Raw genomic sequence first — 115,343 nt, 5'->3', positions numbered from 1 at the left:
TGCATATTGGATTTACAGTTTTTGTGATTGGTGAGACAATTACGCCGTCTATTCAAGGAGATGATATTCTCGTATCAGTTTCTGGATCTGGTCAGACACAGCGTGTTTTAGAATTGACAAAAAAGGCCAAACGAGATGGTATAAAAGTTGTTGCAGTTACGAGTAAAGCTGATTCGCCCTTAGCTCAACTTGGAAATGCAATAATTATTGTACCGGGAGCAACTAAGAATGGCTATGGTGTTCAGTCCATCCAATTACTTAGTACATTATTTGATCAGAGTGTGCATATTACACTTGACGTTTTATGTTTAGAAATAAGTCGTCGTAATCATGTCACAAACGATGAAGCTAAAGGCGTGCATAGTAATTTAGAATAAAAGATATTCTATGGTATTATGAACGATTGAATTAGTGGCAACGTATCTTAAGGGCCTTTTTGTTAGGGTTTATACCAAAATTAGTCTAGGGATACATAGCCAACGTAAAAGTGTAGCTAGAGGTATTTTGGATATAGATATGGGGCGCCGAATTGAACCGACAATAAAATCGATATCATAAAATCTATTTTTATTGGGGGACTAGTACGGCAAGGGGATGGCTGCATTATTAATTGAGTATCAAGTTAAAAAAGCAGTTTATCCCGAAATTGAAGGATAAACTGCTTTTTGAATTTTTTAAACTAGCGATGAGCGACGATGGAAACTTTGTGTTTTTAGTTTTCAGTCTAATTTTAGATAAAAAAGTTATTAGTCCATTAATCGGATTGATAACTTTTTCTTTTGTTATCATGTATACTTATATTAGAAAAATTATTTAAATGATGAGGACTTTATACATGACTAAAAAATTAGTAATTACCGAAAAACCGAGTGTGGCCAAAGACCTAGCCAAAGTGTTGGGGACTACACAAAAAACTAAAACATATTATGAAGGCGATCAATACGTGATCACGTGGGCGTATGGTCACTTATTATCCCTTAAATTACCGGAAGACATCAAAAAAGAATGGCAACAATGGCAGTTAGAAACTTTGCCGATTATTCCCAAACAAATTGGGCTAAAACCACTTCCTAAAACGACGGGCCAATTAAAGGCAATCAGTCATTTGGCTAATCGCAAAGATATTAGTGGCGCAATCATCGCGACGGATGCGGGACGCGAGGGGGAAGCTGTTGCCCGCTATATTTTGGAATGGATCAAGTTTGATAAACCGGTCGAACGGCTTTGGATTTCATCGCAAACTAATAAGGCGATTCAGGATGGTTTTGCCCATTTGAAACCAGCTAAACAATTCGATAACCTCTACGCTTCAGCGTTGGCACGGGGGAAAGCCGATTGGTTAATCGGTCTGAACGTGACGCGAGCGTTGACCACTAAATATGAAGATAGCTTATCGGCGGGCCGGGTTCAAACACCGACGCTGGCTTTTGTGCGCGAAACCGAGGACCAAATTAACCGGTTTAAACCGCAAACCTACTATACAATTCAGTTGAACTATCAAGGTCAGAACGCGACATTACAATTGGCTAATCCCCAACAATTTACGAGTCGGGAACAGGCTGATCAATTAGTCGCGCAATTAATGCAACAACCAGGCCAAGTGATGGCCGTTCAAACTAAAAAACAATCACAAAGTGCACCGTTACCCTATGATTTAACTGAATTACAACAAGTGGCTAATGCCAAATATGGTTTGTCCGCTAAAAAGACGTTGTCATTGGTTCAATCGCTGTATGAAATGCACAAAGCAGTCAGTTATCCGCGGACTGATTCGAAATATTTATCAACGGACATCAAGGCGACTTTGAAGGACCGTTTATCGGCACTCGTTAAGTTTGATCCGCGTGCGAAACACTATTTAGGCCAAGGGGCTAAAGTGTTACAACCAGCGGTTTTTAATGATCAAAAAGTGACCGATCATTACGCGTTGATTCCAACTGAAGAACCAGCCCGGGTCGCTAAACTATCCAACGATGAATTAAAAGTTTATCGGTTAATCGTCGAACGATTCTTAGGCTTATTCGCAGCCCCCCACGTTACCGCAGTTACTAAAGCGACGGTTCAATTTGGCAAGCACACATTTAACTTTAAACAAACGCAAATCATTGAAGTCGGTTGGAAGACCACTGAAGAAACGCCAACTAAGCCTTTTGATTGGTCAAAAGGCGCGACGATTCCTGGTCAGTTTAAGATTAAAGAGCAGCTGACGAGTTCGCCTAAGCCACTGACCGAAGGGACCTTACTCGGTAAAATGGAGAAATATAGTTTAGGAACGCCGGCAACACGAGCGGAAATTATCGAAAAATTGGTAAAGACCGAATTGGTGACCCGTAATGGCAATCATTTAGCGACGACCCCTAAAGGTCAGCAACTATTAAAATTAGTCAATAAAAGCCTGGTATCGCCTGAATTAACCGGTCAGTGGGAACAATCACTCGAAGCGATTGCCCATGGTCAGAAGCAACCTGAGGCCTTTATTCAAGAGATTGAAACGGCTACGAAACAACTAGTCACCGAAATTAAGACGAGCCAAACTGAATACCACGATTTTGCGTTGACTAATAAAAAATGTCCAGAATGTGATCATCCATTAAAGGAACGCAATACCCGTGATGGCAAGATTTACGTTTGTACCAATTGTCATTATCGTCGTCGCAAAGATCCGAAGATTTCCAATCATCGTTGTCCACAATGTCATAAGAAAATGGCGATTGTTGAAGGCAAAAATGGCGCCTTCTTCCGCTGTTTAACGTGTGGCACGACCGAAAAAATGATGGACAAGAAAGATCGTAAAAAGAAAATCTCAAAACACGAAGAACAACGTTTATTGAAACAGGTCAATCAAGAAGATGAACCTGCTGAAAGTCCATTAGCAGCCGCATTGCGCAAAGCGATGGAGAAGTAAAAAATAGCACGCCACCAGATATATTTCTGGCGGCGTGCTGTTTTTATTTCGAACTATTGCGCAAGGTTAACGTTGTGCCAATCGTAATCACTTGGGGAATCACTTGGTCGGCGTTGAGTTGTTTAATCAACAATTCAGCGGCGGCTTGACCCATTTGATCGGTGTAGACTTTTACCGAGCTTAAAGTCGGGAAGGTGTATTGGCAAATTGACGTATCGTTAAAGCTAATCAAACTGAGTTGTTCTGGGACTTGGATCCCGGATTCATGTAAAGCGCGGAGGGTCCCGACAGCCATTGCATCGTTAGCGATAAATAACGCTTCCGGTAAATCAGTTGAATGTTCTTTTAAAAGTTGCATCGTTAATTGATAACCAGATTCTGGGGTGAAATCGCCCGTTAAAATCCATTCTGGATGATATAGGTTTTTGGCGGTTAAATAAGTTTCAAAATGGGTTAGTCGTGGATCGATGCCAAGTTGAACTTGATCGGCGGTACTTTCTTGACCGGTCAGCATCCCAATTTTAGTGATTTTTTGAGCGATGAAGTGGTCAAGCACGCTTTTAATCGGTGATTTAAAATCGGTCATCACACAGCTGATTTCATAATCCAAGGTATTCATATCAACAAAAACTAAATTAGGGTTTAATTTCTTTAAACGTTGGATTTGAGCTGGGCTGTATTTACCAATCACAATCACGCCGAGCGCGTCAGAAAGGGTGTTGAAGGGGTCGTTTTGGAAGAAACGGGTGACTTCATAACCCAATTCCTGTAATTTCGTTTCAACGCCTAAGCGAATCGACAAATAATAGAGATCTTCCAACTCTTCTTTGGCGGTATACCATTCAACGATGGCAATCCGACCGTGTTGCGGATTATTTTTTTTAGGACTCTTCGTGTAATTTAATTGTTCCGCTGCTTCAAAAATCCGTTGGCGCGTTTCGTCGCCAACTGATAAAGTTTGATCATAATTTAAGACGCGAGAAACAGTTGCGTTCGAAACGTTGGCTAATTGGGCGATATCTTTAATGGTTGCCACAGGCGCACCTCTCAATTCGTTGTTTACCTATCTAGTTTAGCATATTAAAACCGATTAAAACGTTCTTTTTAAAAAAATAGTTTGATTTTTTAGTAAATATTTAGTAAAATGAAAGCGATTAATAAAGGAGGAATTTATGATGAACATGACAGACTTGAAAAACGCATTTAAAGACACTTATAAAACCGAAGCTGAGGCCAGCTATTTTGCACCCGGCCGGATTAATTTGATTGGTGAACATACCGATTACAATGGTGGTCACGTTTTCCCAACGGCGATTACCTTAGGGACTTATGCAACGGTGGCGAAACGCGACGATCAAACCTTTAAATTAATTTCCGGTAACTTTGAAGACGCCGGTGTGATTTCATTTGACCTAAGTGATCTTTCTTATCAAAAAGCACATAACTGGGCGAATTATCCAAAAGGGATGATTGTTTATCTTCAAGAACAAGGTTATACAATCAATCACGGTTTGGATATTTATCTAAAGGGTAATATTCCCAATGGTGCTGGGTTGTCATCATCAGCCTCAATCGAGTTATTAATGGGTGTCATTCTTGAAGATCAATTTAACTTAGATATTGATCGCGTTGATTTAGTTAAGACTGGTGTGATGGTTGAAAATAAATTTATCGGGGTTAACTCTGGTATTATGGATCAATTTGCAGTCGGCATGGGTAAAGCGAACCACGCAATTTTATTAGATACGAATACCTTGGATTACGATTTAGTCCCAATTGATTTACAAGACAACGTGATTGTCATCATGAATACCAACAAACGCCGTGAATTAGCAGATTCTAAATATAACGAACGTCGTAGTGAATGTGAAGCTGCACTTGCGATTTTACAAACTAAAAATGATATTCAATCATTAGGCGAACTCGATAATGAATCATTCGATTTACAAGCCTATCTGTTACAAAACGAAACGTTATTGAAACGGGCGCGGCATGCTGTTTCTGAAAATCAACGGACGATGAAGGCCCGTGAAGCCTTGAAAGATAACGACCTTGAACGTTTTGGTAAATTAGTCAACGCTTCACACGTGTCATTGCAATTTGATTATGAAGTAACCGGTATTGAATTGGATACCTTAGTTCAAACCGCATGGGAACAACCTGGTGTCTTGGGTGCCCGGATGACTGGTGCTGGTTTTGGTGGTTGTGCAATTGCGATTGTAGCTAAAGATCAAGTTGAAAATTTTGAAGCCAACGTTGCGAAAGTTTACACCGCTAAAATTGGTTACGCACCAAGCTTCTACATCGCAGAAATTGCGGATGGCGCAAAGAAATTAGATTAATTTAAGGGGGAATCTTTAATGTCAATTTTAGTTTTAGGTGGGGCCGGTTATATCGGCTCACACACCGTCGATCAATTAATCAACCAAGGTTTCGATGTCGCCGTTGTCGATAGCTTAATCACTGGCCACCGCGCCGCGGTCAACACGCAAGCGCGGTTCTACGAAGGCGATATTCGCGATAAAGATTTTATGCGGACCGTCTTCGACCAAGAAGACGTTGAAGGCGTGATTCATTTCGCGGCTTTCTCAATCGTCCCAGAATCCATGAAAGCACCACTTAAATATTTCGACAACAATACTTACGGCATGACTGCCTTGCTCGAAGTCATGACGGAATTTGATGTTAAGAAGATTGTCTTCTCATCAACGGCGGCCACTTATGGCGAACCGAAAACCATTCCAATCAAAGAAACCGATCCACAAATCCCCACCAATCCTTACGGCGAAAGTAAGTTGATGATGGAAACCATGATGCGATGGGCAGACAAAGCTTACGGCATCAAGTTCGTCGCATTGCGTTACTTCAACGTCGCTGGCGCTAAAGCGGACGGTTCAATTGGTGAAGATCACCATCCCGAAACCCATTTATTACCTATTGTCTTACAAGTCGCTGCTGGCGATCGCGCCGAACTCTCAATCTTCGGTGACGATTACGAGACACCAGATGGCACCAACGTCCGTGATTACGTCCACGTGTTGGACCTCGCCGATGCGCACATCTTAGCCTTCAAATATTTGGCAGCGGGCAACGGCAGTAACGCCTTCAACTTAGGCTCATCAACTGGTTTCTCAAACATGGAAATCGTCAAAGCCGCTCGTAAAGTGACTGGCAAAGCGATTCCAACTCAGATTGCACCCCGCCGAGCTGGCGATCCCAGCACCCTGATTGCCGCTAGCGACAAAGCACGGGGCACATTAGGTTGGCAACCACAATATGACGATATCGAAGCGATTATCGAAACTGCTTGGAACTGGCATTTAAGCCATCCAAACGGGTATCAAGACAAATAGAGGGCAAATTATGCAAGCAAGAGAATTGATTCAAACATTTATTGAAAAAGTACTCACTTTTCCAGCGACTGATTATACAAAAGACGATCAACAATATTTATTTAATGTGGTCTTAGACCTAGTGGGTGAAGCGGATGCCGCAGCGATTGCGCCAGCGAGTCAGCAGTTAATTGATTTAAAAGAAGCACTACTTCAATTAGCAATCGCCAATCATCAAATTAACGATTTAGCGGCCGAACAAGACATTTTAGGGGCCAAGTTGATGGATTTGGTGACACCACTTCCTAGTGCGGTTAATCGCAATTTCTGGACGTTGTATGCGACTGATCCGCAAAAGGCATTGGCTTATTTCTATGAATTAAGTCAAGCTAATGACTACATTAAAGTTGCGGCGATTGCTAAGAATATCGCGTACGATGTTGATACACCATACGGTCCCTTGGAAATTACGATTAATCTGTCTAAACCGGAAAAAGATCCGAAACAAATTGCGTTGGCTAAAACGATGAAACAAACCGGTTATCCCAAATGCCAACTCTGTTTGGAAAACGAAGGGTATGCGGGCCGCTTAGATTTCCCAGCCCGGCGTAATCATCGGATTGTTCGTTTTGAAATGGACCACCAAACATGGGGTTTCCAGTATTCACCTTATGCTTATTTCAACGAACACGCGATTTTCTTGGACGGCAAACATGAACCGATGGTAATTGACGCAACAACTTTCAGTGATTTATTAGGGATTGTCAAACAATTCCCCGGTTATTTTGCGGGGAGTAACGCCGATCTACCCATTGTTGGGGGGTCGATTTTGACCCATGAACATTATCAAGGTGGTCGCCATGATTTTCCAATGGCTAAAGCAGCGATTGACACACCAATTCAATTCAAAGGTTATGCGGATATCAAAGCCGGTATTGTTAATTGGCCAATGTCAGTCATTCGGTTAACTGGCGATGATGCAGGTCAAATTGCCGACTTAGCGACGACGATTTTGGACCGGTGGCAACACTATAGTGATCCCGAAGTCCAGATTTTAGCGCAGGACACTGACGGCACACCACACCATACGATTACGCCGATTGCGCGGATGCGCGGCACACAATTCGAATTAGATTTGGTCTTACGCGATAATCAAACGTCAGTTGAATTTCCAGATGGCATCTACCATCCACACGCTGATGTGCAACACATTAAAAAAGAAAATATTGGCCTAATTGAAGTCATGGGCTTGGCCATTTTACCACCCCGGCTTAAAACCGAAATGGCCGAAGTTGAAAAGTATTTGTGTGACCAACCCAACGAGATGGCAGCCTATCATCAAACGTGGGCTGACGATATTAAACGGGCACAAAACGTGACGCGTGCAAATGTCACTGGAATTGTCCAAACAGCAGTCGGTAAAGTCTTTAAACGCGTATTAGAGGATGCCGGTGTTTATAAACGAAATTCACAGGGACAAGCGGCTTTCCAACGATTTATTCAAAATATCAATCAATAGGGGGCAACAATCATGAAATATTGGCGTCAGGAATTTGGCACGATTGATGGGCAAACGATTTGGCAACACTGGTTAGAAAATAGTCAGGGCTACCAACTGGCTGTGATTGATTATGGAGCTGCAATTACTAATTTGGTGTTACCTGATCAAGCTGGTCAGTTTAAAAACGTGGTGATTGGTTACGATAATTTAGCGGACTATATCAAACAGGATGCTTATTTTGGTGCGACGGTAGGCCGTGTGGCTGGTCGAATTGCGCAAGGAACCTTTAAATTAGATGAGCAGACCTATCACACCCCAATTAACAATGGCGCCAATACTAATCATGGTGGGCCGAATAGTTTTGAATCGAAAGTCTGGCAAGCGACCGTCACTGAAAAAGTGGATGCGATTAGCGTTAGCTTTACATTGACTAGTCCGGATGGGGCCAATGGGTTTCCAGGTAATTTGCAAGTGACGACGACCTATACGTTGACCGAAACCAACGATTGGTTGGTTGATTATGCAGCGACAACGGACAAAAAGACGTTATTTAACCCTACATGTCACGTTTATTTGAATCTGACCGGTGATTTTGACCAAGATGTTGCTGATCATCAGTTATTGATTAACAGCGATTATTTCAGTGAAATTCAAGCTGATGGCATTCCAACTGGCCGATTGGTACCCGTAGATAATACGGTCTTTGATTTAAAGCATGCACGACCAATAGCCGATGCTTTTAAGAGTCAAGCCAAACAAAATCAATTGGTGACAGGCTATGATCATGCCTTTTTATTGAATAGAAAAATCACGAACGTGGATGCAAAATTAACGGAACCAACAAGTGGTCGCACGATTACGATTACCACTGAGGGTAATGCGATTGTGATTTATACGGCCAACGGATTTGGTAGTGAGCCTAATTTGACCAAGCAACCGATTAAACCACACGTAGCGGTCGCAATTGAGGCCCAGATGATGCCGGATGCGATTCATCATCCGGACTTTGGTAATATCGTTTTAGACGCTGATCAAGCCTATCATCGTCAAACGAAATATCACTTAAATTAAAATTAGTTTTCAGTTTGCATGCGGTTTCAAAATCGCGTATAATAGTGTTTGTCTAGAAGATGACTAGATAATATAGTGAATTTTAAAGGAGCAACATCATGGAAAAAGGTACAGTAAAATGGTTTAACAATGAAAAAGGTTTCGGCTTTATCTCGGTCGAAGGCCAAGAAGATATCTTTGTACATTTCAGTGCAATCCAAGACGAAGGCTTTAAATCATTAGAAGAAGGCCAAGCCGTTGAATTCGATATCGTTGAAGGCAACCGTGGACCACAAGCTGCTAACGTTTCAAAACTATAATCGAAGATAAAACAAGCTGTGACATAATCCAATTATCAATTGGAAATGAAGCTAAAAAAGCGGTCCATCCCAACTGAGGATAGAGCGCTTTTTGAGATTGGCGGGAATTGATGATCCATAGCACATAGCTAAGAAAAATAATTGTTTAATATAAGTGCCCCAAGACTGATGTCAGGCCACTTTATGTATAAGGTATTTTTAAATAAGTATGATAGATTTAAAATTAAAATAAAAAAATAAAAGAAAATCGTTGACAACTACAACGCTTTCTATTATGATTGGCCTTATAGAAATATAGAGCGATTGAGAAGCATAGTAGATTTGATAATCCATTTTACAGAGAGTTAGGGTATGCTGAGACCTAATAAATATTATCGAATCGAATTACACTTTCTGCAAGAGTGATCGCACGTGTGATTTACGTTAAAATCGAGAGTGATATAGATTAAAGTGCACTTTAATCTATATAACACGGGTGGTACCGCGAAGATGCTAATTATTCGTCCCTGTAATCTTAATTTAATTAAGATTGCAGGGACTTTTTTGTATAGGAGGAAATTTTGATGAAAAAAAATATTATTGATGAATTAACATGGCGGGATGCAATTAATCAACAAACAGATGCTGATGGGTTACGTGAGCTGGTTGAAAATAACAAGATTTCTTTATACTGTGGTGCGGATCCAACTGGAGATAGTTTACACATCGGGCATTTAATTCCCTTCATGATGATGAAACGATTCCAATTGGCTGGTCATCATCCTTACATCTTAATTGGTGGTGGAACTGGTAGTATCGGTGATCCAAGTGGTCGTAATTCTGAACGACAATTACAGACTATGGAAAAAGTACAAAAAAATGTTGAAGCTTTAACGGTTCAAATGCGGAAATTATTTGGTAAAGACGCGAACGTTACTTTTGTTAATAACTACGATTGGTTATCAAAAATTTCATTATTAGATTTTTTAAGAGATTACGGAAAAAACTTTAACATCAATACAATGTTGGCCAAAGATATTGTTGCGAGTCGTTTAGACGTCGGCATTTCATTTACTGAATTCACATACCAAATTCTTCAGTCAATTGATTTTAAACATTTACATGATGAACATAATATTCAATTGCAAATCGGTGGTGCTGATCAATGGGGTAATATTACTTCTGGGATTGATATGATCCATAAGCTAGAAGGTAGTGATGAACCTGTATTTGGTTTAACAATTCCATTGATGCTCAAGGCTGATGGTACCAAATTTGGTAAAACGGCAGGTGGTGCCGTCTGGTTAGATGCTAAAAAGACTTCACCATACGAATTCTACCAATTCTGGCTAAACCAGGATGACCGCGATGTGATTAAGTACTTGAAATTCTTTACATTCTTAGAAGAAGATGAAATCAAGGACCTAGCTCAAAAAGTTGCGACTGAACCTGAAAAACGTGAAGCACAACGTCGTCTAGCGGAAGAAGTAACATGCTTTGTTCATGGTCAAGAAGCACTTGATGAAGCTGAACGGATTACTGAGATATTATTCTCTGGTGATATTAAAGCGTTAGATGTTGCTGAAGCTGAACAAGCCTTTGAAAAAGCACCAACGGTTGAGATTACTAGTGAAATTAAGAATATTGTTGATTTCTTAGTAGATGCCAAAATTGAATCGTCGAAACGTCAAGCACGTGAAGATGTGACAAATGGTGCGATTACGATTAATGGTGATCGCGTGCAAGATACCGATATGGATATCAATCCAGTAGATAGTTTTGACGGTAAGTTCGTCATCGTTCGACGTGGTAAGAAGAATTATTTCCTAGCACGTGTAACAGACTAGAGACGTTTTAAATATTAAAGATGGCTTTTGTATTTTATACTATTGTAATTCTCCGCTTATAATTAATTAAGTGTAATATATTTAGTATAACCCCAAAATAAATACAATTGTAAGAAATAGCTGCTTCTATAGTAGCTATTTTTTTGTGGTTTAAAGTTGACGTAGTCAACTACATTTCTGGGTTTACATTTACAGAACAAGGGCGTATTCTAATGTATGGGGTTACACAATATATATATTTTAAGGAGGATTTTTTGCTATGACTAAGAATAGTTTTAATGCAAAAGAGACAGATCTATCTGCACTATTTATCGGTGATAAGGCTGAAAATGGTCAACTTTATAAGGACTTGTTAAACAAGTTAGTTGACGAACATTTAGGGTGGCGTCAAAATTATATGCCACAAGACAAACCTATGATTTCAGCTGAACAACAATCATCACCTGAATTCCAAGGAACGGTTAATAATATGAAGGACGTTTTAGACGAACTTTCTGCTCGTTTACGTTCACAATCAGTTCCTTGGCACAATGCTGGTCGTTATTGGGGACATATGAATTCTGAAACCTTAATGCCAGCTATTTTAGCATATAACTATGCGATGTTATGGAATGGTAATAACGTTGCGTACGAATCATCACCTGCAACCTCACAAATGGAAGAGGAAGTTGGTTTAGAATTTGCAACCCTAATGGGCTACACTAATGGTTGGGGACACATCGTTGCTGATGGTTCATTAGCTAACTTAGAAGGATTATGGTATGCACGTAATATCAAGTCTCTTCCATTTGCAATGAAGGAAGTTGATCCCGCAATTGTTGCTGGCAAATCTGATTGGGAATTGTCAAATATGTCAACTAAAGAGATCATGGATTTAGTTGAAGCCAACGGCGATAAGATTGATGAAATTAAAGCTAAATCAGCTCGCAGTGGGAAGAATCTTGAGAAGCTTGGTAAGTGGTTAGTACCACAAACAAAACATTATTCATGGTTGAAAGCTGCTGATATTATCGGAATTGGTTTGGATCAAGTTATCCCAGTACCCGTTGATTCTAACTATCGTATGGATATTAATGAATTAGAAAAACTTGTACGTGACTTAGCAAGTAAAGAAATCCCAGTTCTTGGTGTTGTCGGAGTTGTTGGCTCGACTGAAGAAGGGGCTGTTGATAGCATCAACGAAATTGCAGAATTACGTAACAAGCTTGCTAAAGATGGCATTTACTATTACTTACATGTTGATGCTGCTTATGGTGGTTATGGTCGTGCTATCTTACTTGATGAAGATAACAAGTTAATTCCTTACAACGAATTACAAAGTAAGTATGCTGAATACAACGTCTTTACTGAAGATGAAAATCTTATTTCAGAACATACTTATAACGCTTATGCTGCTTTCCCAGAAGCTGAATCTGTTACGATTGATCCCCATAAGATGGGATACATTCCTTATTCAGCTGGTGGTATTGCAATCCAAGATGTCCGTATGCGTGACGTTATTTCATATTTTGCAACTTATGTATTTGAAAAAGGTGCAGATATTCCAGCATTATTAGGCGCATATATTCTTGAAGGTTCTAAAGCCGGTGCAACAGCTGCTGCGGTTTGGGCTGCTCATCGTACGTTACCATTAAATGTTACTGGTTATGGTAAATTAATGGGTGCTTCTATTGAAGGGGCACATCGTTTTTATAATTTCTTAGGCAATTTAGAATTTAAAGTTGGCGATAAGACAATCGAAGTCCATACTTTAACAAATCCTGATTTCAATATGGTTGATTATGTCTTCCAAGAAAAAGGCAATACTAACCTTGAAGAAATGAATGAATTGAACCACGAATTCTATAATCAAGCATCATATGTGACAGGGAGTATTTATGGCAATGAATATTTAACATCACATACTGATTTTGCAATTCCTGATTATGGGAACAGTCCATTTAAGTTCGTTAATGATTTAGGGGTTTCTAAAGAAGGCTGGGAAAAAGCTGGTAAAGTGACAGTTTTACGTGCAGCTGTTATGACACCATATATGAACAAAGAAGATAACTTTGATTATTTTGCTCCTAAAATCAAACAAGCTATGCAAGAAAAATTAGAAGCCATTTACGAAAACCGTAAATAATTTTAACAATTCTTTAGCTTAAGAAAGCCGCGTATGCGGCTTTCTTGTTATGGAACAAAAATCGGAGGAATGTTTAATATGGAAAATAAACAAGCAAATAAAATTGTTTTGGGGACATTTATAGGATTAACAATGGCACTATGTGCAACTGTTCGTAGTATCCCTACGTTAGCAGCTACAGGCTGGGCTCAAATTAGTTATTCAATCTTTGCGGTACTATTCTTTGCACTACCAATTGCTTTAATTGCAGGCGAATTAGGAACGTCAATGCCTGAAGAAGGTGGCCCCCAACTTTGGGTTAAGACTGCCTTAAATAGTAAATTAGGTTTCGTGACAGCTTGGTTACTTTGGGTTCAAATGTTCCCAGGCATGGTAATGGTTGCTTCTACAATTGGACCATTGCTTGGTAATTCGTTTGGCAATCCAGACTTAGGAAATAATCACTGGTTTGTTTTAGGTTGTATCTTAGTTTTTTATTGGATCATTACACTTTTGAATTTAAAATTTGATATGGCTAAAGTCGGCGGTAATTTTGGCGTTTGGTTAGGTGTTTATATTCCAATCGTTGTTATGGCGGCATTAGGTATTGCTGTATTAATTAAAAACGGTATTATGCCTGGTGGGACTTTAGGACACTTTTCGATGGATAAATTAATTCCAGCCAAGGATGGCTTATCTTCATTGAAATATATGGCTGGTATCTCATTCATTTTTGTTGGGATTGAAATGTCATCAGTATTTATTCCACGCTTACACAATCCTTCTAAAACATTTACAAAAGGAATTTTTATTTCATTAATCGGATTAGTTTTATTAAACTTAGTCAATGCAATGTTGGTTTCAAATGTTGTGCCTAGTGGGAAAATGGAATTATCAAATATTACACAACCAATTTTGATTTATTGTAATATTTTAGGATTACCATCAATTATCGCTAACATTTTTAGTTTTATGGTATTTATTGGGGTTCTCTTGCAATTATCTGCATGGGTAACTGGCCCATCAAAGACGATTATTCAAGTTGCTCGCGATGGCTACTTACCATCAAAATTTGGTTTTCACAAGCAAAATCAATACGGTGTTTCTAGAAATGTTGTTTTAACACAATCAGTTGCAATTTCATTATTTGCCTTGTTATATGGTTTCATGAAAGATGTTAATGGCGTCTTTTTAACATTAACAAATGCAACAACTATTTTATACGCAATTGTTTACCTATTAATTGCGGTTGCAGTCTTGAAATTACGTAAAGATCAACCTAATCTTAATCGTCCATATCGGATTGGTAAAAAAGGTAACGGTCTAGTTTGGACTGTATCCCTTGCATTAATTTTAGGGATTGCAATTATCATCTTTGCAACATTATTTACAACAACGCTTTCGCAATCAGTATTAGTTGTAATCATTTCTGTTATCTTTGTTGGTATTCCATTTGTTATTAGTGCTTTCAAAAAAGAACAATGGTTAGTGGATACTCAAGCGGATTTAAAAAATAATAAGTAGTTTTTAAAATTAGGTCGGTTCAGATTAATGAACCGGTCTTTTTTGATTAGTTACTAAATATTAAATTAATTAGTTAAAGGAGTGTTAAAAATGACACAAGAAAATAAGCATTCGATGAATATAGTTGAGGCAATCGTAATTCTGATTGTAATGCTCAGTATTTTAGGCATATTAATTATCAAATTTCAAATTACACCACATATTCCAATATTGATGGTTTTTACATTGCTTATGTTTTACGGTAAGATTCGTGGTTATTCTTGGGATGAAATTCATGATGGCATTGTTGAAGGCATTAAACCAGGCATCATTCCAATTATTATTTTTTTATTAATTGGGGTATTAGTCGCTACTTGGATTGCTGCTGGGACTATCCCAACAATCATGGTCTATGGATTTAAGATCATTTCAATCAAATATTTTTTGCCAACCACTTTTATATTATGCGCACTTGTCGGCATTACTGTCGGAAGTTCTTTTACCACCATTTCAACAATTGGGATTGCACTATTGGGGATTAGTCATATATTAGGCTTTTCTTCAGCGTTGACGGCGGGCGCAATTGTATCAGGTGCATTTTTAGGGAATAACTTATCACCACTTTCAGATACCACTAATTTGGCTTCTGGTTTAGCTAAAGTTGATTTATATGAGCATATTAAAAGCATGCTACAAACTGCACTACCGTCAGCAGCCATTACTTTTATTTTTTATTTAGTGGTTGGGGGTGGCGCTAAAGATGGGGCTATGGCAAGCATTCAAAGCATGTCTCATATTTTACAAAGTAATTTTGACATTTCATTTTGGAGTATATTGCCAGTATTAGTACTATTCATATTCGCGTGGTTTAAAATCCCAGCAATCCCTTCACTATTAACTAGTTCGTTAGTATCGGTTTGTGTGACACTTTTGAGAGGGGTACAACAACTAACGCTAAAGGAAATTTGCGATATGTTAATGAGTGGCTACGTCTCACAAACTGGTAATAAGCAAATTGATGGTTTGTTATCACGTGGTGGGATAGAAAGCATGCTTGGTTCAGCTGCACTAATTATTTTGGCTTTAGCGCTCGGGGGACTGTTGATTAAATTTCAGGTTATTACAACTTTAATTAATCAAATTCAAACATTTGTTAATACGCCAGGTAAGTTAATTATGATGACGATTTTTAGTTCCGTTGGGATTAATTTTTTGGTGGGCGAACAATATCTATCTATTATTTTACCAGGTGAAACATTTAAATCTGCGTACGATAAAATCGGATTAGATCGTAAATATTTAAGTCGGACGTTATCGGCAGGTGGTTCAGCAGTCAATTCATTGGTACCATGGGGCGTTAGCGGTATTTTTATTTCTGGAACACTAGGCATAAATCCACTCGAATATGTTAAATTTGCAACTTATTCATATATTGAACCGTTGATGACTATTTTAATTGGTTTTACAGTAGTCAGTTGGCACTATTATAAAAAAGCTAAATAGTTCGTTATGTTTAATAATAAGCAATCAGTCGATTGACTATATTTTATTTTCTGAAAATAGCGTATAATAATCAAGATTGAATTTTATTAAAATGAAAGAAAGTGACTAAATGGCATTAAGCTACGCAGATAATCCGAAGGTTCAAAAGAATCGTTGGTGGATTCTGACCGCCGTGGGCTTGTTTACATTCATGGCAACTTTAGATGGTAGTATCGTTAATATCGCGCTACCAGTGATGAGTAAAGATTTAAAAATTCCGATGAACCAATCTGAATGGATCGTCTCGATCTACCTGATTGTCATCTGTTCCTTATTACTATTATTTGGTAAGGTTGGCGATGCTTTTGGCAAAGTCAAAGTCTTTAAGATTGGGACCGTCTTGTTTGTTTTTGGATCATTATTATGTGGTTTCAATAGTGGTTTAACCGTTCTGTTGATTGCGCGGGCGATTCAAGCGCTAGGCGCGTCAATGACGATGAGCAATAATAACGGGATTATCACCGAAGTTTTCCCGATTAAAGAACGGGGACGGGCACTAGGCTTAACCGGATCGTTCGTCGCGTTAGGCAGTATTGCTGGCCCCGGAATTGGTGGTTTAATCTTGTCCCACTTTAGTTGGGGTTATATTTTCTGGATTAACGTGCCGATAGGGATTTTAACGATTATCTTTGGTCAATTTGTTTTACCTAAAGATATTATTAAAACCCATGAGAAGATTGATTATTTTGGATTCGCTGGTTTTGCATTATTAATTGTCAGCTTATTCTTAGGCGTTTTCATTGGTCAACAAGTTGGGTTTACTCAACCGGGTGTCTTAGCGTTATTCGCACTTGCGATTATCAGTGCGGCAGCCTTTGTCTGGATTGAAAACCATGTTGAAAAGCCGTTGTTATCATTCCGTTTATTTAAGAATATTGATTTCAGTTTAAGTTTATTATGTGCTTTTCTAATTTTCATCGTGACGTTCTTCTTCAACGTGATTGCACCATTCTATCTTGAAAATGCACGTGGGTTCGAACCGAGTACCGCGGGCTATATCCTGATGATTTTCCCAATTGTCCAAGTGATTGCCGCACCGATTGCCGGCACGATTTCGGATAAAATTGGTCCAGAATTATTAACTTTTGTTGGGCTAGTTTTGATTTGTATCAGTCAAATCGGTTATATGACGATGAGCTTACAAACGCCAGTCTGGTTGTTCATGTTCTTCGTCGGGCTCGTTGGTTTAGGCAATGGGATCTTCCAAGCACCCAATAATACGATTGTTATGAGTTCCGTCGATGTCAAAGACTTAGGGATTGCCGGCGGAATCAACGCCTTAGCGCGAAACCTCGGTATGATTTTCGGGATTTCATGTGCCACGACCGTTTTATTCTCAGCAATGAGTCGTGAATACGGTCATAAAGTGACGACTTATTTACCAGGACATGCGGACGTCTTCATCGCTGGGATGCACGATGCCTTTATGGTTGCCTTAGTGATTTGCTTAGTGGCGACTGCATTAACGGGTTGGCGTCTCTTGAAACACCGTCAACAAGCTAAAGCGACGCGTTAGAATAGCGTTATCAGCTAAATCAAAAATGGCCTCATCCAAAGTCGGATGAGGCCATTTTTAGTTGACGCGCACCATAACTCATCAATATCCGTCCAAATCAAAAGAATCAGACTATCCTTGGTTCGGGATAATCTGATTTTTCAACTTGGTACTCAATTGATAACCGAGTTCTGGTGTAGCTTAGTTTCTCATTCATTTAATTAACGTTCTTAGGACCGTTATTGTGAGTCATTTGATCCGTTTGACCTTGTGTATAGGCCAGTAGGTGATCGCGTAAATCATTTTCCATGTGGTTTAATTCTTTTTCAGCGACCTGGCGTTTTTCATGACCTTCTTGTTGGATTTTCAAGGTTTCTTGGAGGGTTTCAACTAAATCATTTTGCGTCTTCTGAAGGGTTTCAATGTCGACGACGCCGCGTTCATTTTCCTTGGCGGTTTCAATTGAAGAAATCTTCAACATGGCACTGTTTTTCTTCAAAAGATCATTAGTGGTTTCAGAAACTTGGCGTTGCGCAGTGACCGCGTCTTTTTGACGCAAAAGGGTTAAGGCAATCGCCACCTGGTTTTTCCAAAGTGGAATGGCTGTATTGATTGACGCTTGAATTTTTTCAGCCAAGGCTTGATTGGTATTTTGAATTAAACGAATTTGGGGTGCTTGTTGTAACGTGATTTGGCGGGCTAATTCTAAATCATAAGTCCGTTTTTCTAACCGATTCTTGAATTGATTTAAATCATTGACTTCTTGGACGATCATTTGATTGTTATCATTTTCGGCTTTAGCCATCGCAACCGGGATCTCGGTTGTTTCGAGGGCTTCAATCTTTAATTGCGCAGCAGCGATATAGATGTTTAAGGCGTCAAAATAGGCTTTATTTTTATCGTATAGGGTTTCTAAAGTCGTATTATCGCGCATCAAGGCATTTTTTTCTTTATCAAGTTTAACCGCAATCCCATCAATTTGGGCGCCAATTTTTTGGTACTTCGCGGTAATTTCATAAACTGATTTCTTAATCTTACCAAACATGCGCTTGAAGACGTTGTGGTCTTCAGCGCGTAATTCATCAGGATCGGCTTCGTTTAAGCGATACATCAATGACGTCAGTGCGTCACCAATTTCACCGGTTTCTTGGCTTTGAACTTGATTGAGCATTGTTTGTGAAAATTCGCCTAATTTTTTCTGGGCGTGAGCGCCATAGTTTAAAACGGCTTGTTGATCGGTGCTATCGAGTTGTTCCGCCATTTGTTGGGCTTGTTGTTGTTGTTCAGGTGATAGCTTGGCTAGGAGTTCTTCACCATTGGCTTTTGGTTGATTGGCTTGCGTTGTGGTGGGAGTGTTTTGATCAAATGGATCGTTTAGTAAATCGGCCATTAAATCCGTTTGTTGGTTAGTCGTTTCGGTCATCGTTTTGCTCCTTAGTTAATTGTTGATTAGCGACGGATACTTCTGTGTCGAGATCTTCTAGATCATCGGCCACAAATTCAGTATAGTCGGTTTGAATTTGTTGACTTAAAGCAGCAATTGCTTCAGCGGATTTATCGAGAACGGCATAGGTATCGGCCGTCTTAACGTCGTGTTGGCTAATTTCGATAAATTTACGACTCAGTTCGGTTAATGAGGGTAGATGCCGGTATAAAAAGTCGCTGGCGTTGTGCAATTTTTGCGGTTCTTTGACGATGGCTTTAAAAAGCGCTTGGGTCGTTTTAACCGTGTCGTGGTTTAAGTCGATGGCGCGTAATTTAGGGAGTGCTTGTAGATTAGTAGCGACTTCTTTGACTTGACCTTCAGCCAGTTGCATCGTTTCACGGAAAAAATTAATCTCTTCGTTGCTCATACCAGCCGCTTGGTAGTGGGCTAACATGTTATCCGAAATTTTTTGTTGAATCTTAGGTTGGCGATTTCGAAGTAATTGGCGATAACTTAAGAAAATATAGCCAAACGCCATCAAAGTACCAAGTACTAGCCACATTGGGTTATTCGGGATATCGAAATAGTTGAATATTCCAAAAAAGAGCCATGTGGTGGCCACGAAGACTAAAAAACTAATAAGCCATATTTTTAATTGTTTAAGCATTTTCTTCAGCTCCTACGTTCATATTGTTGATTTCATTCTAACAGTAATCGGCACAAAAGAGTATCCGCCTAAGGATGGATATTTAAATCCGTCTTAGTTGTTAACTTTAGTTTAGAAGGGTGCGACGTTTTCCAAAAGCGCGTATAATAAACGAGACATCATTCCAAGCAAGGTGGTTATCCAAATGACGTATACTGAAAAAGTCTTATCTGAAGAATCGATTTTTAAAGGACAAATCATTGATTTGGCGGTCCAACAAGTAGAACTGCCCAATGGTCAAACGGCGCGGCGTGAAATTGTCTATCACAATGGCGCGGTCGGAATCATTCCGATTACCGCTGACGGGCGTTTAATCGTTGTGCGACAATGGCGGGCGCCCATGCAACGGGAGACGTTAGAAATTCCTGCGGGTAAGATTGATTTGGGTGAAACCCAACTTGAATCTGTCGCGTTGCGGGAATTAAATGAAGAAACAGGTATGACGACCACCGCCTTAAAAGGCGTCGCTAAGTTTTTTTCATCACCTGGTTTTTCGAACGAATTGATGACGTTGTTTTACGCCGATCAACTAACGCCGGTAGTTCATAAACGGCCGCTTGATGCGGATGAATTTTTAAATGTTGAAAAATTAACGTTGGCAGAAGCACAAGCGGCCGTTGCCAGCGGGTTAATCTGCGATGCTAAAACGATTATGGCGCTCTATTATTGGCAACTACAAACGAATTAGGAGTAGATAGCGATGACACAAGAACCTAAGACGCGCGAAGCTTATCGGCAACAAAAAGAAGCTGAGGACCAAGCGTTTAAACAACGTGATCAAGAACGACTCAAAACGGAACGTGATTATTCACGCGAAAAACAAAAAGCCGCTTTTAAAGCCGTCACCGAAGAAGAAGAAGAACCGACCACTCGTCGGGGGAAAAAAGTTGATTTGCCAGCGGTTAAACGTTTAAAAAAACGTTTAAATTGGGCAATCATCATCACGATTTTATTGATTATTATCGTTTACTTGATTCTTTTTTTCCTATAAAATAGTAATGGTTAAGAAATGGAGTGAACTAAAATGAAAATTAGTGTTATTTGTGCAATGGAAGAAGAAATGCGGACATTGCTCGCTAAATTAGAAGACGTCACCAATCATGAAGTTGCTGGCAATACCTTTTATAAAGGGCATCTGTATGGTCATGAAGTGACATTGGTCGAATCAGGGATTGGTAAAGTTCAAGCCGGGATGACGACCGCCATTTTATTGGCTGAAGAACAACCTGACGTAGTGATTAATACCGGTTCAGCTGGTGGGATTGGTGCGGGCCTTAAAGTCGGCGATGTCGTAATTTCGAATCAAGTTGCGTATCATGACGCGGATGCAACGGCGTTTGGTTACCTGTTAGGTCAATTACCCCAACAACCACAAAAATTTGACGCGGACGTTAATTACGTTGAAAAGATTGCAGCGGCAGCAACTGCCGTTGACCTTCCCTCAAAAGTGGGCTTAATCGTGACGGGTGATCAATTTGTGGCGAGTCAAGATAAGATTGCCCAAATTAAAAAAATCTATCCTGAAGCCCTTTCTTGCGAAATGGAAGGCGCAGCAATCGGTCAAGTGGCCACACAATTTAAGACGCCGTTTGTCGTGATTCGTGCGATGAGTGATGTTGGTGATGAAGATGCCGGTGTTACGTTTGACGAATTTATCATTCAAGCGGGCCAAAAGTCGGCCGCTATGCTATTAAATTTCTTAAAAAACATCTAATCTAAGGAGATCAACGATGGAAAAATTTTGCCAAAGTTGTGGGATGCCACTAACAACTGCCAATCAAGGCACTCAAAAAGACGGAACCGCTGCGCAACAATATTGTCAGCTGTGTTATCAAGCCGGTGAATGGACTGAACCGACTGCGACTTTTGAACAGATGTTAGCCAAAGGGATTGCCGGTATCCAAGCGGATTCAACCACCGGTCGCTTTAAAAAATGGTTTTTAGTTAAGAGCTATCCAATGATGTTGAAAAAAGTTAGTCGTTGGCAAGCCAAATAAATAATTAAAACGTTAAAATTAGCCGTTACAAGCTGATTTTAACGTTTTTTGATTGCATAAATAGGAGTGGGTCGCTACACTAGTTAATAAAGTCACTAACTGATGTGGAGGGTTCTCATGCAAAAAGCAATTCAAGATTATTGGCAACAATTTGTCACGCAACAACAATTATCAACACAACAACCCGTTCAAATCTACGCTTTTGGCGATAATCCAGCCATGGCTGACGAATTAGCCCAATTAGTGGTTAGCGGCCAAAAGACGGCGACGACTTCCGCAATCGCACTCTATACCAAGGATGAACCGGTGCCGCAGGTCGGCGATTACAACATTATTCTAGATGGACAGGATCAACCCGTGGCAATCACCCAAACCAGTCGGTGTGACATCGTTGATTATCAAGATGTGACTGAAGAACACGCCTATTTAGAAGGCGAAGGCAACCGGACGTTAGCGTATTGGCGTTCAGTTCACGAACCATTTTTCAAAGCGGAATACGAAGCGAGTCATCAGCTGTTTTCACCAACGATGCCTTGTTTATGTGAACAATTTATTCTGTTGAAAGCTTAAAAAGCGATGTTGGTCCTCGATTACGAAGTGCGCTATCTTAATTGATTAGGAATAAGCGTTCTAGCATCAAATTTTAAATAATCTATGCTAAGATATATAAGATACTTTTTAAAATGAGGCGAAAAAATTGGAACATATCTATTTAGACAACGCAGCAACCACTCCGATGGCCCCTGAGGTCATTCAAACGATGACCGACCAAATGGTCAACGATTTTGGGAATGCGTCGAGTACGCATTATTTTGGACGTCAGGCGCATACTGTTTTAGATAACAGTCGACATATTTTAGCGCAAAGCATTCAGGCTAAGGATAACGAAATTATTCTGACCAGTGGTGCGACAGAAAGTAATAACACCGCGATTTTAAAAACCGTGATGCAACGCGCTGGTGAAGGCAAACGCCTGATAACGACGGCGATTGAACACCATTCAGTTTTAAAACCAATGGCTTATTTAGAAACGCAAGGTTTTGACATCGTTTATCTACCAGTGAACGAACAAGGTGTGATTGATTTAGCGGATCTAAAAGCGGCTTTAACGCCAGACACGATCTTAGTGTCAATCATGATGGGTAACAATGAAGTCGGCAGTCATATGCCAATTCATGAAATTGGCCAATTGGTACATGAATCGAATGCTTGGTTCCATACAGATGCCACGCAGACCTATGGTTTATTGGACATCGACGTACAAGCAGATCAGATTGATTTCTTATCGGTCTCGGCGCATAAAATTAACGGGCCCAAGCAGATTGGATTCTTGTACGTCAATGACGCAATTCATTTGCCATCCTTATTATTGGGGGGCGAACAAGAAAAGAAACGCCGCGCTGGGACGGAAAATATTCCGGCAGTCGCTGGTTTCGCCAAGGCGGTTGAACTATTAACACCCGCGGTCAAGGCTGAACACCAGGCTCAATATACGGCCTTCAAGCAACAAGTTTTAGAGACGTTAAAGGCTAACCAGGTCGCTTTTGAAGTCAATGGTGGCTTAGGTGCGGATCGCGTTCAACACGTTTTGAATTTGTGGATTAAAGGCGTTTCGACTTATGTCTTACAAATGAACCTTGATTTAGCTGGTTTTGCCGTTTCCGGTGGCTCAGCTTGTACCGCTGGTGATTTGGAACCGTCACACGTGCTAATCGCGATGTATGGGAAAGAAAGTCCCCGTGTCGCCGAAAGTGTTCGAATCAGTTTTGGTAAGGATACGACGGCTGCGCAACTCGACGCCTTTTGTGCAACGTTAACTAAAATCGTTGAGAAGAATTTAGCAAAGCAACACGCTAAAGACTAGGCAGCGCTTACTAGCTTATGCTAAAATAGAACTTGAGAACGATTTAATGGAGGTTATTCAAATGGTTTTATTAAAAGAAGTAGCAACGGTTTTGGGCGATTCGACAACCTATCGATTAAATCCGGCCGTTAAGAAGTATACCTTACGGGATGTTGGGTTTGTGCCCACTAATAATGGCAATTTCCAATTGGAACGCCCATTAGATCCTAAATCACCGTTCAATGCAGCGATTAAACTAAAAATCACGATTGAAAAAGAACTAAAGACTTTTAAAATGTCAATTACGTCACCAGACGGGTTGCACGCGGTTGATATTTTTAAAAACGAACAAAATGCGGCAAATGTTGAACAATTTAATTTTATTATTCAACATCTAATTGACCGTGACATTTTAGTTAAATAATGAGTGTGTTGAGTTGCGGTTAGCAATTGAGCATTAACAAAAAATACCAGTTATCTTGAACTTAAGATAATTGGTATTTTAGGTTAAGCGGAAGTTGTCCGTTTCCTGAAACTGTTTACTTATGAAAAGTCAGTGTAATAATTTGAAAATTTTGCTGTGATTGTTATAATAGAGTTTACTGGAATTCACGACCTTCAACTCGTAGAAAACTAGAATCTATTTGAAATGATGGTGATATTGTGGAAGACCACAGTCATACACGTGTAGTCGTCGGCATGAGCGGCGGCGTGGATTCATCCGTTACAGCCCTCGTATTAAAGCAACAGGGGTACGATGTAATTGGTGTGTTCATGAAAAATTGGGACGATACGGATGAAAATGGTGTCTGTACCGCGACTGAAGATTATGAGGATGTCGCGAAAGTCGCGGCCAAAATTGGCATTCCTTATTATTCAGTCAACTTCGAAAAAGAATATTGGGACCGGGTGTTTGAATATTTCTTAGACGAATATAAACATGGTCGGACGCCTAATCCGGATGTCATGTGTAACAAAGAGGTTAAATTCAAAGCCTTCTTAGATTACGCGATGGAACTGGACGCCGATTTTATTGCGATGGGTCATTATGCCCAAATCGAGCGCGATGCTCAAGGGATTGCGCACATGTTGCGCGGTGGCGATAGCAATAAGGATCAAACTTATTTCTTGAGTGCGTTATCGCAAGATCAATTACAAAAAGCAATGTTCCCGATTGGCCATATGCAAAAATCAGAAGTTCGGTGTTTAGCTGAAGAAGCTGGTTTGGCAACGGCTAAAAAGAAGGATTCAATGGGGATTTGTTTTATCGGCGAACGGAATTTCAAGCAATTCTTAGGTGAATATTTACCCGCACAACCCGGTAAAATGTTGACCGTAGATGGTGTTGAAAAAGGCACCCATGATGGGTTGATGTATTATACAATCGGCCAACGTTCCGGTCTTGGTATCGGTGGCGGTGGTGAATCAAATGATCCTTGGTTTGTCGTGGGCAAGGATTTAGCCCAAAATGTTTTGTATGTCGGCCAAGGTTACCACAACCCGCTGTTGTATGCTGATAAGTTAGATGCTGCTAATATTTCTTGGATTACGCCAATTGATCACGGCACGGATTTCCACGTGAGCGCGAAGTTCCGTTATCGCCAACAAGACGTTGGTGTGACCGTCCACATGACTTCTGAAACGACCGCAACGGTGGTCTTTGACGAACCAGTGCGTGCGATTACACCGGGTCAAGCCGTTGTCTTCTACGATGGTGCGGAATGTCTAGGTGGCGGTACGATTGATATTGCTTACAAAAATGTTCAAATCGACAATCAAGTAGAAAGTACAGTTTTACAATATATCTAAATAAGTAGTGTGTTGAGTTTGCGGGTAGCAACTCAACAGCACGTTATTAATTGGACTAAAGCCTTTCAAGTTAATATAAGAATACGTACTAGAAAGAGTCTCACACCAGATTTCATCGGTGTGGGACTCTTTTTTGATTGAAAATGTCTGGCAGGTTACTTTTGTTTTGGAAACACCTCAATAGTAACGGAATGTGAAAGCGCTATTCTCTTGTGCTATAATGAAAAAAATAATATGACCAGTTGGGGGAAAAGATGAAATTAACTTTAACGAATGTGACTAAAAAGTTCGATCAACAAACCATTATTGATGACGCTTCTTTTACGTTTGAAAAAGGTAAAATATATGGTTTATTAGGGCGTAATGGTTCAGGGAAGACCACGCTCTTTAATTGTATTTCACGAAATATTCCGTTAGACGGCGGCCAAATTGCGTTTGATGAAGATGGCGTATTACGCCAGAATTATGAAAATACCGACGTTGGGTTTGTTTATGCAACCTCGCATTTGCCAGGTTTTTTAACGGGTTATGAGTTTGTTAAATTTTTCATCGAGGTCAATCAAGCCCGCATTCAAGGCATTCAAGATCCCAGTGTTTATTTGTTAGAGGCCGGGATTGAAGAAAAAGATCATCATCGTCTTTTAAGAGACTATTCGTATGGTATGCATAATAAAGTACAAATGCTAGTCACAATGATGGTTCATGCCGATGTTTTATTATTAGATGAACCGTTGACGTCGTTTGATGTCGTCGCCGCCCATGAAATGAAAAAATTGATTATCGCACAGAAAGAAAATTCAGTGGTTATTTTCTCGACGCATATTTTACAATTGGCCCAGGATTTATGTGATGATATTGTTCTTTTACACGACGGTAAATTAACTAGTATTTCAGCTGAACGAATTCATGATGCTAATTTTGAAGAGGAAATTATCGCTTTACTTTCAACAAATTCTGAAAAACAGCAAATGGTTTCAAAAACGGTTGTTCCAAATGAAGCAGGTGAGTAAATGGCAGAATTTATGCATCTCATTCAACTTTATAGCTTCATGCAGCGAATTCAGTTAACCCGTAAAATTAACGGTTTATTATATTACATACGCAAAATACCGCTCATTGGGAAACGGATTCCGGCAACCATTTTTCAATACTATGACATTAAGCACGGTTTATTCATTCTTGGCGCAATCGTATCGATTCTATTTAAATTACTATTGAAATTTATTTGGATTGGCGTCGGAGTTGGTATTATGATTCTGATTAAAAGTATCACTAATTTTAGCGGACTCAATGGCCCAATGGTTGCCGGACTCATTTTATGGTTTGGGGCTGTGCCTTTGTTATCGAGAGCAATCGAAGGCTTCATGCAATCATTTTATCAGTCTGAACTGGATTTTATTAACTATTTTCAGATTGCCCCTAGAGATGTGCTTTGCATGAAGACTTTTGTCGAACCACTAAGGGAAAGTTTATTTTATCTGCCTGTATTTGTCGTATCGGCGTTTATTCTTGGCAATTTTTGGATCGTACCTGTCGGATTATTAGGTTATTTAGGTTTTGCAGCCTTTTTCTTTTATCAGGCGCGACTTATTCGGATGCTTGCTAAGTGGCCGCGTTTCGTACTCTCAGGGTCTGTTTATGGGGCAATCATCGCAGCGCTTGGATTGATTTTATGGCAGAATTATTTTTCAATAATGTATCAAGTGCTCTTTAGTTTTTGGGGCTGTTTAGGGTTGCTACTATTCGTGGTTGGGGCCAGTTTATTATTGATTCATGATGATCAAGAAAGTTACAGTCGAGTGCTAATGCGTACGACTGGTTTATTTCCGGAATCCAAAAAAGCAAAACGTGAAACAAATGCCTATTTTGGAGAAGGCTTACGGATTCAAAAAGAACTGCAATTTATAGAAGGTGAAAAAAGTCAGCTGAAGGGGAATCACTATTTAAATGCACTTTTATTCACACGATATCGTGCGGCTTTAAATAAAAGTTTAAAGTGGCGCTTGTTATGGATTTTCGTGGGTGGTGTGGGTTTAACGATTCTAATGTATTTCTTACCGAAAAGTGCGGATAATGAAAAAATATTTATTAATCAGTTACCCGTATTATTTTTTTTGATGTATCTTTTAGGCTTTGGGAAAAAGATCGTTCAAATATTATTTATTAACTGTGATGCGGCATTATTGTTTTATCCGTTTTATCGTGAACCAAAAACAATTTTGCAAGGTTTCTATTATCGTTTTTGGAAGACTTTTTATTATAATGGGATTCTCTCAGTTAGTATTTTGGCGATGTTTTTACTGGTGAATATTGTTAATGGTTTCTTTTTAGGTGGGCTTTTCTTTGGGTTACTAATTTTCTTACTGGTCAGCCTGTCATTTTTATTGTCTTTTCATGAATTGTTTGTGTATTATATCTTACAGCCGTTTTCGAGTGATTTGGCGGTGGTTAATCCAGCCTACAAAATTATTAGTGGCGTTTTCTATTGGGTGGCTTACATGAGTCTTCAAATCAAATCATCGGGTCTGATTTATTGTCTGATTGTTTCCGTTGTTAGTTTAATTTATGTCGCCATTGGGGTCATCGTTATCTGGAAAAAAGCGCCCCAAACTTTTAAGTTCAAAGGATAGGATTGATTGTTGAAGGCCTCTTTGTTGACATTCGGAAACTATATAGCGTACAATACAATTATGCACAGATGTGTAATGATTCACAAACTAATAACATTAAGTGGTTTAACTAAATAGGAGGCTCTATCATGAAAGTAGCAGTAATTGGTTGTACACACGCAGGAACATTTGCAGCACAGGAAACATTGACTAACCATCCAGATTGGGATGTCACGGTTTACGAAAGTCATGATAACTTATCATTCTTGTCATGTGGGATTGCTTTATGGGTCGGCGGCCATGTTGCCCATCCAGAAAAAATGTTTTATGCGACACCAGATACTTTGGCGCAATTAGGCGCACACATGAAGATGCAACATACTGTTTTAGAAACGAATTTAGCTGACAAAACCTTAAAAGTTAAAAATTTAGTGACTGGTGATGAATCAGTTGAACAATTTGATAAGATTATCGTTACAACGGGTTCATCTCCAGTGATTCCACCAATCGAAGGGATTGATAATCCGCGGGTTAAACTTTGTAAGAATTGGAACCATGCTAATGAATTAAAGAAGAGTGCGGCTGACGTTAAGAGCGTCGTTGTGATTGGTTCTGGTTATATCGGTGCTGAATTGGCGGAAGCCTATGCGACAATCGGTAAAGAAGTGACATTGGTCGATGCACTACCTCACGCTTTGGGTAAAAACTTTGATCCAAATATCTCTGGAATTGTGGAACAAGATTACCGTGATCATGGTGTCACACTAGCTTTGAATGAAAAAGTGGTTAGCTTTAATGGAACTGATCAAGTAACGGTTAAAACGGACAAAGGTGCTTATACGGCTGATATTGCCGTCTTATGTGTCGGGTTTAAACCGAATACTGGTTTGTTCAAAGGCCAAGTTGAGATGTTAGGCAATGGGGCCATTATCACCGATGAATACATGCAAACGTCCGTTAAAGATGTTTATGCAGCAGGGGATTCTTCAACTGTCTTCTACAACCCAACTCAAAAACCAGATTATATTCCATTGGCAACCAATGCGGTTCGCCAAGGACTCTTGATCGGTCGGAATATTGAAACACCAACTGAGAAATATATGGGGACTCAAGCAACAAGTGCCGTTGAATTGTTCGGTCGGACTTATTCAGGAACTGGTTTAACGGTTGAAGGGGCTAAGGTCCGCGGCATTGAAGTGGCGACAACAACGCTCGAACAAGATTACCGTCCTGACTTTATGCCTTCAACAACTTCAGTTCTAATGAACCTGATGTGGAGTCCAGAAACACGCCAAGTTTTAGGGGCGTCATTTACAAGTCAATATGATATTGCGCAAGCAGCGAACGTCGTATCAATGGCGATTCAAACTAAGATGACGATTGATCAATTAGCGATGGTTGATATGTTCTTCCAACCTAACTATGACCAACCCGTTAATTACGTTAACGCGATTGCCATGCAAGCTGTTGCTGAAAGTAAATAAATTAAAAGCGTAAGAATTTAATTTCTTACGCTTTTTTAGTGCCGCGCGACTTGAATTTATGGCAGGACTCTTTCATAATGAAAGGTAAGTTATTTTTGAGGAGCAGTGGCGATGACAACTTTATATTTTGTGCGACATGGTAAGACGGAATGGAATCTAGAGGGGCGTTATCAAGGCGCTCACGGGGATTCACCATTATTACCGACAAGTTATACTGAAATAGCTGAATTAGCCGCTTATTTAAAGGCGATTCAATTCACACATTTATATACGAGTCCGTTGAAACGCGCGCAAGTAACGTCTGAAACGTTGAAAAAAGCGTTAAAACAACCTTTTCCGGTGACGATTGTTGACGATTTACATGAATTTGATTTAGGACAGATGGAAGGGATGGCATTCACGGATGTTTTTAAACAATTTCCGCAAGAAATCGCGGCCTTTCGTGAAGCCCCAGCTGACTATGATCCAACGACGATTAACGGTGAAACCTTTGCATCTGTGATTCAACGGACGAATGCGGCGGTCCAAACCATCGTCACAGCGGCCCAACCAGCTGATAATATTCTAATTGTCAGCCACGGTGCGGCAATGGTTGCGATGATTCAAGCCCTATTAAAAACCCCGATTGCTGACATTCGTAAAGATGGCGGATTGACTAATTCATCGGTCACGACTTTAGAGACGTTGGATGGTGGGATTTCGTATCAATTATTAGACTGGAATGAAACGTGCTTTTTGAAACGCACGTTATCAGCTTCAGATACAATCTAGGAGATGATTAAATGGAAGCGGCAATTTTAAAACAATGGTCAGATGGCCAACATGAAGAAGCGGTCCAAGCGTTAGTGGATTATTTAAAAAAAGCACCGGCTGATATTGAAGCTTATGTGACGTTAGCGACTTTTTTGACCACTCTCCAAGATTTTGAACAAGCGGAAGTATTGTTGCAAAAAGCATTGACCAAGTTTCCTGATCAACCAGCGCTCTCATACGCGTTAGGCACGTTGTATTACCAAGCCGAATCGTATCAACAGGCTGAGGCCATTTTTATGGAGTTGGTTAAAAATTCGCAGTCGGTTGATGCCCAATATATGTTGGCGCAAACGTATCATCAGATGGAACAAAATCCACGAGCATTAGTTTTCGCGTTAACGGCGCAAGAACAACAACCACAGGAATTAGATACGAATATTTTGGTGGGTAATATTTTAATTAGTTTGGGTGATTTTGACCAAGCCCAAAGTTATCTTAAAAAGGCACTTAAAATTGATGTGCAAAATGGTGAGGCCCTCTTTAAATACGGGTTAACCCAACTCGTGTTAGACCAGCCGAGTGCGACTTATTTTGAACGAGCTAAAAAAGTCGCACCGGATTATTTTGAAAAAAATAAGCAACAATTAATGGATATTGAAGGTTTTATGCAAGCTAAAGATCATCAATAGTAGGGATGGCGATTTTGGAAACAACGACAGAAGTAATTAGCAAACCAACCGTAACCGGAACAGTGCAGAGTATTTTTTATGAAAGTCCCGAGAACTTCTTTAAAATCCTATTAATCAAAGTGGCGCATAAAACGATTGACTGGCCCGAACCTGAAATCGTAGTCACTGGGAGTTTTGGCGATATTAAAGAAGATGAACAATACACCTTCTATGGAAAATTGATTACGCATCCTAAGTACGGTAAACAATTTCAAGCTGATAATTATCAGGTCAACCAACCAACGACGAAGGCCGGGTTGGTGGCTTATTTGTCGGGTGAGAAATTTTCGGGGATTGGTCAAAAAACGGCCGAAAAAATTGTTGATACCCTAGGGTTGGAGGCCATCGATACAATTTTAGCCGATCCGAAAGTATTGGCCCCTTTAGGCTTAAACGAGCAAAAACAAACGACTTTAGTCGACACTTTGACGATTAATAATGGGATGGAACAAATCATTATCGGCTTAAATAGTTACGGGTTTGGGAGCTCGATGGCCTATACGATTTATCAGAATTATCAAGAAGATACGTTAAAAGTCATCCAAGAAAATCCCTATCGATTAGTGGCTGATATTACCGGTGTTGGGTTCAAGCGTGCCGATAATTTAGCCGAAAAATTGGGTTTCGCAGCTGATTCACCGGCCCGATTGCAAGGGGCTTTGATGCAGGCGCTCAATGAACTAACGAATCAAGCGGGCGACACCTACACGCAAGCGAAGCCATTACTGGCGACAAGTATTCGTTTGATGGAACAAGCCCGCAATGTGGCCATTGACCCGAATGCGGTCGCTGAACAGCTAATGGTGTTAGCGCATGACGGCAAAGTCGTTGGCGAAGATGATCGCATTTATCCGAACGGGTTATATAATGCGGAATGGCAAATTGCCGATCATCTGATGCGAATTGAAAATGAACGGGACAAAATCAGTTATCCTAAATACGATTTAGACCAAGAGATTCGCCAGTTAGAAAAGCAATTCAAAATTGATTATGATGACGTTCAACAAGAAGCGATTAAATTAGCGTTGACGCACCGGGCATTTCTACTAACTGGGGGACCGGGGACTGGGAAAACGACCATTATCAACGGGATTGTCACGCTGTTTGCGGCGTTGAATGATTTCTCGTTAGACATCAATGATTACAAAGACAAACCATTCCCGATTTTGTTAGCGGCGCCGACTGGTCGTGCAGCTAAACGAATCAGTGAAACAACGGGGTTACCGGCGAGCACGATTCACCGCTTACTAGGAATTACCGGTCGGGAAAATAATCCCGATATTTCGAGTAAAGAATTAGACGGCGGCTTATTGATTATCGATGAAATGTCGATGGTTGATACCTATCTATTCCGGTCACTAATTCGGGCAGTCCCGAGTCATATGCAAGTTGTTTTGGTCGGCGATAAGGATCAATTACCCTCAGTTGGCGCGGGGCAGGTCTTCTTTGATTTATTGCAGAGTCAGGCGATTCCAGCCATCGAACTGCAACAGATCCACCGTCAAGATGACGATTCAACGATTATTCAGTTGGCGCATGATATTAATCAGGGTAAATTACCCGATAATCTGGTGCAACCACAAAAAGATCGTAGCTTTATTCAGTGTAGTCCGTATCAAATTGAATCGGTGATTCAACAAGTCGTGACTAAAGCCAAGGCGCGGGGCTTTGAAACTCGCGATATTCAAGTGTTGGCGCCGATGTACCGGGGTGCCGCTGGGATTGATCAACTCAATCCGATGATTCAAGAAATTATGAATCCAAAACGAGATGATCGAAAGAAACAGGTCACGATTGGCAATGTCCATTACCGAATCGGTGATAAAGTTTTACATCTGGTCAATAGTCCGGAACAAAATGTGTTTAATGGTGAAATTGGACAAATTACCGGGATCACGTATGCTAAGAATAGTGCCGACAAGATGGATGAATTAATCATCGCGTTTGACAGCACCGAAGTGACGTATAAACGGACTGAATGGTCGAAGATTACGTTGGCCTATTGTACGTCGATTCATAAAGCGCAGGGTTCAGAATTCGAAATGGTGATTTTACCGCTAGTGGGCCAGTACCAACGAATGTTGAAACGGAATTTGTTGTATACGGCAGTCACGCGGGCCAAATCGTTATTGATTCTAATTGGCGAACCGCGCGCGTTTGAAACGGCGACTAAGGAATTATCAGCTAATCGCCAAACAACGCTAAAGGAACGGATTATCAGTACCTTTGGCGGAAAAAAACCGGCTAGAGCCATTAAAATGGCGAGTGTTGGTCAAACCGAAGCCAAAACGGTTGCGCAAAGCCCAATTGAATCTAAGCAGCCAGCGGAAACGACCACCCAATTGGACCTATCGGTTGAGACGGTTGAAGAGGCACCAGCTGACTATCGCTTAACACCAGACGCATTGAGTCAACATCAAATTGATCCGATGATTGGGATGACTGGGATTACGCCGTATACGTATATGCCAGTCGCCAAATAGTGTATAATGGACTAACGATTGAATAATGAAAATAAATGAGGCGAAATGATGGTTGACCAGCGAGCCAATTTAGAGATTAGACCCGTGACAATTGAATATTTAGAACAGTTTAATGATTTATTACGATATGTTTTTCAAGTGACTGATCAGGAAGTTTCTGATAGTGGTTATGAAGAAGGCGAATTAGAACGGGCTAAACGGCCGGTACTAGAAAAATCGGACGTCATTGGCTGGTTTAACGGGGATGAATTAATTTCGCAATTAGCGATTTATCCGTGCGAAGTCAATATTCACGGACAGCTATTTAAGATGGCGGGCTTAACCGGGGTCGGGACGTATCCAGAATTTGCCGGGCACGGTTTAATGCACGATTTAATCAAGGTTGGTTTAGATCGGATGCGGGCTAATCAACAATGGATTTCATATCTTTATCCCTATAACATTCCTTTTTACCGTAAAAAGGGTTGGGAAATCATGTCTGATCAACTAACTTACGATATTCGTGATAGCCAATTGCCGAAACAACGACCGGTTGCCGGCCATGTTGAACGGTTAGATATCGATGATCCAGATGTGATTGAAACCTATAATCGATTTGCCCATCAAAATCACGGTGCGATGATTCGTAACGAATTGAATTGGGATGAATATTGGCGTTGGGAAAATGAAGAAGAACGGATTGCCGGTGTTTATTATGATCAGAATGAACAACCGATGGGCTATGTCTTGTACTGGATTGCCAACGAAGTTTTCCATGTGAAAGAGATGATTTATCTCAATCAAGAAGCGCGGATTGGTCTGTGGAATTTTATCAGCGCCCATTATTCAATGGTCGATCACGTTAAAGGCCATTTGTATCAAGATGAACCAATTTCTTTCTTGTTAGATGATGGCGATATTGAACAAACGATTCAACCTTATTTTATGGCGCGGATTGTGGATGTTCAGGAATTTCTAAAGGCCTATCCGTTTGAAACGGACGGGCACGCGTTCCACTTTGTGTTGACCGATCCACTAGCGGATTGGAATAATGGGACTTTTGGTGTTTATTGGAACGACCATGGCAAAGTCCACATTACCAAACGGCCGGTCGGCGATCCGGTTGAATGTGATATTCAAACGTTAACGACGATGTTAATGAGTTACCGACGGCCGTCATATCTAGCAAAGATTGAACGCTTGAAGGCTGATCGAAAAACCTTAAAAAATCTTGAAAATATTATTCCAATGGAACAACCGTATTTCTCAGATTATTTCTAAGTAGCACAAAAAACACCAAGCATGCCCTAAAAATCGGGGAGGCTTGGTGTTTTTGATTAGGCTTTATTTTTAGGGCTTAAATCGCTGAGCCAAAAAAGTTGCTGACTGACGTTGAATTGGGCGTTGAAAGTCCGACTCCCGAGTTCTTCACCGTCCATTTGACCAAATTCAAGCGTTTTAGTTTGGATGTTGATCTGACTTGCCTGATAATGATGAACGGCCTTAAAACGCGTGTGTTTGCCAAATAACATCATTAGAAACAAGAAACAAAAGGAAAGCGAATTAATTTTTTCAATCAGGACTAAATCGAGTAATTGATCATTGACGACTGCGGCCGGCATAATCGGTACACCACCACCAAAATAGGGATGGTTAGTCGTGGTAGCCAAGAAAGTGTGTTTGAATGTTTCAGTTTGGCCGTCAATATTGATGGTGGTTTCAAAATCATCCTGGTGGATGAAGGCTTTGACCAAGGAACTGACGTAAGCTAGGGAACCGAGATGGTATTTATTCAGCATTATTTTACTATTCGAATGGTTGGTCATACTAACAACCGCAGCGTCAAATCCGATACCGACGTTATTGGCAAAGTAACGCTGTTCTTCCTTAATCGCATCGTGATACTCTCCTAAATCAATTAATTGCGCCTCGGTAGTGTTTAACACCTGGTTTAAAGCAGTTAATGGATCACGGCTGAGACCAATTCCGCGCGCAAAGTCATTGCCAGAACCGCAGGGGAGATAGGCGATGGGAATAGTTGTATTATTGGCTTTTTTCAATCCATTAATGGCTTGGTTGAGTGAACCGTCGCCACCGATAATCATTAGAATCTGGTCAGTATGTTTAAACTTAGCAAACTGAAATGCGAGTTGAGTGGTGTGGCCTGCGTAATTGGATATGTGCAATGTAAAGGGGATTTGTTTTTGGTTAAGGACGGATTCGATCTTGGGCCAAACTTGTTCGGCTTGACCGGCACCAGCCATTTTATTTAAAATAATGTAAAAATCAGGTCGAGTGGCCAAAATGCACCTCTCCTTTCAGAAAATTCAATCTGATATTTATTATAGCGGTTTAAGTTAGTTATTGACAACTTAAATTTTTTAAAATTCAAAAAAAGGGGTTGTGACGTAGGTCTTAGTATCCTGATATTAAACGAACGGTCTTCTTTGACGCGCGCCAGAACTCATCAATTTCCGTTCAAATCAAAAATGCTGGTTATCCTTTGTTCGGGATAACCAGCATTTTCAACTTGATACTCAATTAATAATCGAGTTCAGGCACAGCTTGTTTAATATTTATTCATTACTTTGGATAATCATCGGTAAAATCATTGGGCGCCGTTCAGTTTTCTCAAATAAGAAATCTTGTAGGCCATCGATAATAGCCTCACGAACTTGATTTTCAGTCACTTTATCATTCGCGTTGAACGTGTTAACGATCATTCTGAAAACGCGTCGTTGCGCTTCACTGATTAATTCACCTGATTCACGCATATAAACGAAACCACGTGATAGGATGTCGGGACCAGCCAATATATTTTTCTGACCGAAATTAATCGTGGCAACCACTACGACTAAACCTTCTTCAGAAAGCATTTTACGATCACGTAAAACAACGTTGCCAATATCACCAATCCCATTACCGTCGACATACACGTCTTCGGCACTGAAATGACCAGCAACGCGGGCTGAATCAGCGGTTAGGGCTAAAACATCACCATTTTCAAGAATGAAACAGTTGTCTGGTTCAACACCACATTGTTGCGCTAACTCAGTATGGATTTTTTGCATCCGGTATTCACCATGACAAGGCATGAAATACTTAGGTTTCATTAAACGGAGCATTAATTTTTGTTCTTCTTGACCACCATGACCTGAAGTATGGATGTTATTCACTTTACCATGAATGACTTCAGCGCCGGCCTCTGATAATTTATTGATGACGTGGTTGACGCTCATCGTGTTACCAGGAATTGGGTTACTTGAGAAAATAACGGTATCGCCAGGTTGAATTGAAATCTGACGGTGAGTACCGTTGGCAATCCGGCTTAAAGCGGCCATTGGTTCGCCTTGAGAACCGGTACAGAGAATCATGACTTTATCAGCAGGCATCGAATTTAATTGGTTCGCATCGATTAAGGCTTCATCAGGGATGTTCAAATAGCCCAGTTCACGACCGTTGACAACGGCCGCTTCCATACTGCGACCAAAAACGGCAATTTTACGACCGTTAGCAATCGCGGCATCGGCTGCTTGGGAAACTCGAGAAATATTCGAAGCAAAGGTGGCGAATATAATCCGACCTTCAATTCGTTCCACGATATGGCGAATTGAATTACCAACAAAGCGTTCTGACTTACTGAAATTATCCACTTCAGCATTGGTACTATCAGACATCAGACATAAAACGCCTTCTTCACCTAAACGCGCCATTCTTTGTAAATTTGGAGCAGGTTGATTACCAACTGGGGTTAAATCAAATTTGAAATCACCCGTCTGGACAATCACACCCTGTGGCGTATGCACAGCGACGCCTAATGTATCGGGAATTGAATGGGTAGTCCGGAAAAAGTCGACACTGGTTTTGCGGAACTTAAGGACGGTATCTTCGCGAATTTCATGTAAATCAGTTGACTTTAAAAGACCATGTTCTTCTAGTTTGCCCCGAATTAAAGCGAGGGCTAAAGGACCAGCGTAAACCGGAATATTTGGGACTTGTTTTAAGAAATAAGGGAGGCCACCAATATGATCTTCATGACCATGGGTGATGACCAAAGCCTTAATCTTTTGTTGATTTTTTTCGAGATATTGATAATCAGAGATGACATAGTCAATCCCTAATAATTCATCTTCAGGAAACTTGATGCCGGCATCAATCACGATAATTTCATCTTGAAATTGAACACCGTACATGTTCTTACCAATTTCGCCAAGACCCCCTACGGCAAAAATAGCAGTTTCGTTGTTCTTAATATTGAGTTTCATTCATTAAAACTCCGTTAGTTTGAAATCTTCTGATTCTTGTTCGAAAGTCAAATGTTCGCCGCTTAATTCTTGCACAAATTCAATATTGTAGGGTGTATTGTCTTCGACAAGTTGACGAGCTGCAACAGCGTTCTTAGCTTCAAGATAGAGTGATTTTGTCGCCTCACGACGAGGGCTTTGTGTTTTGTCTGCTTGGTATAATACTTTATAAATCAATTGTAAAACTCCTTTATGATGTTTGAATTTTTAAACGAAAGTTTAACCGTCCAGTGGTTGATTACTCAACATTTAAGAATATTTTAGCATATCTTTAAGTTAAAGTATACATTTCTGATAGGCGCTGCAATGGCGAGTTACCGACAATTCAGTTATACTATTGATTAGGAATACTTGAATGAGGATGGGTGATTAGCATGATACCTTGGGTCATTGCATTATTAACGGTGATATTATTAATCGGCATAGTGAGCTGGATTCGTCGGCTGAACCGACGGCGAGCCATGCGAATTCTACAAAAAAGTAGTCAAACAACGGTTGATGAACTCGTCAATATTGGTTATCAACGAGTGAGTACTAAACGACCACAATTCTATGCCCCGCCAATTCCGTTACGGGCGAATTTACCGACGGAAGTTTGGGGTGGCAATGTGATGGTCTTTGAGTACCAAGTACCAATCGTAACGCCAGTTGACCAATTAAAAATGATCTCAACGGAACTTGAGGAAACGTTGAACGCAGTCGCCTATGAACGACGAATTGCGTCGGTTAGTCCACGATATCCGGCATTGATGATTACGGATGCTTGGTTATTGGATCAACAGTATCATTTTGACGTGGCCTTTATTGTTAATCGTGAGACAATTGAATATGTAAAGGATATGGCCCGCGTGTAAGTTAAACATTCTAAAGATAAAAGAGGTTTTGAATCGATGAAATTAATGTGGCGGTATACCATTCGCTATAAGAAGTTACTATTTTGGAATTTTATTTGTGTGTTTGGTTTTGTACTGATTGAATTGGGCTTACCAACGCTTTTGGGACAAATTATTGATAAAGGCATCAACCGACATACTTTTGGACCAGTTTGGCAATTTGGTTTATTAATGGTGGTTATTTGTTTAATCGGACTAGTCGGTTTAATCGGCTTAGCGTATACCGGTAGTCGGATTACGACACTCCTTATTCGGGATATGCGTAATGATATTTTTAAACAAACGATGCAGTTCTCGCATCAAGAATATGGTGAGTTTGGGGTGTCGTCATTGATTACCAGAACCACCAATGATGCGTTCCAAGTGATGCAGTTCATGTCGATGGTCTTGCGAACCGGCTTCATGACGCCGATGATGATTGTCGCGAGTGCGTTTATGATTGTTCGGACGAGTCGGTCGTTATCTTGGATTGTCTTTGCGGCGATTCCAATTCTATTGATTGGTGTTTTCATTATTGGCCGGCTATCCGAACCGATGTCTGAAAAACAACAACAAAATTTAGACGGGATTAATTTAAATCTGCGTGAGAATTTAACGGGGATTCGAGTGATTCGGGCCTTTGTCCGTGAAAAGTTTCAACAGAGTCGGTTTAAGAAAGTCAACGAAGCTTATAGTCAAAGTTCAATCAAATTATTTACATTGATGGCGGTCGCTCAACCGGGCTTTTCGTTCATCTTTAACATTGTTTTTGTGCTGATCATTTGGCAAGGTGCGGTTCAAATTAACGCCGGTCATCTAGCAGTCGGCACTTTAATTGCTTTCATTGAATATATTTTTCACGTGCTTTTCTCATTTATGTTATTTGCCAGCGTCTTTATGATGTATCCACGAGCAGCGGTTTCGGCGGAACGGATTGAAGAATTACTCGCTAAAAAATCGGATATGACTGAAGCAGATGATGGGGTTACGACCACTGAAACGCATGGTGAATTAGTCTTTGACAATGTGTCTTTTGCGTATCCTGGTCCTACTGAAAGTCCCGTTATCCGAGATGTGTCGTTCCAAGCGCGTCCGGGTGAAACGGTGGCCTTTATTGGGAGTACTGGTAGCGGTAAGTCGACCTTAATTCAGTTGATTTCGCGTTTCTTTGATGTGACGCGTGGTCAAGTGATGTTGGATGGGTATGATGTGCGTGATTATCAGATGAAAGCTTTGCGTCAAAAAATAGGTTTCATTCCCCAAAAAGCGGTGCTCTTCACCGGAACAATTGCGGATAATTTACGTTATGGTAATCCGGAGGCGACCGATGAACAGTTGTGGGAAGCTTTAACAATTGCGCAATCGAAAACCTTTGTCTCTGAGAAGCCGGAAGGATTGCAAACATACTTAGCTGAAGGTGGCAGTAATTTATCGGGGGGGCAAAAGCAACGACTAGCGATTGCCCGGGCGATTGTGCGCCGGCCTGATATTTATATCTTTGATGATAGTTTCTCAGCGTTGGATTATCAAACTGATGCAGCGTTAAGAGCCGCTTTAAAACCAATTACAAAACAAGCCACCGTCTTAATCGTCGCGCAACGGGTCGGGACGATTATGAATGCGGATAAAATTGTCGTTTTAAATGAAGGCCGAGTGGTCGGAATTGGGACACACCGAGAATTATTGGCGACTAACGAGATTTACCGTGCAATTGCGTCATCACAATTATCAGAGGAGGAGCTCAATGAAAAATCTTAAAATCTTAAAACGACTCATGCGCTACATTGGGCCTTACCGACTGACTTTTTGGGCAGCAATTGTCGCAACCGTGATTTCAGTTTTTGCGAATGCACTATGGCCAGTCATTATGGGGTTAGCAGTGACCGAAATTGGCAGTAATCTAGCACAACACGTTGCGATTAATTTCCAATATATTTCTAAAGTGATCGCAATGATTCTCAGTTTTGCGATTTTGTATCAAGTTTCAATGTTTCTGGGCTCATTCTTGATGACCCGTGCTGTGCAACGTGCCATGCGCGATTTGCGCCGCGATATTGATTTGCAAATCAATGAATTACCGGTTCGGTACTTTGATTCCCAACAACAAGGCAATATTTTATCGCGGGTCACCAATGATGTGGACGCCATCACTAATGCACTTCAACAAAGTCTGATTCAAGTCATCACCTCGATTCTGGGGATTGTGATGGCGGTGGTCATGATGGTCACAATCAATATTTGGATGGCGCTATTATCATTAATTATGATTCCGGCGTCGTTATTGATCTCACAAAAAATTATTCAAAAATCACAACCGTATTTCCAAGGACAACAAAATACCTTGGGGGAATTGAACGGGTTTGTTCAAGAAAATTACGGTGGTTTCGGTATTTTGAAACTATACGGGCAAGAAGACCGGGCCTACACTGAATTTGCGACGATTACTGATCGGTTAACGGATTTTGGGTTTAAGGCCGCTTTTATTTCCGGGTTAATGATGCCGTTGGTGGGGTTAACCACTAACTTAACTTACGCAGGGATGGCGACTTTAGGCGGTTATTATGTCTTACATGGCGTGATTACAGTTGGTAATTTACAAGCATTCATTCAGTATATTTGGCAAATTAATCAACCCATTTCACAAATCACACAGTTATCAGGTGTGATGCAATCGGCTGCCGCGGCGACGAAACGGGTTTTTGAAATATTGGATGAACCAGTTGAAACAACGGACCATGAAATCGCGGAATTGCCTGCCAATCCACAAGGTCGGGTGGTCTTTAAAGACGTCTCCTTTAGTTATGATGCTAAAAAGCCGTTAATTAAACATTTAAGTTTTACGGCCAATCCGGGCGATAAAATTGCAATTGTCGGACCAACGGGTGCTGGTAAAACAACGATGATTAATTTATTGATGCGTTTTTACGATGTTGACAGCGGCGCGATTGAAATCGACGGGGTTAATACGCAACAAGTCGCTAAACAAAAAGTGCGCTCACTGTTTGGGATGGTGTTGCAAGATGCGTGGTTGTATCATACGACAATCACTGAAAATATTCGGTTTGGTAAATTAGCGGCGACCGAATATGAAGTAGTCGACGCCGCTAAAACGGCGAATGTGGATCACTTTATTCACACTTTGCCAAACGGTTACCAAATGGCGATAGATGAAGAAGCGAGCAACGTTTCATTAGGCCAGAAACAACTATTGACGATTGCCCGGGCGGTGATTGCCGATCCTAAGATTCTAATTTTAGATGAAGCGACCAGTTCAGTCGATACTCGATTAGAAGGTTTGTTACAAAAAGCGATGGAAAAAGTCATGCAGGGCCGGACCAGCTTTGTGATTGCCCATCGTCTATCGACGATTCGGGATGCTAATCTGATTTTAGTGATGGATCATGGTCAGATTGTTGAACAGGGGACCCACGAGAGTTTGTTAGCGACCGAGGGTGTCTATGCCAAACTCTATAATAGCCAGTTTGCCGATAGTCAAAAATAATGGTATTCAAAGAGGCGAGTCCACATAGGTGGGCCCGCCTTTTTGATGCGATGCTATTCGATAATTAGTAAATCATCATCCGCTTGGAAAGGATGTTCCATGTTGATGTGATCAAAGAATAAGATGCCATTCAAATGATCAATTTCATGTTGGCAAACGATGGCTGGATAGTTCTTTAGACGCAGTTTGTGGCTAATACCTTCAACATCTTGATAGCGCAAGGTGATGCGATCATGACGGGGCACGTAGCCGGGAATTTCACGATCGACTGAGAGGCAACCCTCGCCTTCAGCAAGCGCCGCATTTTGAACGGAATGACTAATAATCTTCGGATTAATAATCACGTCTTTAAAAATCGGTTCATCATCGGGACCGGGGACTAGGACGGCTGACATTTGTTTTGAAACGTCAACTTGGGGTGCGGCTAAACCGACGCCGGCCCGTAATTGATATTTTTCAGCTAGTTCAGCGTCTTGGCTGTTTTCCAAGAAGGCCATCATATCGGCAGCTAATTGCCGATCTTCAGCAGATAATGGGAATGTAACAAGTTGTGCAGTTGCTCTTAGTGTGGGGTTTCCCTCACGGATAATATCTTTCATTAATATCACAGTTCAGACCTCCGATTAATTCATCACTTATCTATTTTAGCATAATTTAAGAAGAAGCGAAATAAATCGCTTGACGGGGCTAACAATAACCAGTAAAATTGGTTGTATAAGAGATATTGCTTTTCCGTTAGGTGAGGCTCCTATATGAACAGACGCTGCTACTCAGAAACATCGAGAGATGCCAATTGAGTCAACAGAAATTGCCAATTAAGGCTTTTTCTAACGTAGCTGAACAAGGTTTCTACGTCATATAGTGCTAAAACTGAACGATTGGGAACGCCAGCTTTTTCGGTGACGCTCAATTGTTGTGCGTCTTTTTTTGTCGATAAAAAGCAATCTTAAATCTAATTAACAGAAAGTCTGGTGAGTAGAATGATACAAACAGCTGAAGGTCCTAGTAGTAGTGATAACGATCATCCGAGGTGGTCTGTCATTTTACTGCCAGCAATAATCTGCTAGCAGTGTTACGACGACTTCCTCTAAAGGGAAGGAGTGTCGAACGAGATGCTGAAAAAAGTAAAACCAAACATGACAATTCAAGGCATTAGTAGCTTAGAAATGCTAATGCGGGTCTTGTTAACCCGGCCTAGTGGTTTGACAGGGGTCGAGGTCGCTAAGCGAACTGCGGTGGCGCCTGAAAAAACACAATTAGTAACGGTTATGCGAGACGGTTTTTTAAGAGAAGTAAGTGCGAGTCAATTAGTGATTGGCGACATTCTGGTATTAGCAGCGGTTGAAAAAGCACCGGTTGCGGTGGTTGAATTAAATGCTCAAATGGCGGTGGTTGCAGCGGATACAACACCAATTAACGATTTGCACGGTGTCGTAGTTGATTCACGTTTTTTGACAGTGGATCACGGCGCTAAGGTTAAGGTTGCCCATTCCGTGATGACTGCGGTGACGGCGATGATGACCTTTGGTGGTTTATTAATGATCAATCAAATGGCGTTTGTCGCAATTGCATTATTGCTGATTGCTAGCATGCTAGTTTCAATGGTTAAATTAGTTCAAATGGTTAGAACTGGACACTTTTTACGGATGAACGGGAATCGTTCAACGTTAATTAATTTTGATTTACACCGGATGATGCAACATTTACGGATTGAACCGGTAACCAAGGCCGTTCGTCAGTCGTTAATCCACGCTGGCAACGCTGAGATACCCCAACCGATTTTTGCATAGCAGTACCCCAACAAAAAGAGCATTCACAATAATTGTGAATGCTTTTTTTGTCGTTAAAACGGCATTATTATGCAACAGATAGTTATGCGATAATAATACAGAAGTGATACAATTGCTTTTTAGTGATTGAATTCACATATATCAACAATTGGTGACGATGTTAGTATTCTTAAGGAATCACTATTAAGCGTTTGCATTGTGTGCAATAAAATGCTAAATTAAAGGTGTTGAATAACTGGAATAATACAGATGTATGTTATGATTAAAACAGCTAATATCGAAGGGATGGATGATGATGGCAAACAAACACGCTGCAGTTGATTTTGAACAACTGCTTAATTCAGAAAGCCAGGAATTTAAGATGGTTCAAATTCTTGATGAAACAGGGAAGGTTGTTAATCCCGAAATAATGCCGGATTTGAGCGATGAAGCATTAGTTGATTTAATGAAACAAATGGTTTGGTCACGGGTGCTAGATCAACGAGCAACGGCTTTGAATCGACAAGGCCGTTTGGGTTTTTATGCGCCAACTGCGGGGCAAGAAGCGAGCCAATTAGCCAGTAATTTTGCGATGACGAAGGATGATTTTTTATTTCCAGGTTATCGCGATGTCCCACAATTAGTCCAACACGGGCTACCGTTATCACAAGCTTTCTTGTGGTCACGTGGTCACATTGATGGTAATAAATATCCGGAATCATTAAAAGCGATGCCACCGCAAATTATTATTGGTGCGCAATACATCCAAGCAATGGGTGTGGCTGTTGGGATGAAAAAACGGCATTCTAAAAATGCCGTTTACGTTTATACCGGTGACGGTGGGACTTCACAAGGAGATTTCTATGAAGGCCTCAACTTTGCAGGTGCTTTTAAAGCCCCAGCTATTTTCGTGGTTCAAAATAATGGTTTTGCGATTTCAGTCCCACGCGAAAAGCAAACGGCAGCAGTTACCTTAGCTCAAAAAGGGGTTGCGGCCGGTATTCCAGCCATTCAAGTCGATGGGATGGATGCTTTGGCGGTTTATGAAGTGATGAAAGAAGCACGCGATTACGCAACTGCCGGCAATGGACCGGTTTTAATTGAAACTTTAACTTATCGTTATGGGCCACATACGTTGTCTGGGGATGATCCAACCCGTTACCGGACAAAGGAAACGGATGACATTTGGTTGAAACGAGATCCATTAACGCGGATGCGTCAATTTTTAACGGATAAAGGACTTTGGTCACAAGCGCAAGAAGATGCGTTGATCGATCAAGTCAAAGCAGACATTAAACAAGCGATTAATGAAGCAGACGCTGCTCCTAAACAAAAGGTAACGGACTTTTTGAAGGTTACTTTTGAAGATCAACCGCAAAATATTCAAGAACAACTCGCTGAATACACTGCAAAGGAGTCCAATTAAGATGGCACAAAAAACGATGATTCAAGCAATTACAAATGCGTTAGATTTAGAATTAGGCCAAGATGAAAATGTCTTGATTTTTGGTGAAGACGTTGGTAAAAATGGTGGGGTTTTCCGGGCGACGGAAGGCTTACAAGCCAAACATGGTGAAGACCGCGTTTTCGATACACCATTGGCTGAATCCGGGATTGGTGGGCTGTCAATCGGCCTGGCCTTAGAAGGTTTTCGACCAGTCCCCGAAATTCAATTCTTTGGTTTTATTTTTGAAACTATGGATTCAATTGCTGGGCAAATGTCACGGACACGCTATCGGATGGGCAACACCCGCAATATGCCAATCACGATTCGGGCACCTTTTGGGGGCGGTGTGCATACCCCAGAAATGCATTCAGATAATTTTGAAGGGATGATTACGCAGATTCCCGGGATTCGGGTAGTTGTGCCTAGTAATCCCTACGATGCCAAAGGGCTGTTGATTTCAGCGATTCGTTCTAATGATCCGGTTCTATATTTGGAACACATGAAATTGTACCGGTCATTCCGAGGCGAAGTACCTGACGAAAGTTATACGGTCCCCCTCGATAAAGCCGGGATTACGAAAGCCGGAACTGACGTAACTATCGTGACTTATGGTGCGATGGTTCGCGAAGCTCAAAAAGCGGCTGAGAATTTAGCGAAGGCCCAAATTGATGCTGAAATTATTGATTTAAGAACGATTGCGCCTTTAGATATGGCTACGATTATTACGTCGGTTAAGAAAACGGGCCACGTTGTTGTCGTTCAAGAAGCCCAAAAACAAGCGGGGGTTGGGGCACAAGTCGCCGCTGAAATTGCCGAACGTGCGATTTTATCCTTAGAAGCACCCATCGGTCGTGTAGCAGCGCCGGATACACCATTCCCATTTGGACAAGCGGAAGCAACTTGGCTCCCTAATGCAACGGATATTGAAAATAAAGTCAAAGAAATTATCAACTTTTAAAAGCTGATTAGAGAAGGGACGATTAAGAGCATGGCATATCAATTTAAGTTACCCGATATTGGCGAAGGCATTGCTGAAGGTGAAATCCAAAAATGGGCAGTGGCTGAAGGCGATGTAATCGCTGAGGATGATACGTTATTAGAAGTTCAAAATGATAAATCAGTTGAAGAAATCCCATCACCTGTTAGTGGGAAGATTGTTAAGATTTTAGTCGGTGAAGGTGAAGTCGCAACGGTCGGCCAAGTCTTAGTTGAAATTGACTCACCTGATGCAAAAACGCCAAATGACACTGCAGAACCTGTGCAAGCAGTTGCTGCAGTCGTTGAAGGTGGCCAAGGTGTTTATCAATTTAAGTTACCCGATATTGGTGAAGGGATTGCTGAAGGCGAAATCCAGAAATGGGCGGTCGCTGAAGGCGATACAATTGCCGAAGACGACACTTTATTAGAAGTTCAAAATGATAAATCGGTCGAAGAAATTCCGTCACCCGTTAGTGGGAAAGTTGTTAAAATTTTGGTGGGTGAAGGCGAAGTCGCAACGGTCGGCCAAGTCTTAGTTGAAATTGATGCACCTGGTCATAATACAACCACTACAACAACGGCTTCGGATGAACCAGCAGCAGTTGTTGTGCCGGCCACTGAACAACCTGCGTCGACGAATCCAACGGTCGTTGCCATCAGTGACCCTAATCGGGAAATTCTAGCAATGCCATCAGTTCGTCAATTTGCGCGTCAAAATGACGTTGATATTAGTCAAGTCACGGCGATTGGTAAACACGGTCGGATTACGAAGGTCGATGTTGAACAATTCATGCAAGGTGGACAAGTGGTAGCGACCGGGGCCAATGACGCCATACCAGCGGCTGCTACTGCGCAAACACAAACGGTTCAAACGGCTGTTGCAACGCCAGTTAAACCATTTGTATCCGATACGCCAGAGATGGAAACCCGTGAAAAGATGTCGCCAACTCGTAAAGCAATTGCCAAAGCGATGACGACTAGCAAGCATACGGCGCCACACGTGACGTTGTTTGACGACGTTGAAGTCTCAGCGTTAATGACCCATCGTAAGAAGTTTAAGGAAGTCGCCGCTAAGAAAGACATTAAATTAACGTTCTTGCCATACATCGTCAAAGCGTTAGTGACTGTTTTACGCGATTTTCCAATGCTCAATGCATCAATTGATGACACGACGAATGAAATTGTTTATAAACATTATTTAAACGTCGGCATTGCGACCGATACAGATCACGGTTTATACGTACCGAACATCAAAAATGCGGATGCGAAGAGTATCTTTGCAATCGCTAAAGAAATTACTGAAAACACCCAAAAAGCGCTTGATAATCAATTGAAACCAGCAGAAATGAATGGTGGTTCAATGACCATCAGTAATATCGGTTCAATCGGTGGCGGTTGGTTTACACCAGTCATTAACCATCCTGAAGTTGCGATTTTAGGGGTTGGTAAAATTGCGACGGAACCAGTCGTTAATGCGGACGGCGAATTAGCCGTTGGTAAAGTGATGAAATTATCATTATCGTTTGATCATCGTTTAATCGATGGTGGGACTGCACAACGGGCAATGAACGAATTAAAAGAACTATTAGCTGATCCAGAGCTATTATTGATGGAAGGATGACGAGATTATGGTAGTAGGTGACTTTGCAATTGAATTAGAAACAGTCGTGATTGGTTCTGGCCCTGGTGGCTATGTTGCTGCCATTCGCGCAGCCCAATTAGGTCAAAAAGTAACGGTGATTGAACGTGGCAACATCGGCGGGGTTTGTTTGAACGTCGGTTGTATTCCTTCAAAAGCGTTGATTTCTGCCGGCCATCGGTTCCAAGCCGCTCAACATTCTGATATTTTTGGGGTCACGACGACCGGTGCGCAACTGGACTTCGCCAAAACGCAAGATTGGAAACAACATCAGGTCGTTGAAACCTTAACGGGTGGCGTTTCAATGCTATTTAAGAAACACCACATTGATGTGTTGGAAGGTTCGGCCTTTTTAGTCGATGAGCACAGCTTACGCGTGATCCATCCGGATAGTGCCCAAACTTACAGTTTTAAAAACTTAATCATCGCCACTGGCAGTCGGCCAATTGAAATTAAAGGGTTTAAATTTAGTCAACGGGTCATCGATTCGACTGGTGGGTTAAACTTAACTGAAGTCCCTAAGGAATTGGTTGTGATTGGTGGGGGCTACATTGGCTCTGAATTAGCAGGCGCTTACGCCAATCTTGGCGCACACGTCACGATTCTTGAAGGAACGGATACCATTTTACCGAACTTTGAAAAAGATATGGTACAGTTAGTGACGAAGAACTTCAAGGCCAAGGGGGTTGACGTGATTACGGGCGCGATGGCTAAAGAGACCGTTGAATCTGATACAAACGTCACTGTCAAATATGAAGTTAGTGGTCAGGAACAAACGCTCGTCGCTGATTATGTGATGGTGACGGTTGGTCGCCGGCCCAATACGGATGATATGGGAATCGCGCAAGCGGGTATCCAATTGACTGACCGCGGTTTGATTGAAGTTGATCAACAAGGCCAAACTAATGTGTCTGGTATTTATGCGATTGGGGATATCGTTCCCGGCGCTGCCTTGGCCCATAAAGCCAGCTACGAAGCTAAAATTGCGGCTGAAGCGATTGCGGGTCAAAAGTCAATCGTTGATTATCACGCAATGCCAGCCGTTTGCTACACTGATCCGGAACTCGCGACTACTGGTTTAACGTTGGCTGAAGCCAAAGCCAAGGGAATCGAAGCTAAAGCGGCTAAATTCCCATTTGCGGCAAATGGTCGGGCGTTATCACTGGCGGACACAGATGGTTTTGTGCGATTAGTGACTACTAAAGCAGATCATACTTTGATTGGCGCGCAAGTCGCAGGTGCTGGGGCCAGTGATTTGATTTCCGAATTAACGTTAGCCGTTGAATCGGGGATGAATGCTGAAGATTTAGCATTGACGATTCATCCACATCCAACGCTCAGTGAAGCGATTATGGATGGTGCTGAACTAGCGTTAGGGATGCCCATTAATATCTAAATTGCGGGTCTAAAAAGATAATCGACAAGTGTCGATTATTTTTTTTTGTCAAATCAGTCGCGTTTTTAGTTGCTAAATAAGGTATAATGTAAATCAGTTAACGACAAAATATGTAAACTATCTGAAGAGCTGGTTTTGAATAACAGGAGTTTTTATGCAAACAAACTATAGTTACCCATTAGAACCTGATTGGACCCCAGATGAAGTGGTCCAGGTCATGCATCTTTATAATTCAGTGGAACAGGCTTACGAATTTGGGGTCAAGGTCGCTGACTTAAAAGTGGCTTACCGGGCGTTTAAAACCGTTGTGCCAAGTAAGATGCAAGAAAAACAGTTGGATAAGGCTCTAACTGAAGCTTGTGGTTATTCGATTTATCGATGCATGCAAGCGGCTCAAAAAACCGATCGAACACAACTCAAGATGACGGTAAATTAATTAAAGGTAGATGAATAGGATGGAAAAAGAGGCGCTGTATCAGTTAAGCCAATCTTTACAAAAATGGGTTCTTGAGGCAGCCGCCTACACAAGAAGTCAGATTAAACAGCCTTTAGAAATCGCCACGAAGTCTGGCCCCAATGACCTTGTGACCAACGTTGATCGTGCTAACCAAGCTTTTTTAGCAGCTAAAATTAAAGGCGATTACCCGCAAGCGATTTTAGTGGGCGAAGAAGGAACCGAGGCCGTTCCTGATGATTGGGAATCTGGTTTAGCCTTTTTCATTGATCCGATTGATGGCACGATGAATTTTGTGAAGCAGAATGAGAATTTTGCAATCATGATTGGCGTTTACGACCACGGCCAACCGACATTAGGGATTATTTACGACGTGATGGCCGATCAACTCTATTGGGGTGGGCCACAACTAGGCGTCTTCCGAGACGAAGTACCGTTGTTGTTGACGGATAATCCGCCGTTAACGAAGGGGTTAATCACGGTCAATACGAAGATGTTAGTGGCTGATGATTTGAATTTGCAACGCGTCTTTATGCACAGTTCAGGGGTCCGAATTTATGGGAGCGCCGGGATTGTCTTTGGTCAATTGTTGAAGGGCAATTTGTGCGCTTATATTTCTAAACTAGCACCGTGGGACATCGCTGCCGGTCGTGTTTTGGCCGAAAGTTTAGGTTTTCAAGTTCTGAAATTTAATGGCCAACCAATTTCCATGACCACTAAAGAAGGGATGGTCGTCGCACCAGCCCATGCTATGAATGAGATTTTAGCGATTATGCAACAGAAATAAGCGTACCAATAATTAGATTTTCATGAAAAAAACTTGCGGATTTTCAAAAATTCGTTAATATATAAAGCGTAACTGCAATTTTTATGGTAAAATATTAGCTTGTATACATTAGACAAACACACTAGTCAAGTCACTAGCGAGAGGAAGCGTAATCACTTGAAAAAAAGAGAAGACATTCGCAATATTGCGATTATTGCCCACGTTGACCACGGTAAAACAACTTTAGTTAACGAAATGTTAAAACAATCAGATACATTAGAAGGTCATTCAGAAATTTCTGACCGCGCCATGGATACCAACGATATTGAAAAAGAACGTGGTATCACCATTCTTTCAAAGAATACGGCTGTTAAGTATAATGGCAAACAAATTAATATCTTAGATACACCTGGACATGCCGATTTCGGTGGCGAAGTGGAACGGATCATGAAGATGGTTGATGGCGTATTATTAGTCGTTGATGCATTTGAAGGGACAATGCCACAAACCCGTTTCGTTTTGAAAAAAGCGTTAGATCAACATTTAACACCAATCGTTGTTATCAATAAGATTGATCGTCCTGGCTCACGTCCTGCTGAAGTCGTTGATGAAGTCTTAGAATTATTCATCGAATTAGGTGCTGATGAAGATCAATTGGAATTCCCAGTTGTTTACGCAAGTGCGATTAATGGGACTTCAAGTTATTCTGAAGAAATTGATTCACAAGAACATACAATGGTACCTGTCTTTGATACAATCTTAAAGACAATCCCAGCCCCTATTGATAATAGTGACGAACCATTACAATTCCAAGTTGCCATGTTAGATTATAACGACTATGTTGGTCGTATCGGGATTGGCCGTGTTTCTCGTGGATCAATCAAGATTGGTGATCAAGTTGCCGTCTTGAAACTTGACGGTTCTGCTAAGAACTTCCGGGTCACAAAAATCTTTGGTTTCATCGGTTTAGACCGAGTTGAAATCCAAGAAGCACAAGCGGGTGATTTAATCGCCGTTTCCGGGATGGATGATATCTATGTCGGTGAAACTGTGACACCAGTTGATCATCAAGAAGCTTTACCTATTTTGCGGATTGACGAACCAACGTTACAAATGACGTTTGTTGCCAATGATTCACCATTTGTTGGCCGTGAAGGTGACTTTGTTACTGCTCGTAAGATTGAAGACCGTTTACGTCATCAATTGCATACCGATGTTTCTCTTCGCGTTGAAGATACAGACAAGTCTGGTGCTTGGGTTGTTTCTGGTCGTGGGGAATTACATTTATCAATCTTAGTTGAAGAAATGCGTCGTGAAGGTTTCGAATTACAATTATCACGTCCAGAAGTTATCTATCGTGACGTTGATGGTGTCATGAGCGAACCATTTGAAATGGTCCAAATCGATACACCTGACGAATATACTGGTTCAGTGATTGATACCATGTCACAACGTAAGGGCGAAATGCAAAACATGGAAAGTGATTCCAATGGTCAAACACGGATGACTTTCTTAGCCCCTTCACGTGGTTTAATTGGTTATTCAACAGAATTCTTAACCATGACCGGTGGTTACGGGATTATGAACCATACTTTCGAAAAATACTTGCCTGTTATTAAGAACTGGGAACCAGGCCGTCGTAATGGCGCCTTAGTTTCAATCAATGCAGGGACTTCAACGACTTATAGTTTACAATCCGTTGAAGACCGTGGCCAATTATTTATTGGTGCCGCCGTTGAAGTTTACGAAGGTATGATTATTGGTCAAAACAGTCGTGATGCTGATATCGCGGTTAACGTTACTAAGGGTAAAAACTTAACTAATACGCGTGCTTCAGGTAAAGATCATTCTGCAGCAATCAAGACACCAAAAGCAATGTCTCTTGAAGAATCAATCGAATTCTTGAACGATGATGAATATTGTGAAGTTACACCAACTTCAGTTCGTCTACGTAAAAAGATTCTCGATACGAATGCACGGACTAAAGCTGATAAGAAACGTAAAAAAGGTTAATTCATTAACTTAAAGTTAAAAGGTAGTTCCTAAACATTAGGGGCTACCTTTTTTGGTATAGTCGGGTAAAAGAAGTATGCTATAATACACGATAGAGTGTTTCATAAAATAACGGATAAATAGGGGTTTTAGCATGATTGAACAACAAACGGTCGGTTATTTAACATTAAAAGCAGATGCAGATAAGATTCAAAAGCTATTAACACAACAATTCAAGGCGCTTTGTTTGAGCCAATGTCCAATTGTTGAAGAAATTATTGACACGCAGATGTTTGGCTTTTCCAAGGAAGTCGATTTTGCTAAACGCGTGCAATTAATTACGGTAGATGAAGGCAATGATTTGGTGAGTAATCTTGAAGAACAGGTCAATCAGATTTATAACCAAATTTATCAAGCGCAAGTGCTCAATTAATTAGTAGAAATTAGGTGTAACTGTGTGGCGAAAGTTTCAAAAAAGTAAAATTCAATATCTCGATTATTGGTTATTAATGCCGTATATCATTTTATGTGCCATTGGCGCCTTGATGGTTTATTCGGCCAGTTCGGATTTAATGTCGATTAACGGCTTGAAACCAGATGCCTATTTTACCAAGCAATTAATCTATATCGCAATCGGGTTTATATTATTATTAGTGACGTTTTTTTTACGATTATCAGTCTTACGTAGTTCTGGGTTATTAATGGGGAGTACGATTGCCATATTTGCTGCATTACTATATCTTTTCGGATTAAGTCATCTTCGGCCTAGTGCGGCGGTGAACGGTGCAACGGCTTGGATTCAATTTGGGCCAATCAGCATTCAGCCATCTGAATTTGCGAAATTATTGATTGTCTTGTATCTTGCAAGTGTGTTATCAAATAAAGAAAAAAAGTTAGAAGAAAAATTTTTAGACAACGTCAAAATATTTTTGCGGCCCGTAATACTAGTTGGTTTGATTATCTTTTTCGTTTTAATTCAACCCGATTTAGGGGGCGCTAGTATTTTAGGAATGGTGACCTTAGTCATGTTTTTTGGGACGGGGATTCCGATTAAATATGGTGCGAGAGCGATTGGCGGGATTGCGGTAGTGGTGACGAGTGCGTTAATGATTCTAGGCCATTTCAATTTGTCGAACAATATTTCGTCGTATAAGCTAAATCGATTACTGGCTTTTTTACACCCCTTTAAGTTAGAAAATATGGGTGGTAGTCAGCTCGTTAATTCGTATTACGCGATTAATAACGGCGGTTGGTTTGGTTTAGGGCTTGGTAATAGTATCCAAAAACGGGGGTATTTACCTGAGCCGTACACCGATTTCATTTTATCAATCATTACTGAAGAAATTGGGGTAGTGGGGGCCTTGGTGATTTTGGGCCTATTAGGTGTAATCATTATCCGAATATTTATGCTGGGGATTCACGCGACCAAGATGTACCATACATTAATTTGTTATGGGGTTGGTACGATTATTTTCGTGCAGACTTTCTTTAATATTGGTGGTTTATTAGGAATTCTACCAATCACTGGGGTGACCCTACCGTTCATTAGTTATGGGGGGTCCAGTATGCTAGTGTTGGCCACCGGCTTGGGCATGGTATTGAATATTAGTGCTCAAGAAAAGCGTCTGGCGCACCAACGGTTACGATAAATGCAGATGGTTAAAAAGAGTTGGCGGTGGTTAGTCGCCCTATTAGTCTGGTTAGGCATTTTATTTGCTTGGCCAATCATGTTCGATACGCAATCAACAGTGGTTAAACCGCCGGCGCCGACTAAAACAAAACCGCGGTTGACGCATCCACAAAATCAAATGTTAACCACGGTCGGTCCGGCTAAATTGATCCAACGACCTGTAGCCGATTTAATACAAGCTTATGGACAACCAATCAAGCAACTTAATAATGGGGCGGAGACAATGCGTTGGTTATTTCACGTCGATTCCAAGCAATATTTGGAAGCAACGATTGACCAACAAACCAATCGGGTTGAACAGCTCGTATTATTGGGACAAGCTCAAAATAGCGCCCCGTTTAAATACCAGCAAACGCTTGATCAGGTGACACACACAATGACGTTAGCCGCCAATTTTGAAGTCAAATTGCACGAACAAACTTTTCAGATTGAGTTAAACGAGCAACAACAAAAGCAATATCCACTAGTGGCATTTAAGAATGGCACCTATGCCATTTTGGTGATGACGGATGATCACTTAGCGACGGTCATTTATTTAGACGCCAATGCGTTATTACAAACTGATTTATACCGGGTCATTTCGATGACCCCGATTCCTGTATCGGATAATAGCGCGACTGACACATTCCAGAACCAACAAGCCATCTTGCAACAATACGTTCAGATCCAACGGTTAAACCAACAACACACGCTGTTGACTGTTGATTCATTACCGGTTGCTCCTGCGTTTACGCAACAGTTTAAAGCTAAACCGGCTAGGTGGTTAACAAAACAGGGACAGAAACGGTTTCGGCAGATTAAACAAGCAACGACGGATAATCGTTATTTAACCACACGTGATTTTAAACGGGGATTGTGGTCGGCCCTCGGTTTGAAGCCAACGAGTCATCTTTTTATTTGGCCGAACCAACTTGGGACGAAGCAATTAGTGTTGAACCGACAAACCGCGCTACAATCGGTAATTAAGCAGCCGGATTTGCAAAGTATGCGGGTGGCAACCATTGACGGTCATACAATCTTAGTATTGGAGTAGGACAACGTGATAATTGATGATAATTTATTGGCCATTGAAAACCAATTGGCGCAACTTTTTCAAACGATTTGCCAAGGAACCGTCTACCAACGCTACCAAACCACAAAAAAAATAGTGACAGATGATTCAGCATTACAACAACAAATAACAGATTTTACGCGGTTACGTGATCGGTATGCAGCAATTGCTGATTACGGTGAGGCTGCGCCGGGGTTTATGCAAGTTCAAACGGCTGTGTTAAAAGCGAAACGGGCGTTGGACTTGCAGCCTAAAATTCAGGCTTTTAAACAAGCTGAAACTGATTTAGAAAATTTATGGGGTCAGATTAGCATCACGATTGCTGACAGTATTTCAACCGATATTCAAGTCGCAGCGGGCAATCCTTTTTTTGAGATTGACCGGCGACCACATCAACGATAGTAGATAAAGGACTGATTAGATGACATTGACAGTAACGAAACGACAAGGCGTGGTTGTATGGCTGTATTCATTACGACAAGTGAAACAATTAAGACGATATGGTCTTGTTTATTACACGTCTAAACGCATGAAATACGTGTATTTGTATGTCGACATTGACCAAGCTGAGATGGCTGTCGAAAAATTAAAGAAATTACACTATGTTAAACGGGTTAGTCTTTCACAACGACCCAATATTGATATGGACTTTGGGGCCCGTGTGGGTAAACCAGAGGAAATGATCGCCCAAAAAACAGTTTCAGAGGAGTTAGATTAATGCGGATTATTGCAGGCGAATTTGGCGGACGGCGGTTAAAGGCCGTCCCAGGAATGCAAACACGACCAACCACGGATAAAGTGAAAGAAGCCATGTTTAGTATGCTCGGTCAATTTTTTGATGGGGGCCAAGCGTTAGATCTCTACGCCGGAAGCGGTGGTTTAGCCATTGAAGCCGTTTCGCGTGGGATGGATCACGCTTATTTAGTGGACCGTCAATACGCAGCGATTCAAACGATTCAAGATAACGTTGCCGTCACAAAGATGCCAGATTGTTTTACCATTTGGAAGATGCCGGCTGAAAAAGCGTTGGTCAAATTGGCAACTGACCAGCAAAAATTCGAGTTAATTTTATTGGATCCACCTTATAAACAGCAACAGATGTTGGCACAATTACAACAATTTATCGAACTCGATCTCTTGCAACCCGGCGCGACGATTTTATGTGAAACGGATACGACGTTGATTTATCCAGAAGAGATACCACATTATGAACTAAAACGGCAACAAAATTACGGCATTACCGAAGTTGCCATCTTTAAATTTATTGGTTAAGGAAGTGGCGAGATGCCTAAGATTGCTCTGTTTCCAGGAAGCTTTGATCCTTTTACGAAAGGGCATTTAGATACGGTTCAACGGGCTAGTCAGTTGTTTGATCAAGTGATCATCGCGGTGATGACTAACGCGGCAAAGCAGCCTTTATTTGATAGTCCCACGAAAGTAGCGTTAATCGCGGAAGTGACCACTGGTTTAGCCAACGTACAGGTTGTCGCGCAACCCAAAACGTTGACGGCTGATTTTGCGCGCCAAGTGGGTGCTCGTTATCTGATTCGGGGGATTCGCAATGCCAATGATTTCGAATACGAAAGAGACATTGCGGCGTTAAATCAAACCCAAGATGGTCAGCTAGAAACGGTTCTACTGTTGGCCAAACAGGAATATGCGTTTATCTCTTCTAGTATGGTTAAAGAAATCGCCAGTTTTGGTGGTCAAGTTGATCAATTAGTGCCACCAACTGTCGAACGGGCTTTAAAACAAAAATTACAGGATAAGAGAGATTAAAATGCCAAAAAAAAAGCGGGGATTCAAACGATTTATCTGGCCGCTAGTGATTCTCCTACTGCTAGCCTTTTGCCTAGTGCCAACCCATTACTACATAGAAGGTGCTGGAACGGCCGAACCCACTAAACAATTTGTCACAGTCGCGGGGAAACATGACCAACAACGGGGTCGCTTTTTATTGACGACAGTGGGTATTCAAGGGCCAGCAACCGGATTACAATTATTATTATCTAAAACGCAACCCTTTACTGAAATTTTGAGTCGTGCTGAATTAATGGGTGATGAAGATTCGAAAGATTATGATCAGATTCAAAAATATTACATGGACAGCTCGATTAACAGTGCGGTTGAAGCGGCTTACAAGAAGGCTAAAAAACCATATACCACCAAGTATATGGGAGTTTATGTGATGTCGATTTTAGATCAATCGACTTTTAAAAAGCAGTTAGCGGTTGGCGATACGATTACGGCCATCAATCAAAAACAATTCAAGAGCGCCGATGGTTTTGTTAAATACGTGCAAGGTTTAAAAGTGGGTCAAAAGGTAACGATTGCGTATCAACATAACGGTCACGCTAAAAAAGCCACTCAACGGCTGATTAAGCTCCCTAAAACGCATTATGCAGGGTTGGGGATTACGTTAACCGATCATTCAGAAATCGAAACTGAAACGCCAGTTAAGATTGATGCGGGTGAAATTGGTGGCCCGTCAGCGGGTTTGATGTTTACGTTACAGATTTATAGTCAGTTAACCAACCAATCATTATTAGCCGGTCGCACGATTGCTGGGACGGGAACGATTGCCCCCGATGGCACGGTTGGACCGATTGGCGGGATTGATAAGAAAGTCTTAGTCGCCAGTCAAGAAGGGGCCACGGTGTTCTTCGCCCCGGATGATCCGGTCACTAAAGCCATTTTGAAAGTTGAACCGGACTATCAAAATAACTACGCAATTGCCAAAGCAGCTGCTAAAAAGATTAAAACTAAAATGAAAATCGTTCCGGTCAAAACGTTGGACGATGCTCTCAATTATTTAAAATAACCAGTAAAAGTCCGTTGATGATTAATCAGCGAACTTTTTTGTTTGTTTCGGGTAATTATAGATAGGGGGGTGATGAGATGGGGCCGATTAATTGGCAACGTTGGCGTCAATTTTGGTGGCTACCAATCGTGGGTTTAATCTTAATCGGGGGTGGTCTCTGGGGTCGACACCAACGGACAGCGCACCAACGCGTTGAGAACCAACAATTGCTAAAAGGATCATCATCAAAAAAACAACCGTCTGCAAAAGCTAAATCGCAAACTAACCAGTCAGAGCAACCAGCAAAAGGCGGCTTTATCGATTTAAAAGGGGCGGTCAACCATCCGGGTATTTATCCGATTAAGGTTGGTCAAACACGGTTATTTGATGTGCTGAAGGCTGCGGGCGAGGTGACCGAAGCGGCTGAGACGAGTCAGTTAAATCTAGCACAGAAGTTGACGGATCAATTAATTATTTATGTGCCGCGCAAAGGGGAGGCGATTGAGGCCGCAGAACTGATTAAAAGTCCTGAGACTAGCGGTGGTCAAGCAGCAACGTCAGAACAACCGACAACGGCAACGAATGAATCGACCAGTAGTGCCAAAATTAATTTAAACCAAGCTGACAGTACCCAGTTACAAACGTTGAATGGCATTGGGCCGAAGAAGGCTGAACAAATAATTGCGTATCGTGATGAACAAGGAAAATTTGAAAAGATTGAAGAATTACAAAAAGTTGGCGGAATAGGCCCGAAAACTTTCGAACAGTTACAGTCGCAAATTTGTGTTGAATAGGTCCGATTGATGTAAAATTTGCTATAATGAGAACTAATTATATTTTTAGGGGGAATGATGGTGTCAGATAAGCGAATGCCATGGAATCAATATTTTATGTTACAGTCGGTGCTATTATCGATGCGCAGTACGTGCCCACGTTTGTTCGTCGGCGCATTAGTGGTTCGCAATCGACGCATTATTGCGGGGGGCTATAATGGCTCCGTCGCCCATGAAGATCACTGTATCGATGTCGGTTGTTTAATGCGCGATGGTCACTGTTTACGGACGATTCATGCTGAAATGAACGCTTTGACGCAATGTGCTAAATTCGGGGTCCAAACAGATGGCGCTGAGATTTACGTCACTCATTTTCCTTGTTTACAATGTACTAAATTAATTATTCAAGCGGGGATTAGCCAAATTCACTATCAAAAGGATTACCATAATGATCCGTATGCCTACGAGTTATTGGAAAAATCAGGTGTGGTGGTTGAACAGGTTAATTTATCCGTGGATGATGCCAATACATTAGTTAATTTTCTGGAGAACGAACAGACTTCTGAATGAGAAACAACTGGGTTTACCCAGTTATTTGTTTAGCTTTACTCAACGCGGTTTTGCTTGGTCAGTATCGCCTAATTAGTAGTTGCTTATTATTATTGTGGTTGTTCAGAATCAGTATTTTGCGACAACCAACGATTATTGGGATGACGATCGGCTTATTAGTTTGCGGTGTTGTTCGCTTTGGTTGGCAGCTACAATCGGATTTAACGCGCCGACCGCCAGATCAACAGGTTTTTAAGATTCAACCGGATGATATTCAAGTGTCAGGAGATCAAGTCCGTTTTTTGGCAACCAGTCAAGTCGATCACCAAGTGGTTTCTGGGTTTTATTGTTGTCAGAATCGGCAAGAACAACGACGCTGGCAAACGAATTGGCGGCCAATCATACTGAACGGCGACTTTGATTTTGAACGAGTTCAAGGCGCGACTAATCGCAATGAATTTGATTACGCCCGTTTTTTAGCGCAACAAAAAGATTGCCATTATCAAATTCAGGTGGTACCGGAGCATGGGTTACAACCAATTGAGCCCCAAAATTGGCGTGATCGATTACACAGCGTTCGTCAAAAATGCGCGCTTAGACTAGCACAATTACCGCCGACGTTAAGTTTTCACGCGCAAGCGCTATTGCTTGGTATTCGGGATCAACAAGGAACACAGTATCAAGAGACGCTGGGTCGCTTGGGGGTCATTCACCTACTTAGTTTATCCGGCTTGCACGTTTTTTACTTACTGTCATTAGTGCGCGCGGGGGCGACTTATTGTCGAATCCCGCGCGAAATTATGAATCGATTGTTGCTAGTCAGTCTGCCGTTTTACGCCGTTTTTACCGGTAACGGGACGAGTGTCAGTCGTGCGATTGGGTTAATGATGGTGCAACTACTCTGTGAAGAGTGCCATTGGCGGCAATCGCGCTTAGATAGTTGGAGTCAGGTCTTAGGACTGAATTTGTTGTGGCAGCCGTATCTTTTGCAATCAATGGGTGGCCAACTCAGTTATCTGATGGCTTTTGCACTAATCTACTTGCAAGGTCAGTCTAATTTTAAGGTGTGCTATTGGCTGAATCTAATCAGCTTACCACTGGGCCTACGGTATACTTATCGGTGGCATCTGTTAACGATTTTGGTGAATGGTGCGATGGTGCCGATTTATCTACCAGTTGTGTTGAGCTTAGTGGGCTTAGCCATCGTGGGACAATTTGTTTGCTCGCCACTAATTGGTGGCTGTGATTGGGTCTTGCGGAGTCTTTACCAGCTGCTAGATTGGTTAGCCACGTTTCCGTATCTAACCGTGACGTTTGGCAAAATACCATTACTGCCACTATTAGGCGTACTGGGTTTGACGTTATTGCTGATGGTCACGGTGGTGCCAGCCGTCCGTTGTCGGTTACGTCGCGGGATAATTCTGTTGTATGGTCTCAGCTTTTTGGGGATTCATTTTAACCCAATCGGTCGGGTGATTGTCTTTGATATTGGCCAAGGGGATAGTATTCTGATTCAACAGCCGTTTAATCGCCACCACCTATTAATTGATACGGGTGGTCGATTGAAATTACCACAGGAAAAATGGCAGAAACGCTATCAAGTGAGTCGCGTCGAAAAAATGACGGTTAATTATCTGTATAGTCAAGGCATCGACCATTTGGATGCGGTCGCGGTAACCCATCAAGATGCCGATCATATTGGTGATTTGGGTCAACTCCTGCAGAAAATCAAGGTCGATCGGGTGATTTGTGCGGCGGGACTACCGGAAAACCAGCAATTTCAAAGGCAAATTAAGCCCTATTTAAATCAGATTCAATTAACGCCAACTTTGGCGGATCAGCCGTTTAAAATCGGTCAGCAAGTCTATTCTGTTTTAGCGCCAGTTACTGCGGGTAATGGGACTAATGCGGATTCGTTAGTGATTACGACTAATTTACAAGGGACACAGTGGCTGTTTACGGGTGATTTGGAGCAAGCCGGTGAATTAGACCTATTACGGCGTTATCCGCAGCTTAAGGTCGATTATTTAAAGGTGGGCCACCACGGGAGTCAAACAGCAACCGCGCCGGCTTTTGTTCAACGGTTAAAACCAACGGGCGCCTTGATTTCGGCTGGTCGGCATAACCGTTATCAACATCCGCACGAAGTCACACTTAAAACGTTAAAACAAGCGGGGGTGCCTTATTGGGTGACCGCGCAGTCTGGGATGCTTGAATGGTGTTACGGGCCCTGGCTGGATAGCGACAATAGTCAAATTAAAACAACGATAAAGGATTGGGTAAATGATGACAATTGAACAATTAAAAACAGCGATTCAACACCAACAATTGGCGCCACTCTACCTTGTTTTAGGGCAAGAAGAAGCGTTAATTGAAGAGGTACGTCAATTATTTAAACAAAGTTTACCGGCTGAAGAGCTTACGATGAATTTTGCGAGCTATGATTTAGCAGCTACCGAGGTCGCTGTTGCGATTGACGATGCGGGTTCGGCACCTTTTTTTGGTGAACGCCGGTTAGTCTTTTTGCAAAATCCGTATTTTTTAACGGGTGAAAAAACTAAAAATAAACTAGATCATGATTTAGCGAGCTTACAAACTTATTTTGAAACGCCGCAACCGACAACCACATTGGTCGTTTTTGCGCCGTATCCTAAGTTGGATGAACGGAAAAAATTAGTCAAGCAGCTTAAAAAGACTGCCACAATTGTTGATGTCCAAAAAGTTAAGGATCATCAAGCGCAGCAGTTGGTGGGGCAGTATTTGAAAGCTCAAAAGGTGACGATTGAGGCACCAGCGATGCAATTACTAGTCAGCAAAACCGGTGGCGATTATAGTCAGATGATGGCTGAATTACCGAAGTTAATCCTCTGCGCCGCTCAAACGCGCGAGATTACGGTGGCGGCAGTCAATACGTTAGTCGCCAGCAGTATTGAAAATAATGTTTTTGAATTGGTACCGTTAGTTTTACAGAAAAAAGTCGGTCCGGCTTTGACGATTTATCATGAATTAGTGTTGCAAAAAGAGGAACCCTTAAAGATTAATGCGATTCTTTTAGGGCAATTCCGGCTGTTGCTGCAAGTTAAAATTCTATTCGAAAAAGGGTATAGTCAGGGCAATCTCGCCAGTGTTTTAAAAATCCATCCGTATCGGATTAAGTTGGCGATGCAACAAATTAAACATTTTTCGAAGCCGACATTGGCAGCTGCTTATCTTGGGTTAGAAGACATCGAAGTTAAAATCAAAACGGGGCAGGGTCAACCAGCCTTATTATTTGAACTCTTTATGTTACAGTTTGCTGCTCAAAAAACGGCCTAAAAAAATAGGCTACCGATAATCAGAAGATTGTCGGTAGCCTATTTGAATATTGGCAAAAATTATTTAGCCATCATTTTGTTTAAACGTGACTTGTCACGGCCAGCTTTGTTGGCGTGGATTAAGCCTTTAGTTTCAGCCATATCGATTGCGCGAGTAGCAGCTTTCAATAAGTCTGCAGCTTGGTCACTACCTTCTTCAGTAGCAACTTTGAATTTTTTGATTGCTGAACGCATTGTGCTTAATTGTGAAGCGTTTCTGTTGTTTGCTTTTTCAATTGTTTTAACACGTTTCATAGCAGATTTAATTTGTGGCATGGTTTCACCTCCGATGGGTTTCACTATCTTTATAAAAAAAGATTTTTAATTTCAACAGACGTTATTATACCAAACAAATGAGACTGATTGCAATACTAAGTTGTAAAGTATTTCAACTTGACTGCATAATTTTTTTGAGAATGATGGCTTGCTTTTATTGTTTTTTTTTAGTAAAGTGATGTAGTGCAATTCGCACGGAACCTGTTACATCGTTTAGCGACGTTCACCCGACGCTTTACGCTGTTTCGGGCTATCATAATTGAAGGGTGGAAATTAGCATGGCTATTTCACAAATTACTAAGAACGATGTTATCAAACAATATGCACGTCACGAAGGGGACACTGGTTCACCAGAAGTTCAAATCGCTGTTTTGACTGCAGAAATCAACGCCTTAAACGAACATTTATCTGTTCATAAGAAAGATCACCATTCATATGTTGGTCAAATGAAGAAGATTGGTCACCGTCGTAACCTTTTACGTTACCTACGTGATTCAGATGTTCAACGTTACCGTGAATTAATCAAGAGCCTTGGCTTACGTCGTTAATTTACTTAAGAAGTCGCCCAGTTGGGTGGCTTTTTTTTTGCCTTTTTTAAAGCATGGGCCTCATTGAATGGGTCTTTAGTAATCAAAAGCTGTTTGTTTGTTTAAATTGTGATAAAATATGAATTAGAATTTAAAGCGGATGAGTTTTAAACGAAGAATTTAAAAAATAGATGAATAGTTTGAAAGGCGTGCCTTTCAATTTATAGAGGTGAAAGAATGAGTAACATTAAGATTATGCCGCTTGGCGGCGTCCGTGAAAACGGTAAAAATTTAAACGTCGTTGAAGTCAATGATGAGATTTACATTTTAGATTGTGGTTTGAAATACCCTGAAACCGAATTATTAGGGATTGATATTGTCATTCCGGATATGACTTATTTGGAAGAAAATGCCGAACGAGTTGCTGGGATTTTCTTAACACATGGTCATGTGGATGCGATTGGGGCGTTACCTTATTTCTTAAAAGAACATGATGTGCCCGTCTTTGGGTCAGAATTGACGATTGAATTAGCGAAGATTACGGTCAGTAGCGAACCTAAGTTGCGTCGTTTCCAAAATTTCCACGTAATTAATGCCAATACGGCGATTGATTTTGACAGTGCGACGGTGTCATTCTTTAAGACGACCCATTCAATTCCCGGTTCGCTCGGAATCGTCATTAAGACGGATGAAGGTCAGATTGTTTATACTGGTGATTTTAAATTCGATCAATCAGCACAACCCATGTATCAAACCGATTATGCGCGCTTAGCTGAAATTGGTAAGCAAGGCGTTTTAGCATTGTTAAGCGATTCAGCTAATGCAGAATCACCTTATGCAATGGCTAGCGAACGCGATATCGCGGAATCCATTTTTGAAACCTTTAAATATCAAACGGGCCGGATTATTGTGGCATCAGTTGCTTCAAACATTGTCCGGATTCAACAAGTCATCGACGCGGCCTACAAAACGGGTCGTAAAGTTGTTTTAACCGGACGCGATTTAGAAAAAATTGTGCGGACGGCGATGAAACTCGAAATGATTATCTTGCCAGATGAAGCCATTTTAGTGCAACCCAAAGACTTAGAAACTTTGGCTCCTGAACAAACCGTGATTTTAGAAACGGGTCGCATGGGTGAACCGATTAAAGCCTTACAAAAGATGGCGACAAGTCATCATCGTCTGATTCACATTGAAGAGGGCGATCTAGTTTACTTAACGACGTCACCTTCACACGCTATGGAAACTATTTTGGCGAAGACTAAGGATATGATTTATCGCGCCGGTGGTGAAGTCAAAGCCGTTGGTGATGATTTACATGCGTCTGGTCATGCGAATAAAGGCGATTTACAATTAATGCTCAATTTATTACACCCACAATTTTTAATTCCGGTACAAGGCGAATACCGTTTATTAGCGGCGCATGCCGATATTGCGCATGAAACAGGAATGGACTACAAGGACATCTTTATCGTCGGTAAGGGCGACATCTTGAGCTATGACAACGGGAAGATGCACGTTGGTGGTCAAGTGGATGCAACGGATATTATGATTGATGGTAGTGGCATTGGCGATATCGGGAATATCGTCTTGCGCGATCGTAAATTGTTATCAGAAGATGGGATTTTTATTGCAGTCGTCACCATTGATCGTAAGAATAAAAAAATCATTGCCGATCCTAAAGTGACTGCGCGTGGATTTGTTTACGTTAAAACCAGCAAAGATTTGATGGCTGAAAGTTCAGAAATCATTAAACAAGCGGTTCAGAATAATTTGGATAACAAAGAGTTTGATTGGAGTCATTTGAAACAGGATGTCCGGGAAAACTTAAGCCATTATTTGTACGAACAAACGAAACGGCGCCCCGTGATTTTACCAGTGATTATGGAAATCAATCAAAATCATCGTCGTCAAAAAAAGGACGTTAAAAAAGCGCCCGTAAAAGAAGTACCTGCTAAATCAGCGGAATAAACGTAAAAAGTCGAATATTAATTCGGCTTTTTTTCTAATATTAAAAGTTGGGAGTGAGTCGATGGGTGAGACAGTGGAACTGCCGGGTAATTATGAACGGCATATTCAACTCGGGAAGCAGGCGGCCAATCAACAAAATTGGGCGACTGCGATTGACCATTTTGAAGCCGCGTATGCTTTAGAACAACGTTTTAGTTTAAATATTTTATTGGCAAGTGTGTTGGTTGAAAATCGCCAGCTAGCGGCGGCTTTGCAATTAATGCAAGAGAAGGTCGCCGACTATTTGGCTGAACCAGATCTGATTGGCTTCTACATTGCCGTTTTATTGGCGAACCAGGAGTTTGTTGAGGCTAACGAGCTCTGGCAAGGGGTCTGGCCCCAAATGCAACAAGACGCCAAACAACGCGTATTTTGGCAAACCGTTAAACGGAGCATTGAACGCACGCAGAATCGGTACCGAGAACAACAGGTGCCGGCAATCGATAAAATCCGACAAAAACTTTATAGTATTGCGGGATTACCATTGACGGAACAGATGCAACTGCTGAAATTGGCTAAACAGTTACCACAAGCCGACTATTTAAAGGGGATTCAACCGGTATTGGTTAACCCGTATGTGCATCCATTCGTGCGCAGTACTATTTTTGAAGAATTAGTCACGTTAAAAATAGCGCAACCGATTGACGTATTTTGGTTCGATCAGGTGAAGACCGCTATTCCCAATGAAATCCCATTGATGGAGACGAGTCCGAAAATTCAGGCGGTCCAACAAGCGATTCAACAAGCATTGGCGGATGACCCAATTTTTGCTGAACAGGTATTAGTGACAAGTCAACTCTATTTAGCTTGTTTATACCCGTTTGAAAATGAGGTTCTGGTCGATTCAGATGAATGGACAACACTTTTTTTACAAGAGTTGGGGTTAGTTCCAGAAAATCAGGTCACGATAGTTTCAGAAAATTCGCAAGCTTGGTTTTTGAAATTGCAAGAATTAGTGGCTAAACTAATGTTTTAAATGAGAAAACGCACCTTAAAATTAGAAATATTGCTTTTTTTAAGCGCTAAGTGTTTACAAACGTGCAAATAGCAGATATAATCATTTTTGAATTCTTTTAGTGTCAAAAAAACTCTTTGTCTTTTTGCACTCAAAGTATTATAATATTATGTAAAGGATTATCAGTATTGGAATTTATCCGCTGATTTTTTCTTGCGAAAATACAGGAGGTTCGTTTTAATGGCAGAAAAAGCACATTACGAAAGAACAAAACCCCATGTTAACATTGGTACTATTGGACATGTCGATCATGGGAAGACAACTTTAACAGCAGCTATCACAAAGATGTTAGCAGGTAAAGGCTTGGCAGAAGCTCAAGACTATGCAAACATCGATGCTGCACCAGAAGAAAGAGAACGTGGTATCACTATCAACACTGCCCACGTTGAATACGAAACAGAAAAACGTCATTATGCACATATTGACGCCCCAGGACATGCTGATTATGTTAAAAACATGATCACAGGTGCTGCACAAATGGATGGTGCTATCTTAGTTGTTGCCGCAACTGATGGTCCTATGCCACAAACACGTGAACATATCTTACTTGCTCGCCAAGTTGGTGTTGATTACATTATCGTCTTCTTAAACAAAACTGATTTAGTTGATGATGAAGAATTAACTGACTTAGTTGAAATGGAAGTTCGCGAATTATTAGACGAATATGACTTTGATGGTGATAACACACCTGTTATCCGTGGATCAGCACTTGGTGCTTTAAACGATAACCCTGATGATGTTAAAGCTGTTGAAGAATTAATGGATATTGTTGACGAATACGTACCAACTCCAGAACGTGAAACTGACAAGCCTTTCTTAATGCCTGTTGAAGATGTTTTCACTATCACTGGTCGTGGTACTGTTGCTTCTGGTCGTATCGATCGTGGTACAATCAACGTCGGCGACGAAGTTGAAATTGTTGGCTTGAAAGAAGAAGCTGCTAAGACAACTGTTACTGGTTTGGAAATGTTCCGTAAGACATTGGATCAAGGCCAAGCTGGCGATAACATCGGCGCATTGTTACGTGGTATCGACCGCGAAAACATCGAACGTGGCCAAGTTTTAGCTAAGCCAGGTTCAATCCAAACTCATAAAAACTTCAAGGGTGAAGTTTATATCTTGAGCAAGGATGAAGGTGGTCGTCATACACCATTCTTCTCAAACTATCGTCCTCAATTCTATTTCCATACAACTGACGTTACTGGTGTTATCGAATTACCAGAAGGCGTTGAAATGGTTATGCCTGGTGATAACGTTACATTTACTGTAGACTTAATCTCACCAGTTGCTATTGAAAAGGGTCTTAAGTTTACTGTCCGTGAAGGTGGCCGTACTGTCGGTGCCGGTGTCGTAAGCGAAATCCTTGACTAATTTTTAATTAGTTAAATATTAAAACTCGAAGTCTAGTGCTTCGGGTTTTTTTGTGTTTAAAATTCGAGATAAATTCACTAAAATAGGGATTTTATGAGGATAAATATTTACAATTCCAAGCAAATAGTTTATGCTAATTAAGTATGCAATTGATAAATTGTGAATATAACTGTCGGAGGAAAATTATGTCAGCAAAATGGGAAAAAAAGGGCACCAATGATGGTGTTCTAACCTTTGAAATTGATTTAGATAAAATTAGTGAAGGTTTGGACGTTGCGTTCAAACGTGTCCGTAAAAACATCAACACACCTGGTTTCCGTAAAGGTAAGATGCCTCGCCAAATCTTTAACAAGATGTATGGTGAAGAAGCGCTTTATGAAGATGCTTTAAACGCTGTTTTACCAGAAGCTTACGATGCTGCTGTTAAAGAAGCCGCAATTCAACCAGTTGATCAACCAGAAATTAACGTTGAAAAAATGGAAAAAGGCGCTGCTTGGGTGATTTCTGCTAAAGTTATCGTCAAACCAGAAGTTAAATTAGGCGATTATAAAGGTTTAGAAGTGCCTAAACAAAGCCGTCGGATTACAATCAAAGACGTTGAACAAGAACTTGAAACACGTCGCGAACGTCAAGCCGAATTAGTGCTTAAAGAAGACGCTGCTGCTGAAAATGGCGATACAGTTGTCATCGACTATGAAGGCTCAGTTGATGGTGAATTATTTGACGGTGGCAAAGCCGACAACTATTCATTAGAATTAGGCTCAAACTCATTCATCCCTGGTTTTGAAGATCAATTAGTTGGTCACAAAGCAGGCGAAGAAGTTGAAGTTAAAGTCACATTCCCTAAAGACTATCAAGCTGAAGAATTAGCTGATAAAGAAGCAATCTTCAAAGTGACAATGCACGAAGTCAAAGCAAAGGAATTACCTGAATTAGATGATGAATTTGCTAAAGACATTGATGAAGATGTTGATTCATTAGACGAATTAAAAGAAAAAATTCGTGAAGAATTAAAACAACAAAAAAATGATGCTGCTGATACGGCCATCCAAGATGCTGCCGTTGCTGCTGCAACTGAAAATGCAACAATCGAAGATTTACCTCAAGCAATGTTGGACGAAGAAGTTAATACTCAACTACAACAATACTTAGGTAACATGCAACAACAAGGTATCCAACCTGAAATGTACTACCAAATCACTGGGACAACAGAAGATGATTTGAAGAAACAATTCGAAGGCGATGCTGACAAACACGTTAAAACAAATCTTGTTTTAGAAGCAATCGTTGCTGCTGAAAAAATTGAAGCAACTGACGAAGAAGTCGCTGCTGAAATTAAAGAATTAGCAACACAATATAAGATGGAAGAATCAGCTGTTCGTGGCGTTCTTTCAGACGATATGTTGAAACATGATATCGGTGTTAAAAAAGTAATTGACATGATTACTGATTCAGCAGTCGAAGTTAAAGACGCTAAATAATAACGATGTGAGCTTTAATCGGTTCTAAAAGCGGGTTCAAGGTGCTTACTTTGGACCCGCTTTTGCGTTGTTTTGGTGAAAAGGCGTTATACTGTGACTTCTAATTAAACTATGTTATAGTTTTAATTACGATTTCAAGACGTTGTAGCTGACAGTCTTTTTAAAGATGCTATGATGAAGATAGGAAAGGGGATCATTTTACGATGTTAGATGATACAGAAACAACAACCGGCCCAGTCACTTGTTCGTTTTGTGGTAAATCACAAGACCAAGTTAAAAAGATTGTCGCTGGCCCTGGCGTTTACATTTGTAATGAATGTATTGATTTATGTAAAGAAATTATTGATGAAGAATTCAAAGATGAAGCCGTTAATGATTTATTAGAAGTGCCAAAACCAAGAGAAATTCTGGCCATCCTTAATGATTACGTTATCGGTCAAACTGAAGCGAAAAAAGCGTTATCAGTAGCCGTTTACAACCATTACAAACGGGTCAACCAAATGACGGTTGCTGAAAAAGGCGATACTGAACTCCAAAAGAGTAATATTGCTTTAATTGGGCCAACCGGTTCGGGTAAAACATTCTTAGCACAAACCTTAGCACGGATTTTAAACGTGCCATTCGCGATTGCGGATGCGACCACGTTAACTGAAGCGGGTTATGTTGGTGAAGATGTTGAAAATATCTTGTTGAAGTTATTGCAAAATGCCGATTTCGATGTCGATCGTGCTGAACGGGGCATTATTTATATCGATGAAATCGATAAGATTGCCAAGAAGAGTGAAAACGTCTCAATCACCCGTGATGTTTCGGGTGAAGGGGTCCAACAAGCGCTTTTGAAGATTCTTGAAGGGACCATTGCGAGCGTTCCCCCACAAGGCGGGCGTAAGCATCCACAACAAGAGTTAATTCAAATTGATACCACTAATATCTTATTCATCATTGGTGGGGCTTTTGACGGCATTGAAACGATTGTTAAGAACCGTCTAGGGGAAAAGACAATCGGTTTTGGTAGCAAAATGGGTAAAGTCATTGATGAAAAACAAAGTTTAATGCAACAAATTGGGACGGAAGATTTAATGAAATTCGGGATCATTCCTGAATTCATCGGTCGAATCCCAATTACGGCCGCCTTGGAGAAATTAACGGAAGATGATTTGGTTCGGATCTTAACAGAACCTAAGAATGCGCTCGTTAAACAATATGGTAAGCTGATGGCATTAGATGATGTTGAACTTGATTTCACGGAAAACGCCCTCCACGCGATTGCACATTTAGCGATTGAACGCGATACGGGTGCCCGTGGGTTACGGTCAATTATTGAAGAAGTCATGATGGATATGATGTTTGATATCCCAAGTCGTGAGGACATTGCGAAGGTCTTAGTGACCAAAGAAGCTGTTGAAGGTACTGGCCAACCGCAACTTTTCTTAGCTGACGGTCAAGAAGCCTCATAAAATAAAACGGATAGAGGTTGATGACGATTAATCGTCATCAATCTTTTTTATTGTGTTCCTAAACATGGATATTGAGAGAAGTCAACGGCGCAAAAAAACTTTATTTATGCTAAACTAGCTATCGAAGCAAACAATCGGAGGTCATTATGAAAGTACAAGAAGTTGAAATGGTTATGAGTGCGGTCTCAGAGGCCCAATACCCAACTGATCAGTTACCTGAAATTGCCTTATCTGGCCGGTCAAACGTTGGTAAATCATCATTGATTAACAAGTTAATCAATCGGAAAAGTTATGCGCGGACATCGAGCCAACCAGGGAAGACCCAAACCTTGAATTTCTACCGGGTTGAGAATCAACTCTATTTTGTCGATGTCCCCGGTTATGGCTATGCGAAGGTTTCTAAGAAGCAACGGGAGAAGTTTGGTCAGATTATCGAAACTTACTTAACAACGCGTCAAAACGTGCGAGGATTAATCTCATTGGTTGATGGTCGTCATGAACCAACTGAAGATGATGTAGCAATGTACGTTTTTGCGAAATATTATGAATTACCCGTTTTAGTCGTGGCCACTAAGATGGATAAGATTTCGAAGAGTAAATGGAGCCATCAAGAAAAAATTATCAAAGAAAAACTTGATTTTAATCCGGTCGATAGATTTGTTTGTTTTAGTGCACAAACGGGTGCTGGTAAAGAACAAGTTTGGGAGTGGATTGAACGTCAATGTGAAATTGGAGGTCAACATTAATGGAATTTAATGAATATCAAAAGCTAGCCAACCGAACGTTATACGGCAATGAACAAGTCTTGACGAATTTAGCGTTAGGGTTATCCAGTGAAAGTGGTGAGGTGGTTGATATTGTTAAAAAGTACACCTTCCAAGGTCACCAACTAGACGAAAAGGTCTTGACCAAAAAGATTGGTGATGTACTTTGGTATCTATCCCAAATCGCAGAATGGAATAATGTTGATTTTGAACAAGTCGCCCAAGACAACATTGAACAATTAAAAAAGCGTTACCCCGAACGGCACGCTAAATAATCTGTATTAAAAAAGTAGACCAAGTGAGGTCTACTTTTTTTGTGCGGTTTGATCGTCATCGGCTTTGCTTTTAGTCGTTGGTTCTTCTTCTTTTTTGATGGCGGGTTGTTCTTTTTTTGGAACGGAAGCAAATTTATCGAATAAGCCGTGTAAATCATTTTGGCGATTGACTGTTAAACTCATTGAAATTCCTCTTTTCTTATTTGCATCTATCATACCAGATTATCGTTAATTCGCAAATTTTAAACATTTGTATAAATAAATGTTGCATAAATATTTACGTTAATGTATTATAGAAAACATCGAAGGAGGAGTTAGGATGAATATTAAGAAGAAGTTAATGCTATTGATGTTACCATTAATGCTATTATTAGGGGTGATTATCGGTAATAATCAACCAGTTTCCGCGGCTGGACAGACGGTGAGTCAAGTGCAGGCTAAGAAAACATTAGTTTTAGGAACGAGTCCTGACTATGCACCATATGAATTTTTAGTGAATAAAAACGGCAAAAATAAAATTGTCGGTATGGATATTCAGATTGCTCAAAAATTAGCGGACGATTTAAACGTTAAATTAGTTGTTAAATCGATGGACTTCGATGCGCTATTAGTTGGGCTTGAAACTGGTAAAGTCGATATGGTTATTTCGGCAATGTCACCTACGGATGAACGGGCAAAGAGTGTTGATTTTTCCGACGTTTATTATCTCGGTGGTCAGTCACTTTTAGTTAATAAAGCCGATGCGAAGATTTATAAATCTAAAGATAGCTTTATCGGCAAAAAAGTAGGGGTTCAAACGGGGAGTTTACAACAAACACTCGCTAAGAAACAAATTAAAAATGCCCAGGTTACCGGATTAACTAAGGTGCCCGATTTAGTACTTGCATTAAAGAGTCATAAAATTGACGGAATTGTTGCAGAGGAACCGGTTGCGACCGCTTATGCTAGTAATGATTCAGAATTAGTTCAAATCAACGGTAAATTTGATTTAGGGGCGGATATGCAAGGTTCCGCAATTGCTTTTCCGAAGAATTCACCCTCTTTAGTCTCAGCAGCTAATCAGAGTATCGCCCAAATCAAAAAACAAAAATTAATTCCACAATATCTTAAAAATGCGGGTAAGTTAATGAAAACCAACACGCATAATACTAGCATGTGGCATTATTGGTCTTATTTTGCGAAAGGGATTGGTTATACCTTATTCATTACGATTGTGTCAATTATTATTGGGATTCTGATTGGGGTGATTCTCGCCTTTGCCCGGATTTCGAAGAATAAAGTGAGCCACAGTTTAGCGGTCATGTACATTGAATTCGTACGGGGTACACCATTGATGATTCAAATCATGTTTGTCTATTTCGGGATTGGGTTATGGATCAATATCCCAGCGTTATTGGCTGGTGTGATTGCCGTTTCCTTAAATAGTGCCGCGTATGTTGCTGAAATTATCCGTTCTGGGATTAACGCGATTGACCCAGGTCAAACAGAAGCGTCGAGAAGCTTAGGACTTTCACAGCACGATACAATGCGTTATATTATCCTGCCGCAAGCCTTGAAGAATATTTGGCCGGCATTAGGGAATGAATTTATTTCCTTAATTAAGGAAAGTTCAATCGTCTCCATTATTGGGGTCACGGATTTAATCTATCAATTAAAAGTGGTTCAATCAGCGACTTATAAAGGGGTCGCACCAATCTTCGTTGCGATGATTATATACTTTGTCATAACGTTTAGCCTTTCAAAACTATTAAACTACATCGAAGGGAAGATGCAACATGCTTAAAATCAATCAATTAGTAAAAAAATATGATGATAATTTAGTTTTAAACGGAGTCAGCGGAGATGTTGAAGCGGGCCAAGTAATCGTGGTAATCGGTCCTTCCGGTGGTGGCAAGAGTACCTTACTCCGGTGTTTAAACCGGTTGGAGGAACCAACTAGTGGTCAAATTTTGTTTGAAGACACTGATTTAATGACTTTATCAGAAAAAGAATTAGATCAGATCAGAACCAAAATGGGGATGGTTTTTCAAAATTTCAATCTTTTTCCGAATTTAACGGTCATGGATAATTTACGATTAGCGCCCCAAAAGGTTAAAAAAGAAAGTATTGCCGAAGCGACGAAGCGGGCCGAAGCGTTACTCGAGCGGGTAGGCTTATCCGAAAAAGCCGACGCTTATGTCAATCAGTTGTCCGGGGGCCAGAAGCAACGGATTGCGATTGCCCGTGCCTTGGCGATGTCGCCAGATGTATTGTTATTCGATGAACCAACTTCCGCATTGGATCCCGAAATGGTCGGGGAAGTGTTGAAGGTCATGCAAGATTTAGCGCAAGAAGGCATGACGATGGTCGTCGTGACCCACGAAATGGGCTTCGCGCGTGAAGTGGCAGATGAAGTCTGGTTTATGGCGGATAGTCAAATTGTTGAAAAAGGGACACCGGAAGAATTGTTTGATCACCCGCAAGAACCAAGAACTCAACAGTTCTTAGCACAAATCCTGGCGCAATAGTCGTTAAAGTTGCATTTTAGCCGAAAACACGTAGAATGAAAGAACGAACACTTGTTTTGGATTAAGGAGTGGTGTGTTTTTGGCAAGTGAACATCTTGAACATAAACTAGCGTTATTACCAGCTTTGCCCGGTTGTTATTTAATGAAGGACCTCAATGCCCAAATTATTTATGTCGGGAAAGCTAAAAATTTAAAAAATCGAGTTCGGTCATACTTCAAGAGTAGTCACGAAGGTAAGACCGCCAAATTAGTTTCTGAAATCGTTGACTTTGAAACCATCATTACGTCGACGAATAAGGAAGCTTTTTTGCTGGAAATTACGTTAATTCAAAAACACCAGCCGTATTTTAACATTAAATTAAAACGGGGCACCGGTTATCCGTACATTAAGATTACCAATGAACGTGATCCACAGATAATGATTACCGGTGAGGTTAAAAAAGACGGGGGTTATTATTTTGGCCCCTATCCCGACGTCTATGCCGCTCAGGAAACGTTGCGTTTCTTGCAACGGGTTTATCCATTGAGACGTTGTCAGGGGCATCAGGGCCGGCCTTGCCTGTACTACCACATGGGCCAGTGTCTAGGTGCTTGTTTTAAAGAAGTTCCTGAAAGTCTGTATGCAATCCAAATCAAGGCGATTAAGCGTTTCTTAAACGGTCAAGTCGATCCGGTTAAAAAGAATTTAACGGCGAAGATGACAACGGCGGCTAGCGAGATGCAATTTGAACGGGCAGCTGAACTACGCGACCAATTACACTATATTGAAGCGACCGTCGAGAAACAGAAAATTATCTCGAATGATAATACGCCTCGCGATTTATTTGCCTTTTATGTTGATAAAGGTTGGCTGTCGATTCAAATCTTCTTTATTCGGCAGGCACGGTTAATTCGCCGCGAAAAGCGGCTATTCCCATGTGTTAGTACGCCAGAAGAAGAGTTGGCGACCTTTATCTTACAATGGTATAACCGCAAGAATAACGTTTTACCGCGCGAAATATTAGTGCCCACCGGCGTTGAAAAAGCGGTCTTATCGGATATTCTAAAGGTGCCCATTCGGACTCCGCAACGGGGCGAAAAAAAGGCGTTGCTAGAATTGGCGCAGAAGAATAGTCGTTTAGTTTTGGAAGAAAAGTTTCGGTTACTTGAACTCGATAATCGGCAAACAATTGGCGCCCAGAATGAAATTATGGCGGCGTTAGGATTACCGAACGGTCACGTGATCGAGGCGTTTGATCATTCCCATATCCAGGGGGCTGATCCGGTTTCGGCGCTGGTCACTTTTGTCGATGGTCGCGCTGAAAAGAAGTTATATCGTAAATATAAATTGACGGAAACACCAGAACGCGCCGGGGCCAATGAAGACGCCAATACGCGTGAAGTCATTCGGCGGCGCTATTCGCGGTTATTAAAAGAAGGCAAACCGTTACCTGATTTGATTTTGATGGATGGTGGGATTGTTGAACTCAACGCCGCTAAAGACGTCTTAGTCAACGAATTAGATTTAACCATTCCGATTGCCGGAATGGTTAAAAATAATCACCATCGAACGGCATCACTGTTATACGGCGAAACAGCGGATCAATTGATTGATCTGGATCCAAAGAGCCAAGGTTTCTACTTATTGACCCGGATTCAAGATGAAGTCCATCGATTTGCGATTACTTTTCACCGTCAATTACGAGGTAAGAATTCATTGAGTTCTAAATTAGATGATATTCAAGGCGTCGGTCCGAAAACCCGGACGAAGTTATTAAAAAAATTTGGGTCTTTAAAACACATTAAAGCGGCGACGGTCGACGAGATTGAAGCATTGGGCATTTCAAAAACAGTTGCCCAAACGATTAAATTGTCATTGTGATATTCAAAAAGAAACGACTAGCAGCTGCTTGGTCGTTTCTTTTTGGGTTGTGATTATCTTGATAACTGTGATAGTCTAAAGGTAATTTGGGAGCGGGATGTGACGTTGATGAAAAAACAAGTAGTGAAGAATAGTTTGGGGATTATCCTAGGGGCGTTCATTTATGCCGTGGCAATTAATGATTTCTTAATTCCCCATCAAATTGGGGAAGGTGGCGTCACTGGGCTAACTGCGCTTGGCTACTATGCATTAGCGATTCCACCGGCTTTGACCAACTTTGTCTTGAACGGGATTTTGATTATCATTGGGATTCGTTTCTTAGATAAAATCACGATTGGTTATTCAGTCTGGGCGGTCTTTTGGATTTCTATCTTCTTAAAGTTACCACGTTTAATTCACTATCACACGACGCAAACCTTAATTCCAACGATTATCGGTGGGGTTTTAATGGGGATTGCGATGGCGATTATCATTGACTGTCAGGGCACCATTGCGGGCAGTACGATTCTCGCTAAAATCGTCAACCGTTATTTAGGTATTCCGACTGGTAGTGCGATGTTGTTTTTTGATTTGATTGTTGCGATTCCGTCCGGTTTCATTATTGGATTTCAGAATATGTTATTGACGATTATCGAATTGTATTTATCAGCGGTGATTTTAAACCAACTGCTAGCTCGGTTTGGGGCTAAGCGGGCGGTCACGATTATTTCAGAACAATACGCCCAAATTGCCGCGACGTTATCAAAAGACTATCAACAAGGCATTACGGTGATTGAGGCCAAAGGCTATTATAGTCAAAATAAACGGCCGATGTTGTACGTGATTTGCACGGCGAAACAACTGGCGACAATCGTGCCAACGATTTCGCAGATTGACGCACAAGCCTTAGTAGTGGTTGACGAGGTGCGCAGTGTGCAGGCCGAACAGTTACAACGTTTATTATAAATAAGCTGTGACAGAACTTGTTTATCAATTGAGTATCAAGTTAAAAAATCGCCTATCCCGAATTAAGGATAGACGATTTTTTGATTTGAACGGAAATTGATGAGTTCTGGCACGCGTAGAAGAAGACCGTTCATTTAATATCAGGATACAAAGACTTATGTCATAAGCCTATTAAATTTCTTTAGCAACTGGTCGCCAGAGGCCTAGGATTAAGGCACTGACGAAGGTTCCGATGAGAACGGCTAAGACGAATAATAAACCGTGGTTGGCAAGTGGGGCGACGAAAATACCGCCATGGGGTGCTGGAACGGTAATGCCCCAGAGTTGGGTTAAACCGCCACCGATGGCTGAACCAATCACACTTGAGATAATGACGTGTAAGGGATCAGTTGCGGCGAATGGAATCGCGCCTTCAGTGATGAATGATAGCCCTAAGACATAGTTGGCAAAGGCTTGTTTACGTTCGCTACCGGTAAATTTATTTTTGAATAACGTAGCAGCAACGGCGATGGCCAATGGTGGCACCATTCCACCAGCCATGACAGCAGCCATTAATGAACCGTCTTTAGTGGTCGTGAAGACCCCAATGGCAAAGGTATAGGCTGCCTTGTTGAAGGGGCCACCCATATCGACGGACATCATCCCACCGAGGAGGGCGCCTAAGAGCAAGGCATTACCGGCTCCTAAATGGGTTAGGAAAGTACTTAACCAGAGATTAATTTGTGCGAAGATTGGGTTGACCATGAAGAACATGATAAAGCCGACAATTAGTAACCCGAGGACGGGGAAAATCAGAATTGGTTTTAAACCATCTAAAGTTTGCGGAAGTTTTTTGAAGGCTTTCTTTAAACCAACAATCACCCAACCAGCGATGAAACCAGCCGCTAAACCACCTAAGAAACCAGCAGGACTCTTAGAGGATAGGACGCTGGCTGTGGCTTGGCTGGCCATGTAACCGCCGACAAACCCAGGCATTAAAGCGGGCCGATCGCCAATTGAAATCGCGATATAAGCGGCTAAAACTGGAATAAGGAAGCTAAAGGCGTTATTGCCCAATGAGTTCAAGAAGATAAAAGTGGTTGAGTCGGCGCCAACCGTTTGTTCCAATAGGAATGAGATGGCCATTAAAATCCCACCACCAACGACGAAAGGCAACATATTTGAAACACCATTCATTAAATCTTGATAAACACGATTCCATAATGATTTTTTGTCAGCATCGGCTTCTTGGTTAGTAGCCGCTTCAGTCGCGTGGAAGATAGTGCCTTCTGAATCCAATGTTTTTTGGATCAGTTCTTGCGGTTTCTTAATGCCGTCGATGACGGGCCGGTTTAAGAGATGTTTGCCGTCAAAACGGGGCATTTCTACTTTTTTATCAGCGGCGATAATCACGCCGGTTGCCCGGCTAATCTCGTCGGCGGTTAAGCGGTGTTTGACCCCTTCAGAACCGTTCGTTTCAACTTTGATGTCGATGCCCATCTTAGCGGCGGTTTCTTTCAATGCGGCTTCGGCCATGTAAGTGTGCGCAATTCCGGTTGGGCAAGCAGTAACCGCAACGATGAAGGGTTTTGTGTCATCAGGGGCAACAGCAGTTTGTGCTTGTGCGGCTTCCGCTTCTTGAGCGTCCTCTGCGTCTTTAGCCGCTTGGGCTTTAGCGAAGAGTGCTTGAACGTCGTCAGGTGTTTGGGCTTGTTTTAAATCGGCGACGAGTTGCGGTTTAATCAATAATGATGAAAGGCCGGCGAGTGCTTGTAGATGGGTATTATTCGCACCTTCTGGGGCGGCAATCATGAAGAATAAGTAAACCGGTTGGCCATCAAGTGCGTCGTATTCAACGCCATTTTGACTCTTAGCGAATAAGACGGTCGCACGTTGAACGGCGCTATCTTTCGCGTGGGGCATGGCAATCCCTTCACCAATCCCGGTTGAAGATTGGGCTTCGCGAGCCAGGATGTCTTTGCGATAGAGGGTAGCATCCGTAATGACGCCGGCTGCTTGATATTTAGCAATCATTTCATCAACCGCGCCTTCTTTAGTCGTGGCTTGCAAATCCATGATCATGACGTCTTTTAAAAGTAAGTCTTGGATATTCATAATTGGTCTCCTTTGATGGTTAATTAATCAATTTGGGTGATTTCGATGTGAGGTAATAAGTCGTTGATTTTAACGGTCGTTGCTAAATCTTCTGAGAAAGCTGTGGCGCTACCGCAGGCTAAACTCGTTTTAAAAGCGGCCAAGGCGTCGTGGTGTTGCGAGAATGTCCCGACGAAGCCGGCAATCATTGAATCGCCTGCTCCGACCGAATTAATGACCGTCCCTTTCGGGGTACCACCTAAGTAGGCGTGTTCTGGTGTGATTAGTAAGGCGCCAGCGCCAGCCATTGAGACTAAAACGTGTTGCGCACCCTTGACTAGTAGCTGGCGGCCAGCAGCGATAATCGCTTGATGGTCCGCAAAGGTCGTGTTAAACAATTCCGCTAATTCGTGGTGGTTAGGTTTAATCACGAGGGGCCGATCGGCTAAAGTATCCAGTAACGCTTGACCGGTCGTGTCAATCACAAATTCGGCTTGACGTTCGTGAATTAAAGGCACTAAGTCTTTATAGAATGAAGCGGGGAGGTTAGGGGGCAAGCTCCCCGACATAAAGACGATATCGCCGGGCTTTAATTGAGTGAGTTGTGCTTTGAGCGCGTCAACTGCTGCAGTCGGAATGGCCGGCCCTTGACCGTTAATTTCAGTTTCTTCAACCGCGTCTTTAATTTTAACGTTGATGCGGGTATCAGCGGGGACCTGCGTAAACTGACAATCAACGAGCTCGTTATTGAGTTGTTGTTGAATGAATTCACCGGTAAAACCGCCGATAAAACCGAGCGCCGTACTAGGTAGGTCTAAGGCTGCTAAAATACGAGAGACATTAATCCCTTTACCACCGGGAAGTTTGACGTCTGATTTGACGCGGTTGACTTGGCCGGTAGTTAATTGGTTGAGTTGGATGACGTAATCGATTGATGGATTCGCCGTAATGGTATAAATCACGATAAAACCTCCTGAATATTGGCTTGTTGTTGATAGCGTTGTCGAATAGTTGCCGGTAGTTGATCGGTAATCAGTTGGACTTGTTCTAATTGGGCAAATTTGCTAAAAGAAACGGCTTCAAACTTAGTGTGGTCCGCTAAGACCAGTGTTTGGTTCGCCTGTTGAATCGCAAAGCGTTTGAGCGTGGCTTCTTCGGGATCGGGGGTGGTGAGACCAGCGGCTAAATCGATGCCGTTCGTCCCGAGAATCGCTTGATTAAATTGGAACTGTAGTAAGGCTTCGAGTGCCGCTGCGCCGACCATGGCTTTGGTTTTATTTTTAACCCGACCACCGAGTAAGAAAGTTTGGATCTGATGGTCAGCTAGTAATGAAGCTGTATCAACCCCATTGGTGACCACGGTTAGATTCATTGCGGGGGTCAAATAGGGGATGATGGCCTGAGTTGTCGTGCCGGCATCGAGATAGATGACACAACCGGTTTTAATTTTAGAAGCGGCCAATTGTGCAATTCCAGTTTTCTCATGAACGTTTTTGCTGGTTTTTTCAATTTGTCCCAGTTCTTCTTGCAGGGTATTGATGCGTTTTGCACCGCCATGAATGCGAATCAGTAGTCCTTGTTCTTCTAAAAGTTGAAGATCTCGACGGACAGTTGATTCGGATGTTTTTAATAATTGGCAGAGCGCTTTCATCTTAACGACTTCTTGTTGCTTTAAAAGTTCGATAATTAATTGTTGTCTTTCTTCGGTTAGCATAATGATCTCCTCCGTAAAATCATTATGACATCGTTTTCAAATTAAATCAATCAAAATATTCCAAAAACGTTCAAAAACAATCATTTTTAGAATTAGACCGAAATATTAAATAACAATCGCGAGATGCCATTCGCCTGATTTAACGGGCTAGACCAGTTGTTTAAACAATGTAAGAGCTTTCAAAATCGCTAGTGATATGCTAAGATAATTGTTAACAGGGTGGTATAGCCCAATTATTAGGAGGTTCTATTCATGGGAAAATTAGGCGTTTCGATTTATCCAGAGCGGTTAACATTTGATAAGGATGCGGCCTATTTAGCGTTAGCGCGTCAATACGGGTTCCAACGGGTGTTTACTTCGTTATTAGAAGTGACCGGCGATCAATCAGCGGTCTTAGCTAATTTTAAAAAAGTCGTTGAATATGCGAATCAATTAGGAATGCAAGTCATGATTGATATTAATCCTGGTTTGTTCAAACAACTCAATATTTCATATGATGATTTAAGCTTTTTCCACGACTTAGGGGCTTGGGGCATTCGGTTAGATAACGGCTTCACGGGTGCTGAAGAAGCCAAGATGACGCGTAATCCGTATGACTTAAAAATTGAAATTAATATGAGTCAAGGAACGAGTTACGTTGATAATATTATGAGTTACTCGCCTAAACGGGCCAACTTATTAGGCTGTCATAATTTTTATCCTCATCGTTATTCAGGTTTAGGGGAAGATTTCTTTAAACAATGCACGGCCCAATTTGCCCAATACAATCTGAATACGGCGGCGTTTGTGAATTCACACGAAGCGACTTTCGGACCATGGCCAACGCAAGATGGGTTACCAACGATGGAAGCTGATCGTGATTTGCCAATCGCAACGCAGATGAAACATTATCTATTAATGGATAACATCGACGACATCATTGTCGGGAATGCCTATGCCTCCGAAGCGGAATTAAAGACGATGCAAACGATTTTCAATGCGGAATATCCAGCGATTCAAATCGAAGTGGCGGCGGATATTACGGCTGATGAACGCCAAGTCTTATTTGAAAGTCTCCATAGCTACCGGGGTGATCGTTCAGAATATCTATTGCGGTCGACCATGACCCGCGTGATTTATAAGGATTTACCCTTTGCAGCGCACAATACGATTGATATTCAACGCGGCGATATTTTGATTGATAATGTCGGTTATGGTCAGTATAAAGGCGAAACCCAAATTGCCTTACAAGCGATGCACAATGATGGCCGGGTCAACGTGGTTGGACACATTGCACCAGAAGAACAATTCCTATTAAGTTATTTAAAACCATGGAGTAACTTTAAATTGGTACCGGTTAATCAATAAGTTTTAGGAAAGAATGTGGCGAAATGCCCATTCTTTTTTGCGTTCTGGCGGTTGTCTGTTTACTTTTGGTCTAAATTTCGGTAGTATATAAGGTACTGTTTAGAACAAGAAGGAGTCAAAATAATGTTTGTAGATCAAGTCAAAATTGATGTGAAAGCTGGTAAAGGCGGCGATGGTGCGGTTGCATTTCGTCGTGAAAAGTTTGTGCCACTTGGCGGACCAGCCGGTGGTGATGGTGGTCGTGGCGGTAGTGTCATTTTAGTCGTAGACGAAGGTTTACGAACATTAATGGACTTCCGTTACAAACACCATTTCAAGGCCAATAGCGGTGGGAACGGCCAAAATAAACAAATGTACGGTCACGGGGCAGAGGATACCTTTGTTCAAGTGCCGCCTGGTACAATTGTGCGCGATGCCGATACCCATGAATTATTGGGCGATTTAACTGAAAATGGTCAAAAATTAGTTATCGGTCGCGGCGGCCGTGGCGGTCGTGGTAATATGCGTTTTGCGAATGCTAAAAATAGCGCGCCAGAAGTTGCCGAAAATGGTGAACCTGGTGAAGAACGTAGTATTCAATTAGAATTGAAAGTGTTAGCGGATGTTGGCTTAGTTGGATTCCCATCAGTTGGGAAGTCAACGTTATTGTCAGTCGTAACGAGTGCTAAACCCAAGATTGCCAGCTACCAATTTACAACCTTGGTCCCTAACTTAGGGATGGTGCAATTGGATGATGGCCGCGATTTCGTGCTTGCCGATTTACCCGGTTTAATCGAAGGCGCTTCAGACGGTATTGGTTTAGGAATTCAATTCTTACGCCACGTTGAACGGACGCGCGTTGTCCTTCATTTAGTTGAAATGGACGAACAAACGGGCCGTGATCCTTATGAAGATTACGAACAAATTAATCATGAATTAGAAACCTATGATCCTAAAATTTTAGAACGTCCACAAGTAATTGTCGCGACTAAAATGGATCTACCCGGTTCTGCTGAATTATTAGCTGATTTTAAAGCGAAATTAGCGGCTGCTGGTAATACCCATGAAATTTTTGAAATTTCTAGTATTACCCATCAAGGGGTTCAACCTTTGATGAACAAAACGGCTGATTTATTAGCGGACACTGCTGAATTCCCAATGGGGGATGAAGAAGCAACCGAAGTCCAAAAACTGTATCAATATCAACCAGAGGGTCCTGCTTTTGAAATTGAACAAGACGAAGAAGGTACCTTTATTATTACGGGTGCTAAGGTTGAAAGACTCTTTAAGATGAGTAATTTAACCCATCAAGATGGCGTCATGCGTTTTGCGCGTCAATTGCGTTCAATGGGGATTGATGAAGCCTTACGGGAGGCCGGTGCTCACGATGGTGATTTAGTGGCACTTGATAACTTTACGTTTGAATTTGTTGAATAATACAGTGTGCTGAGTTGCGGGTAGCAACTGAGCATTAACCTAAAATCCCCCAGTTATCTTGATTTTAAGATAATTGGGGGATTTTAGGTTAAGCGGAAGAAGTTGGCTGAGAAGCGCGTTATCGATACACTGACAAAAAAATTATTGAAAATGTAGGCAGTTAACTAAAACATTGCTATAATAAAGTTTATCAGAATACAGAGTGGGTAGAGAAATGGTTGGAAAGAAACGTTTGAAAAACAGCCGGTATATCAGCGGCTTTGATGGGCTACGGGCAATTGGTTTAATCGGGGTTATCTTGTATCATTTGATGCCCTATACCTTTACGGGTGGTTATTTAGGCGTGCCGATTTTTATGGTTGTCTCTGGTTACTTGATTACTGATTTATTGGTCCAAGAGTGGCAGCAGAATAATTGGGTCAATTTGAAGAGTTTTTATGTGCGGCGAATTAAGCGCCTTTATCCAGGATTATTAACCATGTTGCTAGCGACTAGCGCGTACATTACGTTGTTTCAACGGCAATTGTTATACCAGTTACATGAAATGGTCATCACCAATATTTTGTATGTTTATAACTGGTGGCAAATTGGGCATGGTCAATCCTATTTTGACCGGTTTGCCAATAATGAATCACCCTTTACGCATTTATGGACGTTATCAATTGAAGGTCAATTTTACTTAGTTTGGCCGTTTGTCGTGGTTGCTTTAATCGTTGGGATTAAAAAGAAAAACCGAATTGCCCAGATTTTGTTAGGCTTAAGTGTAGTGTCCGCCATTTGGATGGCGATTTTGTATCAGCCCGGCGCTGATCCGAGTCGCTTATATTACGGCACGGATACCCGTGTTTTTTCAATCCTATTAGGTGCAGCCACCGCTTTTGCTTGGCCTTCAACGGCGCTTAAGCAAAAGGTCGTCGCACAACAACGACTATTATTAGACGTTGTCGGGTTAATCAGTGCGGCGCTATTATTGGTTTTAATGTTTAATCTCGATGCCGAAAATGCTTGGGTTTACCGCGGGGGGATGTGGCTATTTAGTGTAATCGTTTGTTTACTAGTGGCCGTGGTGGTCCATCCGGGTTCGGACTGGAATCGCGCATTGACGAATCCAGTTTTTAATTGGTTAGGTAAACGCAGTTATGGGATTTATCTCTATCAATTTCCGGTCATGATTTTTTTTGAAAGTTATTTTAAAAACGTCGCCGATCATCCGATTTTGTATCCGGTGATTGAAGTCGTGATTATTTTTGGGATTACCGAATTATCATACCGGTTGATTGAACAACCACTTGCGCATTATCAATATGCTAAGTTATGGGGGCAATTCCGTCAATTCTGGGCGCATCCAAAATGGAATCGCAAGGTGGGTTTCATGACTGGTCTATCATTGATTGGTTTAATCGCACTAGTCGGGTTAATGCAAGCCCCTAGTCAGGCGGCACCGAATACCCATAAATCTGCGTTGGCGCTCAATATTCAGAAAAACAAAAAAGCAAACGCTAAAAAGAAGGCCGCGTTAATCGCGAAAGCTAAAAAGGCCAAAGGCAAAACGCAGACACCAACAGATCAAGCGGCCGAAGCGGCCGCGAAGAAGAATCCGGTTAATCAGGCGTTTGAAAAATACGGTGTCACTCAAGTGGCTTTGCAAAAAGCTCAAAAATTACCGGTAACGGCGATTGGTGATTCGGTTTTATTAGATGCGAGTGAATCGTTACAACAGGTCTTTCCTAATATGATTGTGGACGCTGCTGTCGGTCGGCAGTTATACAAGAGTACGCCGATTATTAATGATTACGTCCAAAAAGGGGCGATGAGTAGCACCGTTTTAATCAGTTTGGGGACGAATGGTTCCTTTACCGCGGAACAATTAGATCAATTTATGACGGCGATTGGTAGCCAACGCCAAGTTTATTGGTTAAACACCTTCGTACCAACCCGACCTTGGCAAAATGATGTCAATGAAATGTTAAAAGGGGCGGTTAAAAAGTATTCGAACTTAACGGTGATTGATTGGTACGGTCAAGCCAGCAAACATGGTGATTGGTTCTATCAAGATCACGTGCACCCCAACCCAACCGGTGTGAAAGAATACACGGCGATTGTGGCCAAAGCACTGGTTCAAAAATAAATAGTTTGTTATGTAGACAAGGATGGAAGAGTTTAATGGAATTAGAATTTTTAGGAACTGGCGCTGGTGTCCCCGCACGACAACGAAACGTCACAAGTGTTGCATTGAAATTATTGGATGAACGCAATGAAATCTGGCTGTTTGACGTTGGAGAAGCAACGCAACATCAAATTTTAAAGACAACCTTGAAACCACGAAAAGTCAAAAAAATCTTTTTAACGCATTTACACGGTGATCATTTGTTTGGGTTACCCGGCTTCTTATCAAGCCGTTCGTTTCAAGGTGGCGATGAACCTTTAACGATTTACGGCCCAAAAGGTATTGAAGAATATGTGCGAACCAGTTTGAAAATATCTGAGAGTCATTTAACTTATCCGTTGAATTTCGTCGTATTGCCGAATAAAGGCATCTTGTTAGACGATGAAACTTTTCGGGTTGAATGTGCCAAGTTAGATCATCGGATTGCCAGTTATGGGTTCCGGATTATTGAAAAGGACCATCCAGGTGAGTTGCAGGTCGCTAAATTACAGGCAGATAGTGTGCCGGCGGGACCGGTTTATGCCAAGATAAAGAAAGGCGAAACCGTTACGCTAGCTGATGGCCGTCAAATTGACGGCCAAGATTATATCGGTCACGCTCAAAAAGGCCGGATTGTGACCATTATCGGGGATACCCGCAATTGCGAAGCGATTGTGCCATTGGCGGCTAACGCGGATGTGTTAGTTCATGAAAGTACCTTTGGCAAACAAGAACAAAAAATTGCGCATCAATATTATCATTCAACGAATATTAACGCAGCTAAAGTCGCTAAAAAAGCGCAAGTCAACCGCTTACTGTTGACTCATATTTCAGCTCGGTATTTAGGTCAAGCGGTTCGGGAACTACAAAACGATGCGCGGGCGATTTTTAAGAATACAAAGGTTGTTAGCGATTTAGATATTTATGATATCCCATTTCACGGTCGAAAGGATGAATAAACATGGTTAAATTAGCAGATCTACAGGATTTAAAACAAAATGTAATTGTGATTACAGGTGGTTCATCAGGTTTGGGCAAGGCCATTGCCTATGAAGCAGCGAGCCAAGGGGCGGTGATTGTGGTCTTATCCCGGCGTCAAGCCGAGTTGCAAATCGTGCGCGATCAATGCCAAGCGTTATCAGGGCAACCCGCTTATGCTTACCAATTGGATGTCAGCGATCCAGAAATGATTGAACAAGTTGTTGGCCAAATTGAAAATGATATTGGTCGCGTAGATGTGCTAGTCAATGCCGCTGGTTTTGGCCATTTTGAAACAGCGCTTGAAACACCGATGGCAACCGTTGAACAAATGTTTCGAGTCAACGTGTTAGGGTTGATGTATTTAACGCGGGCACTCGGAGCGTTAATGGTCGATCAAGGCGTTGGCCAAATCATTAATATTGCCTCAATGGCGGGTAAAATGGCGACCCAAAAGTCAGCGATTTATTCGGCGACTAAATTTGCCGTGATTGGTTATTCGAACGGTTTACGGCTAGAATTGAAACCATTAGGCGTCCAAGTCACCACGGTCAATCCGGGTCCGATTGATACGGACTTTTTCAAGATTGCCGATCAAACCGGTCAGTATTTAGAAACGGTTGATTGGATTGTGCTTGACCCTGAACGATTAGCGAAACGGATTGTCAGAGCGATTGGTCATCCAAAACGTGAAATTAACGCGCCGTTCTTAATGAGTGCCGCTGCCCAATTATATGATTTAGCCCCTAGTGTGGGTGATTATCTAGCCAGTACGATATTCAATCAAAAGTGAGGAGCATTTAAATGAAAAAACAAGGTCGTTTAATTACTGTTTTAGGACTAGCGTTGATTGTTGTGATTTTTGCCGTATTAAATGTGGCGCCAGTCGCGGTCAACTTTGGTTTTGCCCACGTCCAATGGCCGTTGATTATTGTCATCATCGTCTCATTGTTAATTGGGGCGATCATCACATTCTTGGCCGCTACGGGGAGCACGTTGAGTCAAAAGAAAATGCATAAACAATTAACTCAAGAATTAGCGAAAGCCCAAGCAGAACAAGCCGAAACGGTTCAAAAAGCGGTTGATGCAGCGACTGCAAAGGCGCAAAAGAAGTTTGATCAAGCGTTAGCTGATAAAGAAGCTGAAGTGCATGAATTGCACGCCAAGATTAATCAAATTTCACAAACGAGCGATCATCATAACGCTTAGTTTTAAACAAGCAGCGAGGGCCACCCGATAACCGGGTGTGTGCTCGCTTTTTTTAATTGGACTAAAGTCTGATTTAGAAGCATATCACTTGAATGTTTGACCTATTTTGACTATTATAATAATAGTTAGTTAAACAGCTAACGTTAATTCAAAAATAAACTTAAAAAGGAATGACGTTTATGAATCCAGAACAAATGACTCAGGCAGTTCAAGATGCCATTGCCGAAGCACAAAAAATTGCAATGACCCGGCACCAAACAGAAATCGATATTCCCCATCTCTTTAAATTTTTAATTCAACCGCAACAATTAGGTCAACAGATTTATCAAGAAGCCGGCGTTGATTTAGTCGGTTTAGAGGCCGAAATTGATCGTGAAATTGATGCGATTCCAACAGTTGAAGGTCAAAGTCAATATGGGCAGAATGTTTCGAAAAATCTATACCAAGTTTTAACGGAAGCCGAGAAGTATAAAAAAGAATTTCAAGATGAATATCTATCAACTGAAACACTCATTTTGGGCTTAATGGCGCTTAAATATCAACCATTGGTCCAATATTTAAACCAACAACAAGTGACGTTAAAAACATTGAAAGCAGTTGTGACTAAATTAAGAGGAGGGCAACGAGTGACATCTAAAAATCAAGAAGAGAACTACCAAGCATTAGCGAAATACGGGACGGATTTAGTCAAAGCGGTTCGTTCTGGTAAAATGGATCCAGTGATTGGTCGGGATGAAGAAATTCGCGATGTGATTCGGATTTTATCGCGTAAAACGAAAAATAACCCGGTTCTAATCGGTGAACCAGGGGTTGGTAAAACGGCAATCGTCGAAGGCTTAGCGCAACGAATTGTCCGCAAAGACGTGCCTGAAAATCTTAAGAACAAGACGATTATCTCGTTAGATATGGGGAGCCTGATTGCCGGCGCCAAATATCGTGGTGAATTTGAAGAACGGCTAAAAGCTGTTTTAGCTGAAGTTAAGAAGAGTGAAGGCCAAGTCTTGCTCTTTATTGATGAAATTCATACGATTGTTGGCGCGGGTAAAACTGAAGGCAGCATGGATGCTGGCAATCTATTGAAGCCAATGTTAGCGCGGGGCGAACTCCACATGATTGGGGCGACAACCCTCGATGAATATCGTCAAAATATTGAAAAAGACAAAGCCCTTGAACGGCGTTTCCAAAAAGTCTTGATTCAAGAACCATCCGTTGAAGATACGATTAGTATTTTGCGGGGCTTAAAAGAACGCTTTGAAATCTTCCATGGTGTCCGGATTCATGATAACGCCTTAGTCGCCGCTGCAACGTTGTCGAACCGTTACATTACCGATCGTTTCTTACCAGATAAGGCGATTGATTTGGTCGATGAAGCCAGTGCGAATATCAACGTCGAAATGAATTCACAACCAACTGAACTGGACCAAGCGACGCGTCAACTGATGCAATTAGAAATTGAAGAAGCGGCCTTGAAGAAGGAAACGGATGCCGCTTCCCAAAAACGGTTGGCTGAAACCCAAAAACAATTAGCCGATTTGCGTGAAACCACGAATAGTTTGAAAATGCGGTGGGAAACCGAAAAAGCTGATTTGAATTTAATTAACGATAAAAAGGCGGAAATTGACGCCGCTAAACATGAATTAGAGGACGCACAAAGCAATTATGATCTTGAAAAGGCGGCTAAATTACAACACGGGACGATTCCGCAACTCGAACAAGCGTTAGCCAAGCTTGAACAGGATGAAAAACCAGAGGACTGGATGGTTCAAGAATCAGTCACTGAAAATGAAATTGCCGCAGTCCTTAGTTCACAAACGGGTATTCCAGTCGCTAAATTAGTGGCCGGTGATCGGCAAAAGCTTTTAAAACTGGCGGATCATTTGCATGAACGGGTGGTTGGGCAAGACCAAGCAGTCGATGCGGTCACAGATGCCGTTTTACGGGCGCGTGCTGGCTTACAGAACCCTAGCCGGCCATTGGGCTCATTCTTGTTCCTAGGCCCGACTGGGGTTGGTAAAACGGAATTGGCGAAGGCACTCGCCGAGGACCTATTTGATTCTGAAAAACACATGGTTCGAATTGACATGAGTGAATATATGGAAAAATATTCCGTTTCACGCTTAGTTGGGGCGGCACCAGGATATGTAGGTTATGAAGAAGGCGGCCAACTCACTGAAGCGGTGCGCCGTAATCCGTATACGATTGTCTTGTTAGATGAAATTGAAAAGGCCCATCCGGATGTCTTTAATATCTTATTGCAAGTGTTAGATGATGGCCGTTTAACGGATTCACAAGGTCGCACGGTTGATTTTAAGAATACGATTATCATCATGACGTCTAACCTTGGTTCAGAATTATTATTGGACGGTGTCGATGAACAAGGTCAAATTTCAGAAGTAACGCAAAATCAAGTGCACGCGTTGATTCAAACGAAGTTCAAACCAGAATTTTTAAACCGGATTGATGATACAATTATGTTTACACCGTTGAGCTTACTTGATATTCAACAAATTGTAGTCAAAATGGTCGCTGAATTATCAGAACGATTGGCGGATCAAGATATTACGTTGACGATGTCGGACGCCGCTAAAAGTTGGATTGCCCAAGAAGGGTACGATCCCGCTTTTGGGGCCCGGCCATTACGCCGTTACATCACGAATTACGTTGAAACGCCGTTAGCGAAGAAACTAATTGGTGGCGACATTTTGCCCGATACAACGGTTGAAATTGATTTAAAGGACGATCAATTAGTTTTTAAAGTGTAAATTAACGGTCATTCTCCTTTAGTTCTATGGTATACTGAAAAGAATGGCTATGCTGATGCGATTATCGGATGATTGACTCTGAGGTAAATGATTTGATTTTCATGAAATCACTTGCTCTTATGAGTTAAACATAGTATTATAGAAGTCGCGGACAAAAGTAGTGGGACGGCTGATTAATTTCAACGTCAATTTGGTTAGTTAGGAAAAAGCTTGCTAAATTCCCTGAGTTCGGTATATCATTAATGAATCTAAGATACAAAGGAGTCTGAAAATAATGGCAGTTCCAGCAAGAAGAACATCAAAGACGAAGAAACGTATGCGTCGTGGACATATCAAATTGAACACACCTAACGTACAATTCGATGCAACAAATGGCGAATACCGTGTAAGTCACCGTGTTTCACCAAAAGGCTTTTACAAAGGCGAACAAGTTGTTACACCAAAAGCTAACGACTAATTTCCTTTAAAAAACGATTATCCATATTGGATAATCGTTTTTTTATTGATCAAAAAATGATAAATTAGCCAAAAAAGTTCATTAATATTAGAAAATAATTATAAAACAAAATAATTAGATTAGAAAACAACTAGAGTCATTTACCGCTAACTAAATACACCTTAAAATAGAAAAGGGCATTTAGTATTACGTCCTATTTTGGTTATTAATTATTTAATAGGCAAGCATTAGAAATGAAAGAGGTGTTTTGAGTGGCAGAAAAGAAAAAGACAAGTAAGTTGACGTTAGGGGCACTCATCCTAATGATTTTTACATCAGTTTTTGGGTTTACCAATATCCCACGAGCATTTTACTTAATGGGTTATGCATCAATTTTCTGGTATGTTTTAGCAGCAGTAACCTTCTTCATCCCTTATGCATTTATGTTAGGGGAAATGGGGGCCGCTTTCGGGGAAGCCAAAGGCGGGATTTATTCATGGATGGAGCGATCGGTTAATCCCAAGTTCGCTTTCGTAGGGACTTTCATGTGGTTTGCGTCTTACGTTATTTGGATGGTCAGTGTCGGTAATGGGATTTGGGTGCCATTATCAAACGCGATTTTCGGGGTTGATAAGACGCAGAGTTGGTCAATCTTTGGTTTGACTAACGGGGTTCAAACGTTAGGAATTTTAGCAATTCTTTGGATCATCGTGATTACCTTTGTCACTTCTAAAGGGCTAGATAAAATCAAAAAAGTATCTAGCATCGGCGGGACGGCGATTACCTTGATTAACGTCATCTTATTCTTAGGTGGCATGTTAATTCTAGTGCTCAATAAAGGCGTTATGGCGCAACCAATCACGGCCCATGCCTTTTTCCAATCACCAAATGCAAGTTATGCGTCGATGATTCAAGTTTTTAGTTTCGTCGTCTTCGCAATCTTCGCTTATGGTGGTTTGGAAGTCGTTGGTGGGTTAGTTGATGAAACTGAAAATGCGAAAGTCAACTTCCCTAAAGGGCTTGCTATTTCAGCCATCGTGATTGCGATTGGTTACGCCCTCGGAATTTTCATGATGGGGACCTTTACCAATTGGGACTTCACTTTTGCTGCTCATAGTGGTTTTGCGAAAGCAACTGGTTCAACAGCCGAAGTCACGTTAGGCAATGTGGCTTATGTTGCGATGAATAACATGGGTTATCAATTAGGGTTAGCTTTAAACTTAAGCCAACACGCCGCGATTCAAGTCGGTGTTTGGTTAAGTCGTTACATGGGCTTATCAATGTTCTTAGCCCTTTCTGGAGCGTTCTTCACATTGATTTTTTCACCTTTGAAGACGATGATTGAAGGCACACCCGCTGAATTATGGCCTAAGTCATTTGCTAAGAAAAATAAACATAATATGCCAGTTAACGCGATGAAGGTTCAAGCAGCCATCGTGATTGTCATTATCGCCTTTGTCGCTTTTGGTGGTAAGAGTGCTTCTAAATTCTTCGATATTTTAACGGCGATGACCAACGTCTCAATGACAATTCCGTATATGTTTGTGGCTTTTGCTTTCTTTGGTTTTAAAAAAGACGATTCAATCGAAAAACCATTTACAATTTATAAGGGCAAAACTTTCTACAAGTTTTGTGTCAGTATGGTATTATTCACAATTGGATTTGCCAATGTTTTCAATGTTATTGAACCATTGACTCGAGGCAAGAAGTTACCGAATGGCATGTCAATTTGGTCAGGTAATGGCATTGTTACTTATTTCAATCATTTACCAGTTGGCAGTGTCAAACAAACCTTATGGTCAATTGCAGGACCGGTTTTCTTTACGATTGTCGCACTATTGATGTTTAACCGTTACGAGAAAAAAATGAAACTTAAAGCTTAATTTAAAAAAATAAGTGCGTTGAGTTGCGGGTAGCAACCGAGCATTAACCTAAAATCCCCCAGTTATCTTGATTTTAAGATAATTGGGGGATTTTAGATTAAGCGGAAGTTCATGCCTTCTGGTGCACGTCAAAGAAGACGGTGCATTTAATATCAGAATACTGGGAGTTATGCCACAGCTTTTTTATGTTTAAAATATGACAACTCGTCATTAATCCTTGAAAAAGTCAGTTAAAAAGGGTACGCTGAACAAGCTAATCTATAAGATGAAAAGGTGACGAGAAATGAAAAAGACAATACTAGCAATCGCTAGTTTAGGGTTACTGGGTGTACTAGCAGGTTGCGGTCAAGCGCAATTAACGACTAGTAAAACAAATTATCAACAAAACGGGATGGTCGCTGTGGTCAAAGGGACCGCGGCTAAAAAGGCAACGTTAACGTATCAAATTGATCAAGCTAAAGCCAAAAAAGTAACGGTTAAAAGCGGGACTTATGTCATTCAAGTGCCTGCAACCACTCAAAAACAAACGGTGACAATCAAGGCGAAGACGGCTCAAAAAACAACGACCAAAAAAGTAACGGTCGCGGCGGGTAAAACGTTAGGCGATTATCGAACAGTCGTTGGGACCTATAATCAAGCGTTAGTTGGCATGGCGCTTTCTAAGGACGACCAAGCTAAAGCGCAATCACTTCAAAAACAAACACAAGCGCTTAAAGCTGATCAAGCTACGGCTGATCAGTTGGTCGAGTTACAAACGACGCAACAAGCCGTTCAAGCTGCCATGATTAAAGCCCAACAAAAACAATCTAAACAATTGTTACCAACTAAAGTTGATGATGGTGTACAACAATTGATTAAGACTAAAAACACAACGATTCGGGCCAACGTTCAAGATGATCAGATTCTAGGATTGACCTTGATTGCGCCGGTTAAAGCGTTGAAGAATAAAGCAGCCCTTAAAGATTTTGGGATTAGTTTTACGTTATTGGCTAAAGCAACTGGGGCCGATGCGACTAAAGTGATGCATGAATTTGAACAATTCACTAAGAAGAGTCAAGAAGATAACCAAACAACGATGAAGACGATTCATTCGAACGGGGTTAACTTTAACACTGGCTTTTCTGCCAGTGATTTATACATCTACATTACGAAATAAAATAAATAAAGCGCCCCATAATCCCGTTTTGCGGATTATGGGGCGCTTTATTAGTTAAGCTTAATCAATGATTAAGCGATTTTTTTAGGTAAAACAAGTGGTAATAGGTTCAAGATTAATCCGAACAAGACGGAAACGATTAGTGTTGTTTGCACGCTAAAGTCTGTTTTGTCTAATTTAGAACCGATAAAACCAAGGACGAATCCAAAAATGAGTGTCCAGATGAGGTTCATAACGTATTTCATGGTTGGCCTTCTTTCTTTGATACAATTCTATGATATTGTAACACGTTTTGGAAAGAGATTCATTCGAAATAATTTGGTATACTAGAATTATTCAAAAAAGACGCAGTAGAAAGAAGGAGCGTTTAATGACGTTTGTTCAGTTACAAGTTAAAAGCACTTATACGCTCTTAGAAAGCACGACTAAAGTGGTTGATTTGGTGCAAGCGGCTAAGGAGCAGGGCTATCAAAGCTTAGCGTTGACCGATACGAATGTGGTTTACGGCCTAGTTGATTTTTATAAAGCAGCCAAAGCGGCCGACATCCAACCGCTACTCGGTTTAACGATTGAAGTTGGTGGACTGCAGCAGCTCGAAGAACGTTTTCCACTTATTTTGATAGCCAAAGATCAAGTGGGTTATCAACATCTTTTACAAATTTCATCGCAAATCATGTGTCAAACTGAAATCGTTAGTTTTGAAGGCATTCAAAAATTATTGAGTCATTTAATCGTGATCACGCCAGCCCAAAAAAGTGAAGTCGTCCGCTTGTTATTACAAGACGCCGACCAACAAGCACAAGCCTATTTAGCCCAATTAAAGGCGGCAGTTGATACCGATAGTCTTTATTTAGGGATTAGTGCTAAGCAGGCTGGTAGTCCACAACGGACGGGTTTAATCGCGCTGAGTCAAGTCAGTCAAGTGCCATTAGTGGCGCTAGGTGATGTTCGTTACTTGCAACCAACAGACGCTTTTTCAGTTCAAGTGTTGCAACACATCAAAGCGGGGACGCAAATTAATTTACAAACGATTGGTCAGGAGCAACAAGGGGGCTATTATCTGCAGAGTGCGCCGCAGATTACCGCTGAATTTGAAGCGTTAGCGTTAGCTGGAGCAGTCCAAAATACGCAAACCATCGCGGCGGCTTGTCAGGTTGAATTAACCTTCAAACGGGCCCAACTCCCTCGATTTAAAACGCCGCAGCAAGAATCCGCGAATGATTATTTAGAAACGCAAAGTCAAAGTGGCTTGGCGGCGCGATTTGCAGGAAAGTCAGTACCGGCTGAATACCAAACACGGTTACAATACGAGCTCAAGGTCATTTTCGAGATGGGTTTTGCCGACTATTTCTTGATTGTAGCCGACGTCATGGTACACGCGCATCAACAACAGATTATGACTGGACCAGGTCGGGGATCAGCAGCGGGTTCATTAGTGGCTTATGCATTAGCAATTACCGATGTCGATCCCATTCAGTACCAACTGCTGTTTGAACGATTCTTAAACCCGAACCGCGCGAATATGCCGGATATTGATTTAGATATTCCGGATAATCGCCGTGATGAAGTCTTGGATTACGTTTATCAGAAATACGGCTATAATCATATGGCCCAGATTATCACCTTTGGGACCTTGGCGGCGAAGATGGCCTTGCGCGACGTCGGCCGAGTTTTCGGGCTCAGTCAATTTGAAATGAGTAGTTGGTCTAAGGCAATTCCGAATGTCTTAAAAATCAGTCTACAAGAAGCCTATCAACAGTCGCAAGTCTTACAAAATTTGGTCGCCGATAGTCAACAAAATCGGTTGTTATTTGAAACGGCTCAGCGAATTGAAGGTCTACCGCGGCATTATTCAACGCATGCGGCCGGGATTGTGTTAAGTCAAGCACCGTTGACCGATACCGTGGCGCTTCAAAGTGGTGGGGACGCGATTGAACTCACCCAATTTCCGATGGGCAATGTTGAAGAATTGGGTCTGTTGAAAATCGATTTCTTAGGCTTGCGTAACTTGGGGATTTTAGCCAATATCGTTAAGCTAGTGAGTCAACAAACGGGACAACCATTTGACCCCCACCAAATACCATTGGACGATCAAGCAACCTTGACGCTCTTTCAACAAGGGGATACTAACGGAATTTTCCAATTTGAATCGGCTGGGATTAAAAATGTCTTACGTCGGTTGAAACCAACTTCGTTTGAAGATATTGTTGCGACGGATGCGTTGTATCGACCAGGACCAATGGAGAATATCGACACATTTATTGCACGGAAAAATGGTCAGGAACCGGTGACCTACCCAGATGACTCGCTAGCGACGATTCTAGCACCAACCTATGGCATTATTGTCTATCAAGAACAAGTCATGCAAGCGGCTTCTGAGATGGGCGGTTTTACGTTAGGGGAAGCCGATTTACTACGGCGGGCGATGAGTAAAAAGAAAAAAGCGGTAATCGACGCTAACCGGACTAAATTCATTCAAGGCGCGCTTGAGCGGGGCCATACTGAAGCCGTTGCGACCAAGGTATACGACTATATTGAACGGTTTGCTAATTATGGCTTTAACCGCTCACACGCGGTCGCTTACAGTAAGATTGCGTATTGGTTAGCTTATTTAAAAGTCCATTATCCAGCAGCCTTTTTTGCGGCCTTGTTGAATGCGGTGTTGAACCAATCGACTAAGACTAAAACCTATCTCACCGAAGCGAAGAAACGGCAGATTACGGTTCGGCCACCGGATATCAACCGGAGTCAACGGTATTTTAAATTGGATGATGATGGCATTATATTCGGTTTGTATAGTATCAAAGGGCTACGTCGCGATTTTGTTGTATCGATGTTGACGGAACGCCAAACCAACGGTCCGTATCAATCGTTGTTACAATTTTTACAACGAATCGATCGTAAATTTTTAAAGTCGGATAATTTGACGGCGCTGATTTACAGTGGTGCGTTTGACGGGTTTAACGCGAATCGGAATCAATTGTTGACAAATCTACCAGATTTATTAGACAGTATCCAATTGGCGGGCGATAGCTTGGATTTATTCGAAGTCCTCGCGCCCAAACCTAAAGATGTGCCGAATTTAACGTTGACTGAACGACTCGATAAAGAAGCAGAGTATTTAGGCGCCTATCTATCGGGGCACCCCGTCGAAAAATACGAACGGACGCGACGGTATTATCACATTCCAGCAATCAGTGAACTCCACGCTGGTCAGAATGTGCGGTTGGTCCTCTTCATTCGGCGCATCAAAGTGATTCGGACTAAAAAAGGCGATCAGATGGCGTTTGTCACCGGGCAAGATGCGACGGGGGAGATTAGTATCACGATCTTTGCGAATCTCTATCAACAAGTCGCAAGTTGGTTAGCGACGGAACAAGTGTTGCTGGTGACCGGGAAGATTGAAGAACGGCGCGAGTTGCAAATCGTTGCCAATCAGATCCAACTAGCGGATGACGTTCAAAAGGGCTTGCCCAAAGCCACGTTGTATTTACGGGTCCAAACCGCGTTGACGATTGACCAGGAACGACAGCTATATCGGTTGTTGGAACAGCAGCCCGGTCAGGTGCCCGTTATCTTGTATAATGCCGCGACGAAACAATCAATTTTGTTGAAAGAACATTATTGGGTGAATGGTAACTCGTCATTAACGACGGCGCTTACAAGCCTATTAGGAACGGGAAACGCTATTTTAAAAGGCTTTTTAGAATCATAAAATGAAAACATCTTTCGGAAAAAGTTCGCAAAATACAAGACTTCTTTTCTGAAAAGTGATACTATATTAGTGACTTTGAAATGACCAAATGGTTTTTTCAAGTAAAATATTTGCCTGGGGTGAAAAGATGAAACGCATAGGTATTTTGACAAGTGGTGGGGATGCACCTGGTATGAACGCTGCAATCCGTGCCGTTGCAAGAAAAGCAATGCATGAAGGCCTTGAAGTCTATGGTATCAATTACGGTTTCGCTGGTTTAGTGGCCGGTGATATCTTCAAGATGGATCCAATTACAGTTGGTGACAAGGTTCAACGTGGCGGTACTTTCTTGTATTCAGCTCGTTATCCAGAATTTGCACAAGTCGAAGGACAACTAAAAGGGATCGAACAACTCAACAAGTTTGGGATTGAAGCCTTGGTTGTTATCGGCGGTGACGGTTCTTATCACGGTGCACTTCGTTTGACAGAACATGGTTATAACACAATTGGACTACCAGGAACAATTGATAATGATATTCCATTTACTGACCAAACAATCGGTTTTGATACAGCGGTTAACACGGTGCTTGAATCAATCGATAGAATCCGCGATACAGCTGCCAGTCACGAAAGAACTTTCGTGGTAGAAGTGATGGGTCGTGGTGCTGGTGATATCGCATTGTGGGCCGGCGTTGCCGGTGGCGCACAAGATATTATTATTCCAGAACATGATTTTGATGTAAAAGCAGTGGCTGACAAATTACGTGCTTCACGTGAACATGGTCAAAAACATGCCATCATCGTATTAGCTGAAGGTGTGATGCATGCTGATGAATTTTCAGAAAAATTATCTGAATACGGCGATTTCCACTTACGTTCAACTGTCTTAGGACACGTTGTCCGTGGTGGTTCACCAACAGCTAGCGATCGTGTTTTAGCAAGTCGTTTAGGCTCAAAAGCAGTTGAATTATTGCTTGAAGGCAAAGGCGGTTTGGCGTTAGGAATTGAAAAGAATGAAATTATTGCACATGATATTACAGACTTATTCAATCACAAGCATCACGCTCAATTAGGGTTGTACGATTTAAACGCTGATTTAGCATACTAGTAACGTTTCACAATAAATTTGTTAAAATGACTGCAAAGTCTTTTAAAAAAAGAGACATAAAAGGAGAGACTCCACTTATGAAAAAAACCAAGATCGTAAGTACACTTGGTCCCGCAAGTAATAGTGTAGAAATCATCACAAAATTAATCGAAGCAGGCGCTAATGTATTCCGCTTTAACTTCTCACATGGTGATCATGAAGAACATTTAAGCCGAATGACAATGGTTCACGAAGCTGAAAAATTAACTGGTAAAACAGTTGGTATCATGTTAGATACAAAGGGTGCTGAAATCCGGACAACTGTTCAAGTTGGTAAGAAATTTGAATTACACACTGGTGAAACAGTGCGCATTTCAATGGACGATACACTTGAAGGAACGCCTGAAAAGATTGCTGTTACTTACCCAGGTTTATTCGCTGATACACACGTTGGTGGCCACGTTTTAATCGATGATGGTTTAGTGGATCTTAAGATTATCGAAAAAGACGAAGTTGCTAACGAACTTGTTACTGAAGTTCAAAATGATGGTATGGTCGGCTCACGTAAGGGTGTTAACGCACCTGGTGTTTCAATCAACTTACCTGGTATCACTGAAAAAGATGCTAGTGACATCCGTTTTGGTTTAGATAACGAAATTAACTTTATCGCTGCAAGTTTTGTTCGTAAACCTCAAGATGTTTTAGACATTCGTCAATTATTAGAAGAAAAACACATGGAACATGTGCAAATCTTCCCTAAAATCGAATCACAAGAAGGTATCGACAATATTGACGATATCATGAAAGTTTCTGATGGTTTAATGATTGCTCGTGGTGACATGGGTGTTGAAATTCCATTTGAAAACGTACCTTTCGTACAAAAGAGCTTAATCAAGAAGTGTAATGCAATTGGTAAACCAGTTATCACTGCAACACAAATGTTAGACTCAATGCAAGAAAACCCACGTCCTACACGTGCCGAAGTTAATGACGTTGCTAACGCTGTTATGGATGGTACTGATGCAACGATGCTTTCAGGTGAAAGTGCTAACGGTGACTACCCAGTAGAAGCTGTTGCAACTATGGCTCGTATCGACGAACGTACTGAAAAAGCATTAACAGACCGTGATGCTTATGCTTTAAAAGCATACAGCAAAACAAACTTGACTGAATCAATCGGCCAAGCTGTTGCACATACTGCTCATAACTTAGGCATCAAGACAATCGTTGCTGCAACTGAATCAGGTTCAACAGCACGCATGATTTCTAAATATCGGCCACAAGCTGACATCTTAGCCGTTACATTTGACGAACGTACTCGTCGTAGCTTAACAGTTAGTTACGGTGTTTACCCAGTTGTTGCTAAGAAACCAGCTAACACTGACGATATGTTCAACTTGGCAACACAAACAGCTCAAGAATATGGTTTTGCTAAAGAAGGCGACCTAATCTTGATCACTGCCGGTGTACCAGTTGGCGAACGTGGCACAACTAACGTTATGAAGATCCAATTAATTGGTTCTAAATTAACACAGGGCCAAGGCGTTGGCGATGAAACAATCGTTGGCAAGGCTGTTGTTGCTTCAAACGCTAAAGAAGCTGCTGATAAAGCAGTTGATGGTGGTATCTTAGTTGTTAAATCAACTGACAAAGATTACTTACCAGCAATCGAAAAATCAAGTGCTATCGTTGTTGAAAACGGTGGTTTAACATCACACGCTGCTGTTGTTGGTATCGCTATGGGTATCCCAGTTGTTGTTGGTGCTAAAGATGCAACTGACGCTATCAAAGATGGCGAAGTCATCACAGTTGATTCACGTCGTGGTATCGTTTATCGCGGTGCTACAAACGCACTTTAATCAACGGGTTCATTAGAACCGATATTTGAAGAAACGTCTGACAAAATGCTTATTTTGTCAGACGTTTTTTTGTGAGTTTCTGAAAATAGTTTTGATAATTTGCTGACAAGGTCCGCGTTTATCGTTACAATGGTAGAGAGACTTTATTGGAGGTCACTATGGAGAGCTGGCTATTTTTAGCGGCGATTTTAATCGTCGCCTTATTAGGTAAAAACCAATCATTAATCATCGCATCGGCAGTTGTTTTAGCGTTAAAACTATTGCCATTTTCAAACAAACTTTTCCCGATTATTCAGGGGAAAGGGATTAATTGGGGCGTGACCGTCATTTCGGTCGCCATCTTAATCCCGATTGCGACCGGGCAAATCGGCTTTAAGGATTTGTTGAACGCCTTTAAAACGCCGGCCGGATTCATCGCAGTCGGCTGTGGGGTCTTAGTTGCCGTTCTTTCAGCCAAAGGGGTTGGCTTATTAGCGGCGAGTCCTGAAATGACCGTTGCGTTAGTTTTTGGGACCATTATGGGCGTTGTCTTCTTAAAAGGCATTGCGGCCGGCCCGGTGATTGCCGCTGGTTTGACGTATACAATTTTAACAGTCTTTAATTTAATACCGCTCCACTAAATAATAAAACGAGGTAAATTATGAATAACTTAATCGGTCAAATTATTACCGCCCTAGTTACAGATGAAAACGAAGATGCTTTCTTCGTTCAAAAAGATGGCGTGACTTTAAAGCTTAACAAAGAAGGCCTTGAAACAGTGCCTGAAATCGGTGATACGGTTGAAGGTTTCGCTTATGAGAACTCAAGTCGCGAATTAATCTTGACGACGTTTATCCCAAAATCAAGAGTGGGCCATTACGCCTTTGGTGAAGTCGTTGAAACGCGTCGTGATCTAGGTGTTTTCGTCAATATCGGTTTACCTGATAAGGACATGGTCGTTTCGTTAGATGAATTGCCAACCATCAATAAATTATGGCCCAAACCTGGTGATCGTTTAATGATCGCCCTTGAAGTCGATGAAAAAGGTCGGACTTGGGGTAAGATTGCGGATGAAGCCATTTTTAGATCAATTTCAAAAGCGGCTAAACCAGAAATGAAGAATGAAAATATTGAAGGGACCGTTTACCGCTTAAAATTAGTCGGAACGTTCCTATTAACGGATGATTTCTATATTGGTTTCATTCATCCTTCCGAACGTGAAGCAGAACCCCGTTTAGGCCAAATGGTTCAAGGTCGAGTGATTGGTGTCCGGCCAGAAGGTAGCTTAAACGTCAGCTTGAAGCCCCGGGCCTATGAAGAAATCGGGGATGATGCTGAAATGATCATCGCCGTTTTAAAACGTCAACCAGACGGCACGATGCCTTACACTGATAAGAGTGACCCCGACGATATCAAAGGTTATTTTGGGATTAGTAAGGGGAGCTTCAAACGGGCGTTAGGTCGCTTGATGAAGAGCGGTTTAATCGAACAAAAAGACGGTCAAACACGTTTAACGGATAAAGGCCAAGCTGATTTAACGGACTAATCATTTTGAGCTTAATGGAGTGAAGGAAGTCGATTATGGATAAAACAGCCCAATTAGAAAAAATACGACATCAATTACAAGCGGCTGGCTTCAAATTAACCTCACAACGTGAAGCCACCGTCGCCATTATTTTGGAACATTATCAAGATCATTTGAGCGCCGAACAAGTTTTTATGTTGACCAAGGCGGTGACACCAGAAATTGGTTTAGCGACCGTTTATCGGACATTAGAAATTTTGACGGAATTGCATATTTTGAATAAAATTAGTTTTATTGAAGATGGGATTACCCATTATGATTTATGCGAACCGAATCAAAATAGTCATTTTCATCATCATTTATTATGCCTGCAATGTGGTCAAATTCAAGAAATTCATGAAGATTTATTGACTGAAGTTGAAGCCGAGGTGTTGGCTAAATTCCAATTTGCAGTGTTGGATCATCGGTTAACCTTACAAGGCGTCTGTGACCACTGTCAAACCTTGAACGTGGACAACGGTTTGCCCGCTAATAAAGTCGACGTGACACGCCAAATTGACTTAAGTCAGTTATAGTTCGGAGAAAAATATGCAAACGTTAATTGAAGACTATTTACACTATTTAAAGATTGAACGCGGCTTATCGGATAATACCCGGAGTAGTTATCGCCAAGATTTATTACAATTTATGGCCTATCTAGAACAACAGCAGTTAACTGAATTTACGCAGGATCATTTTGTGATCATCAATTATTTACAAGTTCAAACCGATGCGCATAAAGCACAGAGCAGTATCACGCGGAGTATTTCGACGCTACGTAAGTTCTATCAGTATTTATTGCGTGAAAAACAAATCGAGATCAATCCGATGTTACAAATTGATTCCCCGAAACAAGGTCGGCATTTGCCGGCCGTTTTATCTTCTAGCGAGATCGAACGACTGTTGCAGACACCGGATACCGCAAAACCATTAGGCTTACGCGATCGGGCGATTTTGGAAGTGTTATACGCAACTGGGTTGCGAGTTAGCGAATTGATTCATTTAAAATTAGCCGATTTACATTTATCGTTGGGCTTAATTCAAACGATTGGTAAGGGGAACAAGGAACGGATTATTCCGATTGGTGATGTCGCGGTTGATTGGGTCAATCAATATTTAGACCGTAGTCGTCCGAAGTTAACCAAGGGGCAGTCAAACCCCTACTTGTTCGTTAACTTTCATGGGAACGGGTTAACGCGCCAAGGTATCTGGAAGAATCTCAAGATGTACGTTAAGTTAGCCGGGATTGAAAAGGATGTCACGCCGCATACACTACGACATTCGTTCGCGACTGTTTTACTTGAAAATGGGGCCGATTTACGGATTGTCCAAGAGCTATTGGGGCATTCTGATATTTCAACCACTCAAATTTATACGCATATCAGTAAGAAACATCTGACTGAAGTTTATCAAAGAAGCCATCCTAGAGACTAGGCGTATTTGTTGTTGGTTAGCATCTGTGGTAGAGTTATGCTATTAGAACTTTGCTTGATCATTGGAGGTCAACATGTTATTTAAGTACAAAAATGATTATGAAAAGATTGCGATGGGCTTTTTATCGTTTATCCCTGATCTAAAAGAAGTGTCGCATGTTCAATCAGAACTGGCTTTTTACAATAACGATGACCAACATATTTTATATCTTTGGCAAAATGAAGCAGGTGATTTTGCCGGGATTGTTGGGATTGAATTGGGTGCTGATTATATATTAGTGCGGCACATTTCACTGAATCCGTCTGAACGCAGTGATCACCGATATTATGAGGTATTAGACGAATTAGCGGCGATGTATCCTAAGAGTCGGGTGATGGGTTCTTTAGACACAGCGGCTTTAATTGCTAAGTGGGAACAGCACCAGACTAAAGAAATGGATTAGTTGCGAGATGACTGAACAGTTGACGTTGGTCCTTTCTGATTTTGAAGGACCCTTGGATTTATTATTACATTTAATTAAACAAACGAAGATTGATATTTATGATATCCCCATTGCTGAAATCACCGCGCAATACCTGGATTACTTGCATCAAATGCAAGAACTAGCCCTCGATATTGCGGGTGATTATTTAGTGATGGCGGCAACGTTAATGAAGATTAAAAGCAAATTATTGTTGCCAAAGCCACCGGTGTTGGTAGAAGAAGAGACCATCGACTATGTTGATCCACGTCAAGAACTGGTCGATCAGTTATTGGCTTACCAGGCTTTTCAAAAGATTGCCGGTGTTTTGCAAGAACGTGAAATGGAACGCCAACAACTCTTTGCGAAACCGGCTAGTACCAATCCCGCTGAAAAAGTGGTGCCACTTGCGCGCGGTGTGATTAAACCCCGTGATTTAGCGGCGGCGGTTTCCAAGATGTTAGCGGAGGCCAAAGCTAGTCAACCGGTTTTTAAAACCGTCCAGAATGACGAAATTTCGATTACTGAAAAAATGAATTGGATTACAACCCAGTTAAGTCGCCAAGCCAATGCGGTGACGTTTGAATCGTTGGTTGTGAATCCCAATGATTGTGATGAAATTGTCACCACCTTCTTAGCGATATTAGAATTAATGAAAGATCGTCGCATTGTCTGTGATCAGCTAACTTATGAGACTCAGATTTTTGTGATGTTGAAAGAGGAATCGACTAGTGAAGCATCTCGCTGAAATTGAAAGTTTATTGTACGTTGCTGGTGATGAAGGGGTGACTTTAAACCAAATTGCCCAATTAGTGTTATTGGATGAGGCCGCGGTTCGCCAGTTATTGGAAAAACTAGGTCAGCGCTATCAAACTGATGACCATTCAGGTATTTGTCTGATTCAAGCTGCCGATTGTTATAAGTTAGTTACCAAAAAAGAAATGGCACCGCTGATTAAACGTTACTTTGCGGGCCCGGTTTCGACAAGTATTAGCCAAGCCGCTTTAGAGGTATTGGCGATTGTCGTCTACCGGCAACCACTGACGCGAATTGAGATTGATGAAGTTCGTGGCGTGCAAAGTAGCGGGGCCATTCAGACGTTATTAGCGCGGCAATTGGTGATTGAAAAAGGGCGCAAAGAGGCCCCTGGTCGGCCGATTTTATACGGAACAAGCAATTATTTCTTAGATTATTTTGGCTTAACAACACTTAAAGAATTACCAGAATTGGAACAATTAGAATTAACAATCGATGAAGATCAACCGGCTGCGGATGCTGCTGATTTATATTTCCGTCAATTTGAACAAACATTAAATGAAGTCAGTCCACAAACGGACGATAAAGGAGAACAATAAATGGAACGACTACAAAAAGTCATCGCTAACGCTGGGGTTGCTTCTCGGCGAAAGGCTGAAACATTGATTCAAACGGGACACGTCACCATTAATGGTAAAGTCGTGACCGAAATGGGTATCAAAGTTGAAGGTTCAGAACATATCGAAGTGGATGGTGTACCGTTAACACGGGAACGTAAAGTTTATTACATGTTATACAAACCGCGCCAAGTCATTTCTGCAGTGACTGATGATAAGAAACGGCCCGTTGTGACCGAATATCTTGAAGATATTCCAGAACGGGTGTACCCAGTTGGTCGGCTTGATTACGATACATCAGGGTTATTGTTATTAACCAATGATGGGGACTTTGCCAACATGTTAATGCATCCTAAATATAAGGTTGATAAGACCTATGTGGCTAAGGTCTCAGGTATTCCGACGCCTGATATGTTACGTCAATTACGTAAAGGAATCGTGTTAGAAAAACGTAAAACAGCGCCAGCTAAAACTAAAATTATTTCAACTGATCGTCGGAAGAATACGGCCATCATCAGCATTACGATTCACGAAGGGATGAATCATCAAGTTAAAAATATGTTAGCGGCTGTCGGGCTACCCGTTTCTAAATTGAAACGGGAAACCTATAGTTTCTTAACGCTTGATGGCTTAGTATCTGGTGAATACCGGGCGTTAAAACCAATTGAAGTCGCAGAATTCAAAAAGATGGCAGAACTCAGTGAAAAACCACGGCATAAAAACCGAAAGTAAATCGTTGCTTTTAGAATTATTTTTTGGTATGCTTTCCGTGAAGTAAATATTAATGGTTCGTCTTCAGGGCAGGGTGTAATTCCCGACCGGCGGTAATAGTCCGCGACCTGCTGCATTTGCAGTGGCTGAACCGGTGTGACTCCGGTACCGATAGTGAAAGTCTAGATGGAAGAAGATAGAGCTTATTTGGGTATGAATGTATTCATTTAAGGTCTATTAATCACCCTGATTAATAGACCTTTTTTAATGCAATCAAACACTTTGAGTTCGCAAATGAAGACAACCTCATTTGGAGGGTGTTACGGATGCATGCATCAAAAGTACGGACAATGGTTGGCGTCGCCATGTTAGGCGCAATTTCATTTATTGTGATGTTTTTCGAGTTTCCCATCATTTTGGCTTTTCCTTTTTTGAAGGTCGATTTTAGTGATGTGATTGTTTTACTTGGAACCTTTATTTACGGGCCACTTGGTGGTATCGGGGTAGCTGTGATTCGTTCGGTGCTCCATTTCATTATGACGGGTGCTAGTCTGCCAAGTTTGGTGGGCGATTTTGCCGGAGTGTTAGCGTCTATTTTTTATCTTTTACCTTTTTATTATTTATTCAAACGGCAAAAGAGTGTTTTAAAAGGTCAAATTTTAGCTGGGGTCGTCAGTTCAATCAGTATGACGATTGTGATGGTCTTGGCCAATTGGCTCTTTATTTTACCGCTCTACATTCGATTAATGGGGCTCAACTTAGGCATGTCGACCCTACAGTACATCTTGATCGGGTTAGTACCGTTTAACTTGATTAAAGGCGGGCTAATCACCATTGTCTTTGGTATTTTATATTTACGAATCTTACCATGGTTAAAACAACATATGAAAACCGCGGTTTAAAGAATAAGCTGTGACAAAACTCGGTTATCAATTGAGTATCAAGTTAAAAATGCGGTCTATCCAGAACTAAGGATAGACCGCATTTTAAATTTGAACGGAGATTGATGAGTTGTGGCGCGCGGTAAAGATTAATATCATGATACGACTAATTATGCCATAGTGTCTTTTTACGTGGGGGTATGCTAGGATGAAAATGGAGTTGATTGGCGAACAATTGCGCCCGTTGGACAAGCTGTATAGGCTGCTTTGAATGCAATTTGATCACGTGGATTGTCGATGGGGACCTGACCTTGATTCTGATCGGGTTTAAAGAAGGCAACACCATCGGCATCATAATCGAAGAGGTTTGGCGCCTTCAATTGACAGAGCCCACAGGCAATACAACGTTCAGGAATAACACGACTATATAACAATGAATTCACACTTTCTAGGATAAGGAATTTAAGATGTTAATTGATTATCTTTTATGTTTATTTAGTACCGACAAACGCCGCTATCAAGTGGTGTATTATACCTTGGTCGGTAAGCGTACGACGTCTAATTTATACGCGGCGTTAGATTACGATATTTTAAAATGGCTTCAAATTTATCCTAATCTATCATTGACGCAATTTCAAGCGATATTAAATAAAATGGTTGAAGCGGGTTGGTTAGTCTGTGACGACCGCTTTGCTTGGTTGACGCCAGCCGGTGATCAACAAAAACAAGCAATCCGACCAACTTTATTTTGGCCGACTCATTATGATGGGCCACAGATGGGTAAATTGACGGCGTTTCAAAGTCGCTTATTACTGGCACTCCAAATTACATCAGAATACGCCCACCATAATCAGCGCTATTTTCCCGTGACCATCAGTTTACATGAACGCAACCAAGTCGTCTATTGGTTTAAACAACATAAACAACAAACTGATTTTCCACAACAGGTTCAAAATGAGCTCAGCACGCTGTTGCGGGAATTAGCGCCCGAACAAGCTGACCTATTAGCCAATCGATTAGTCGGGCATCAAGTCACCGGCAGTAGCCAACAACAGCTCGTGCAGTTGTTGGGACAATCACCGTTAGCCATTGAATTACGAACGCTTGATGGGTTTGCGCAGCTCTTAACACAGTTGCGCCAATCACTAGCTCAATTTTCGGTCTTAGAGGGACTAGTGTTGGACAATCCAAGTCGGTTAAGTCAGAGTACCGCTCAAACTTGGCAAGCTGTCCAATCGGGGCAGACGGTTGATCAAATCAGTCAACAACGGCACATTAAACCGGGGACGATTCTGGAACATCTACTCGAAATCGCCATATTAGTGCCGCAGTTTCCGTTTACTGATTATTTAACGCATCAGAGCGAGTTAGACACGTTATTTTCGCAGGATGCGGCGGTCAGTTTTCAAGCCGTTCAAGCGACTGTTCCGGCAATCGATTTCTTTGAATACCGGTTATATCAAATTAAATTAAAGGTGGCGGTCCAATGACGTGGGATATTCAACAGGTTTTAAAACAGCGTTTTGGTTACGACACCTTTAAACCAGGACAAGCGGCCGTTATTCAGGCCGTCTTGGCTGGTCGGGATACACTGGCCGTTTTACCGACCGGCACGGGAAAGTCGTTGTGTTACCAGTTATCGGCCTATTGTTTGGGCCATACAACCGTGATCGTTTCGCCATTGATTGCGTTAATGCAAGATCAAGTGGCGCAACTGAACTATCAAGGTGAAAAGCGGGCCGTCGCGATTAATTCCAATTTGGATTATGGACAACGCCAACAGTTGTTACAACATTTGACAGATTTTCGCTTTATTTTTATGGCGCCAGAAACGTTGAGTAATCCAGAAATATTAACCGCTTTGCAACAATGTCAGATTGATCTGTTTGTGGTCGATGAAGCGCATTGTATCTCACAATGGGGGATTGATTTTCGACCAGATTATTTAGCGCTAGCTGGTATTAAAAAGCAACTAAAGCCGACCGCCACCTTAGCGTTGACGGCCACCGCGAATGCCCAAGTTCGATTAGATATTATCGATAAATTAGAGCTAAGCGCCGTTGAGCAAGTCCTAACGTCAGTTGATCGGCCCAATATATATTTAGGGGTTAGTCCGCAACCAGACGAACAATCTAAGGATGCTTATTTAGTCCAACTAGTTAAAAATAGTCAAGGGCCTGGGATTATTTATTTCTCAAGTCGTCAAAAGACCGTTGAAATTGCGAATTTATTGCAACAGCAGACGAATCAGCGGGTGGCTTACTACCACGCCGCACTATCGACCCAGGAACGTTACGTGATCCAGCAACAATATATGGACGGAACGATTGATGTGATTTGTGCGACCAATGCGTTTGGAATGGGAATCAACAAGGCCGATATTCGCTACGTCATTCATTACCATGTGCCACAGAACATCGAAAGTTATCTGCAAGAAATTGGGCGTGCGGGCCGTGATGGGCAATCGGCGTATGCGATGGTGTTGACCACACCGCAAGATCTGTATTTACAACAGGCATTGGTTGATTTTGGGATTCCATCCAACAGTTTGATTCAGCAATTTTTTAAGCAACCGGATTTGTTTAAAAAAAGTGAGGGTAACGAATTTGAATTATTACGTCGGTACCAACAACTCGGTTTATCGGCTAACGCGGTCGAACAATTATTGACGAATCGCCAAAAAGAAAAACAGTTTGCCTTACAGACAATGCTTGATTATTTGGCTTTTAAAGATTGTCGCCGCCAATTCATCATTAATTATTTCGATGAAACCATTCATCAGGTTGACCATGACGATGCTTGTTGTGGGAATCAAACGGATTTAGAATTTTTAGAAAAAATTAATTTAGAATACGCAATTAATGATAAAGCCCCTAAAATAAATAGTTTAACGCCATGGAATAGGATTTTGGCCCAATTGTTTTAGTGTTTTTTAAAGTTTTTTTGAAAAGTCTATGGTACAATATCAAAGAATACCGAGAGGGAGGGCCGTCAATGCTCAAAGATGACAAGAAAAAAACAGATAATCAGACGGAAGATAAACCCTGGGAAACACAATTTGATGATGATCGTGATGACAAAGGTAATTTATCCCGTGTTGCTTCCAAAAGTAAGGAAAAAGGTAATACTTATTTTGCCATTATTTTAGGTGTTTTATTAGTTTTATTGATTGCTTCGCCAACGATTGCTTACACCATTCATTCTAGCCGAGCCAACAAACCGGTTGAAGAGTCTTCTAAGATTATTGTCGATAACACTGACAGTAGTAGTGCTAAGAAAGCGGCCAAGAAGTCGCAATCAATTAGTGAGAGTAAGGCGAAAGTTGCAAGTGAAAGTAAAGCTAAGACGGCTAGTGAAAGCAGTGCTAAAGCGGCCAGTGACCAACAAGCTGCCGCTGCAAGTAGTAGTCAGGCTGCCGCTGAGAGTCAAAAGGCTGCAGCAAGTGCCAGTCAAGCGCAAGCGGACAGTGCTAGCAGTAGTGTTGCTGCAACTAGCAGTAGTAGTAGTTCCGAATCGGCAACTGGGACCTACACCCTTAAATCAGGTGAAGGGCTTTATCGTGCGGCCGTTAATAACGGGATGACGTTGCCTGAATTGTTAGCGTTAAATCCAGGATTAACCTCTAGTTCAAGTGTCGCTCCAGGGACGCAACTCAATATTAAATAATAACAATTGAAGGCCTGGAGGATTTTCTCCAGCCTTTTTTAATGATTTTTAGGAGGATTTTTTGAATGCAAATTGCAATTGATGGACCAGCATCATCTGGTAAAAGTACTGTCGCTAAAATTGTGGCAACCCAATTAGGTTTCGTATACGTGGATACGGGTGCAATGTACCGGGCGACGACCGTGCTTGCGAATCGTTTGGGGTTAGATTACGGGGATGAAGCGGGTTTGATGGCTAAATTAGTGGACACCAAAATCGAATTTCAACCCGATCAAGCGGGTCAAAAAGTTTTCCTAAATGGTGAAGACGTCACGTTGACGATTCGGACGCCCGAAATTACCAATAATGTCTCACAAGTGGCGGCCTTGGCCGCTGTTCGGACAGAAATGGTCAAACGCCAACGGGAGATTGCCGATCAAGGACAAGTCGTGATGGATGGTCGAGATATCGGAACTACGGTGTTGCCCGATGCTGCGGTCAAGATTTTTATGGTCGCCAGTGCTAAAGAACGCGCGCAACGCCGCTACGCTGAAAATATCACTAAGGGCATCGATACGCCATTAGCAACGTTGCAATCTGAAATTGAATTAAGAGATCAAAAAGATAGTACACGGGCCGTTTCACCATTGCGGAAAGCGGCCGATGCGGTTGAAATTGACACGACTAAATTAACAATTGAGCAAGTTGTCGCTGAAATATTAGCGATTACGAAACAAAAGATGCCAAATTAGTGAATTACTAAGGGAAAAAACTGGTAATTCAGTGGGACTTCAACTAAAATAGAAGTGTATAGACAGTCAGTCGTTAAGGAGGATTTTAGGTATGAGTGATGCTAACTTGAATGAAACTCAGAGCAGCGAAGCTATGGCAGCTGCTTTGAACAGTGTCCACGAAGTCAAAATTGGGGACGTTGTTCAGGGTGAAGTTTTAGCAATTGAAGATCGCCAAGTCATTGTTGGAATTCAGGGCACTGGTGTTGAAGGGGTCGTTCCTCAAAAAGAACTCTCAAGTCAACCTATTGACCAATTATCAGATATCGTTAAAGTTGGGGATGTAATGGACCTCGTCGTTATTTCAACGATCGGTAATGATAAAGAAAATGGTAGTTATTTATTATCAAAACGTCGTTTAGAAGCACGTAAAATTTGGGCTGAAATTGAAACTAAATTTACGAACCAAGAAACCGTAACAGCGACTGTCTCAAGCGTTGTTAAGGGTGGTTTAGTTGTTGATGTTGAAGGCGTTCGGGGATTTGTACCCGCCTCAATGATTTCAGACCGTTTTGTGCGTAACTTGGATGGTTATAAAGGCCAAGAAATGACTTTACAAATTATTGAAATTGAACCAAGCGAAAATCGTTTAATCTTATCACGTAAAGCTTTAGTTGAACAAGAACGCAAAGCACAATTGCAAGCCGTTTTTGAAAAACTATTACCTGGTGATATTATCGAAGGTGAAGTTGCGCGTTTAACCAACTTTGGTGCCTTTATTGATTTAGGCGGCGTTGACGGGTTAGTCCACGTTTCTGAAATTTCATATGACCATATTAAACAACCAGCAGATGTTTTGACGGTTGGTGAAACGGTTAAGGTTAAGGTCTTAGCATTAGATCAAGAAAAAGGCCGGATTTCATTATCAATCAAAGATACACAACCTGGTCCTTGGGATGAAATTGCTGAAAAAGCCCCCGTTGGAAGTGTTTTAGAAGGCGTTGTGAAACGTTTAACAACTTTCGGTGCTTTTGTCGAAGTATTCCCAGGTGTTGAAGGTCTTGTGCATATTTCACAAATCTCACATCAACATATTGCGACACCAAACGATGTTTTAGAAGAAGGTCAAACAGTTCAAGTTAAAGTCTTGAATGTTGATCCAGATCAACAACGTTTAGGTTTATCAATCAAAGCTTTACAAGAAAAACCAGCGGGTGCGAAAGATTCTGAACAAAAAGATGTTGCACCATCTGATTATCAAATGCCAGAAGAAGAAACTGGTTTTAGTATCGGCGATTTGATTGGTAAATCATTAGATAAATAAGTAAGTGTGTTGAGTTGCGGGTAGCAACTGAGCATTAACAGAAAATCCCCCAGTTATCTTGCGTTTAAGATAATTGGGGGATTTTGGGTTAAGCGGAGGTTGTTGCAACTCAAAAGCACGTTATCAATTGTCTATCAAGTCCAAAAAGGTGGCTATCCTGAGTTTTCAGGATAACCACCTTTTTTTGATTACCCAGCTGGTTGAACCTGACTGGTTTCGAGTTGGCTAATGATTTGTTGAACGAGTGCTTTAAATGCTGGACTATGCCGATCTCGCGGACGGGGGAGATTAATCGGAATTGCTTGTCGCAGTTGTTGTTGGCCGACAATCACGACTTTAGAAGCGAGTGCAACGGCTTCTTCAATATCATGGGTTACCAATAGGGCGGTTAATTGTTGGGCTTGCCACAGGTTTTCAATGAGTTGTTGCATTGATTGCCGGGTGAAAGCATCTAAGGCGCCAAACGGTTCGTCAAGCAATAGTAGTTCGGGATGGTGTAATAAGATGCGTGCTAAGGCAACCCGTTGCTGTTGACCACCAGAGAGGGTCAGCGGGTATTGATGTTGATTGGCCGTTAGATCGACTTGCGTTAAGGTCGTTGCCAATTGTTCAGCGGTAATTTTAGTTTGACCAATACTGAGATTTTGTGCGACGGTTTTCCAAGGGAGCAACCGAGGATTTTGAAACATGATTCGGGTCATGGCGTTGGTGGTTGTGACGCGCTGCTGGTTTTGCCAGATGCTGCCTGAACTAGGGGCACTTAAACCGGCGATCATCCGCAGTAATGTACTTTTACCAGCACCACTTTTCCCGATAACAGCGATAAAGTCGTTTTGCTGAATGGTCAAATCAATCGGATTTAGAATGGTTTGGCCGTTGAATTTTTTGGTAACTGCTTTTAATTCCAGAACTGTTTGCATTTTAAAACCACCTTTATTCATTAATTTGCCAGTGATTGGCTTCATTTTCGAAAAACTTAGCAATTAAATCTGATATTTTACCGAGTAACGCATAAATTAAAATACTGACGAGAATCACATCCATCTGCATGAATTCACGGGCGTTCATTGCCATATAGCCGATACCGGAATCGGATGCAATCGTTTCGGCGACGATTAGTGTCGTCCACATAATGCCGAGCGCGTATCGTAGCCCGACTAGGATGGCTGGCAGCGCACTTGGAAAGATAATATCGGTGAAGAGTTGCCAACGACTCAACTGGTAAACGTGGCCCATTTCAATCAATTCTGGATCAACGCTTTGAATCCCGTGTACCGTGTTGGCGTATAGGGGAAAGAAGACGCCAACGGCCACTAGAAAAATCTTACTGGTTTCGCCCACCCCGAACCAGGCGATGACGAGCGGGAGTAATGCGAGATGCGGGATATTGCGGATCATTTGGATGGTCGAATCGAGTAATTGGTTGGCGCGGTGGGAGAGGCCGGTGAGTAGCCCGAGTAGTAAGCCTAAGCTAGCACCGATTCCGAGGCCCAAAGTGGCGCGGTAAAGACTGATGGTGACGTTTTTGAAGAGTTCTTTGCCCTGCACCAAGGTGTAAGCTGTTTTGATGATTGTCGAAGGCGCCGGGAAAAATTTAGTGGAAATTAAGTTGAGCTGACTTGCGACTTGCCAAATCAGTAATAAACTGACGGGCAGTAATGCCGGTAAACAAAAATTGAGGAGCTTAGTTTTGAACTTTTGCATGATACACCTACTGACTATTAATTTTCGATTTTAGCGGATTGAACATCAACTTTCTTTTTGATTAATTTTAAATCGTAGAAAGTATCGGCGATGGATTGTTGTTCTTTCAAAATTTCGGTGGAGATTGATTCTAGCCCGTAAGTCCGGCGGTTGACCATCAAGGTGATCGTCGCTTGATCCATCTTCAACGCTTTGGCGAGGTTTTTAATCAATTGGCTTTTATTTTGATTGGCGCGTTTGAGGGCCTTATTGGTCTGACTGACGACTAGTTTAGTCACGTCAGGATTAGCGGTCGTAAAGGATTTAGTGGATAAAATAAAATCACGATCGGTTGTATACCCTTCGGCGGTCGTTAGGATTTGCGCGCCGATATCAGTTTGCGCCGAAGCGGTATAGGGATCCCAAGTGACCCAAGCAGCAACGGCGCCTTTTTCAAAGGCAATTCGAGCGGCACCAGCGTCTAGATATTGAACATCAACATCGTTCAAAGTCAGACCGGCTTTTTTGAGGGCTCTGATTAAGAAGTAATGAGCGCTAGTGCCTTTCGCAACTGCAATC

Annotated in this window: 106 protein-coding genes, 2 riboswitches and 1 other annotated feature (2 of these 109 running past the window's edge); of the genes, 89 read left to right on the top strand and 17 right to left on the bottom strand. The window is 41.6% G+C overall.

Translation table 11 applies throughout. The annotated features are described in order from the left end of the window. Together hxlB and ACVPPQ_RS11035 are read left to right on the top strand one after the other, a co-directional pair. A protein-coding gene (hxlB, locus tag ACVPPQ_RS11040; protein WP_463494766.1) for a 6-phospho-3-hexuloisomerase crosses the window boundary here: on the top strand, nt 1-377 show its 3' portion. The gene continues 166 nt to the left of window position 1, outside the view; only the last 377 of its 543 coding nucleotides appear in the window; the start codon falls outside the window, past its left edge; the stop codon is at nt 375-377. A gap of 458 nt (nt 378-835) precedes the next feature. Further along, on the top strand, nt 836-2,905 hold the full coding sequence (locus tag ACVPPQ_RS11035) for a DNA topoisomerase 3 (RefSeq protein WP_463494764.1): 2,070 nt from the start codon (nt 836-838) through the stop codon (nt 2,903-2,905). A gap of 43 nt (nt 2,906-2,948) precedes the next feature. Here the strand turns inward: ACVPPQ_RS11035 and ACVPPQ_RS11030 are convergent, their stop codons facing one another. Continuing rightward, the gene (locus ACVPPQ_RS11030; protein ID WP_463494762.1) at nt 2,949-3,941 is read right to left on the bottom strand and encodes a LacI family DNA-binding transcriptional regulator; all 993 of its coding nucleotides are present in this window, start codon (nt 3,939-3,941) and stop codon (nt 2,949-2,951) included. A gap of 139 nt (nt 3,942-4,080) precedes the next feature. On the opposite strand from ACVPPQ_RS11030, the gene ACVPPQ_RS11025 reads away from it, so the two are divergent. The 10 genes from ACVPPQ_RS11025 to ACVPPQ_RS10980 all read left to right on the top strand — a co-directional run bounded on the left by ACVPPQ_RS11025 (nt 4,081) and on the right by ACVPPQ_RS10980 (nt 17,599). After that, nucleotides 4,081-5,247, top strand: a complete 1,167-nt coding sequence (locus ACVPPQ_RS11025) for a galactokinase (RefSeq protein ID WP_463494760.1) — start codon at nt 4,081-4,083, stop codon at nt 5,245-5,247. An 18-nt stretch (nt 5,248-5,265) separates the two neighbouring features. Further along, on the top strand, nt 5,266-6,258 hold the full coding sequence (gene galE / locus ACVPPQ_RS11020; protein ID WP_463494758.1) for a UDP-glucose 4-epimerase GalE: 993 nt from the start codon (nt 5,266-5,268) through the stop codon (nt 6,256-6,258). A gap of 10 nt (nt 6,259-6,268) precedes the next feature. Then, on the top strand, nt 6,269-7,756 hold the full coding sequence (galT, locus tag ACVPPQ_RS11015; protein ID WP_463494756.1) for a UDP-glucose--hexose-1-phosphate uridylyltransferase: 1,488 nt from the start codon (nt 6,269-6,271) through the stop codon (nt 7,754-7,756). Nucleotides 7,757-7,768: 12 nt separating this feature from the next. Next, nucleotides 7,769-8,809 carry an aldose epimerase family protein gene (locus ACVPPQ_RS11010; protein WP_463494754.1) on the top strand — a complete coding sequence of 347 codons (1,041 nt, stop codon included), beginning with the start codon at nt 7,769-7,771 and terminating at the stop codon, nt 8,807-8,809. Nucleotides 8,810-8,907: 98 nt separating this feature from the next. Continuing rightward, a complete protein-coding gene (locus ACVPPQ_RS11005; protein ID WP_025082435.1) occupies nt 8,908-9,108 on the top strand; it encodes a cold-shock protein in 201 nt (66 codons plus the stop codon). Between the two features lie 293 nt (nt 9,109-9,401). Beyond that, nucleotides 9,402-9,619: a binding site (T-box leader), on the top strand. Between the two features lie 52 nt (nt 9,620-9,671). Further along, a complete protein-coding gene (tyrS, locus tag ACVPPQ_RS11000) occupies nt 9,672-10,934 on the top strand; it encodes a tyrosine--tRNA ligase (RefSeq protein ID WP_463494752.1) in 1,263 nt (420 codons plus the stop codon). Nucleotides 10,935-11,193: 259 nt separating this feature from the next. Beyond that, nucleotides 11,194-13,059: a tyrosine decarboxylase gene (gene tdc, locus ACVPPQ_RS10995; protein WP_463494750.1), complete on the top strand. Its 1,866-nt coding sequence runs from the start codon at nt 11,194-11,196 to the stop codon at nt 13,057-13,059. Nucleotides 13,060-13,137: 78 nt separating this feature from the next. Further along, nucleotides 13,138-14,562, top strand: a complete 1,425-nt coding sequence (tyrP, locus tag ACVPPQ_RS10990; RefSeq protein WP_463494748.1) for a tyrosine-tyramine antiporter — start codon at nt 13,138-13,140, stop codon at nt 14,560-14,562. A gap of 90 nt (nt 14,563-14,652) precedes the next feature. Next, nucleotides 14,653-16,044 (top strand): Na+/H+ antiporter NhaC, encoded by a 1,392-nt coding sequence (gene nhaC / locus ACVPPQ_RS10985; RefSeq protein WP_463494746.1) that lies wholly within the window; start codon nt 14,653-14,655, stop codon nt 16,042-16,044. Between the two features lie 109 nt (nt 16,045-16,153). After that, on the top strand, nt 16,154-17,599 hold the full coding sequence (locus ACVPPQ_RS10980; RefSeq protein WP_463494744.1) for an MFS transporter: 1,446 nt from the start codon (nt 16,154-16,156) through the stop codon (nt 17,597-17,599). A gap of 196 nt (nt 17,600-17,795) precedes the next feature. Here ACVPPQ_RS10980 and ACVPPQ_RS10975 read toward each other — a convergent pair whose 3' ends face one another. Both ACVPPQ_RS10975 and ACVPPQ_RS10970 read right to left on the bottom strand, forming a co-directional pair. Continuing rightward, entirely contained in the window at nt 17,796-19,001 is a 1,206-nt protein-coding gene (locus tag ACVPPQ_RS10975; protein WP_463494742.1) for a toxic anion resistance protein, read from the bottom strand. Next, nucleotides 18,985-19,671 carry a 5-bromo-4-chloroindolyl phosphate hydrolysis family protein gene (locus ACVPPQ_RS10970; RefSeq protein ID WP_025082431.1) on the bottom strand — a complete coding sequence of 229 codons (687 nt, stop codon included), beginning with the start codon at nt 19,669-19,671 and terminating at the stop codon, nt 18,985-18,987. Before ACVPPQ_RS10970 ends, ACVPPQ_RS10975 begins: the two co-directional genes overlap by 17 nt. A gap of 184 nt (nt 19,672-19,855) precedes the next feature. On the opposite strand from ACVPPQ_RS10970, the gene ACVPPQ_RS10965 reads away from it, so the two are divergent. The 15 genes from ACVPPQ_RS10965 (at nt 19,856) to ACVPPQ_RS10895 (ending at nt 34,676) form a co-directional block, all read left to right on the top strand. Continuing rightward, nucleotides 19,856-20,398 carry an NUDIX hydrolase gene (locus ACVPPQ_RS10965; RefSeq protein ID WP_413476170.1) on the top strand — a complete coding sequence of 181 codons (543 nt, stop codon included), beginning with the start codon at nt 19,856-19,858 and terminating at the stop codon, nt 20,396-20,398. Between the two features lie 12 nt (nt 20,399-20,410). Then, nucleotides 20,411-20,701 carry a hypothetical protein gene (locus ACVPPQ_RS10960; RefSeq protein ID WP_463494739.1) on the top strand — a complete coding sequence of 97 codons (291 nt, stop codon included), beginning with the start codon at nt 20,411-20,413 and terminating at the stop codon, nt 20,699-20,701. A 33-nt stretch (nt 20,702-20,734) separates the two neighbouring features. Further along, the gene (locus tag ACVPPQ_RS10955; protein ID WP_463494737.1) at nt 20,735-21,424 is read left to right on the top strand and encodes a 5'-methylthioadenosine/adenosylhomocysteine nucleosidase; all 690 of its coding nucleotides are present in this window, start codon (nt 20,735-20,737) and stop codon (nt 21,422-21,424) included. Nucleotides 21,425-21,440: 16 nt separating this feature from the next. Further along, a complete protein-coding gene (locus tag ACVPPQ_RS10950) occupies nt 21,441-21,707 on the top strand; it encodes a zinc ribbon domain-containing protein (RefSeq protein WP_463494735.1) in 267 nt (88 codons plus the stop codon). Between the two features lie 117 nt (nt 21,708-21,824). Next, nucleotides 21,825-22,277 (top strand): ASCH domain-containing protein, encoded by a 453-nt coding sequence (locus ACVPPQ_RS10945; protein ID WP_463494733.1) that lies wholly within the window; start codon nt 21,825-21,827, stop codon nt 22,275-22,277. A 127-nt stretch (nt 22,278-22,404) separates the two neighbouring features. Continuing rightward, nucleotides 22,405-23,571, top strand: a complete 1,167-nt coding sequence (locus ACVPPQ_RS10940) for a cysteine desulfurase family protein (protein WP_463494731.1) — start codon at nt 22,405-22,407, stop codon at nt 23,569-23,571. Between the two features lie 61 nt (nt 23,572-23,632). Further along, nucleotides 23,633-23,974, top strand: a complete 342-nt coding sequence (locus tag ACVPPQ_RS10935) for a DUF1831 domain-containing protein (protein WP_463494729.1) — start codon at nt 23,633-23,635, stop codon at nt 23,972-23,974. Nucleotides 23,975-24,249: 275 nt separating this feature from the next. Further along, nucleotides 24,250-25,359: a tRNA 2-thiouridine(34) synthase MnmA gene (gene mnmA / locus ACVPPQ_RS10930; RefSeq protein ID WP_463494727.1), complete on the top strand. Its 1,110-nt coding sequence runs from the start codon at nt 24,250-24,252 to the stop codon at nt 25,357-25,359. 254 nt (nt 25,360-25,613) lie between these two features. Then, the gene (locus tag ACVPPQ_RS10925) at nt 25,614-26,369 is read left to right on the top strand and encodes an ABC transporter ATP-binding protein (RefSeq protein WP_463494725.1); all 756 of its coding nucleotides are present in this window, start codon (nt 25,614-25,616) and stop codon (nt 26,367-26,369) included. Next, nucleotides 26,370-27,989 carry a hypothetical protein gene (locus tag ACVPPQ_RS10920; protein ID WP_463494723.1) on the top strand — a complete coding sequence of 540 codons (1,620 nt, stop codon included), beginning with the start codon at nt 26,370-26,372 and terminating at the stop codon, nt 27,987-27,989. A 128-nt stretch (nt 27,990-28,117) separates the two neighbouring features. Next, complete coding sequence (locus ACVPPQ_RS10915; RefSeq protein ID WP_463494721.1) at nt 28,118-29,452, top strand: FAD-dependent oxidoreductase; 1,335 nt, start codon at nt 28,118-28,120, stop codon at nt 29,450-29,452. A 111-nt stretch (nt 29,453-29,563) separates the two neighbouring features. Continuing rightward, nucleotides 29,564-30,223, top strand: coding sequence for a histidine phosphatase family protein (locus ACVPPQ_RS10910; protein WP_463494719.1), 660 nt, complete (start codon nt 29,564-29,566; stop codon nt 30,221-30,223). An 11-nt stretch (nt 30,224-30,234) separates the two neighbouring features. Further along, nucleotides 30,235-30,894 carry a tetratricopeptide repeat protein gene (locus tag ACVPPQ_RS10905; protein ID WP_463494717.1) on the top strand — a complete coding sequence of 220 codons (660 nt, stop codon included), beginning with the start codon at nt 30,235-30,237 and terminating at the stop codon, nt 30,892-30,894. A gap of 5 nt (nt 30,895-30,899) precedes the next feature. Next, nucleotides 30,900-33,416 (top strand): SF1B family DNA helicase RecD2, encoded by a 2,517-nt coding sequence (gene recD2, locus ACVPPQ_RS10900; protein WP_463494715.1) that lies wholly within the window; start codon nt 30,900-30,902, stop codon nt 33,414-33,416. A gap of 48 nt (nt 33,417-33,464) precedes the next feature. After that, complete coding sequence (locus ACVPPQ_RS10895; RefSeq protein WP_463494713.1) at nt 33,465-34,676, top strand: GNAT family N-acetyltransferase; 1,212 nt, start codon at nt 33,465-33,467, stop codon at nt 34,674-34,676. 56 nt (nt 34,677-34,732) lie between these two features. Here the strand turns inward: ACVPPQ_RS10895 and ACVPPQ_RS10890 are convergent, their stop codons facing one another. The 3 genes from ACVPPQ_RS10890 to ACVPPQ_RS10880 all read right to left on the bottom strand — a co-directional run bounded on the left by ACVPPQ_RS10890 (nt 34,733) and on the right by ACVPPQ_RS10880 (nt 37,876). Further along, nucleotides 34,733-35,698, bottom strand: coding sequence for a diacylglycerol/lipid kinase family protein (locus tag ACVPPQ_RS10890; protein WP_463494711.1), 966 nt, complete (start codon nt 35,696-35,698; stop codon nt 34,733-34,735). Nucleotides 35,699-35,971: 273 nt separating this feature from the next. Next, nucleotides 35,972-37,660: a ribonuclease J1 gene (rnjA, locus tag ACVPPQ_RS10885; RefSeq protein WP_463494709.1), complete on the bottom strand. Its 1,689-nt coding sequence runs from the start codon at nt 37,658-37,660 to the stop codon at nt 35,972-35,974. Between the two features lie 3 nt (nt 37,661-37,663). Next, on the bottom strand, nt 37,664-37,876 hold the full coding sequence (locus ACVPPQ_RS10880) for a DNA-directed RNA polymerase subunit epsilon (RefSeq protein WP_463494707.1): 213 nt from the start codon (nt 37,874-37,876) through the stop codon (nt 37,664-37,666). A gap of 197 nt (nt 37,877-38,073) precedes the next feature. On the opposite strand from ACVPPQ_RS10880, the gene ACVPPQ_RS10875 reads away from it, so the two are divergent. The 3 genes from ACVPPQ_RS10875 to ACVPPQ_RS10865 are packed head-to-tail and all read left to right on the top strand — an operon-like array spanning nt 38,074 to nt 42,073. Then, nucleotides 38,074-38,553, top strand: a complete 480-nt coding sequence (locus ACVPPQ_RS10875; protein WP_463494705.1) for a hypothetical protein — start codon at nt 38,074-38,076, stop codon at nt 38,551-38,553. Between the two features lie 36 nt (nt 38,554-38,589). Then, entirely contained in the window at nt 38,590-40,329 is a 1,740-nt protein-coding gene (locus ACVPPQ_RS10870; RefSeq protein ID WP_463494703.1) for an ABC transporter ATP-binding protein, read from the top strand. Next, entirely contained in the window at nt 40,316-42,073 is a 1,758-nt protein-coding gene (locus ACVPPQ_RS10865) for an ABC transporter ATP-binding protein (protein WP_463494701.1), read from the top strand. The genes ACVPPQ_RS10870 and ACVPPQ_RS10865 overlap by 14 nt, the downstream gene beginning before the upstream one ends. 53 nt (nt 42,074-42,126) lie before the next feature. On the opposite strand, the gene def is transcribed toward ACVPPQ_RS10865, so the two are convergent. Continuing rightward, nucleotides 42,127-42,681: a peptide deformylase gene (gene def / locus ACVPPQ_RS10860; RefSeq protein ID WP_463494699.1), complete on the bottom strand. Its 555-nt coding sequence runs from the start codon at nt 42,679-42,681 to the stop codon at nt 42,127-42,129. Nucleotides 42,682-42,797: 116 nt separating this feature from the next. Further along, nucleotides 42,798-42,963, top strand: a riboswitch (M-box (ykoK) riboswitch). Between the two features lie 222 nt (nt 42,964-43,185). Between def and ACVPPQ_RS10855 the strand changes: the two genes are divergently transcribed. The 20 genes from ACVPPQ_RS10855 to holA all read left to right on the top strand — a co-directional run bounded on the left by ACVPPQ_RS10855 (nt 43,186) and on the right by holA (nt 62,692). Further along, nucleotides 43,186-43,863: a hypothetical protein gene (locus ACVPPQ_RS10855; RefSeq protein WP_463494697.1), complete on the top strand. Its 678-nt coding sequence runs from the start codon at nt 43,186-43,188 to the stop codon at nt 43,861-43,863. Nucleotides 43,864-44,158: 295 nt separating this feature from the next. Further along, nucleotides 44,159-45,268, top strand: a complete 1,110-nt coding sequence (pdhA, locus tag ACVPPQ_RS10850) for a pyruvate dehydrogenase (acetyl-transferring) E1 component subunit alpha (RefSeq protein ID WP_463494695.1) — start codon at nt 44,159-44,161, stop codon at nt 45,266-45,268. 1 nt (nt 45,269) lies between these two features. Then, nucleotides 45,270-46,247 (top strand): alpha-ketoacid dehydrogenase subunit beta, encoded by a 978-nt coding sequence (locus ACVPPQ_RS10845; RefSeq protein ID WP_025082396.1) that lies wholly within the window; start codon nt 45,270-45,272, stop codon nt 46,245-46,247. Between the two features lie 30 nt (nt 46,248-46,277). Continuing rightward, complete coding sequence (locus tag ACVPPQ_RS10840) at nt 46,278-47,888, top strand: dihydrolipoyllysine-residue acetyltransferase (RefSeq protein ID WP_463494693.1); 1,611 nt, start codon at nt 46,278-46,280, stop codon at nt 47,886-47,888. A gap of 7 nt (nt 47,889-47,895) precedes the next feature. Beyond that, on the top strand, nt 47,896-49,302 hold the full coding sequence (lpdA, locus tag ACVPPQ_RS10835; RefSeq protein ID WP_463494691.1) for a dihydrolipoyl dehydrogenase: 1,407 nt from the start codon (nt 47,896-47,898) through the stop codon (nt 49,300-49,302). 154 nt (nt 49,303-49,456) lie between these two features. Next, on the top strand, nt 49,457-49,738 hold the full coding sequence (locus ACVPPQ_RS10830; protein ID WP_463494689.1) for a UPF0223 family protein: 282 nt from the start codon (nt 49,457-49,459) through the stop codon (nt 49,736-49,738). Nucleotides 49,739-49,748: 10 nt separating this feature from the next. After that, entirely contained in the window at nt 49,749-50,543 is a 795-nt protein-coding gene (locus ACVPPQ_RS10825) for an inositol monophosphatase family protein (RefSeq protein WP_463494687.1), read from the top strand. 156 nt (nt 50,544-50,699) lie between these two features. Beyond that, nucleotides 50,700-52,535 (top strand): translational GTPase TypA, encoded by a 1,836-nt coding sequence (gene typA, locus ACVPPQ_RS10820; RefSeq protein ID WP_463494685.1) that lies wholly within the window; start codon nt 50,700-50,702, stop codon nt 52,533-52,535. A 133-nt stretch (nt 52,536-52,668) separates the two neighbouring features. Further along, nucleotides 52,669-52,947 carry a DUF1507 family protein gene (locus ACVPPQ_RS10815; RefSeq protein ID WP_463494683.1) on the top strand — a complete coding sequence of 93 codons (279 nt, stop codon included), beginning with the start codon at nt 52,669-52,671 and terminating at the stop codon, nt 52,945-52,947. Nucleotides 52,948-53,023: 76 nt separating this feature from the next. Then, complete coding sequence (locus tag ACVPPQ_RS10810; protein ID WP_463494681.1) at nt 53,024-54,163, top strand: FtsW/RodA/SpoVE family cell cycle protein; 1,140 nt, start codon at nt 53,024-53,026, stop codon at nt 54,161-54,163. A 6-nt stretch (nt 54,164-54,169) separates the two neighbouring features. Continuing rightward, entirely contained in the window at nt 54,170-55,237 is a 1,068-nt protein-coding gene (locus ACVPPQ_RS10805; RefSeq protein WP_463494679.1) for a CAP-associated domain-containing protein, read from the top strand. 6 nt (nt 55,238-55,243) lie between these two features. After that, nucleotides 55,244-55,657 carry a YlbF/YmcA family competence regulator gene (locus tag ACVPPQ_RS10800; protein ID WP_463494677.1) on the top strand — a complete coding sequence of 138 codons (414 nt, stop codon included), beginning with the start codon at nt 55,244-55,246 and terminating at the stop codon, nt 55,655-55,657. Between the two features lie 19 nt (nt 55,658-55,676). Further along, on the top strand, nt 55,677-55,973 hold the full coding sequence (locus ACVPPQ_RS10795) for a YlbG family protein (protein ID WP_463494675.1): 297 nt from the start codon (nt 55,677-55,679) through the stop codon (nt 55,971-55,973). Then, nucleotides 55,973-56,527: a 16S rRNA (guanine(966)-N(2))-methyltransferase RsmD gene (gene rsmD, locus ACVPPQ_RS10790; RefSeq protein ID WP_463494673.1), complete on the top strand. Its 555-nt coding sequence runs from the start codon at nt 55,973-55,975 to the stop codon at nt 56,525-56,527. The genes ACVPPQ_RS10795 and rsmD overlap by 1 nt, the downstream gene beginning before the upstream one ends. Before the next feature lie 12 nt (nt 56,528-56,539). Further along, nucleotides 56,540-57,034 (top strand): pantetheine-phosphate adenylyltransferase, encoded by a 495-nt coding sequence (gene coaD / locus ACVPPQ_RS10785; RefSeq protein WP_463494671.1) that lies wholly within the window; start codon nt 56,540-56,542, stop codon nt 57,032-57,034. 1 nt (nt 57,035) lies between these two features. Continuing rightward, the gene (locus ACVPPQ_RS10780) at nt 57,036-58,076 is read left to right on the top strand and encodes a SepM family pheromone-processing serine protease (protein ID WP_463494669.1); all 1,041 of its coding nucleotides are present in this window, start codon (nt 57,036-57,038) and stop codon (nt 58,074-58,076) included. 77 nt (nt 58,077-58,153) lie between these two features. Next, nucleotides 58,154-58,849 carry a helix-hairpin-helix domain-containing protein gene (locus ACVPPQ_RS10775; protein WP_463494667.1) on the top strand — a complete coding sequence of 232 codons (696 nt, stop codon included), beginning with the start codon at nt 58,154-58,156 and terminating at the stop codon, nt 58,847-58,849. A gap of 57 nt (nt 58,850-58,906) precedes the next feature. Beyond that, entirely contained in the window at nt 58,907-59,398 is a 492-nt protein-coding gene (locus ACVPPQ_RS10770; RefSeq protein ID WP_035438757.1) for a ComE operon protein 2, read from the top strand. Next, the gene (locus ACVPPQ_RS10765; RefSeq protein WP_463494665.1) at nt 59,395-61,674 is read left to right on the top strand and encodes a DNA internalization-related competence protein ComEC/Rec2; all 2,280 of its coding nucleotides are present in this window, start codon (nt 59,395-59,397) and stop codon (nt 61,672-61,674) included. Before ACVPPQ_RS10770 ends, ACVPPQ_RS10765 begins: the two co-directional genes overlap by 4 nt. Then, complete coding sequence (gene holA, locus ACVPPQ_RS10760; RefSeq protein ID WP_463494663.1) at nt 61,664-62,692, top strand: DNA polymerase III subunit delta; 1,029 nt, start codon at nt 61,664-61,666, stop codon at nt 62,690-62,692. The genes ACVPPQ_RS10765 and holA overlap by 11 nt, the downstream gene beginning before the upstream one ends. Before the next feature lie 59 nt (nt 62,693-62,751). On the opposite strand, the gene rpsT is transcribed toward holA, so the two are convergent. Then, complete coding sequence (gene rpsT, locus ACVPPQ_RS10755) at nt 62,752-63,006, bottom strand: 30S ribosomal protein S20 (RefSeq protein WP_025082379.1); 255 nt, start codon at nt 63,004-63,006, stop codon at nt 62,752-62,754. 278 nt (nt 63,007-63,284) lie between these two features. Here rpsT and rpsO point away from each other — a divergent pair, with 278 nt between their 5' ends. From rpsO to ACVPPQ_RS10715, 8 genes are all read left to right on the top strand, one after another. Then, nucleotides 63,285-63,554, top strand: coding sequence for a 30S ribosomal protein S15 (gene rpsO / locus ACVPPQ_RS10750; protein ID WP_025082378.1), 270 nt, complete (start codon nt 63,285-63,287; stop codon nt 63,552-63,554). Nucleotides 63,555-63,770: 216 nt separating this feature from the next. Beyond that, nucleotides 63,771-65,504 carry a ribonuclease J gene (locus tag ACVPPQ_RS10745; RefSeq protein WP_463494660.1) on the top strand — a complete coding sequence of 578 codons (1,734 nt, stop codon included), beginning with the start codon at nt 63,771-63,773 and terminating at the stop codon, nt 65,502-65,504. 61 nt (nt 65,505-65,565) lie between these two features. Further along, nucleotides 65,566-66,519 carry a tetratricopeptide repeat protein gene (locus ACVPPQ_RS10740; RefSeq protein ID WP_463494658.1) on the top strand — a complete coding sequence of 318 codons (954 nt, stop codon included), beginning with the start codon at nt 65,566-65,568 and terminating at the stop codon, nt 66,517-66,519. A gap of 219 nt (nt 66,520-66,738) precedes the next feature. Beyond that, on the top strand, nt 66,739-67,929 hold the full coding sequence (tuf, locus tag ACVPPQ_RS10735; RefSeq protein WP_025082375.1) for an elongation factor Tu: 1,191 nt from the start codon (nt 66,739-66,741) through the stop codon (nt 67,927-67,929). Nucleotides 67,930-68,114: 185 nt separating this feature from the next. Then, nucleotides 68,115-69,410, top strand: a complete 1,296-nt coding sequence (gene tig / locus ACVPPQ_RS10730) for a trigger factor (RefSeq protein ID WP_463494655.1) — start codon at nt 68,115-68,117, stop codon at nt 69,408-69,410. Nucleotides 69,411-69,613: 203 nt separating this feature from the next. Continuing rightward, nucleotides 69,614-70,867, top strand: a complete 1,254-nt coding sequence (gene clpX / locus ACVPPQ_RS10725) for an ATP-dependent Clp protease ATP-binding subunit ClpX (RefSeq protein ID WP_463494653.1) — start codon at nt 69,614-69,616, stop codon at nt 70,865-70,867. A 146-nt stretch (nt 70,868-71,013) separates the two neighbouring features. After that, complete coding sequence (gene yihA, locus ACVPPQ_RS10720) at nt 71,014-71,613, top strand: ribosome biogenesis GTP-binding protein YihA/YsxC (protein ID WP_463494651.1); 600 nt, start codon at nt 71,014-71,016, stop codon at nt 71,611-71,613. Further along, nucleotides 71,613-71,906, top strand: coding sequence for a nucleoside triphosphate pyrophosphohydrolase family protein (locus ACVPPQ_RS10715; protein ID WP_463494649.1), 294 nt, complete (start codon nt 71,613-71,615; stop codon nt 71,904-71,906). Before yihA ends, ACVPPQ_RS10715 begins: the two co-directional genes overlap by 1 nt. Before the next feature lie 30 nt (nt 71,907-71,936). Here ACVPPQ_RS10715 and ACVPPQ_RS10710 read toward each other — a convergent pair whose 3' ends face one another. After that, on the bottom strand, nt 71,937-72,089 hold the full coding sequence (locus ACVPPQ_RS10710) for an SPJ_0845 family protein (RefSeq protein WP_463494647.1): 153 nt from the start codon (nt 72,087-72,089) through the stop codon (nt 71,937-71,939). 136 nt (nt 72,090-72,225) lie between these two features. Between ACVPPQ_RS10710 and ACVPPQ_RS10705 the strand changes: the two genes are divergently transcribed. The 4 genes from ACVPPQ_RS10705 to ACVPPQ_RS10690 all read left to right on the top strand — a co-directional run bounded on the left by ACVPPQ_RS10705 (nt 72,226) and on the right by ACVPPQ_RS10690 (nt 77,219). After that, entirely contained in the window at nt 72,226-73,689 is a 1,464-nt protein-coding gene (locus ACVPPQ_RS10705) for an ABC transporter substrate-binding protein/permease (protein ID WP_463494645.1), read from the top strand. After that, nucleotides 73,682-74,413: an amino acid ABC transporter ATP-binding protein gene (locus ACVPPQ_RS10700; RefSeq protein WP_463494643.1), complete on the top strand. Its 732-nt coding sequence runs from the start codon at nt 73,682-73,684 to the stop codon at nt 74,411-74,413. The genes ACVPPQ_RS10705 and ACVPPQ_RS10700 overlap by 8 nt, the downstream gene beginning before the upstream one ends. A gap of 79 nt (nt 74,414-74,492) precedes the next feature. Next, nucleotides 74,493-76,274, top strand: a complete 1,782-nt coding sequence (gene uvrC, locus ACVPPQ_RS10695; RefSeq protein WP_463494641.1) for an excinuclease ABC subunit UvrC — start codon at nt 74,493-74,495, stop codon at nt 76,272-76,274. Between the two features lie 108 nt (nt 76,275-76,382). Then, on the top strand, nt 76,383-77,219 hold the full coding sequence (locus tag ACVPPQ_RS10690) for a YitT family protein (protein WP_463494639.1): 837 nt from the start codon (nt 76,383-76,385) through the stop codon (nt 77,217-77,219). A 171-nt stretch (nt 77,220-77,390) separates the two neighbouring features. Here ACVPPQ_RS10690 and ACVPPQ_RS10685 read toward each other — a convergent pair whose 3' ends face one another. Genes ACVPPQ_RS10685 through ACVPPQ_RS10675 form a run of 3 tightly spaced genes read right to left on the bottom strand, consistent with a single transcriptional unit; the run spans nt 77,391 to nt 81,006 of the window. Further along, a complete protein-coding gene (locus tag ACVPPQ_RS10685; protein ID WP_463494637.1) occupies nt 77,391-79,313 on the bottom strand; it encodes a PTS fructose transporter subunit IIABC in 1,923 nt (640 codons plus the stop codon). Nucleotides 79,314-79,336: 23 nt separating this feature from the next. Continuing rightward, complete coding sequence (pfkB, locus tag ACVPPQ_RS10680; RefSeq protein ID WP_463494635.1) at nt 79,337-80,254, bottom strand: 1-phosphofructokinase; 918 nt, start codon at nt 80,252-80,254, stop codon at nt 79,337-79,339. Then, nucleotides 80,251-81,006: a DeoR/GlpR family DNA-binding transcription regulator gene (locus tag ACVPPQ_RS10675; protein ID WP_025082365.1), complete on the bottom strand. Its 756-nt coding sequence runs from the start codon at nt 81,004-81,006 to the stop codon at nt 80,251-80,253. The genes pfkB and ACVPPQ_RS10675 overlap by 4 nt, the downstream gene beginning before the upstream one ends. A 252-nt stretch (nt 81,007-81,258) precedes the next feature. Between ACVPPQ_RS10675 and ACVPPQ_RS10670 the strand changes: the two genes are divergently transcribed. The 10 genes from ACVPPQ_RS10670 to ACVPPQ_RS10625 all read left to right on the top strand — a co-directional run bounded on the left by ACVPPQ_RS10670 (nt 81,259) and on the right by ACVPPQ_RS10625 (nt 94,339). Continuing rightward, on the top strand, nt 81,259-82,353 hold the full coding sequence (locus tag ACVPPQ_RS10670) for a DUF871 domain-containing protein (RefSeq protein WP_463494633.1): 1,095 nt from the start codon (nt 81,259-81,261) through the stop codon (nt 82,351-82,353). A gap of 123 nt (nt 82,354-82,476) precedes the next feature. Next, on the top strand, nt 82,477-83,769 hold the full coding sequence (gene obgE, locus ACVPPQ_RS10665; protein ID WP_463494632.1) for a GTPase ObgE: 1,293 nt from the start codon (nt 82,477-82,479) through the stop codon (nt 83,767-83,769). A 214-nt stretch (nt 83,770-83,983) separates the two neighbouring features. Beyond that, nucleotides 83,984-85,897: an acyltransferase family protein gene (locus tag ACVPPQ_RS10660; RefSeq protein ID WP_463494630.1), complete on the top strand. Its 1,914-nt coding sequence runs from the start codon at nt 83,984-83,986 to the stop codon at nt 85,895-85,897. 35 nt (nt 85,898-85,932) lie between these two features. After that, nucleotides 85,933-86,874, top strand: a complete 942-nt coding sequence (gene rnz / locus ACVPPQ_RS10655; RefSeq protein WP_463494628.1) for a ribonuclease Z — start codon at nt 85,933-85,935, stop codon at nt 86,872-86,874. 2 nt (nt 86,875-86,876) lie between these two features. Next, nucleotides 86,877-87,686, top strand: coding sequence for an SDR family NAD(P)-dependent oxidoreductase (locus ACVPPQ_RS10650; RefSeq protein WP_463494626.1), 810 nt, complete (start codon nt 86,877-86,879; stop codon nt 87,684-87,686). 11 nt (nt 87,687-87,697) lie between these two features. Beyond that, nucleotides 87,698-88,102 (top strand): LapA family protein, encoded by a 405-nt coding sequence (locus tag ACVPPQ_RS10645; RefSeq protein ID WP_463494624.1) that lies wholly within the window; start codon nt 87,698-87,700, stop codon nt 88,100-88,102. Nucleotides 88,103-88,281: 179 nt separating this feature from the next. Beyond that, nucleotides 88,282-90,864 carry an ATP-dependent chaperone ClpB gene (clpB, locus tag ACVPPQ_RS10640; protein ID WP_463494622.1) on the top strand — a complete coding sequence of 861 codons (2,583 nt, stop codon included), beginning with the start codon at nt 88,282-88,284 and terminating at the stop codon, nt 90,862-90,864. 274 nt (nt 90,865-91,138) lie between these two features. Continuing rightward, entirely contained in the window at nt 91,139-91,321 is a 183-nt protein-coding gene (gene rpmF / locus ACVPPQ_RS10635; RefSeq protein WP_004270395.1) for a 50S ribosomal protein L32, read from the top strand. 251 nt (nt 91,322-91,572) lie between these two features. Then, nucleotides 91,573-93,183 carry a glutamate/gamma-aminobutyrate family transporter YjeM gene (gene yjeM / locus ACVPPQ_RS10630; RefSeq protein WP_463494618.1) on the top strand — a complete coding sequence of 537 codons (1,611 nt, stop codon included), beginning with the start codon at nt 91,573-91,575 and terminating at the stop codon, nt 93,181-93,183. Between the two features lie 283 nt (nt 93,184-93,466). Next, complete coding sequence (locus ACVPPQ_RS10625; protein WP_463494616.1) at nt 93,467-94,339, top strand: hypothetical protein; 873 nt, start codon at nt 93,467-93,469, stop codon at nt 94,337-94,339. A gap of 71 nt (nt 94,340-94,410) precedes the next feature. Here ACVPPQ_RS10625 and ACVPPQ_RS10620 read toward each other — a convergent pair whose 3' ends face one another. After that, a complete protein-coding gene (locus ACVPPQ_RS10620; protein ID WP_025082358.1) occupies nt 94,411-94,584 on the bottom strand; it encodes a YjzD family protein in 174 nt (57 codons plus the stop codon). Nucleotides 94,585-94,709: 125 nt separating this feature from the next. Here ACVPPQ_RS10620 and dnaE point away from each other — a divergent pair, with 125 nt between their 5' ends. The 12 genes from dnaE to ACVPPQ_RS10560 all read left to right on the top strand — a co-directional run bounded on the left by dnaE (nt 94,710) and on the right by ACVPPQ_RS10560 (nt 107,402). Then, nucleotides 94,710-98,054, top strand: a complete 3,345-nt coding sequence (gene dnaE, locus ACVPPQ_RS10615) for a DNA polymerase III subunit alpha (RefSeq protein ID WP_463494614.1) — start codon at nt 94,710-94,712, stop codon at nt 98,052-98,054. A 127-nt stretch (nt 98,055-98,181) separates the two neighbouring features. Beyond that, nucleotides 98,182-99,141, top strand: a complete 960-nt coding sequence (pfkA, locus tag ACVPPQ_RS10610; RefSeq protein ID WP_025082356.1) for a 6-phosphofructokinase — start codon at nt 98,182-98,184, stop codon at nt 99,139-99,141. Between the two features lie 77 nt (nt 99,142-99,218). Next, nucleotides 99,219-100,979 (top strand): pyruvate kinase, encoded by a 1,761-nt coding sequence (gene pyk, locus ACVPPQ_RS10605; RefSeq protein ID WP_025082355.1) that lies wholly within the window; start codon nt 99,219-99,221, stop codon nt 100,977-100,979. A gap of 158 nt (nt 100,980-101,137) precedes the next feature. Next, nucleotides 101,138-101,599 (top strand): DUF441 domain-containing protein, encoded by a 462-nt coding sequence (locus tag ACVPPQ_RS10600; protein WP_463494611.1) that lies wholly within the window; start codon nt 101,138-101,140, stop codon nt 101,597-101,599. Between the two features lie 20 nt (nt 101,600-101,619). Beyond that, nucleotides 101,620-102,504 (top strand): CvfB family protein, encoded by an 885-nt coding sequence (locus ACVPPQ_RS10595; RefSeq protein WP_463494609.1) that lies wholly within the window; start codon nt 101,620-101,622, stop codon nt 102,502-102,504. A 35-nt stretch (nt 102,505-102,539) separates the two neighbouring features. After that, on the top strand, nt 102,540-103,058 hold the full coding sequence (locus ACVPPQ_RS10590) for a Fur family transcriptional regulator (protein WP_463494607.1): 519 nt from the start codon (nt 102,540-102,542) through the stop codon (nt 103,056-103,058). A 13-nt stretch (nt 103,059-103,071) separates the two neighbouring features. Next, nucleotides 103,072-103,956: a site-specific tyrosine recombinase XerD gene (xerD, locus tag ACVPPQ_RS10585; protein ID WP_463494605.1), complete on the top strand. Its 885-nt coding sequence runs from the start codon at nt 103,072-103,074 to the stop codon at nt 103,954-103,956. Between the two features lie 73 nt (nt 103,957-104,029). Further along, a complete protein-coding gene (locus ACVPPQ_RS10580) occupies nt 104,030-104,398 on the top strand; it encodes an N-acetyltransferase (protein WP_463494603.1) in 369 nt (122 codons plus the stop codon). 7 nt (nt 104,399-104,405) lie between these two features. Next, complete coding sequence (locus tag ACVPPQ_RS10575) at nt 104,406-105,164, top strand: segregation and condensation protein A (protein ID WP_463494601.1); 759 nt, start codon at nt 104,406-104,408, stop codon at nt 105,162-105,164. Beyond that, nucleotides 105,148-105,771: an SMC-Scp complex subunit ScpB gene (scpB, locus tag ACVPPQ_RS10570; protein ID WP_463494599.1), complete on the top strand. Its 624-nt coding sequence runs from the start codon at nt 105,148-105,150 to the stop codon at nt 105,769-105,771. The genes ACVPPQ_RS10575 and scpB overlap by 17 nt, the downstream gene beginning before the upstream one ends. Continuing rightward, nucleotides 105,772-106,521: a pseudouridine synthase gene (locus ACVPPQ_RS10565; RefSeq protein WP_106483255.1), complete on the top strand. Its 750-nt coding sequence runs from the start codon at nt 105,772-105,774 to the stop codon at nt 106,519-106,521. It abuts the gene before it with no gap. A 55-nt stretch (nt 106,522-106,576) separates the two neighbouring features. Next, nucleotides 106,577-106,702, top strand: a riboswitch (FMN riboswitch). A 124-nt stretch (nt 106,703-106,826) separates the two neighbouring features. Beyond that, nucleotides 106,827-107,402, top strand: a complete 576-nt coding sequence (locus tag ACVPPQ_RS10560) for an ECF transporter S component (RefSeq protein WP_463494597.1) — start codon at nt 106,827-106,829, stop codon at nt 107,400-107,402. 182 nt (nt 107,403-107,584) lie between these two features. On the opposite strand, the gene ACVPPQ_RS10555 is transcribed toward ACVPPQ_RS10560, so the two are convergent. Next, nucleotides 107,585-107,824 carry a ferredoxin gene (locus ACVPPQ_RS10555; RefSeq protein WP_463494595.1) on the bottom strand — a complete coding sequence of 80 codons (240 nt, stop codon included), beginning with the start codon at nt 107,822-107,824 and terminating at the stop codon, nt 107,585-107,587. A 24-nt stretch (nt 107,825-107,848) separates the two neighbouring features. Between ACVPPQ_RS10555 and ACVPPQ_RS10550 the strand changes: the two genes are divergently transcribed. From ACVPPQ_RS10550 to rpsA, 5 genes are all read left to right on the top strand, one after another. Further along, nucleotides 107,849-108,871, top strand: a complete 1,023-nt coding sequence (locus tag ACVPPQ_RS10550) for a helix-turn-helix domain-containing protein (RefSeq protein ID WP_463494593.1) — start codon at nt 107,849-107,851, stop codon at nt 108,869-108,871. Continuing rightward, on the top strand, nt 108,868-110,307 hold the full coding sequence (locus ACVPPQ_RS10545) for a RecQ family ATP-dependent DNA helicase (RefSeq protein ID WP_463494591.1): 1,440 nt from the start codon (nt 108,868-108,870) through the stop codon (nt 110,305-110,307). Before ACVPPQ_RS10550 ends, ACVPPQ_RS10545 begins: the two co-directional genes overlap by 4 nt. A 68-nt stretch (nt 110,308-110,375) precedes the next feature. Next, nucleotides 110,376-111,047 carry a LysM peptidoglycan-binding domain-containing protein gene (locus ACVPPQ_RS10540; protein ID WP_463494589.1) on the top strand — a complete coding sequence of 224 codons (672 nt, stop codon included), beginning with the start codon at nt 110,376-110,378 and terminating at the stop codon, nt 111,045-111,047. Nucleotides 111,048-111,112: 65 nt separating this feature from the next. Next, entirely contained in the window at nt 111,113-111,778 is a 666-nt protein-coding gene (gene cmk, locus ACVPPQ_RS10535; protein ID WP_463494587.1) for a (d)CMP kinase, read from the top strand. A gap of 91 nt (nt 111,779-111,869) precedes the next feature. Further along, the gene (gene rpsA, locus ACVPPQ_RS10530; RefSeq protein WP_463494585.1) at nt 111,870-113,081 is read left to right on the top strand and encodes a 30S ribosomal protein S1; all 1,212 of its coding nucleotides are present in this window, start codon (nt 111,870-111,872) and stop codon (nt 113,079-113,081) included. Nucleotides 113,082-113,269: 188 nt separating this feature from the next. Here the strand turns inward: rpsA and ACVPPQ_RS10525 are convergent, their stop codons facing one another. The 3 genes in view from ACVPPQ_RS10525 to ACVPPQ_RS10515 are tightly spaced (at most 17 nt apart) and all read right to left on the bottom strand, a layout consistent with a single transcriptional unit that may run on beyond the window. Further along, the gene (locus ACVPPQ_RS10525) at nt 113,270-114,001 is read right to left on the bottom strand and encodes an ABC transporter ATP-binding protein (RefSeq protein WP_463494583.1); all 732 of its coding nucleotides are present in this window, start codon (nt 113,999-114,001) and stop codon (nt 113,270-113,272) included. A 13-nt stretch (nt 114,002-114,014) separates the two neighbouring features. Further along, a complete protein-coding gene (locus ACVPPQ_RS10520) occupies nt 114,015-114,785 on the bottom strand; it encodes an ABC transporter permease subunit (protein ID WP_463494581.1) in 771 nt (256 codons plus the stop codon). A gap of 17 nt (nt 114,786-114,802) precedes the next feature. Beyond that, nucleotides 114,803-115,343: the 3' portion of an aliphatic sulfonate ABC transporter substrate-binding protein gene (locus ACVPPQ_RS10515; RefSeq protein ID WP_025082338.1), read on the bottom strand. The gene runs 434 nt beyond the window's last position; only the last 541 of its 975 coding nucleotides appear in the window; its start codon lies beyond the right edge, outside the window; it ends in the stop codon at nt 114,803-114,805.

The organism is Latilactobacillus parafuchuensis (assembly GCF_055271665.1).
This window is presented reverse-complemented; position numbering and strand designations above follow the sequence as displayed.

Excerpts from the sequence above, each read along its gene's own strand:
- ACVPPQ_RS11035 (WP_463494764.1), top strand. The coding sequence starts at position 836 with ATGACTAAAAAATTAGTAATTACCGAAAAACCGAGTGTGGCCAAAGAC.
- ACVPPQ_RS11025 (WP_463494760.1), top strand. The coding sequence starts at position 4,081 with ATGAACATGACAGACTTGAAAAACGCATTTAAAGACACTTATAAAACC.
- galE (WP_463494758.1), top strand. The coding sequence starts at position 5,266 with ATGTCAATTTTAGTTTTAGGTGGGGCCGGTTATATCGGCTCACACACC.
- galT (WP_463494756.1), top strand. The coding sequence starts at position 6,269 with ATGCAAGCAAGAGAATTGATTCAAACATTTATTGAAAAAGTACTCACT.
- ACVPPQ_RS11010 (WP_463494754.1), top strand. The coding sequence starts at position 7,769 with ATGAAATATTGGCGTCAGGAATTTGGCACGATTGATGGGCAAACGATT.
- ACVPPQ_RS11005 (WP_025082435.1), top strand. The coding sequence starts at position 8,908 with ATGGAAAAAGGTACAGTAAAATGGTTTAACAATGAAAAAGGTTTCGGC.
- tyrS (WP_463494752.1), top strand. The coding sequence starts at position 9,672 with ATGAAAAAAAATATTATTGATGAATTAACATGGCGGGATGCAATTAAT.
- tdc (WP_463494750.1), top strand. The coding sequence starts at position 11,194 with ATGACTAAGAATAGTTTTAATGCAAAAGAGACAGATCTATCTGCACTA.
- tyrP (WP_463494748.1), top strand. The coding sequence starts at position 13,138 with ATGGAAAATAAACAAGCAAATAAAATTGTTTTGGGGACATTTATAGGA.
- nhaC (WP_463494746.1), top strand. The coding sequence starts at position 14,653 with ATGACACAAGAAAATAAGCATTCGATGAATATAGTTGAGGCAATCGTA.
- ACVPPQ_RS10980 (WP_463494744.1), top strand. The coding sequence starts at position 16,154 with ATGGCATTAAGCTACGCAGATAATCCGAAGGTTCAAAAGAATCGTTGG.
- ACVPPQ_RS10975 (WP_463494742.1), bottom strand. The coding sequence starts at position 19,001 with ATGACCGAAACGACTAACCAACAAACGGATTTAATGGCCGATTTACTA.
- ACVPPQ_RS10970 (WP_025082431.1), bottom strand. The coding sequence starts at position 19,671 with ATGCTTAAACAATTAAAAATATGGCTTATTAGTTTTTTAGTCTTCGTG.
- ACVPPQ_RS10965 (WP_413476170.1), top strand. The coding sequence starts at position 19,856 with ATGACGTATACTGAAAAAGTCTTATCTGAAGAATCGATTTTTAAAGGA.
- ACVPPQ_RS10960 (WP_463494739.1), top strand. The coding sequence starts at position 20,411 with ATGACACAAGAACCTAAGACGCGCGAAGCTTATCGGCAACAAAAAGAA.
- ACVPPQ_RS10955 (WP_463494737.1), top strand. The coding sequence starts at position 20,735 with ATGAAAATTAGTGTTATTTGTGCAATGGAAGAAGAAATGCGGACATTG.
- ACVPPQ_RS10950 (WP_463494735.1), top strand. The coding sequence starts at position 21,441 with ATGGAAAAATTTTGCCAAAGTTGTGGGATGCCACTAACAACTGCCAAT.
- ACVPPQ_RS10945 (WP_463494733.1), top strand. The coding sequence starts at position 21,825 with ATGCAAAAAGCAATTCAAGATTATTGGCAACAATTTGTCACGCAACAA.
- ACVPPQ_RS10935 (WP_463494729.1), top strand. The coding sequence starts at position 23,633 with ATGGTTTTATTAAAAGAAGTAGCAACGGTTTTGGGCGATTCGACAACC.
- mnmA (WP_463494727.1), top strand. The coding sequence starts at position 24,250 with ATGAGCGGCGGCGTGGATTCATCCGTTACAGCCCTCGTATTAAAGCAA.
- ACVPPQ_RS10925 (WP_463494725.1), top strand. The coding sequence starts at position 25,614 with ATGAAATTAACTTTAACGAATGTGACTAAAAAGTTCGATCAACAAACC.
- ACVPPQ_RS10920 (WP_463494723.1), top strand. The coding sequence starts at position 26,370 with ATGGCAGAATTTATGCATCTCATTCAACTTTATAGCTTCATGCAGCGA.
- ACVPPQ_RS10915 (WP_463494721.1), top strand. The coding sequence starts at position 28,118 with ATGAAAGTAGCAGTAATTGGTTGTACACACGCAGGAACATTTGCAGCA.
- ACVPPQ_RS10910 (WP_463494719.1), top strand. The coding sequence starts at position 29,564 with ATGACAACTTTATATTTTGTGCGACATGGTAAGACGGAATGGAATCTA.
- ACVPPQ_RS10905 (WP_463494717.1), top strand. The coding sequence starts at position 30,235 with ATGGAAGCGGCAATTTTAAAACAATGGTCAGATGGCCAACATGAAGAA.
- recD2 (WP_463494715.1), top strand. The coding sequence starts at position 30,900 with ATGGCGATTTTGGAAACAACGACAGAAGTAATTAGCAAACCAACCGTA.
- ACVPPQ_RS10895 (WP_463494713.1), top strand. The coding sequence starts at position 33,465 with ATGGTTGACCAGCGAGCCAATTTAGAGATTAGACCCGTGACAATTGAA.
- rnjA (WP_463494709.1), bottom strand. The coding sequence starts at position 37,660 with ATGAAACTCAATATTAAGAACAACGAAACTGCTATTTTTGCCGTAGGG.
- ACVPPQ_RS10875 (WP_463494705.1), top strand. The coding sequence starts at position 38,074 with ATGATACCTTGGGTCATTGCATTATTAACGGTGATATTATTAATCGGC.
- ACVPPQ_RS10870 (WP_463494703.1), top strand. The coding sequence starts at position 38,590 with ATGAAATTAATGTGGCGGTATACCATTCGCTATAAGAAGTTACTATTT.
- ACVPPQ_RS10865 (WP_463494701.1), top strand. The coding sequence starts at position 40,316 with ATGAAAAATCTTAAAATCTTAAAACGACTCATGCGCTACATTGGGCCT.
- ACVPPQ_RS10855 (WP_463494697.1), top strand. The coding sequence starts at position 43,186 with ATGCTGAAAAAAGTAAAACCAAACATGACAATTCAAGGCATTAGTAGC.
- pdhA (WP_463494695.1), top strand. The coding sequence starts at position 44,159 with ATGGCAAACAAACACGCTGCAGTTGATTTTGAACAACTGCTTAATTCA.
- ACVPPQ_RS10845 (WP_025082396.1), top strand. The coding sequence starts at position 45,270 with ATGGCACAAAAAACGATGATTCAAGCAATTACAAATGCGTTAGATTTA.
- ACVPPQ_RS10840 (WP_463494693.1), top strand. The coding sequence starts at position 46,278 with ATGGCATATCAATTTAAGTTACCCGATATTGGCGAAGGCATTGCTGAA.
- lpdA (WP_463494691.1), top strand. The coding sequence starts at position 47,896 with ATGGTAGTAGGTGACTTTGCAATTGAATTAGAAACAGTCGTGATTGGT.
- ACVPPQ_RS10830 (WP_463494689.1), top strand. The coding sequence starts at position 49,457 with ATGCAAACAAACTATAGTTACCCATTAGAACCTGATTGGACCCCAGAT.
- ACVPPQ_RS10825 (WP_463494687.1), top strand. The coding sequence starts at position 49,749 with ATGAATAGGATGGAAAAAGAGGCGCTGTATCAGTTAAGCCAATCTTTA.
- ACVPPQ_RS10815 (WP_463494683.1), top strand. The coding sequence starts at position 52,669 with ATGATTGAACAACAAACGGTCGGTTATTTAACATTAAAAGCAGATGCA.
- ACVPPQ_RS10810 (WP_463494681.1), top strand. The coding sequence starts at position 53,024 with ATGCCGTATATCATTTTATGTGCCATTGGCGCCTTGATGGTTTATTCG.
- ACVPPQ_RS10805 (WP_463494679.1), top strand. The coding sequence starts at position 54,170 with ATGGTTAAAAAGAGTTGGCGGTGGTTAGTCGCCCTATTAGTCTGGTTA.
- ACVPPQ_RS10795 (WP_463494675.1), top strand. The coding sequence starts at position 55,677 with ATGACATTGACAGTAACGAAACGACAAGGCGTGGTTGTATGGCTGTAT.
- rsmD (WP_463494673.1), top strand. The coding sequence starts at position 55,973 with ATGCGGATTATTGCAGGCGAATTTGGCGGACGGCGGTTAAAGGCCGTC.
- coaD (WP_463494671.1), top strand. The coding sequence starts at position 56,540 with ATGCCTAAGATTGCTCTGTTTCCAGGAAGCTTTGATCCTTTTACGAAA.
- ACVPPQ_RS10780 (WP_463494669.1), top strand. The coding sequence starts at position 57,036 with ATGCCAAAAAAAAAGCGGGGATTCAAACGATTTATCTGGCCGCTAGTG.
- ACVPPQ_RS10775 (WP_463494667.1), top strand. The coding sequence starts at position 58,154 with ATGGGGCCGATTAATTGGCAACGTTGGCGTCAATTTTGGTGGCTACCA.
- ACVPPQ_RS10770 (WP_035438757.1), top strand. The coding sequence starts at position 58,907 with ATGGTGTCAGATAAGCGAATGCCATGGAATCAATATTTTATGTTACAG.
- ACVPPQ_RS10765 (WP_463494665.1), top strand. The coding sequence starts at position 59,395 with ATGAGAAACAACTGGGTTTACCCAGTTATTTGTTTAGCTTTACTCAAC.
- holA (WP_463494663.1), top strand. The coding sequence starts at position 61,664 with ATGACAATTGAACAATTAAAAACAGCGATTCAACACCAACAATTGGCG.
- rpsT (WP_025082379.1), bottom strand. The coding sequence starts at position 63,006 with ATGCCACAAATTAAATCTGCTATGAAACGTGTTAAAACAATTGAAAAA.
- rpsO (WP_025082378.1), top strand. The coding sequence starts at position 63,285 with ATGGCTATTTCACAAATTACTAAGAACGATGTTATCAAACAATATGCA.
- ACVPPQ_RS10745 (WP_463494660.1), top strand. The coding sequence starts at position 63,771 with ATGAGTAACATTAAGATTATGCCGCTTGGCGGCGTCCGTGAAAACGGT.
- ACVPPQ_RS10740 (WP_463494658.1), top strand. The coding sequence starts at position 65,566 with ATGGGTGAGACAGTGGAACTGCCGGGTAATTATGAACGGCATATTCAA.
- tuf (WP_025082375.1), top strand. The coding sequence starts at position 66,739 with ATGGCAGAAAAAGCACATTACGAAAGAACAAAACCCCATGTTAACATT.
- tig (WP_463494655.1), top strand. The coding sequence starts at position 68,115 with ATGTCAGCAAAATGGGAAAAAAAGGGCACCAATGATGGTGTTCTAACC.
- clpX (WP_463494653.1), top strand. The coding sequence starts at position 69,614 with ATGTTAGATGATACAGAAACAACAACCGGCCCAGTCACTTGTTCGTTT.
- yihA (WP_463494651.1), top strand. The coding sequence starts at position 71,014 with ATGAAAGTACAAGAAGTTGAAATGGTTATGAGTGCGGTCTCAGAGGCC.
- ACVPPQ_RS10715 (WP_463494649.1), top strand. The coding sequence starts at position 71,613 with ATGGAATTTAATGAATATCAAAAGCTAGCCAACCGAACGTTATACGGC.
- ACVPPQ_RS10710 (WP_463494647.1), bottom strand. The coding sequence starts at position 72,089 with ATGAGTTTAACAGTCAATCGCCAAAATGATTTACACGGCTTATTCGAT.
- ACVPPQ_RS10705 (WP_463494645.1), top strand. The coding sequence starts at position 72,226 with ATGAATATTAAGAAGAAGTTAATGCTATTGATGTTACCATTAATGCTA.
- ACVPPQ_RS10700 (WP_463494643.1), top strand. The coding sequence starts at position 73,682 with ATGCTTAAAATCAATCAATTAGTAAAAAAATATGATGATAATTTAGTT.
- ACVPPQ_RS10690 (WP_463494639.1), top strand. The coding sequence starts at position 76,383 with ATGAAAAAACAAGTAGTGAAGAATAGTTTGGGGATTATCCTAGGGGCG.
- ACVPPQ_RS10685 (WP_463494637.1), bottom strand. The coding sequence starts at position 79,313 with ATGAATATCCAAGACTTACTTTTAAAAGACGTCATGATCATGGATTTG.
- ACVPPQ_RS10675 (WP_025082365.1), bottom strand. The coding sequence starts at position 81,006 with ATGCTAACCGAAGAAAGACAACAATTAATTATCGAACTTTTAAAGCAA.
- ACVPPQ_RS10670 (WP_463494633.1), top strand. The coding sequence starts at position 81,259 with ATGGGAAAATTAGGCGTTTCGATTTATCCAGAGCGGTTAACATTTGAT.
- obgE (WP_463494632.1), top strand. The coding sequence starts at position 82,477 with ATGTTTGTAGATCAAGTCAAAATTGATGTGAAAGCTGGTAAAGGCGGC.
- ACVPPQ_RS10660 (WP_463494630.1), top strand. The coding sequence starts at position 83,984 with ATGGTTGGAAAGAAACGTTTGAAAAACAGCCGGTATATCAGCGGCTTT.
- rnz (WP_463494628.1), top strand. The coding sequence starts at position 85,933 with ATGGAATTAGAATTTTTAGGAACTGGCGCTGGTGTCCCCGCACGACAA.
- ACVPPQ_RS10650 (WP_463494626.1), top strand. The coding sequence starts at position 86,877 with ATGGTTAAATTAGCAGATCTACAGGATTTAAAACAAAATGTAATTGTG.
- ACVPPQ_RS10645 (WP_463494624.1), top strand. The coding sequence starts at position 87,698 with ATGAAAAAACAAGGTCGTTTAATTACTGTTTTAGGACTAGCGTTGATT.
- clpB (WP_463494622.1), top strand. The coding sequence starts at position 88,282 with ATGAATCCAGAACAAATGACTCAGGCAGTTCAAGATGCCATTGCCGAA.
- rpmF (WP_004270395.1), top strand. The coding sequence starts at position 91,139 with ATGGCAGTTCCAGCAAGAAGAACATCAAAGACGAAGAAACGTATGCGT.
- ACVPPQ_RS10625 (WP_463494616.1), top strand. The coding sequence starts at position 93,467 with ATGAAAAAGACAATACTAGCAATCGCTAGTTTAGGGTTACTGGGTGTA.
- ACVPPQ_RS10620 (WP_025082358.1), bottom strand. The coding sequence starts at position 94,584 with ATGAAATACGTTATGAACCTCATCTGGACACTCATTTTTGGATTCGTC.
- dnaE (WP_463494614.1), top strand. The coding sequence starts at position 94,710 with ATGACGTTTGTTCAGTTACAAGTTAAAAGCACTTATACGCTCTTAGAA.
- pfkA (WP_025082356.1), top strand. The coding sequence starts at position 98,182 with ATGAAACGCATAGGTATTTTGACAAGTGGTGGGGATGCACCTGGTATG.
- pyk (WP_025082355.1), top strand. The coding sequence starts at position 99,219 with ATGAAAAAAACCAAGATCGTAAGTACACTTGGTCCCGCAAGTAATAGT.
- ACVPPQ_RS10600 (WP_463494611.1), top strand. The coding sequence starts at position 101,138 with ATGGAGAGCTGGCTATTTTTAGCGGCGATTTTAATCGTCGCCTTATTA.
- ACVPPQ_RS10595 (WP_463494609.1), top strand. The coding sequence starts at position 101,620 with ATGAATAACTTAATCGGTCAAATTATTACCGCCCTAGTTACAGATGAA.
- ACVPPQ_RS10590 (WP_463494607.1), top strand. The coding sequence starts at position 102,540 with ATGGATAAAACAGCCCAATTAGAAAAAATACGACATCAATTACAAGCG.
- xerD (WP_463494605.1), top strand. The coding sequence starts at position 103,072 with ATGCAAACGTTAATTGAAGACTATTTACACTATTTAAAGATTGAACGC.
- ACVPPQ_RS10580 (WP_463494603.1), top strand. The coding sequence starts at position 104,030 with ATGTTATTTAAGTACAAAAATGATTATGAAAAGATTGCGATGGGCTTT.
- ACVPPQ_RS10575 (WP_463494601.1), top strand. The coding sequence starts at position 104,406 with ATGACTGAACAGTTGACGTTGGTCCTTTCTGATTTTGAAGGACCCTTG.
- ACVPPQ_RS10565 (WP_106483255.1), top strand. The coding sequence starts at position 105,772 with ATGGAACGACTACAAAAAGTCATCGCTAACGCTGGGGTTGCTTCTCGG.
- ACVPPQ_RS10560 (WP_463494597.1), top strand. The coding sequence starts at position 106,827 with ATGCATGCATCAAAAGTACGGACAATGGTTGGCGTCGCCATGTTAGGC.
- ACVPPQ_RS10550 (WP_463494593.1), top strand. The coding sequence starts at position 107,849 with ATGTTAATTGATTATCTTTTATGTTTATTTAGTACCGACAAACGCCGC.
- ACVPPQ_RS10545 (WP_463494591.1), top strand. The coding sequence starts at position 108,868 with ATGACGTGGGATATTCAACAGGTTTTAAAACAGCGTTTTGGTTACGAC.
- ACVPPQ_RS10540 (WP_463494589.1), top strand. The coding sequence starts at position 110,376 with ATGCTCAAAGATGACAAGAAAAAAACAGATAATCAGACGGAAGATAAA.
- cmk (WP_463494587.1), top strand. The coding sequence starts at position 111,113 with ATGCAAATTGCAATTGATGGACCAGCATCATCTGGTAAAAGTACTGTC.
- rpsA (WP_463494585.1), top strand. The coding sequence starts at position 111,870 with ATGAGTGATGCTAACTTGAATGAAACTCAGAGCAGCGAAGCTATGGCA.
- ACVPPQ_RS10525 (WP_463494583.1), bottom strand. The coding sequence starts at position 114,001 with ATGCAAACAGTTCTGGAATTAAAAGCAGTTACCAAAAAATTCAACGGC.
- ACVPPQ_RS10520 (WP_463494581.1), bottom strand. The coding sequence starts at position 114,785 with ATGCAAAAGTTCAAAACTAAGCTCCTCAATTTTTGTTTACCGGCATTA.